Below are 112,014 nucleotides of genomic sequence, written 5' to 3'. Positions count from 1 at the left end.
ACTGGCGCGCTCGACACCGATCAGGCGGCGCGTATCATCGAAGGCATCGCGCTTGGGTGTGAACGTGCCGGATGTGCCCTGATCGGTGGGGAGACAGCCGAGATGCCGGGCATGTACCCCGCCGGTGACTTCGATCTGGCAGGCTTTTCTGTCGGTGCGATGGAGCGTGGACAGGACCTGCCGACGGGGGTTGCCTCCGGCGATATGCTGCTGGGGCTCTCCTCGGACGGTGTGCATTCCAACGGCTACAGTCTGGTGCGCAAGCTGGTCGAACTGTCCGGGCTGGCGTGGGAAGATGCCTGCCCCTGGGCGGAGCGGTCACTGGGGGCGGAACTGCTGACCCCGACGCGACTTTACGTGCGGCCTGCGCTGGCGGCGATCCGGGCAGGGGGCGTGCATGCGCTGGCGCACATCACGGGCGGCGGGCTGACCGAGAACCTGCCACGGGTTCTGCCCGAGGATCTGGGCGCGCAGATCGATCTGAACAGCTGGACCCTGCCGCCGGTCTTCGACTGGATGGCACGGACCGGCGGCATGGCCGAAGCGGAAATGCTTAAAACCTTCAATTGCGGGCTGGGCATGATCCTCGTGGTGGCACCCGACCGGGCAGACGCCTTGACGGCCTTGTTGACCGAGCAGGGCGAGGAGGTGACCCGCATTGGCACGGTGACCGATACCGCCGGCGTGGAATATCAAGGCACGCTGCTTTGACCAAACGGGTCGCGATTTTCATCTCAGGCAGCGGCTCCAACATGGTCAAGCTGCTCGACAGTATGCACGGGGATCACCCGGCACGGCCCTGCGTTGTGCTGTCGAATGACCCCTCTGCGAAGGGTCTGGAGCTGGCCGAGGCGCGGGGCGTGCCCACCGAAGTGGTGCGTCACCAGCCTTTCAAGGGCGACCGGGATGCCTTTGAACACGCCATTACCGGCGCGCTCGCCCATCACGCGCCCGATATCATCTGTCTGGCGGGGTTCATGCGCAAGCTAACGGCAGGTTTTGTTGACCCTTGGCGCGGGCATATGCTGAACATCCACCCCTCGCTGCTGCCGAAGTACAAGGGGCTCAACACCCATGCCCGTGCGCTGGAGGCGGGCGACCATATGCACGGATGCACGGTACATGAGGTGACCCCTGTGCTGGACGACGGCCCTATCCTGGGGCAGGCGGAGGTGCCGGTGCAGCCGGGTGACACGATCGAGACACTCTCTGCCCGTGTGCTCGTGCAGGAACACCGGCTCTACCCCGTGGTTCTGGAGCGCTTTGCCCGTGGCGATAGACGCCCGATCCTGTTGCGCTAGGTGCCCGGACATGCGGTTCTGGTCAAAGCCCCGTGCCTCGTGTAACAGATTGGTGACTGGGTATTATTGACGATCATTAAGAAAAAGAAACGCCCGAATGAAAACACTCACCACGACTGCTGAACTGGCTGCCTTTTGCACAGAGGCGGCCGGCCATGACTATGTGACCGTCGATACCGAGTTTCTGCGCGAACGCACCTATTATTCAAAACTCTGCCTGATCCAGCTGGCCATGCCGGGCAAAGATGACAGCACGGCGGTGCTGGTCGATCCGCTGGCCGAGGGGCTGTCGCTGGAACCGCTCTACACGCTCTTTCGGGATACGTCGGTGGTCAAGGTGTTTCACGCCGCGCGTCAGGATCTGGAAATCTTTTACGTCGATGCGCAGGTCTTTCCGGAGCCGCTCTTTGACACGCAGGTGGCGGCCATGGTCTGCGGCTTTGGCGAGCAGGTGGGTTATGAAACCCTGGTGCGCCGGATTGCGAAAAAGCCGCTCGACAAGACGTCGCGGTTTACTGACTGGTCCCGGCGCCCCCTGACGGCGGCGCAAAAGACCTATGCGCTGGCGGATGTGACCCATCTGCGCGAGATTTACGAATTCCTTGCCGCCAAGCTGGAAGAAACCGGGCGCAGCCGTTGGGTCCAGGAGGAGTTGAAGGTTCTGACCAGCCCCGACACCTATATCGTGACCCCGGAAGAAGCCTGGCGGCGGGTCAAAACGCGGACGAATTCTCCCAAGTTTCTCGCCGTCGTGCGGGAACTGGCCGGTTTTCGCGAACGCCACGCGCAAGAGCGCAACATCCCCCGCAACCGCGTCTACAAAGACGATGCGCTGGTGGAGCTGGCCTCCAACAAACCCAAAAACGCCGAGGAGCTTGGCCGTGCGCGGTTGTTGCTGCGCGAGGCGCGGCGCGGGGATATCGCCGAAGGTATCCTCAACGCCGTGGCTGACGGGGTGAATTGTCCGCCCGACAAGATGCCCCAACCGGACCGGTCTCGGGACAAGCTGCAGGTCAATCCGGCGTTGGCCGATCTTCTGCGCGTGCTGCTCAAGGCCAAGACAGAGAGCGCGGGCGTCGCAGCGAAACTGATTGCTCCGGCCTCAGAGCTGGATGCCATTGCTGCGGGCCTGCGGGACGTTGCGGCCCTGCAAGGCTGGCGCAAGGAGGTGTTCGGCGCGGATGCCTTACGTCTCTGCGAGGGTAAGATCGCGCTGGCCGCTGACGGGTCCGACGTGCGGATCGTCGCACTCGACTGAGCGGGGTTACCTGCGCGATTGCAGCGCGTTGCGAACAGCTTCGACCCGGATGGTGCGGGCGCCCGAAAGCGTCTGATTGGTGACTTTGCGGGCAACGGTTACTTCGCGTGTCACCGGGGCGCCCTGAGCGGTGCCACCCCTCCGCAGGCCCTGGAGACTGTAGGAGAGGACACCGTCGACGACCGCCTCGTCCTCATTGATCGGGATCAGCCGCACATCATAGACGCCCTGAACGGCGGCGACACCGGTTGCACGGATGATTGCACCACCCGGGACACGTTCAACGGTCAGATCGCTGACCGTGTCAATCGGCTGGCCGGCATAGGATCTTTCTCTGTTCGAAGAGAAAAGACCCTCGCGTGTGGGGATGAGCGGGTTGGTGTTCTCGACCGACGCGGCGACCGGCGCGGGTTCGCCGCGTCCGAACCAGTTGAACGGGTTGACCCGGCTGTCACGGATGCCGCCGCATGCGGAAAGGATCAGGGTCGAGACCAGAAGGACGGAAACTGTCTTGCGCATGGGGCCTGCCATCAATTCTTGTTCTTTCCCGATTATCTCATCTGATGCGCGTTGAAAAGCGCCAAGGCAGCTGGACCTTTGGCAATGCGCGCCTTACCTCAGGAACGATAAGCGAGGACGGTGATGGCACAGGCAGAATTTGAAGAACTGGTCGAAGATTTCGAGTTCCTGGACGATTGGGAAGATCGCTACCGCCTGGTGATCGAAGAGGGCAAGGGGATGGCGCCGCTCGATGCGGCCCTGAAAGTGCCTGCGACGAAGGTGGAGGGCTGCGCCAGCCAGGTCTGGTTGCATGCGGTCACGGAGGGCGGCGTGCTGCATTTCGACGGGGAGAGCGACGCGATGATCGTGAACGGCTTGATTGCCGTTCTGCGCAAGCTCTACAACGGGTTGCCGCTGGACGCCGTTCTGAGCGTGGATGCGCGCCAGGAAATGGAGCGTCTGGGGCTGAACGATCATCTGTCCGCCCAGAGATCGAATGGCTTGCGCGCGATGATCGAGCGCATTCGCAGCGTGTCTGCTGCTGCCGCCTGAACGCTGATAGAGCAGCCTTTCACGAAAGAGACGCGCCTGGGGCGTGTTACCCAAATGGACGCACCTTCGGTGCGACACGATGTTTTTCAAATTCCATCCGGAATTTGGCGGTGACAGTCAGAGATTGGCGAGACTCGTTTCCAACTCACCGTACCCTGTGAACCGGCGTTCGAAACTCAGACCAAGTCTCTCGGCACAGGCGCGGGCCTTTTCGGTGAGCGCCGGATCGTCGGTCTGGGCCTGATAGACCAGCTTCTCGTAATTGCCGAAATACGTGTCACGCAGTTCGGGGTGACGGTCGAGCCCCATGGGTTTGATGACAAAGGCATCGAACTGGCGGACGAGAAAATCGGTGAGATAGAAGGTGGTGATTTCTGTCTCGCTTTGCTGTGCGAAACGATCATTGCCTTCGAAGAACGCGTAACAATGGGGCCCTGCGATCATCTCTACCCCCAGTTCCGCGCAAGCTGCCTGCAGCACCCCACCGGTGCCGCAATCGGCATAGACCACGAAGATCGTGTCATAATCATCGGCGTGTTTTGCCACGGTGTCGCGGACGGCCTTGGTGATCTTATCAGGGTAGAGGTGGTATTTGGCGGGCAGGCAGGTGAGGTCCAGATGGGTCCAGCCATTCGCCGCCGTCAGATCCAGGATTTCGCGGGCCAGCGCCCCGCAGGCGATGAGCAGCACCTTGCCTTGCCCACCTGGGGCAAGGCCCTGTTCAGTCAGGATCTCGTCACGAAGCTGCATCGAGCCGCACCGCCGTGCCGTAGGCCACAATCTCTGACGCACCGCCCATGATTTGCGAGGTCTCAAAGCGCATGTCGACCACCGCATCTGCACCGAGTTCTTGAGCGTTGGCGATCATCCGGTCAAGCGCTTGTTCGCGGGCGCCTGCCATCAGCGATGAGTACCCGGTGACCTCGCCGCCCACGAGATTCTTCAGACCAGCGACGATGTCGGTGCCGATATGCTTTGCGCGTACCGTCGAGCCGCGCACGAGGCCTAGCGTTTCTGTTGTGGGGCGCCCGGCGATTTGGGATGCTGTGACCACCAACATCTTAGTGCTTCATCCCGTCGTAGTGGTCTTCTTCAGCGTTGCCGAGCCGTTCGGACAGCACCCGGTAAAACACGTAGCCCGCAAGCGCCGCAGGGATCAGGGCGAGACCACCGGCAGGCACTTGAAAAGCGGTCAGCAGAAGGGCCGCGAGCCAAAGGGTGATGCCAAACGCGGCAAGCACGCAGACACAGATGAGAACCAACTTGTCGAGCGACATATGACATGTCCTTCCGATTGCGTGGCGCCCTCCTCGCGCAGGATCAGGCGCTCTTTTGGTTGTGCTTGCGGCCCACCCATTCCTTGGCGGTTTCCACCGCGACGGCTGCGTCGCGGCAGTAGGCGTCGGCACCGATGGCCTTGCCGAATTCCTCGTTGAGCGGCGCGCCCCCGACGAGCACGATATAGTCATCGCGGATGCCCTGTTCCACCATCGTGTCGATCACGACCTTCATGTAAGGCATCGTGGTGGTGAGCAGGGCGGACATGCCCAGAATGTCAGGGCCTTCCTGTTCCATGGCTTCCAGATAGGCTTCGACGGCGTTGTTGATCCCCAGATCGACCACCTCGAACCCGGCGCCTTCCATCATCATGCCGACGAGGTTCTTGCCAATGTCGTGGATGTCACCCTTGACCGTGCCAATGACCATTTTGCCCACGCGGGGGGCGCCGGTTTCGACCAGCAGCGGCTTGAGGATGGCCATGCCGCCCTTCATCGCATTGGCCGCCAGCAGCACTTCGGGCACGAAGAGGATACCGTCGCGGAAATCATGGCCCACAATCGTCATGCCGCCGACCAGCGCCTTGGTCAGGATATCGTAAGGCTGCCATCCGCGTTCCAGCAGGATGTTCACGGCTTCTTCAATCTCTTCCTTGAGACCGTCGTAGAGGTCGTCGAACATCTGTTGGACAAGCTCTTCGTCGTCCAGTTCTGCGAGGATGATTTCGTCTTCGTCCGACATTGGCACTTCCTAATGCGTCGCAAGAGCTGCGGTTATGATCTTTCGCCTTTTGTGACAGATCGGTTTACACCGACTGTCCAGATTACGACACGCAGGTAACGGTGTGCGACTCTGTGACGCGAAATTTACCGCGCAAACAGAGCCCTGCACAAGCGTCCTGATGCCGGACGCGTCCGAATTCTTTTCATAAAGATATAGTGGTTAAGCGCGGGTTACTCCGCCGCATGCACCAGATTGAGCGCAGGTTGCGGGTTGGCGTCGCGCATTTTTGTGCGGTCTCGCCGCGCATAGAGCAGCGCGAACATCGGCGGCGTGAAATAGAAGGACACCACGGTGGAGAGCAGCACGCCGCCCGCGACGGACATCGCGAAAGGCGGCCAGAAGCCACCGCCCGCGAGGATCAGCGGCAGGAAACCCCCGAAGGTGGTGATCGTCGTGCTGATGATATGGCGGCTGGAGCCCATGAGCACCTTGACCATGGCATCCACATCGCCCGCACGCGCACCGGGATCGTCCCGCAGCCCGGTCATGATGATGATGGCCGCGTTGATCGACACGCCGATGGAGCCGATGACCCCGATGATCGCGTTGATGCCAAAGGGGTATTGGAACACGGCCAGCGCCAAGATGCTGAGCCCGGCAGAGAGGACGCTGACCACCAGGGCGATGGCCGAGAGGCGGAAGGAGTTGAAGGTCATGACGATGGCGGCGATGGAGAGGGTCACGATCAACCCCAGCGAGGCCAGCAGGTTGCCCATGGTCTCGGCCCGCGCATCGCTGTCACCGCCGATCTCCAGCCGGTATCCGGCGGGCAGGGCAAAGCCTTCGGCCTCCAGTGCCGCCTGCACCTGCACCAGCGCCTCTTCGGGCAGAACATCGCGCAGGATGAAGGCCTGGATGGTATTCACCCGCTCCGCATTGCGGCGGGTGATGATTGGCTCGCTCGGGGTCAGCGCAATGTCAGCGATGGCAGAGAGCGGCACCCCCGGAAAGCTGCCGTTTTGCGACAGGGCGGCGGCGTTCGGCGGCAGGATTGTCATATCGGCAATCGCCGTCAGGTCGCCGCGTGTGGCATCGCCAAAGCGAACGCGCACGGGCAGCTCTTCGGGGCCTTCGAGCAGGGAGCCGCCCGCGACCCCTTCCAGCCCTGCCTCAAGCTGCCGGGATACATTGGCAAGCTCCAGACCCAGCTGGCGGGCCTTGGCCTCGTCCACGTCGATGCTGACCTCCGGCGCGCCGGTGGTCACGGTGCCCCGGGCAAGAGTGACCATATCCACATCTGCCACGATCCGGCGCATCTCCGCGCCGATTTCACGCAAACGGTCCAGATCAGGGCCGACGATCCGCAATTCAACCGGCGCGTCCACGGGAGGGCCCTGAACCAGCCCGCGCACCAGCACCTGTGCTTCGGGCGCGGTCCTGTCGATACTACGTTCCAGCCGGGCGATCAGGGCCTCAGTCGCCTCTGGCGAGGTGGTGGTCACAAGGGCTTCGGCAAAGCGTGCGGCGTTATCGCGCCCGCCAGCCATGTTGTAGTAGAAGGCGGGCGCGGATTTCCCGATGACCCAGGAGACCTGCCGGGTTTCGGGCGCGTCCCGCAACAGGGCATCAAGGCGGTCCACAACCTGTGCGGTCTGGCCGATGGCGGCACCGGGACGCAGGTCCACTTCGATATGGAACTGATCGCGGTCCACGCCGGGGAAGAACTGTGCGGTCAGCAGCGGCATGGAGATGAAGCCCAGCACCGGCAGCACGAGGGCAAAAGCGACGGAGCGGACGGGGTTGCGCACCGCCCACCGCAGGGTTGCGGCAAAGGCATTGGAGAGCGCGGGGATTTTCAGGCCGGAGAACAGCAGGCTGCTTTTTTCGGCAGCGGGCATCGCCCATCCGGCGATGGCAGGGGTGAGGGTAACCGCGACGAGGAAGGACCACAGCAGCATGGTAACAACGGCGATGGCGATGGAGCCAACAAAATCCCCAGCCGGGCCCGGCAGCAGGATCATTGGGGTGAAGGACAAGGCGGTCGTGACCGTGGAGGCAAAGAGAGGGGCAAAGAGACGCCGCACCGCGCCGCGCACGGCATCGATGCGTTTCATACCCTTGGCAATGCGCTGGCCCACCTCATCGGTCATCACAATGCCCGCATCCACCAACAGACCCAGCGCCACGATCAGCCCGGTGACCGACATTTGGTGAATAGCCAGACCGATCACGTTCATCGTGGCCAGCGTGGCCAGTGACACCAGCGGCAGGATCAGCGCCACGATCAGCGCGGCGCGCACGCCCATGGTGATCAGCAGCACGCCCACCACCAGTGCGACCCCGATGGCCATATTACCGCCCACCTCGGCAAGACGGTCGGCGGTATAACGGCTCTGATCAAAGATCAGTTCGGCGGTGATGCTGTCGGGCACGTCTTGCTGAAACGCCTCCAAAGCGCCGACAACCCGCGCCATCCAGACGTCGACCTGCAGCCCGTCTTCAAGCTTGGCGGCGACCAGCACAGCAGGCGCGCCATTGTGCAGCGCCTGTTCGGCCAGCGGCAGGCGGGGCCCCCGGCTGATCTCCGCGATATCGGCCACGCGCGTCACCTGGCCACCCGGGCCTTCGCGCACGATCATCTCACGCACCCGGTCGAGGGCGGTAATGTCACCCTCGATGTCGATGATCAGCTCGTTGTCGAGGCTGCGCAGGCGGCCCGCCTGGCCCTTGCTGTCGGCCCGTGTGATCGCGGCGGACACATCATCGGCGCTCAGCCCCAAGGCCGCGGATTTCACCGGATCGAGGGTGACCAGCACTTCTTCTTCCGGGGCGCCGAAGGTTTCGACCTGTTTCGTGCCGGAGGTGCTGCGCAGCGCATCGGCCAGGGTCTCCGCATAGCGGCCCATGATGGTCAGGGGCACGTCCGCATGGTCGGCGGAAAGGGCGATGATGGCCCCGTAGGTGCCCGCGCCATCCGAGGAAAACTCCGGGGTCAGAACGCCTTGCGGGAACTCGGCTTCGGCATCCCCGAGCGCATCCCGGATTTCCGACCACACCTGTTCGATCCGGTCATCTGCCAGCGTGTCCAGCAGATCGACGTGCACAATGGAGATGCCGGTGGCGGAGGTGGAGTTGATCTCGTCCACCTCGGGGATTTCACGCAGCTCATCCTCGATTTCCGCAGTGACGAGGGTTTCGACGCGGGCCGGATCCGCCCCGGGGTAGGCGGTGGTAATCGTGGCAAAGAGGTTGGTGATGGTCGGGTCTTCCTGCCGCCCGATCGCCAGCAGCGCCGACAGACCGGCCGCGATGATCACCAGAAGGGCAAGGGCGACGACACGGGGTTCGCGAAAGGTGAGCGTTTCCATCAGCCTGCCTCGCCGGCGATCTGGACGGTCTGGCCTTTGACCACGCGGTGCGGGCCATCGGTGACAAAGGCTGTGCCATCCTCGAAGGTGCCGCGCACATAGGCCCGCGCGCCGTCGGAGAAGAGCACTTCAACCGCCTCGCTGCCGACCTGCGTCGTGCCGTCGGTCTTTGGCAGCGTCAACAGCCGCCAGAGGCCGCGCGGCGCATCCTGCAGTGCCGAGAGCGGCACCCAGGCGCCACGTTCGGCAACTTGCTGGCGCAACACCAGGGTGCCGGTGTCACGCAGGGGGGGCAGATCGTCACCGGTGAAGTTCAGCAGGACCGTGCGGGTGCGTGTGGCGCTGTCGAGTTCGGGCAGCACAGAATCGAGTGCCAGCGGGTATTTCTGCCCGTCAAAAAGGGCCTCGAATGCTGTGGCCTGCGACAGGGCCCCAACGATATCCGGGGTCAGACCCACGCGGAACTGTTGCCCGCCGGTTTCGACCAGCGACAGGATCGCCTGACCGGCCCCCACCGCGCCGCCGGTATCAACCATGCGTGCGGCAATGGTCGCCTCGAACGGCGCGCGCAGCTCGGACTTTTCCAGCTGAAGGGTCACGGAGACAAGGCTTGCGTCGATCTCGGCGATGCGGGCCTCAAGTTCCGCCAGCTGCAGCGCCACATTGTCCACCGCCTGGGCGGAGGCAAAGCCCCGGTCGCGCAGTTCCGTCTGGCGGTTCGTGGTGCGTCGGGCCAGTTCGGCCTGCGCCTCCAGCGCACGCCGGGTGGCCTGCAGCCGGGATCGTTCCGCCTCGACCAGCCGCGTGTCCAGACGGGCGACCACTGTGCCGGGCGATACCCGGTCGCCTTCATCCACGGCCAGCAGGGCGACGGTGCCGCCCTGTTCAAAGGCCATGGTGGTGCGCTGACCTGCCTCGATCTGTCCGGGGAAATGGCGCGCGACGCTGTAGCCCTCTTCCAGCTTCAGGCGCGCCGTTTGCACCTGCATGGGCGTTGTTGCCTCGGGCGGCGTGACAGCGGATGCACGATCCGCCAGTACGCCCTGACCCAGCACCATGAGGCCAATTGCGAGGCCGATCAGCAAAAGCGTGAAGACGACGGTGATCCCGTGACGTAGAATGCGGCGCCAGACAGGTTTTTGCGGTACGGTGGTCACGGTCATGCGATGTCCTCACTTGCGAAGTAAGTATCGCTTACATATGTTATAGGCTCTAACTTTATCAAGCTCAAAGGAGCGTTTTTTGTCAGATTCTCACGACACACTGCCGGATCAGCGCACGACATATCACCACGGCGACCTGCGCGAGCAGTTGCTGGCCGTGGTGCGCGATCTGGTGGAAGTGCATGGTCCGGAAGGATTTTCTGTCGCCGAAGCTGCACGGCGGGCCGGGGTCAGCACCGCGGCCCCCTACAAGCATTTCAAGGATCGGACCGATCTGCTCAATGCGCTGGTATCCGACGCGATGGACCGGCTGGCGGTGCAGATGGCCCGGGGCCGGGACCAATATGCGGTCGGAACCTACGAGGCGGTTGCGGGAATCGGTCAGGCCTATATCGACTTTGCCAAGGCGGAACCGGGGATATTCCGGCTGATGTTCGGCCTGACCGAGGGGCATGAGGATGACGATTGCATCCAGCGCAAGGGGCAGGACTGCCGCGAGATCGTGGAGACGGCCTGTGGTGCGTGCCTGGGAGAGGGGGCCTCGGAACAGGCGGCAGTGCTGTCAGCCTATATTCTGTGGACCAGCGTGCATGGTCACGCGTTCCTCAGCATCGACAAGAAGAACATCGATGAAGCGCAGGGCCTGGACGACTGGGATTTCCTGATGGCCGTCACAAGCGCGGTGTTGGACGCCTCGGCGCGCCCCTAACTGGCGGAGCTTGCCGCGCGGCGGCGGCGAGACGTGCGGCGGGCCGGGGCTTCATCGTCACCGGTGCCATCGCTTTGCGACGAAAACGCCCCCAGACGGTCGACGATCTCTTCGAGCGCGGGCGGGTGATCCATCGTGCGGGTGTCGAGCGCCTCGCGCATGTGGCGCAGGTGGTCCGGCATGGTGCCGCAGCATCCGCCGATGATGCTGGCCCCGCAGGCCCGCGCCATCACCGCGTAATCCGCCATCAACTCTGGCGTGCCGTCGTAGTGGATATGTCCGTCAACGTATTTCGGAATACCGGCATTCCCCTTGGCGATCACAGGACGTTCCGGGCCCTGAGCGGCGAACCCGAGGATCGTGCGCAAAAGGTCAGAGGCGCCAGTGCCGCAATTGGCGCCAAAGGCCAGCGGCGCATGATCGCCCAGATCATCAACCATTTTCACCATGTCCGCGCTGGTCAGGCCCATCATGGTGCGCCCGGCGGTGTCAAAACTCATGGTGCCAACCCAGTCGAGCCCGGCGAGGGCAAAGCCTTCGGCCGCGGCGCGGTATTCTTCCGGCGCGCTGATCGTTTCCAGCCAGCCGATGTCTGCACCGCCGGACTTCAGCCCGTCTGCCGCTTCGTGGAACATTTCAACGGCCAGTGCGCGGCTGAGTGTGCCCACGGGTTCCATGATTTCGCCGGTGGGACCGACGGAACCTGCGACAATCACCGTGCGGCCTGCAGTGTCAGCCACCTCACGCCCGATTTCGGCGGAGACGCGGGCCAGCTCATGCACGCGTTTTTCCGCGCCGTGCAGTTTCAAACGGGAGGCATTGGCGCCAAAGGAATTGGTCAGGAAAAGATCGCTGCCCGCATCGACCGCGCCCTTGTAGAGCGTCCTGATCTTTTGCGGCTCGTCGGTATTCCAGAGCTCCGGCGCATCGCCGGACATCAGACCCATGTTGAAGAGATTGGTGCCCGTGGCGCCATCGGCCAGCAGGGTGCCTTTTTCGTGCAGCAGTTTCATCATGGGATTGGTCATGGCGCGCCTCGCGGATATTCAGAGGCCTGCTGTGTCATGAACGCCATCTCAAGGCAAACTCATATTATTCATCTTGGTTATGAGGCTGCTAAGATGTCCGGGGTGGTTCCCTGACCGGGTGCTATGCCACCGGTCAGGAATAAGGTGTTGAATTAAAAATCAGATTTCCCGCATCAGCTGGGCTTTTGCCTCAGCCATCAGCTCGATCATTTTGGTGCGGATCGTGGTTTCATCGGCCTTGGAGCCGAGATCACCGGACACTTTGCGATAGACGTCTTCGTCACCGGCCTCTTCGAAATCGGATTTCACGACTTCCTTGGCGTATTCGGCGGCCTCGTCCCCAGATTTGCCCAGCAGGTCCGCCGCCCAGAGACCCAGTAGTTTGTTGCGCCTGGCTTCCGCCTTGAACTGCATTTCCGCGTCGTGGGCATATTTGTTTTCAAAGGCATTTTCGCGGTCGTCAAAGGTTGTCATGGGCCGGTCTCCTGTTGAACGGGTTGGTGTTACGACAGATATGCGGGCTTGGCGCGCTTTGCGCAAGGGACGCTGGCTTGCAGCAACGCGGGGCTTCCACTAAGAGGGGCGCAACGAGGTCGTGATTGTCGCGGCCCGCGGGGGAAAGGACGCCCATGGCCCGGCGCAAGAAAATCTACGAAGGCAAAGCAAAAATTCTTTATGAAGGCCCGGAGCCCGGCACCATTGTCCAGTACTTCAAGGATGATGCCACTGCGTTCAATGCAGAGAAGAAAGCGGTGATCGAAGGCAAGGGCGTGCTCAACAACCGCCTGTCGGAGTTTTTCATGACTGGTTTGGGCCAGATCGGGGTGCCCAATCATTTTATCAAACGGCTCAATATGCGCGAGCAGCTGGTGCGCAGTGTCGAGATCGTGCCGTTGGAAATCATCGTGCGCAACTATGCGGCCGGCACCATGTCGAAACGGTTGGGCATTGACGAAGGCACGCAGCTGCCGCGGCCGATTGTCGAATATTGCTACAAGGACGATTCTCTGGGCGATCCGCTGGTGACAGAGGAGCATATCGCGGCTTTTGGCTGGGCCAGTCAGCAGGACATGGATGATATCCTGAGCCTCGCGCTGCGGGTCAATGATTTCCTGTCGGGCGTGATGATGGCCGTCGGCATTCGGCTTGTGGACTTCAAGATCGAGGTCGGTCGGGTTTTTGACGGTGATTTCCAACGTCTGATCGTGGCGGACGAGATCAGCCCGGACAGTTGCCGGCTGTGGGACATCGAGACCGGTGAGAAGCTGGACAAGGATGTGTTCCGCCGGGATCTGGGCGATCTCAAGGATGCCTACACGGAAGTGGCGCGGCGGCTTGGGGTCATGCCGAAGAACGCGCAACCCATCACGAAGCCGACCCTAATCAATTGAGCGTCGGGCAGGCATATTTGAAGAACAATGAAGGGCAGATTATGAAAGCAACCGTGCATATCATGCTGAAGAACGGCGTGCTGGATCCGCAGGGTGAAGCGGTGCGTCACGCGCTCGGGGCGTTGGGCTTTGACAGTGTTCAGGGGGTACGTCAGGGCAAGGTCATCGAGCTTGATCTGGATGAGGGGGCGACCGAGGCAGATGTGACCGCGATGTGTGAAAAACTGCTCGCCAATACGGTGATCGAATCCTATTCGGTGGAGATGGGCTGATGCATGCGGCGGTGATTGTCTTTCCCGGATCGAACTGTGATCGCGATCTGGCCGTGGCTTTTGAGGCGGCGGGGGCCAGGGTCAGCATGGTCTGGCACAAGGACAGCAGCCTGCCGCAGGGCGTTGATATTGTCGGCATTCCGGGTGGGTTTTCCTTTGGGGATTACCTGCGCTGTGGCGCTATTGCGGCCAATTCGCCGATTTGCCGGTCGGTGGCGACCCATGCCGAGCGCGGGGGGTATGCTCTGGGCGTGTGCAACGGGTTCCAGATCTTGACCGAGACCGGGTTGTTGCCGGGGGTGCTGTTGCGCAACGCGGGATTGAAGTACATCTGCCAAACCGTTGGTCTGAAAGTGGAAACGTCGCAATCCGCCTATACCGAAGGCTATAATGCGGGTGACGTCATCGATATCCCGATTGCGCATCATGATGGCAATTATTTTGCCGATGACGAGACGATTGCGCGGCTGCAGGGCGACGACCGCGTTGCGTTTTCCTATACGAATAATCCGAATGGTGCGCGCGCGGATATCGCCGGTATCCTGTCGGAAAACCGGCGGGTGCTGGGCATGATGCCGCATCCGGAACGGGCCGCGGACGCAGGGCATGGCGGCACCGATGGGCAGGCGCTCTTCCGCGCATTGGCCGGAGCGCTTGTCAAAGCGTGACTTGAGCCGGTGTTGCGCTTTCGCGTAGTCTCGCTGCATGGAAACCGCCACCGATCCTGATCCCCAGACCCGCGCCATCAACTGGCGTGTGCGCGTGGCGTTGGCGGTGCTGCTGCTGCTGGCCGTTGCCGTGGTTTCGGTCACCAACAAGCTGCTGACGGATCGCTTTACAGAAAGCACGCGGAACCGTGCGGAACTGCGGTTGGCGCTTTACAGCGGGAACCTGCTGTCGGAGCTGCGGCAGAACGCGATTGTGCCGCAGTTGCTGGCGCGGGATGCGGAGCTAATCGGGGCGCTGAATTCCGCAGATTACACGGCATCGACCCGCCGGTTGATTTCCTTCGTGGAAGAAATCGGTGCGGCCTCGCTGATGCTGCTCGATATCGACGGGCGCACGGTGGCGGCCACCGATCGCAACAGGTTGGGATCGAGCCACCGCCCAGAGGCCTATTTTGTCGATGCGATCCGGGCGAGTGCCACGATTTTCACGGTCGCTGAGCGTGAAACGGGTGGGTACGGGTTTTTCTATTCGCGGCGGGTGCAATCGGGTTCGGATGTGCTGGGCGTGATCGTGGTTGAGGTGGATTTGCAGAAATTCGGACGTGCCTGGGCCGGGATTTCGGATGCGGTGATCGTCACCGACAGCACCGGTACGATCATCCTGACGACGGAGCCGCGCTGGCAGGGGCGTACCGAGGAAGAAGCGCTGGTACGTCACACGCCGGAAAATGCCATTCAGCGCGCCATTCAGGCGACTGCGGATTGGACCCAACTGCCACCCGATGCCTATCTGCAGGGCGAGGCGGTGATGCGGCTGGAGACGCGCATTCCCTTCCGGGGATGGCGCATGGCGAGCTTTACCACCTATGCGAGCGTGCGCGAGCGGGTGAACGGCGTGCTGGCCCTGGAAATCATGGGATTTGCGATTCTTCTGGCGCTCAGCTTCTATGCGCTGAGCCGTCGGACCGCATTGCGCATGGCGTTGTTTCAGCGGGAATCTGCCGAGTTGCGGACACTGAACGTGGCGCTGCAGCGGGAAATCGCCGAGCGAAAACGGGTGCAGGAAACGCTCGCCGTGGCTGAGCAGACGCTGGAACAATCGAGTAAACTCGCGGCCTTGGGCGAGATGTCCGCCGCCGTGAGCCACGAACTCAATCAGCCTCTGGCGGCGATGAAAACCTACCTTGCCGGGGCGCGGCTGCTCTTACGCCGTAACCGGCAGGAAGAGGCACTTTCGTCTTTTGGACGCATTGATGATCTGATTGAGCGGATGGGCGGGATCACCCGCCAGCTCAAGTCTTATGCGCGCAAGGGGCAAGAGGCGTTTTCCCCAGTGGACATGGGCGATGCGCTCGCCTCCGCCCTGTCGATGATGGAGCCACAGCTGCGCCAGCGGCACGTCCAGATTTCGCGCATCATCCCCGACACGCCGGTGCGGGTGATGGGGGACCGGTTGCGCATTGAGCAGGTCATGGTGAACCTGTTGCGCAATGCTATTGACGCCACCAAGTCGGAGCAAAGTCCCAAGGTGGATATCCTGTTATCGGCGGGTGAGACGGCGACCCTGACCGTGCGCGATAACGGGCCCGGTATCGAAGACCTCGACCAATTGTTCGAACCCTTTTACACCACGAAACAGGCCGGAGATGGGGTGGGGCTGGGCCTTGCCATCTCGTCTGGTATCGTTAACGACCTAGGTGGAAGGTTAACAGCGCGGAACGGACAGGCCGGCGGCGCAGTTTTTGAAATGCAGCTACCAATATTAGGCAGCGACCACAGTACACAAGCGGCGGAGTAAGCCATGACACAAGCCATGAAAATCGCAATTGTGGATGATGAACAGGACATGCGGCAGTCGATCAGCCAATGGCTGGCGTTGTCCGGATACGATACCGAAACCTTTGGCAGCGCCGAGGATGCGCTCAAGGTTCTGGGCCCGGATTACCCCGGGATCGTGATTTCCGACATCAAGATGCCCGGCATGGACGGGATGCAGTTCCTGAAAAAGCTGATGGGCAATGACAGCGCCTTGCCGGTGATCATGATCACCGGTCACGGCGATGTGCCGATGGCGGTGGAGGCGATGCGGGTCGGTGCGTTTGATTTCCTCGAAAAGCCGTTCAACCCCGACCGGATGAACGAGCTGGCCAAGAAGGCCACTGGCGCGCGGCGTCTGGTCATGGACAACCGCGCCTTGCGGCGTGAACTGTCGGATGGTGGCCAGCTGATGAAAAAATTGATCGGGCAGAGCCCGGTCATGGAGCGGCTGCGTGAGGATATTCTCGATCTGGGGCAGGCCGATGGTCATGTGCTGATCGACGGCGAAACCGGGACCGGCAAGACGCTGGTGGCCCATGCTTTGCATGCGGTGGGCAGCCGTGCAGGCAAGAAATTCGTGCTGGTGAGCTGTGGTGCCTACGAAGAAGAAGCGTTGAGCAAGCGGCTCTTCGGCCCCATGAACCCCGAAGACGCGCAGCTGCCCGCGATTGAAGAAGCGCGGGGCGGTACGCTGGTGCTGGAAGACATCGAAGCCCTGACCGAGACGCTGCAGGCGCGGCTGCTGAGCGTGATCAACGAGCAGGGGGCCCCGGCGGAAACCCGGATTGTAGCCATCTCCAACCTGCAGGAGGCGGGCCGTACGTCCGAGGATGCCTTGCGGGCCGATCTCTTTTACCGCCTTGCGGCTTTGCGCATCACCGTACCGCCGCTCAGGCAGCGTGGTGAGGATATTCTGACACTGTTCACGCGGCTTTCTGAGCAGTTTTCGGACGAATATGGCTGTGATGCGCCGCAGGTCTCGGCACAGGAGGCTGCGCAACTGCTGCAGGCGCCGTGGCCGGGCAACGTGCGCCAGCTGATCAACGTGGCCGAACGCGCGGTGCTGCAATCGCGGCGCGGTTCGGGCACGATTGCATCGCTGCTGATGAACGACCACGAGGACATGCAGCCGGTGATGACCACCGAAGGCAAACCATTGAAGGAATACGTGGAAGCCTTCGAGCGGATGCTGATCGACAATACCATGCGCCGCCACCGCGGCTCTATCGCCAGCGTGATGGAGGAATTATGCCTGCCACGCCGCACGTTAAACGAGAAAATGGCCAAATACGGGTTGCAGCGGTCCGACTATCTTTGAGGGCTGCCGTTTTCCGCTGATCTCGCGAAAAATTGCGTAGAATCTGCAGGCTAGGTTCGTTTTGCGGTCCGGCCTGTAGATTGCCCATTGTGTTTTATCGTACAGTCGCATTATCTAGAGTGACGAAGGTGCGCCGCGATACCGCGTGCAACCTTTGGATGAGATTCGCTGCAATGGACGCCTGTGTGGGACGTATCGCACCTCCGTTGCAGACCGATTGGGCCGGAAACGGCCAACGAACCGCTGACGTGGTCAAGGCCAGAGGGCCCCAAACACGCAGTATATAATGGATACGAGGCCGCTTCGTCGTGCCCGTGTCGGAGAAGAAACGCGATGACGCGCGCCGATGCATTGAGCAGAACCGCCTTGGCCCCACCGGGTCAGGCCCTGCACGCGTCCCTGATCGCCCTGACAAGACACATCCCATATCTCGCTGATCCGCCTGGGTTGGCGCGGTCATGGCTGTGCAATTTGGAAATATGGCTAAGAAAATGCTTATCGATGCCACCCACGCGGAGGAAACCCGCGTCGTGGTGGTGGACGGAAACAAGGTCGAGGAGTTCGATTTTGAATCCGAAAACAAACGCCAGCTTGCTGGCAATATCTATCTCGCAAAAGTAACCCGGGTCGAGCCGTCGCTGCAGGCGGCCTTTGTCGACTATGGCGGTAACCGCCATGGGTTCCTGGCGTTCTCGGAAATTCACCCAGACTACTATCAGATCCCGGTCGCGGACCGTCAGGCGCTGATGGAAGAAGAACGCGCCTATGCCGAAGCGCAGAAGGCCAAGGAAGACGAAGACGACAAGCCCAAACGCCGCTCGCGCAGCCGTAGCCGGTCAAAGGCAAAGGCCGCTGAGGCCGTCAGCGATGACGCAACCGCGACCAAGGATGTGGAATCCGACCAGATCGACGGGATGCAGACCATTGATCTGGACGACGAGGAAGGCACGTCCCCGATGGAGCGGGTGCCGGAAACGCCTGTTGAGGAACCCGAAGATACGCCCGAAGACGCCGTTTCCGCGGAAGTGGACGGGGCGCCCGCTGAGGCAGACGGCGAGATTGCGGCGGAGAGCGCCGACGACAATGATGACGACGAGGATGACGCGCCGAAGCGTCAATCCGATGCCTCGGCCAAGGACGACAGCATCGAGTCCGTGGCGGATGACGATGACCAGGAAGATATCCGGCCCGCGCGTAAACCGCGCCCGCGCCGCTACAAGATCCAGGAAGTCATCAAGGTCCGCCAGATCCTGCTGGTGCAGGTCGTCAAGGAGGAACGCGGCAACAAGGGGGCAGCACTGACCACTTATCTGTCGCTGGCCGGTCGTTATTGCGTGCTGATGCCCAACACCGCGCGTGGAGGTGGGATTTCTCGCAAGATCACCAATGCCGCCGACCGCAAGAAGCTCAAGGAAATCGCCAATGAGATCGAGGTGCCGGAAGGCGCCGGGCTCATCGTGCGCACCGCCGGGGCGAAACGCACCAAGGCGGAAATCAAGCGCGACTATGAGTACCTGCAGCGGCTGTGGGAGCAGATCCGCGAGCTGACGCTGAAGAGCATTGCGCCCGCGAAAATCTACGAAGAGGGCGATCTGATCAAACGCTCAATCCGCGATCTCTACAACCGCGAGATCGACGAGGTGTTTGTCGAGGGTGAGCGTGGCTATCGCATTGCCAAGGACTTCATGAAGATGATCATGCCGTCCCACGCGAAAAACGTGAAGCTCTACACCGAGAGCCTGCCGCTCTTTGCGCGCTACCAGGTGGAAAGCTATCTGGCGGGTATGTTCAATCCCACGGTGCAGCTGCCCTCGGGTGGCTATATCGTGATCGGTGTGACCGAGGCGCTGGTGGCCATCGACGTGAACTCCGGCCGTGCGACCAAGGAAGGCTCCATCGAGCAGACCGCGACCAAGACCAACCTGGAAGCCGCCGATGAGGTGGCGCGCCAGCTGCGTCTGCGCGACCTTGCGGGGCTGATCGTCATCGACTTCATCGACATGGACGAGCGCAAGAACAACGCCGCCGTCGAAAAGCGCATGAAGGAAAAGCTGAAGACAGACCGCGCCCGCATTCAGGTGGGCCGCATCTCGGGCTTTGGCCTGATGGAAATGTCACGTCAGCGTCTGCGCCCGGGCATGATCGAAGCCACCACACAACCCTGTCAGGCTTGCCACGGCACCGGTCTCATCCGGTCCGACGACAATCTCGCGCTGTCGATCCTGCGGCAGATCGAGGAAGAGGGCACGCGCAAGCGCTCCCGCGAGGTGCTGGTGCGCGCGCCCGTGGGTATCGCCAACTTCCTGATGAACCAGAAACGCGAACACATCGCCCAGATCGAAGGGCGTTATGGGCTGTCTGTCCGGATCGAAGGCGACCCGGCGCTGGTCAGCCCCGATTTCAGCCTTGAGAAGTTCAAGACCGCGACCCGCATCGTCACGGCGTCTGCCGCGCATGTGGTGTCCGTGGACACCTCGATCATGGATCAGGTGGATGCGGATGAGGACGAGGACGTGGTAACCGAGGAGGCTCCGGCCCCCCAGGGCGTCGAAGCGATCCGGAGCGAGGAGGGAGACGGTGAGGGCAAGCCCAAACGTCGCCGCCGTCGTCGTCGGCGCAGCCGGAACAAGTCAAACGGCGGTGAAAACGGTCAGACCGGTGAGGCCAACGAGGCATCAGCGCCTCAGGATGGTGAAACGCCTGTGAAAAACGGTGCTGACACGGCCGCAGAGACCGTCGAAGCAACTGTGGAAGCAGAGGAAGCGGCCCCGGAAGCAGCGGCGGAAAAACCCAAGCCCAAGCGCCGCTCGCGGACATCCAAGGCAAAAGCCGAGGCCGAAGCCGCAGCAACCGAGGATGCGGTGATCAGCGAAGAGGTTGCGGAACCGGCGGCGGAAGAGGCAAAACCAACCGAGAAGCCCAAGCGCAAGCGCGCGAGCCGCGCCAAGAAGCCCAAAGCCGAGGAAGCGATTGCAGAACCTGTTGAAGAGGCGGCGGCTGCTGAGACGCCTGAACCGACCCCCGCACCCGAGCCTGTTGCGCCGGAACCGGTGGCCGCAACGCCAGAACCGGAAGCTGCACCTGAACCGGAACCTGCTGCGGCTGCCCCCGAGCCTGTCGAGGAACCGGCACCGGCCAAGCCGAAACGCAAGGGATGGTGGTCGCTGGGCGGCTGAGGCTCCTGCAGACAAGATCAAAGGCGCGTCTTCGGGCGCGCCTTTTTCGCGTCCATCAGCCTTTGCGGATGACGTAGACCTGCACTGCGCCCTCGCTGATGGCTGAGACCAGTTCGTGCCCCGCCTCGGCACAAAAATGCGGCACATCTACCACGGCGGCCGGGTCATCCGCCCGCATGGTCAATGTCTCGCCGGGGGACAGCCTCTGCAGCCGCTTGCGCGCCTTCAGCACGGGCAGGGGGCACAGCAGCCCGGTTGCGTCCAGATCATTCTTGAGGTCACTCATAACCCCCAGATAAGCGTGATGTTTCAGTCTGTCCACAAGGTTGTGACCGCTGCCTGCGTGACCTCTTAACGCTTATCCATTAGGGGTGAGACATGTTTGGAATCGAAATCATCGACGCGGGCCTGCTCCCGGCCATGATTGTCGCTCTTTTTGCGGGCGTCATCAGCTTTCTGAGCCCTTGCGTGCTGCCCATCGTGCCGCCCTATCTGGCCTATATGAGCGGCGTCTCCATCAATGAAATGTCGGGCGAGACTGCCGCGCGCCGCCGTGCGGTGATTGCGGCCCTGTTCTTTGTGCTCGGGCTCAGCACCGTATTCCTCATCCTTGGGTTCACGGCCTCGGCCTTCGGCGCTTTTTTCCTGCAAAATCAAGTGCTTTTTGCGCAAGTTTCCGGCCTCGTGGTGATTGTCTTTGGCCTGCACTTCGTCGGCCTTTTCCGCATTCCCTTCCTCGATCAGGAAGCGCGTCTCGATGCCGGGGATCAGGGCGGGTCGAGCTTTGGCGCCTATGTTCTGGGCCTCGCCTTTGCGTTCGGCTGGACGCCCTGCATCGGCCCGCAATTGGGCGCGATCCTGTCGCTGGCCGCCTCCGAGGCCTCGGTCAGCAAGGGGACCTTGCTGCTGGGCATATATGCCGCCGGGCTGGGCATTCCGTTCCTGCTGGCCGCGATGTTCATGACCCGTGCCGTCGGCGTCATGAACAGGCTCAAACGCCACATGAAAACCATTGAACGCGCCATGGGCGGGCTGCTGATCCTCGTCGGGCTGGCCATGGTCACCGGCGCCTTCACCACTTTCTCCTACTGGCTGCTGGAGCAATTCCCGGCCTTGGCATTGCTGGGCTGATCCCCTTAGACTGCGCATCACCCCTGCGATGCTGCCGGGATGCATAAGGTCTGGTCATGGGCAGCACGTCTGACACACGCGTATACCGCCGCAAGGTCTTCTACATTCCCGGGTATGATCCATTCCCGCCCCGCCGGTACCGCGAGCTTTACCGCACCGAAGGCGCTGCGCAGGCGGCGATCACGGGCTACAGCCTGACCATGGGAGGCGGATTGGATGGCGACCGATTTGGCTGGCGGGTCGAAGCGGAGATCGACGGACAGCGTACGGATGCCGAGATTGAGGTGCTGGTCTGGTCCGATATCGTCAGGGACAGCCGCGCGCAGTCCATCCCGGCGACCTATCTGTCTCTGGTGCGCACAGCGTGGATTTACATCTCCACCGGCGCTCTCTGGCGGTTGATGCGCTTGCGCAAGGGACCGGTCATTGCGGCCCTCTACCCGGTTGCGATGCTGGTGGCGCAATTGGTGACCGCCTTGCTGCTGGGCTGGCTGGTCTGGCGCGGTGCGGACGGCCTGCTGCGGTTTATCCTGCCGACGTTATTCGACGGACAGACGGGCGACGCCGTTCTCACTACCGTCGCTGCGGTGTTGGGCGTGCTCTCTGCCATCTCCCTTCTGCGCTGGTTCAGAGAGGCTGACGGCAAGTTTTTCGCCTACTACCTGATGCATGATTTTGCCCATAGCGCGGCGCTGAAGGGGGCGTATCCCGCCTCTATTCGCCCTCGGTTGAAGCAGTTTGGCGACGTCATTGCCGCCGCATTGCACAGCGATGTGGACGAGGTGCTGGTGGTTGGCCACTCCTCCGGGGCGCATCTGGCGGTGACGGTGCTGTCTGACCTGCTGCGCGAAGAGCGGATGCCTGTCCGAAAGCCCGCATTGGGCCTGCTGTCTTTGGGGCATGTGGTCCCGATGCTGTCGTTCCTCCCGGACGCGCAGGGCCTGCGACGCGATCTGCGCAACCTCTCGACGCGGGACGATCTCACGTGGGTCGACGTCACCGCACCGGGCGATGGCTGCTCCTTTGCGCTTTGCGACCCGGTGTCGGTTTCCGGCCAAAAAACCGCGGAAAAACGCTGGCCCTTGGTGTTTTCAGCCGCCTTCACCCAGAGCCTCTCGCCCGCGCGCTGGCGCGCCCTGCGCTGGCGGTTTTTCCGACTGCATTTCCAGTATCTCTGCGCCTTTGACCGGCCTAAGGACTACGACTACTTCCAGATCACCGCCGGGCCAGTGTCCTTGCGGGATCGCTACGCCGGCCGTCCGGCATCGGCCTCACGGATCGATCACAGCGTCAGCAAATTCACTTCTGTCGGCCCATGACACAGCCGCCGAAACCCCAAAGCCGTGCCGATAAGGTCAGCCTCTTGCAGTACATGCGGCTTTTTCGGCACGACATCCTCTCAGCGCAACCTGAAAGGCTCTACCGTGCGTGGATGGCCGAGTTTCGCACCCCGTTTTTCCGCAGTTACATGGTCAATGACGCCGACCTGATCCAAGCGGTTTTGAAAGAACGTCCGAAGGATTTTCCGAAGTCTGATCGTGTGGGGTCCGGGCTGCGACCCTTGCTTGGCAATTCGGTGTTCCTGACCAATGGTGAGACCTGGGAGCGGCAGCGCCGCATCATCGACCCGGCCTTCGAGGGGGGGCGCCTGCGCGATACCTTCCCGTCAATCCGTGACGCAGCAGGGGCAGCGACGGGTCGCTTCACCGCGCTGGCAGGTCAGGAAATCGATATCGAGCCCGAGACCAGCCACGCGGCGGCGGATGTGATCTTTCGCACGCTCTTTTCCATTCCCATTGAACACAAGATCGCGCGCGAGGTGTTCGAAGCATTTCACCGCTATCAGCGCAGCCAGCCCATTCTGAACCTCGCGGCCTTTCTGCCTGTGCCCGCATGGATGCCCCGCGGATACCGGAAATCCACCAAACAAAGTGCGCGCCACATACGCGCTCTGATCCATACGCTGACGCAGGCGCGGCAGACCGAGATAGACGCAGGCACAGCGCCACAGGATCTGGCGACAAAGATCATGATTACACCGGATCCGCAGACCGGTGCGCGGTTCGATGTGGATGAAATGGTGGATCAGGTCGCGATCTTCTTCCTGGCGGGCCACGAGACGAGTGCCTCGGCACTGGCCTGGTCACTCTACCTGCTCGCGTTGTTCCCTGACTGGCAGGACCGGGTCGCAGAGGAGGCGTGCACCGCCGATCTGGATGATTTCAGCCAGATGTCGAAGCTGAAGATCACCCGCGATGTCTTTCGCGAAACTCTGCGGCTCTATCCACCTGTGCCCATGATGGTGCGTGAGACTACGCGCCCGGAGATTTTCCGCAAGCGGGCGGTCAAACCGGGTGCACAGGTGGTGATCAGCCAATGGCACCTGCACCGGCAAAACCGCCTGTGGGAGGCACCCGATGACTTTGACCCGGCCCGCTGGGAGACAGAGAATGGCCGCAGCTGTGCGCGCGACGCTTATCTGCCCTTCAGCGCGGGCACGCGGGTTTGCCCCGGGGCAGGATTCGCGATGATTGAAGGGGTGATGATGCTGGCCTGCATCCTGCGCGATCTGAGGGTCGAACTGACGAACGCACCGCCACCGGTGCCTGTTGCACATCTGACCGTCCGGTCACGTGACGGCATCAGGTTACGCATTGTCAGGCGCTAACATGTACCATCCCGCGCCGGTCTGTTCTATGGAAAGGCCAAGGGGCGGAATCAGAAGGAAATTTCGATCATGTCAGACCAAAACGTGATGCGTGCGCAAATGAAATCAGGGGCAGGTTTTATCGCCGCCCTCGATCAATCGGGGGGGTCCACCCCAAAGGCGCTTGGCCTCTACGGCGTTCAGCCCTCGGATTATTCAGGCGACGAAGAGATGTTCCGGGCTATGCACGACATGCGCGCGCGGATCATTCTGGCAGATGATTTCACCAAGGATAAGGTTATCGGCGCGATCCTGTTTGAGCGCACGATGCATGACACGATCAATGACACGCCCGTCGCCGAACTGCTCTGGCGGGACCGGGGTGTGGTGCCGTTTCTCAAGATCGACAAGGGGCTGGAAGATCAGGCGGATGGCGTGCAACTGCTCAAACCCATGCCCGGTCTGGAAGAAACCCTGAAGGTCGCGAAATCCAAGGGGATTTTCGGCACCAAGGAACGCTCGGTCATCCATGAAGCGAACGAGAAGGGCATCGCCGAGAATGTGGCGCAGCAATTCGAGGTGGCACGCACCGTCATCGCCGCGGGTCTGGTGCCGATCTTGGAGCCGGAGGTGAACATTCACTCCGAGACCAAGGGGGAGGCCGAGGTTCTGCTGGAGGCCGAGATCGCCAAGCACCTCGACACGCTCGACGAAGGCGTGGATGTCATGCTGAAACTGACCCTGCCGAACGAGCCCTGGCGCTATGACAAATTGGCCGCGCATCCGCGGGTCCTGCGAGTGGTGGCGCTGTCGGGGGGCTATTCGACCGATGAGGCCTGTCAACGTCTGACGCAATGCACGAGCATGATTGCCAGCTTTAGCCGGGCGCTGACCGAAGGGCTGAACGTGAAGATGTTCGATGCCGAATTCAACGCCGCGCTCGGCAGCAACATCGACAAGATCTATCGGGCGTCCATCTGACCGGATCGCTTAGGGGGTCGATCTGGCGACCGCGCAGTAAATAAGCCTGACCCCTTTGGGTCAGGGTTTGGTCTGCGCCTCTGCGGCGCGGTCTTGCAAATCGCGCAACACAAAAACACGGATTGCGGAGGCCAGCCCCATATCGGCCCCGCGATCTACATCGATATCGGCCACCAAGGCATTGATTGGCTGCGATTTCCGCTCTGCGATTGCGCGCAAGGCCCGCCAAAATTCCTCTTCCAGAGAAATCGATGTGCGGTGGCCTTTCAGGGTCACCGAATGCTTGACGGGCCGTCCGCTCATGTCTCGCGCTTGTGGGCTTCCAGATTGCGCGCGATCTTTTCGGCCTTGGCCTTGAGCAGGTCTTTCTGCGCCTTGGTCTGACCGAAATTGACCGCATTTTCATCCGCACGGGCCTTGCGGGAGGCCCGGTTGCGCTCTTTGCGCACCTTGTTGAGGTTCACGGGGGTGCTCATTTCGGGCCAATCATGTTTTCCGGACGCACCACGCGCTCGAAGGTTTCCGCGTCCACAAAGCCAAGCGCAATCGCTTCTTCCTTGAGGGTCGTGCCGTTCTTATGCGCGGTCTTGGCGACCTTGGTGGCATTGTCATAGCCGATTTCCGGCGCCAGCGCGGTCACGAGCATCAGGCTTTCGCGCATCAACTTTTCGATCCGGTCCGCATCGGCCTTGAGACCCACCACCAGGTTGTCGGTGAAGGCCGAGGCCGCATCGCCCAGCAACTGCATGGATTGCAGCACGTTATAGGCCATCATCGGCTTGTAGACGTTGAGTTCAAAATGCCCCTGTGAGCCGGCAAAACCCACCGCCGCGTCGTTGCCGAAGACATGGGCGCAGACCTGGGTGAGCGCCTCGCACTGGGTCGGGTTCACCTTGCCCGGCATGATGGAAGACCCTGGCTCGTTTTCCGGCAACACCAACTCGCCCAGACCGCAGCGGGGGCCGGAACCCAGAAGGCGAATGTCATTGGCGATTTTGAAGAGCGAGGCGGCTACAACCTTCAACGCGCCGGAAATCTCCACCATCGCGTCATGAGCGGCCAGCGCTTCGAATTTATTCGGCGCGGTCACGAAGGGCAGGCCGGTGATCTCGGCCATGTTTTTGGCAACAGTCACGTCCCAGCCCTTGGTGGTGTTCAGCCCGGTGCCCACGGCGGTGCCGCCCTGTGCCAACTCGTAAATGCGACCCAGCGCGTCTTTCACCCGCTGAATGCCCATGGCAACCTGATGGGTATAGCCGGAAAACTCCTGGCTCAGCGTCAGCGGCGTCGCGTCCTGCGTATGGGTGCGGCCGATCTTGATGATGCCATCAAATTCCTCGACCTTGGCCTGCAAGGCACCGTGCAGCTTTTCCAGCCCCGGCAGCAGCACGTCCCGCGCGGTCATCGCGGTGGAGATATGCATGGCGGTGGGGAAGGTGTCGTTGGAGGATTGCCCCATGTTGCAGTGATCGTTGGGATGTACCGGGTCCTTGGAGCCGATCTGCCCGCCTAGAATTTCGATGGCGCGGTTGGCGATCACCTCATTGGCATTCATGTTCGACTGCGTGCCCGAGCCCGTCTGCCAGACCACCAGCGGGAAGTTGTCGTCGAATTTGCCCTCAACCACTTCGCCTGCGGCCTGAACAATGGCGTTGCCCCGCTCCGCATCCAGCTTGCCCAGCTCGATATTGGCCTGCGCGCAGGCTTTTTTGATCACCCCCAGCGCGCGCACCACGGCGACGGGCTGTTTCTCCCACCCGATGGGAAAATTCATGATCGACCGCTGCGTCTGTGCACCCCAGTATTTGTCGGCAGGTACCTCCAAAGGGCCAAAACTGTCGGTTTCTGTGCGGGTCTGCGTCATGATGTCTTCCCTGAAATTACGCTACATGCGGTGTAGCCTTGCCGGTGGCGCGGTGCAACGGGCAGATGCCGCGGCAGGGGGGGCTTGCGCAAATTCTTGTGATCGCTTTACCGCTCGCCCGGCGCCGATGGCCGTTGAATAGGCGCAGAAGAATGTTATCTATCAAGGGGAAGTCGCGGCGTTTCTGCCGTGTCGTCGCTGTGCGTTGGCAAAAGGACTATCCTGATGAGAGCTGTGTACCAACCGTCTTTGTGGCTTTGTGCGCGGTTCCTGGCAGCCTTGGTCCTGCTCAGCATGGCGGTGACTGCACAGGCCGACATCGAACGGTTTGTCGGCAGCTACTATGGCTCTGCCAAAGTCTCCCTGGCGGACGGCAGCTCGCAAAAGCGCGATATGAGCGTCGAAATCTCGGAAACCAAGGCGGGTTTCTCTGTCGCCTGGACCTCCACGACATACCGGCCCGACGGCTCCACCAAGGACAAGTCCTACAAGATCGAATTCGTGCCGTCGGATCGCGGTGACGTCTATGCCTCCGCCATGAAGCGCAATGTCTTCGGCCACGACGTGCAGCTGGATCCGATGAAGGGCGAGCCTTATGTCTGGAGCCGGATCGACGGGGACACGCTGAGCGTCTATTCGCTTTTCGTCGCAGACGACGGCGGCTATGAGATCCAGCAATTCAACCGTACGCTGGCGGTTGGCGGGCTCGATCTCGACTACAAAAGCGTGCGGAATGGAGAAATCCAGCGCACCGTGTCCACGTTTCTGGAAAAGCAGTAGCGCTTATTTGCGGAAGCTGTCGAGCGAGACAATCTCCGCATCCTGCGGTTTCTTCTCGATTTTTTCTTCGTCAGCTTTCACTGGCAGCTTGTCGTCCGGCTTGACGGCAGGCAAGGGAGCTGCGGCCAGATCGGGCGCAGAGGGTGCGTCCTCCTCCTCGCCCTGGGTCTCGAAACGCAGGCCAAACTCGACCGACGGATCAACAAAGGTCTTGATCGCGTCATAGGGGATATAAAGCGGCTCCGGCGCATCTCCGAAGTTCAGCGTGACGGAAAACCCGTCGTCGGCCACGTCCAGCTTGTCATACCAGTGCTGCATCACCACGGTCATCTCACCGGGGTAGCGATCCGACAGCCAGTCGGCCAGTTCCGCATCTGGATGGCTGGTGTCGAAGGTGATGAAGAAATGGTGCGCGCCGGGCAAGCCGTTGTCAGACACATCTTGCAGCACTTTACGGATGAGGCCACGCATGGCCTCATGCATCAGGTTGCCATAATCAATGCTGCGGCCCATCGTGATCCTCTGAGCTGTACGGGATGTTAACTTAAATCATAGCCGATTCCCGCGCAGAGGAAAGAGGGTGCATGCGGAATTAGGGCGCCACTCAGAAAGCGCTGAAAAGAAGGCCTGCCAGCGCCATGAGTGCCAGCGTTTCGACCATTCCGCGCTTGAGACCCAGGAGCAGCCCTGCCGCGAGGATGGTCAGGATCAGGGCAGAGATGTTCAGGGAGGCGATTTCCGGCACCTGGGCGGCATGCCAGTCCGACGTTCCGACCCGCTCAAACAGCACGTGCATCGCAAACCAGATCGCGAGGTTCAGGATTACCCCAACGACGGCGGCGGTGATGGCGGCGAGGGCTGCGGAGAGGCGGGGTTTGGTTGAGATCAGGTCGAGGTAGGGGCTCGCGAGAAAAATCCACAAAAAGCAGGGTGTGAAGGTGACCCAGAGCGTCAAGGCTCCGGCGGCGATGGCCATGCCGATCCCGCCTTGGGCATATCCCGCCAGCAGCGCCACGAATTCGGTCACCAGAATCAGCGGACCGGGTGTCGTTTCGGCAAGCCCGAGCGCGTCGATCATCTGCGGTGTGGTGATCCAGCCGTAGTCCTGCACCACGGTCTGCGTCATATAGGCCAGCACCGCATAGGCCCCGCCAAAGGTCACCACGGCCAGTTTCGAGAAAAAGAGCGCGATCTGCGTCAGGAATGTCTGATCCGCGATCCAGACCGCCAGCACCGGCAACGCCCAGAGGGTGCCCCAGATAGCGACGGTTTGCAGGCTGCGCGGCCGTGTGGAGGGTACCGCCTCTGTCTCGGGTGGTGTGCCGTTTTGCGTCGCGGCACCGTAGAGGGCCGCAAGCAGGATGATCAGGGGAAAGGGCAGGCCGAGGGCAAAGAGGGCCAGAAATGCGGCCCCGGCGAGCACCATCGCGCTGCCTGTGGTCAGGGCCTTGCGCGCCACTTTAAGCAGGGCCTGCAGCACGATGATGATGACGGCGGCCTTGATGCCCGCAAAGGCCGCCTGCACCAGGGGGACTTGCCCATAGAGCGCGTACCCCAGCGCCAGCATCAGGATCACCAGCGCGCCCGGCAGCACGAAGAGAAGCCCTGCGATCAGGCCTCCAAGCGTGCCGCGCAATCGCCACCCCGCGTAGGTTGCAAGCTGCATCGCTTCCGGTCCCGGCAGCAGCATGCACAGCGACAGCGCCCGCAGGAATCCATCTTCGGTCAGCCAGCCACGCTCTTCAACCAACTCCCGATGCATCAGCGCGATCTGTGCGGCAGGGCCACCGAAGGACAGCAGGCCGATGCGCCCGAAGACGCGCAGTAATGCGCCCGTGCCGGGCGGGGTCATTGCGCCGCCTCTCGCTGCCAGTCGTGGGTTTCGCTCTGGCCGTCACGCGCCCAGCGGTAGAGCGCGTCGTAGAGCACCATGCCCGCTTCCAGCTGCGCCAGATCATCGCGAAATCCGCGCGACAGACCGATGGACAGGGCCAGCAGCCCAGCGGCCTCGGGCACCTGCGACAGCGTATTGGTGTCCGCTGCGCGTATGACCTCAGCCATCTTTTCCAGCGCGGGCGTGCTCAGGCCGAAGCCAGTGCACATCATATCGAAGGTGCAGCGCGGGCCGTCATGGCTCCAGCGCGCGCCGACGGTGTCGAAGGCGGTGGCCTCGAATTTCTCGGCGACGGCTGTGACCTCGGACGGAGGCACAAAGAGAAATTCGGCCTGCGGGTCGATAAACCGGCGGATCAGCCAGGGGCAGGCGATGCGGTCGATCTTGGGATGCCAGCGGGTGACCCAGCGACTGCCGGGCATGCGCGTGGGGAGAGCATCGGCGGGCAGCCGTGGCAACCCCGCAGCTTGCCAGCCCTGGTTGCCGCCTTCAAGCACTTCGGCGGAGACGCCTCGCGCCCGCATGACGGCGGCGGCCCCATGGCTGAGCTTGAGGCCTTTCTGACAGATCACAATCACCCGTTTGCCGATGAGATCCGGCGACAGCGCGCCTACCTCCTTGTGTGGACACCGCCGCGCCGTGGGCACCAGATACGGGTCATCCTGGAAATCGTCATCGATGCAGACGTCGATCACAACAGGGGCCTGCGGTGTGCCGATGAGACGCATGAGAGCGGTCGGGGAAATAGAGGCGAATTGCGCCATGAAAAGCATCCTTTTGGTACGTCAACAGGATGCGATACTTGGGCCTGAGCCTCACGGGGCGATCGCGAACTCCCCATATCGCAGGGGTGCCATGGATCGAGATGTCAGGTCAATGCGGATTTTTCAGCGCAGGACGGTGCCGCCCAGCAGCAGCGCATGGGTGTTTTCCGGCAATTGTCCGAGCTGTTCAAAGAAGCGGATGAAGTCAAAGCAGGGATAGCTTTCGGCTTTGCGATCACCGTCGAACCGCAGCATGATCTGCTGATAGACCTTGACAGGTTTGTGCGTTGCGACGGTGCGGCAGTTGATCTCCAGCATGGCGCTGAGCCAATCGCCTTCCTCAATGGAATGCACCATGTCGACCCGGATATCGGTCACGAAACTGCGTAGCACAGAGACCCATTCGCGAATTTCAGATGGCTCAATTCCGAGGTTCTGGACGATGTACTGGTCGTGCGGCTCCTGCACAAAATAGTCGTCGACAACATCGAACTGACCCTCTTCCCAGACGGCCTTGTACCAGTTTTTCAGAATGTCGGCTTTGGTCACGACATGGCCTCGAATTCTTCTGATACCAATGTACCCATCGCGCGTTGAGGAACCCTTAACGCTTGGCGAAACCTAGTGAATTGAGAGAGAAGAGTAGTGCAGGCTTCGGCTTAAATCGGACATTTCGCTTATTCCTCAAAACCATGTGTTTTCCAGCGCTGACCAGAACACGCGCAAGCAAAGGCAGAACAAAACAGCAAGTTGTAAAAAGCTCCCAAATTCATCCAAGTACGTGAGAGCTGACCATAAGCGCATGGCGCGTGTTGTGGGCTATGCGCTGGCCGTCGGCAGCTCTGAAGCCGGGCTTAAACTTTCCGGCATTGCGGCAATTCGACTGGACGCGCGAGAGCGCGGTGGATTGGCGTATGCTGCACTGACCTCGCTCTCCGAAGATGACGCCCGAGCAGTCGCCGAGACAGCTCTGACGGCAGCGGGTAGCCCGCTGCATCCGCTCCTGACACCGATGAACGACGCGCGCTGGTGGGCCAGCATTGCCAGCCGGGCAGAATGCAAGGCGTACGCCCTTGCGGCTTACGAGGCTCTCCCGCCTGCGGAGCAAATGGCCTTCCGCAATCACATCAGCGAAGTGGAGATTTCAGCATGAAGATGCTTGTCCACCGGATAGAGGAAAACGCCGCACTGCCGTTTGATCTGGACCAGCTCAAGTTGCACTTGCGCGTGTCGGAAGACGCTGAAGATGCCGCAATCCAGAACATCGGGCTGAGGGCGGCGGCTGAACTTGAACAATTTGCCCAGATTGCTCTGATCACACAGACGATTCGGGGTACGATCTTCGATCCTCCTAGAGAGTACGGTTTGCGGCTTCCCAGTGGCGCTACCTCAAGCCCGCCCGCGTTGCTTAGGGCAACCTACCTGCACATGAGGTGCGGCCACGTCATGTAGATGCGCTGGTTCGAAAGATTGGTACTGAGAAACCCGGAGTCGCGAACAATGTTCAGGACGCGATCAAGGCGATGTCGGCTTGGGCGAACGGTCCTGTGGAGCTTCTTACACACGATCCCACACAAGGTGTTGAGCGATTTGCTAAGGGTGAAGGTCACAAACCTTGGACAGCCGATCAGCTTGCATTCGCAGAGAAGACATTTTCGGGTGTCTTGCGCCGCTTTTACTATCTCAGCCGCTATACTGGCCAGCGCATCAGCGACGTGGTTCGACGTAACCCGAATGATGAGGATGATGGAGGCTTTAGCCTACCTCAAAAAAGACGGGGGTGATGCCTTGGTGCCCCATCTTTCCTGAACTTGAGGCCGAGATGGCAACTTGGGAGCGCCGACCTAGCCCATACCTTCTGCAGGGACACGGAAAAAGCAAAGGCAAACCTTTCAGCCCCGACCAAATGTGGATGGCTTTTGACCGGGAGCGGAAGAAGTATCCAATCCTTGAAGGCGCTGTGCCTCACGGGTTGCGCGCTAACGCGGTGATCAGATTGAGAGGCGAAGGTTATACTGCGCTGCAGATCTCCGACATGGTTGGGACGTCAGTAGAGATGATCGAGCATTACCGCCGATATGCGGATCGGAAGGCCAACGGCCAAGTGGTTCTGAGGGACTTGCGGGAACACAAGGAAGAGAAGATTGTAAAGCACTGGAAAAGTGGAAAGTCAAAATGATTGAAAATCATACGGTTAGCAGCAATGAAGAAAAGTGCAGGCTTCTGTTGCCAGGTGCCTGCGAACCCCGCCTTACGTCGCTAAACGCAAGGAGTTAGGTTTCAGTATCTCAGGTCGCTTACGCGGCCATTGCTACTGGAGCACGATTGTCATTTGCAATTGTACATGTTTCGCCGATAACGGTGGCAGACAGCCGAGACAAAGCAAACCCCTTTAGACGTTCGTCGATCCTGTTTCGACCCCATGATCCCCAAATGAAGGATTGTGGTGGAGTCGCCGGGTACCGCCCCCGGGTCCGATCCGCTTATTACGAGCGCGTTTATGTCCATAGTCCCGAAGGACACCGCAGATATAGGCGTATTGACGGCAAATCTCAAGAGGCAAGCCGCAGGGTTAGAAGATGGCCACGTTGCCGCGCAAACGGTCAATTTTTAAATAAATTCAGAAGGTAATACCCACTTTTTAAAGTTAGTCGTAAATCCCACATCAAGTGATTTGCGGTCTGCAATCGAACGGCAGGCGCCTGTCTGCGCAATCTCAGATCGGATTGGCGAGCAGGAAGGCCACGGCAAGAGCGACCTCGATCCCGCCAAAGACCAGCACCTTGCGGCGCGGTGGGTTGTCAAAGATCAGCGATAGGCCGCGCCCGATAGCGGCACCGAGGAAAGCAAAACCGATCATCGCGTAGGCCACCGAGTCATCCAGCCAGAGCGCCGCAAGTCCCGCCACCACAAAGAGCCCGCCGACGGAGGCACGCATCTCGCTCAGCCCCATAGTGCTGGTGGTCGGTGCGAGGTCAAGCGCGGCGGCGGTGTAGCGCGGGGCGACAAATCCAAAGAGCCCGAAGGCGATCGTCAGCAGGCTGGCAGTGATGTTCACGATATCGGTCATGATGCCAGACCTAGCGGGGTGCCGGCCCTTGGCAAGATGTCACTGCAGGACCACAGGCTCCGGTCGCCCCATGCGGCAGAGATCGCAGATCCGCACGGCTTCGGTGATCCCCATCTCGGCCAACGCACGAAAATCGGGCAGGGCGTAGGCGTCGGCAGTGCTCAGATCGACTGCGTATCCCAGATCCTGGAAGGAGGCGATGGAGAGGCGGCTGATCGGACGCTGGGCGCCGGAGAGAAATCCGGTGAGCAATTCGTCTCCAAACACCAGCTCGCGCCAGTGGCCTTCGCGGGTGCCTGCACCGCCGGTATTGGCGATGGGCACGGCCGCACCGGTACCGCCAAGCGCCTGATATTCGCGGATCGCCTCGCCGCCGCGGAAGCGCGGGTCATTTGTGCCACTGGCCTCTACCAGCCCTGCGCGCGTCCAGAGCGTGCCGAACCCAAGCACATGCGCCATCTCGTGCAGCACCACGTCCTCAAAACTGGCGTTTGTCTCAAGTCGTTCGACATCGGCGGTGTCGAACTGCATGATGCCTGCCACCGGCAACTCCGACCCCGGACGCAGGGCGGTCGGCCCGGCCTGACCCAGCACGCCCTCCGGCCCGTCGATGGGGGCGATGGAGACTTCTATGAGCAAACCGTCGAGTTGGCGGCCCTCAAATTGGATGGGTTCGAAGGCAGTGTCGATGATCGCGTCCCAGCGGTTGGCGGCACGAGCAAAGGCGCTGCGCCTTGGGTCAGAAATCGGGGTGGTGAAGTCGAGTGTGATCATCTGTGCACCTGTCTCATTTACGGCGGCCGCGGGGGCGGTGTTCAATCACAGGTAGTGTCAGATATGCCTGTTTGAAACAGGCAGGTCCGGCGGCGGCATAAATCTGCAGGCTTGACGTGCCCGAGCGGCGGGTTCCGGCGTACCGGCGTCAGCTGCGTGCCGCGCGGGCCGCAAAGACGCTTTGCGCCAGGTCCTGGGTTTCGGTTTCCAGCGCGGTCAGGGCGGCCAGCGTTGTCGCGCCGTCACCAGCCTCCACCGCATCGGCGATATCCGTGTGCAGTGTGATGATGCGCGCGCGGTCGCGGGCGGTAAAAGTAATCATGTTCATCAGCGGCTGCATCGCCTCGACCGCACCGGCCAGCTGATAGGACAGCACCGGGTTGCCTGCGCCATCGACGAGCGCCCGGTGAAAGGCCACATCGGAGGCACAGAAGGCTTCGTCCGTCAGGCCTGGCTGCGACTGGCGGTGAATCTCAGCGCGCATAGTGGCCAGATGGTCAGGGGTGCGTCGTTCGGCGGAGAGAGGCGCGCAGGCCCGCTCCAGCGCATAGCGCGCCTCGCAGGCGGTCTCGAAGCTTACGGCGTTCATGCTGAGCAGCAGGGTCGAGGTGGTGATCTGCTGTGGTTGCGCCGCCTCAAAACTCAGCCGATTGACAAAGGCGCCGCCCGTGGCGCCGCGTTGCGTGCGGATCAGCGACTGCGCCGCCAACCGTTTCAGTGCCTCGCGCACCGTCGGGCGGGAGACGTCGAATTGCTCAGCCAGCTCTGCCTCTGAGGGCAGGCGTTCGTCGACGATCAGACCGCCCGAGATGATCGCATCGCGGATCGCCCCGGCAATCTGAGCGGAGAGGTCGGCGGGGTTCTTGGGATCGATTTTCATATGTCTTACATTTAATGTTTGCCCGGGTTCTAATTGTCTGGCATTTGAATCGCAAGGAGACAAGACGACTCATGCACGCCACCCTGCGCACCACCCTCTGGCTGGGCTTTTTCGCCGCCATTCTGGCGGCGTGGTGGGTGATGTATGTGATGAGCGTCGATATGGACCTCGATCTGCTGGGCCGCCCGGGGCCGCAGGGGCAGGCCATGGCGGCGATGGATCCGCGCATGCCCATGTATATGCCGATGGCGAATTTCGGGCCGCTCTTTTGGATGTGGGTGATCATGATGGCGGCGATGATGCTGCCGACTCTGGTGCCGACGCTGCGGGCCTATGAGGACCTGATGGTGAGTGCCAATGGAACGCGCGCGGGCTGGCTGGGCGTGCTGCTGGGGTATTTCATCGTCTGGGTCGGGTTTGCCGCCGTGATCACCGGCGCGCAACTGGTGCTGCTCTTTGGCGGTGTGGTGGACATGCTGGGGATCGCGCGCAGCCCGTGGGTCGCCGGCGGATTGCTGCTAGCCGTGGGCGCGTTCCAGTTCACGCGGGCCAAGGAAATCTGCCATGGTGTGTGCCATGCACCTGCGATGTACTTCCTCGGACATTGGCGCACCGGTTTTGCGGGCGGGTTGCGCATGGGACTGGGGCTCGGCGCGTTTTGCGTTGGCTGCTGCTGGGGGTTCATGTCGCTGGGGTTTGTCGGCGGGGTGATGAACCTGGCGTGGATGGGGCTGGCGACCCTGTTTATGGTGATCGAGAAGCTGCCTCAGATCGGGCATTATGTAACAAAACCCATGGGTGTGCTGCTCTGTGCGGCAGGTCTTTGGGTGATCTTGGGAGGATAGAGAATGGCCAAGAACAGGAAGGCGGATGCTGATCGCTTGCCGATTTCGCAGCGCATCGACCAGCGGATGCCGAACCCAAAGCGACGTCAGACCAGCCCGACGGAATGGGCGATCAAGGGCGAGCTGTTTCTGAACTGCTCCTGCACGGTGTTTTGCCCCTGCGTGGTCAGCCTGGGTGCACACCCGCCCACCGAAGGGCATTGCCACGCCTGGATGGCGATTGCCATTGATGAAGGGCACTATGAGGGTGAGGACCTTGGCGGTCTGAACATCGGGCTTCTGGTGGACATACCGGGGCGTATGGGCGAGGGGAACTGGAAGGTGGCCGCCTATGTCGATGAGCGTGCGAGCGGTAAGGCGTATAACGGGATCTTGCAGATTTTCTCAGGTGCTGCGGGCGGTACCACGGGGCTCTTTACGATGCTGGTGAGCGAGATCATCGGCGCGGAACGCGCGCCCGTCGAGATCGTGCGCGAGGGCAATCGCCGGTCGATCATGATCGGGCGCAAGATCCAGGGCGAGATCGAGATGGTGGCCGGCAAGGACCCGGAACATCCGGTGATGGTGAGCAATTCGAAGTACTGGATGGGTCCCGACATCATCGCGGCCACAGGGCTCAAAAGCCGGGTGCGCGATTATGGCCGGGTGTGGGATTTCGGCGGAAAATCGGCCGAGATCTGCCCGATTGACTGGAAAGGCCCCAAGCCGTGATCGACCCGACTTATGCGCAGATGATGGCGCGCTACAACGCCTGGCAGAACCGGTGGATGTTCGCGGCGGTCGAGTCGTTGAGCGATGAGGCGCGGGAGGCAGACCGGGGGCTGTTTTGGGGGTCGATCCGGGCGACGCTGAGCCATCTGATGTGGGGCGACTTGATGTGGATGTCGCGCTTTGATGGGGGTGAGGGGCCGTCAAAGCCCTTGAATGAGACGGGCAACGCCTATGCTTGGTCCGAACTCATGGCAGAGCGCCCTGGTGTAGACGCGCGTATCACCCGTTGGGCCGCGGGTGTCGCCGATGAGGCGTTCGATGGAGATCTGACCTGGTGGTCGGGTGCTGCGGGGCGGGAGATGTCGAAGTCTTATGCGCTCTGCGTGGTGCATTTCTTCAACCACCAGACCCATCACCGTGGACAGGTGCACGGAGCCTTGACGGCACTTGGGGTGGAGACCGACGACACCGACATTCCATTTATGCCAGAGGATGCCTGAGATGGCGCTGATCTCTCCGTCGCGGCGGCTGCGCCGTACGCCGTTCTCTGCCGGGGTCGAGGCGGCGGGCGTGAAAGCCTATACGATCTACAACCACATGCTGCTGCCCACGGTGTTCGAGAGTGTGGAGGCCGATTACCACCATCTGAAGAACCACGTACAGGTCTGGGATGTCTCAGCCGAGCGGCAGGTGGAGTTGCGCGGACCCGATGCGGCGCGGCTGATGCAGATGCTGACCCCGCGCGATCTGAGGGGTATGTTGCCGGGGCGGTGTTTTTACGTGCCGATTGTCGATGAGACAGGCGGGATGCTCAACGACCCGGTCGCGGTGAAGCTGGCCGAGGATCGCTGGTGGATTTCCATTGCCGACAGTGATTTGCTGCTCTGGGTCAAAGGGATTGCCAATGGCTGGCGGCTGGATGTGCTGATCGACGAGCCGGATGTGAGCCCGCTGGCGGTGCAGGGGCCAAAGGCGGAAGAGCTGATGGCGCGGGTCTTTGGCGAGAGCATCCGCGACGTGCGCTTCTTCCGCTTTGGTCTTTTCGAATACGAGGGGCGCGAGCTGGCGATTGCGCGCTCGGGCTATTCGAAACAGGGGGGCTTCGAGATTTACGTGGAGGGCGGCGATCTGGGCATGCCACTGTGGAGCGCGCTTTTCAAGGCGGGCGAAGACCTGAACGTGCGGGCGGGCTGCCCAAATGCCATCGAGCGGATCGAGGGCGGGCTTCTGAGCTATGGTAATGACATGACCGATGACAACACGCCGCATGAATGCGGGCTGGGGCGGTTCTGTGACACGCAGACGGCCATTGGGTGTATCGGTCGCGACGCGCTGTTGCGCGTGGCCAAAGAGGGGCCGGTGCAGCAGGTGCAGGCGATTGCCATTGAGGGCAATCCGGTGCCGGGCTGTGACCGGGTCTGGCCGCTTTTTGGCGGTGGTCGGCGCGTGGGGCAGGTGACCTCGGCTGCGTGGAGCCCGGACTTCGAGACCAATGTGGCCATTGGCATGGTGCGCATGACCCACTGGGACAGTGGCACGGAGCTGGAGGTGGAGACGCCGGATGGCATGCGCAAGGCCGTTGTGCAGCCGGGGTTCTGGGCCTGACGGCGAGTGTGCGTTGGCGGATCGCTTGTGCATGCATATTTGGAGAACAATGAAGCAGGGGCGTGCCCCGGATCGGGAGATGTGAGATGTTCAAGGCACTTGTGGTGAGCAAGGATGAGGAAAGCGGCAAAACGTCGGCGGCTGTGCAGGAGATCGGTGAGGATCAACTGCCGAAAGGGGATGTCACGGTTGCTGTTGAATACTCTACGGTGAACTACAAAGATGGGCTGTGCATTGGGCCGGGTGGTGGGCTGGTACGCAATTATCCGCATGTGCCGGGGATCGATTTTGCCGGGACCGTCGAGGCCTCGGACGATGATCGCTATGCGCCGGGTGACAAGGTGTTGCTGACTGGCTGGCGTGTCGGTGAGGCGCATTGGGGCGGCTACGCGCAAAAGGCACGGGTCAAGGGGGACTGGCTGGTGCCGCTGCCCGATGGGCTGGATACACGCAGGGCCATGGCTGTGGGAACCGCCGGGTTTACTGCAATGCTCGCGGTGATGGCGTTGGAAGACCATGGGCTGAAAGTGGGTGATGGCCCGGTTCTGGTGACCGGTGCCGCCGGGGGTGTCGGGTCGGTAGCTACGGCGATTCTGGCCCATCTGGGGCACGAGGTTGCTGGTGTGACCGGGCGCCCCGAAACAGCCGATTACCTGAAGGAGCTTGGGGCAACGCAGATCGTGGCACGGGAAGAGATCAACGAGACCGTCAAACGACCGCTTGAGGCGGAAACCTGGGCGGGTTGCGTGGACGCGGTTGGAGGCGCGATGCTTGCACGGGTTCTGGGGCAGATGAAATACGGCGCGTCCGTTTCGGCTGTGGGCCTGGCTGGCGGCGCTGGCCTGCCTGCGACAGTGATCCCTTTTCTGCTGCGTGGCGTAAACCTGCTCGGCATTGATTCCGTCATGCAGCCTTACGAAAACAGGGTGCGGGCCTGGAAGCGCATCGCGTCTGATCTGCCCATGGACAAGCTGGAGGCCATGGTGCACCCGGCAACGCTTGGGGATTTGCCGCAGCTGGGTGCGGATATCCTGAAAGGGCAGGTCAAGGGCCGGGTGGTCGTGGATGTAAACTCCTAAGCAGTTCCAAAAGGCGGGAGGTGGTCACTGACCGTGCCACCCCTGCCGGATTGCCGGTGCATAGGTGCGGGTTTACTCTGTGTGCTGGTGCCACATGTCGGTGACAATTTTCCAGCCGTCTTCTTCGGGTTGCAGCACGAAGAGATAGGTGCTTGTTGTGTCCATCCCCGCAGTTTCAATCACGGCTTCGACTGATCCGATCATGACTGCGAGAGTTGCATCTTCAGCAACAAAAAGGTGATCGATGGTGTGAGTGACCTTGCCTGCGTTCTCCGTCACAAAGTCAAAGAGTTCGCGTGGTCCGGCAAGGCCATGGCGAACGGGCACACCTTGCGTAATCCAGAGCGTGTCTTCTGCGTAGAGGCTGACCAGTGCATCCGCATCAGAGCTTGCGGCTGATGCATTGAAGGTATTGTTGAGGGCTGTCAGGCTTGAGGCTGCCGAATCCGCAAGCGTATCGGCAAGTGCCAGACCGGGTGCCATGCTCAATGCTGCAAGAAGGGTGAGTGTCTTCATCTGTTCTGTTCCCCGAGGTGTTCAATCGGGCGTGATCAGGCGGCGGCTGAGACGGGATCGGGACGGGCAAAAATGACCTCGCGGGTCACTTGCCAGCGATCATCCTCAAACAAAAGATCAATGCTCGGCACAAGGATCCTGTCGTCGCCTCCGAGATGCACCTTGCGCGTGATCAGCACATGGCCGACGTTTCCTGACGCTTCGATATCATGGTACTCGGCCCAGGTGTTCGGGTTTCCGGTGGTGTCGTCATTCATCGCTTGCAACATCGAGATGAACCCGTCTTTGTCGTGCTGAATCAGGTTGTTATCCGGATCTATCATCTGGATTTTCATATCGTCGTGGTAAATTCTGTCCAATCCTCTCAGGTCGGATGTCGTGCCGGCGACGATCAGGGCCTCGATGGTTTCGCGGATGGCAGTGACTTTTATGTCTTCGGTCATGGCGTCTTTCTCAGCGTTGAGGGAGGGCGGGATGAGGCCTTGCTTTGGGATTTATAACGAACGATATAGATATATGAAAAACAAGCAGTCAAGAATTATATTATGAACGATACAAAAAGAATTGGACGACCGCGTGGCTTTGATGAGAACGACGCGCTTATGGCGGCGATAAATGTATTCTGGGCAAAGGGCTATGACGGCGCGTCGATGAAAGACCTGACCAGAGCGATGGGGATCAGCGGGCCGAGCCTGTACGCGGCCTTCGGGGACAAACGCGCGCTCTATTTGAAGACGATAGATCGCTATGCGGACGTTGATGCCTGCGCGCCCATCGTTGCGTTCGAGGCGGAACCCGATATCGAAAAGGCGGTGCGTGGTTTTCTGACCAGCGTTATCTCCTCTGCCACGGATCCTGGGGACGGCACACGCGGTTGCTTTCTTGCCTCCTGTGTCTCTACCAGTGTCGGGCAGGTGGAAGGCGTTGACGAGCGCATGGAAAAGGCGATCGACGGCACCGATCTTCGCCTTGCGCAGCGCTTTGATCTGGAAAAGCAAAGGGGCGTTCTACCCGCGGATTTCCCGTCACGGCTGCGGGGGCGGCTCATGTATGACATGCGGCAGGGATTCGTGTTTCGCGGGCGGGCCGGGTGGTCTGGCGAGAGCCTGATGGAAGATATCGAAGATCGTGTTCAGATGATCCTTGCGATATAGGTTTCACAATTTTGGAATAGGTCGCCGAATACTTTCAAAAGCTCCGATTCCCATCAAACAGTAATAAAAAAGGCGCCCGGGTTGGGCGCCTTTTCGTTGTTTTGTAGAGTTTTACTCTGCCGGTTGTGGGTCAGGATCGCTTACGGCAATGCCAGCTTTCTCGCGACGGCCATCGTTAAAGAGCGCCTTGATCAGCGACAGCACCATCAGCACCATCACCATGGTAAAGGGCAGGGCGCCGATGATCATGGCGTTCTGCAAGGCGGAGAGACCGCCACCGCCCGCCAACAGCAGTGTACCGATCACCAGCGTGAGGATCACACCCCAGATGATGCGGTGCTTGACACCGGTTTCCTCGGCGCCGCCAGACATGATGGTGTTCATCACCAGTATGCCGGAATCCGCGGAGGTCACCAGGAAGGTCATGATCAGGACCACGCACATGATCACCAGCCCCTGAAGCAGACCGCCCGAGAGCATCTGTTCCAGCGTCACGAAGAGTTTCGCGGAGTTGGAGGCGGCAATGATCGCGCCATCTGCGCCGCCGGTGATCTCCAGGTCGATGGCGGTGCCGCCCAGAATGGTCATCCAGGCAAAACACACCAGCGCAGGAGCAATCACCGCGCCGAGCACGAATTCACGCACTGTACGGCCCCGGGAGATGCGTGCGAGGAAGAGACCCACGAAGGGCGAGAAGGCGATCCACCAGGCCCAGTAGAAGGTGGTCCACCCGGCCTGCCAGCCGAAGAGACGCCCCTGGTCACCTGCGTCATAGGCTGCGGTAAGGTCGGCAGCGGGCAGGCTGGCTGCTGCGCCCTCCAGACCGCCGGTGAAGCCGTCAAGGCTGCCCCAGGGGTTCGTCGCTCCGGCGTAGACCGCGCCCAGTTCCTCTGCAGGCAGGGCCTGCACGGAGGCAGGCGCAACGGCTGCAAAAGCCTCCTGGCTCAGCGGTGCGTAGGCCTCAAAACTGAGGTTCACGAAGGCGATCAGATAGTCGATCAGCGCCGTGGCATAGGTGGTCATCGCAAAGAGGAATGAGCCGAAGATGATGAAGGTGAGCAGCAGGATCAGCGACAGCACGAGGTTCAGGTTCGACAGGTATTTCACCCCACGTCCGACTCCCGATACGGCCGAAATGATCGACATGCCCATGATCACCACAAGCGCTGCAATCAGACCGGTCTTGGTGGCCTGCGGGGTCTCACCGCTTGTATCCATCATCCACTCCGCTCCGGTAATCGCATAGACACCGTCGACAAGCTGACTGACACCGAAGCCGATGGTCACAGACACGCCGAGGATCGTCGCAACCACGCCAAGCACGTCGATGATATGCCCGAAGAATCCATTGGCAAAACGCCCGATCAGAGGCGTCAGGGCCGAGCGGATCGTCAGTGGCATGCCGCGGGTGTAGGCGTAATAGGCAAGGCTCAACCCGGTGACCACGTAAATGGCCCAGGCGTGAAACCCGTAATGCAGGAAGGTGTAGCGGTAGGTGCTGGTCAGTGCCTCGGGCGTATTGCCGGATACGTCCCCTGCAACAACAACGGGGTTCGATCCCCAGAGGCCCAGGGGTTCCGCCGTTGCAAAAGTCATCAGACCGACACCCAGACCGGCGCCGAACATCATCGAGAACCAGCTGAAGTTACTGAACTCGGGCTTATGCCCCTGTATGCCAAGCACCCGGCTTCCGGTCGAGGGGATCAGCGCGATGATGATCAGGAAGAAAGCGAAAGCACCGACGGAAATGATGTAGAAGGTGTTAAAGGAGTTCAGCAACGTGCTGTTGATCTGTGACAGCATCGCCCCTGCACCAGCAGGAAAGACCAGGGCCCAGAGGACCAGAAGCACCATCCCGACTTTTGAGATCAATGCGATCGGAAGGCTGTAGCCTTCGTAGAAACCGGAGTCCTGAGTGTTGATCTCAAGCTCCGTAAACGGCGGTTTGACAGACATAGGTTTTCTCTCTGTTGCGATCCGGCCGTCTGTGCGGGCCGGTATCGGGGTCAGACCAGCGGATGTCGAGAATGCGCCAAACGTTTCGTCAGGCGCAGTCGCCAGTCATTTGGTACGGGCGAGCATGCCACGCGTTCGGGGACTGTGACAAAGGAATAATGGGACCGGTGTCAATTCAGCGACACTTCTGGTTTGGAAACGACCAATGCCCTGCTTGCTTGACGTGGCGTCCGGGCAATTTGGGTTCTTGACCTGCTGCGCTACAGGATGGACGGTGCGGGCATGAAACTAGATACAGACTTCGTACGCAGCCAGTTTCCGGCCTTTGACGTGCCATCGCTTCGGGGGCAGGCCTTTTTCGAAAACGCGGGTGGGTCCTATACCTGCGCGCCGGTGATTGACCGGCTGACGCGTTTCTACACCGAGCGCAAGGTGCAGCCCTATGCGCCCTATCCGGCCAGCCAGCTGGGCGGGGCGGAGATGGACGAGGCGCGCACCCGTATGGCTGCCATACTGGGCGTGGAGACAGACGAGCTGAGCTTTGGTCCCTCGACCACGCAGAACACTTACGTGCTGGCACAGGCCTTTGCCGAGATGATGCAGCCGGGCGAGGCGATCGTGGTCACCAATCAGGATCACGAGGCCAACTCCGGCCCCTGGCGCAGACTGTCTGCGCGGGGGATTGAAATCCGCGAATGGCAGCTGAACCCCGAGACCGGGCATCTTGACCCGGAGGATCTGGAGGATCTGCTGGACGACACTGTCCGGCTGGTCTGTTTCCCGCATTGCTCCAACGTGGTGGGAGAGATCAATCCGGTGACCGAAATCACCGCGCTGGCCCATGCCGCCGGGGCGTTTACTTGCGTCGATGGCGTCTCCTATGCACCGCATGGCTTCCCGGATGTGGGCGCGCTGGGCCCCGATATCTATCTCTTCTCTGCATACAAGACCTATGGGCCGCATCAGGGGCTGATGATCATGCGCCGCACATTGGGCAACCTGCTGCCCAACCAGGGGCATCATTTCAATGGCGATGCGCTGTACAAACGCTTCACGCCCGCCGGGCCTGATCATGCACAGATTGCCGCCTGTGCCGGCATGGCGGATTATGTCGATACGCTCTATGCGCATCATTTCGGGACCGACGCGAACCCCAAGGCGCGGGGCCAGGCGGTGCACGATCTGATGCGGGCCCATGAGGAGGTGTTGCTGACGCCGCTGCTGGAGGCGATGAAGGCGCGCAACTCCGTGCGGCTGATCGGACCGGAAACTGCCTCTGGCCGGGCGCCGACCGTCGCATTGGCGCTGACGCGTCCGGGGGAGGCCGTGGCAGAGGCGCTTGCCGCCCATGGCATCATGGCGGGCGGCGGCGATTTCTACGCCGGGCGGGCGCTGGATGCCATGGGTGTGGACAGCGAATTGGGTGTCCTGCGCCTCAGTTTCACCCATTATACAACCTCCGGTGAGGTCGATCAGCTTTTAAATGCGCTTGACGCGGTTCTGTGACCTTTGCCGGTGATCCAAAGCGAAGGGACTTGCGTAGCTTTTGAAATGAATTGCAAAGGCTTCGCTCTGTGAGCTCATCTCCTGTTCTTGTCTGGTTTCGCCGGGATTTCCGGCTGAGCGATCACCCGGCCCTGCACGCAGCCTGTTCCACCGGACGGCCCGTGATACCCGTTTTCATCCATGATGACGCCGTTGCCGCGCTGGGCGCAGCCCCCAAGTGGCGCCTTGGGCTGGGTCTGGAGGCGTTTGGTCGCGCGCTTGCCGACAAGGGCAGCCGGATGATCCTGCGGCGCGGCCCGGCGCTTGAGGCGCTGCAGGCGCTGGTCAAGGAAACGGGGGCCAGTGCGGTCTATTGGACGCGGCTCTACGATCCCGACGCGGTGGCGCGGGACACGCGCGTGAAATCCACGCTGAAAGAGCAGGGGGTTGAGGCACGGTCCTTCGGCGGCCACCTGATGTTTGAACCCTGGACGGTCGAGACCAAGACAGGCGGTTTCTACAAGGTCTACACGCCGTTCTGGAACATGGTGAAAACCCGCGATGTGGAGCCGCCGCTGGAGGCACCTGCGCAGCTTGCCGCGCCGGAGAACTGGTCCGAGAGCGACGCCTTGGAGGATTGGGACCTGGGCGCGGCGATGAACCGTGGCGCCGATGTGGTCCGCCCGCATGTGCGGCTGGGCGAAGCCGCCGCGCAGGACCGGCTCGGGATGTTCATCGAGGATATCGTCGCCGACTATGACACCACCCGGAACCTGCCGGGCGTCGACGGCACCTCCGGGCTGTCGGAAAATCTCGCCCTGGGCGAGATCAGCCCGCATCAATGCTGGCACGCGGGCCTGCGCGCGCGGCAGGAGGGCAAGAGGGGCGCGGAGACCTTCCTCAAGGAGCTGGTCTGGCGCGAGTTCGCCTATCACCTGATGCATCACACGCCCCGCATCCTGACGGACAACTGGAAAGAGGATTGGGACGCCTTTCCCTGGCGCGAAGACGTCGACACGGAGGCCGTTCAGCGCTGGAAACAGGGGCGCACCGGGCTGCGGTTCGTGGATGCGGCGATGCGGGAGATGTATGTGACGGGCCGCATGCACAACCGCGGGCGCATGATCGTGGCGAGTTATCTGACCAAGCACCTCATGACCCATTGGCGGATCGGCATGACGTGGTTCGAGGAGTGCCTGATTGACTGGGATCCGGCCAGCAATGCGATGGGCTGGCAGTGGTCGGCGGGGTCGGGCCCGGACGCCACGCCCTACTTCCGCGTTTTCAACCCGGTCACCCAGCTGGAAAAATTTGACACCAAGGAAGACTATACCCGCCGTTGGATTGCCGAAGGGATGTCGCAGCCGTCGCCGGATGCGCTCTCGTACTTTGACGCGATCCCGCGCCGGTGGTCGTTGTCGCCCGAGGCGTCATATCCCGCACCGGTTGTAGCAGCCGATGAGGGCCGAAAAGTCGCACTCGATGCATATGAAAACAAAGGCTTCTGAAACTCTTGATCGCGCTTTTGCGTGTATCTTACAGTCAGGCACGAAAAGCGGAATGACCATGATCCTCACCACGACCGACGGCCACAAAGACCTGCCGCGCTACTTCTCGCGTGTTTTTGCCATGGCGCAGCAGATGAACTACGGGCGTGTCGATTTCGTGCTGCCTGATGGGCGGCGATTTCGGGCCGACGGCAAGGCGCCCGGGCCGATTGCGGAACTGCAGGTGCACAATAACGATCTTTTTGCCCGATTGATCCGCGAGGGTGATCTTGGGTTCTGCGATGCCTATCTCGATGAATGGTGGTCGACACCGGATTTGCAGGCCTTCATGGATCTGGTGCACGCGGACAACGAAGACATCTACGACGGTTTTCCCGGCATGGCTCTGGTGCGCAACTTCGAAAAGCTGCGCTTTTGGCTGCAACGCAACCACAAGGCACAGGCGCGCCGCAACATCAGCCATCACTATGATCTGGGCAATGAATTCTACGGGCTCTGGCTGGATGACACGATGACCTATTCCTCTGCACTGTTTGAGACCGGGCAGGAGAGCACGGAAAAGGCGCAGATCGCCAAGTACAAATCCATGGTGGATGAAATGGGCGCGCAGCCCGGCGACCATATTCTGGAGATCGGCTGTGGCTGGGGCGGGTTCGCGGAATATGCCGCACGGGAACGCGGTCTGAAGGTGACCGGGCTGACCATTTCCGAAGAGCAGTTCAAGTACGCAAAGGAACGCATTGAAAAGGCGGGTCTTTCCGGAAGTGTAAATTTCAAACTGCAGGATTATCGGGACGAAACCGGTCTCTACGATGGGATTGCGAGTATCGAGATGTTCGAAGCCGTTGGCGAAAGATACTGGCCCACCTATTTCGAGGTGCTGCGCGACCGGCTGAAGCCGGGGCGCAACGCTACCCTGCAGATCATCACCGTCGCAGACCGACGCTGGACGGTCTACAAACGCGGTGTCGACTTCATTCAGAAATACATCTTCCCGGGGGGCATGCTGCCAAGCCCGTCGGCGCTGCGCGACCAGATTGGTCGGGCCGGTCTTGCGGTTGAGCAATCCATAGAGTTCGGTGGCAGCTATGCCATCACACTGCGCCGCTGGCATGAAACCTTCAATGAAAAGTGGGATCAGGTCAGCACTTTAGGCTTTGACGACCGGTTCCGGCGATTGTGGAATTTTTACCTCACCTCTTGTGCTGCGACCTTTGAAAGTGCCAACTGTGATGTAACACAGATTACCGTGAAGCGACCGGGATAGGGTCGCAGGACGCACGAAGGAACGATAAATGCCCGACGCAGCCCGATTAGTTGCAGCCATCTGCATTAGCATTGTCGCCCTTATCGTTTCCTTCCAGGTCATTCCGCTGATGCCGGAAAGCACTGATTTCGGGTGGTTTCTCTATGTGAACCCGGCGATTGGCGCCTTTGTGGGGTGGACAGTCATGGGCAAGCGCGCAGGGCGCGGTGTGGCATCCGCGATTAACAACGGTTTTGGCGGTGTGCTGGTGCTTGTCCTCTGGGGATTGTTAATCCACTCGTCGGTTCAGATGTTCGACCGGGCCATGGCCAATTGGTACAACAACGCGTTTCAGGCCCTGCTGGCGATTGTGAAGTTCATGGCCGAATACGGGCTTGTTTTGATCAATCCGCTTGTGATCTTCACGATGGTCGCGGGCGGCGTTCTGTCGGGCCTCGCCACCGAGTACGCTTGGCGGACCTGGCGCTGAGCAGGATAACCATCCCATGACACCGCTGTTCTTTTTTGGCACGCTGCGCCATCCGGCGCTGATCGAAGCGGTGGTCGGGGACACCAACCATATCGACCTGAGTGGGGCGGTTCTGCCGGGATACTGCATTCATGCGGTTGCAGAAGGACCGTTCCCCACCATTGCCGAAGATGCTGCGGGTGAGGCCGAAGGTGTGCTTGCCGACGGCGTGACGGAGGCCGACCTCGCACGGCTGGACTACTACGAGAAAGCCTTTGGCTATGTGCTGATCGACGTCACTCTTGCAGATGGTCGTGCGGCGCGGGCTTATATGCCGCCCGTTGGTTTGTGGACAATGCAAGGGCCTTGGTCATTGGACGACTGGGCGCGTGACTGGGGTCCGCTCAGCGTGATCGCGGCCCGCGAAGTCATGGGCTATTTTGGAATCAAGCCTCCTGAGGAGATCGCAGGGATGTTCCCGATGATCCGCGCGCGGGCTTGGTCCCAACTCAATACAGGCACGTCCCGGCATGGCGCGGGCACGTTGAAGGGTGGGATCGAGGTCGCGGAACAGCGACGTGTCTACGCTAACTACTTTGCCATCGACGAATATGACCTGCGGCACGAACGGTTTGACGGGCGGATGACCGAGACCGTGAAGCGTGCGGTTTTCCTGGCGGCCGATGCGACGCTGGTGCTGCCCTACGACCCCGTCCGGGATCGGGTCTTGCTGGTGGAACAGATGCGCATGGGGCCGCTGGCGCGGGCGGATGCATCCTGCTGGCAGCTGGAGCCTGTCGCCGGGCGCCTTGACCCTGGCGAGACGGCAGAACAGGCCGCCCGCCGGGAAGCGATGGAGGAGGCGGGGCTTCAGCTGGGGGACCTGCACGCCGTAGGTGAGACCTACGCTTCACCGGGCAACTCTTCCGAGTTTTACTACAGTTTCGTCGGCCTGGCGGATTTGCCCGACGATGTGGCCGGTGTCGGCGGGTTGGAAGAAGAGCACGAAGACATCCGCGCGCACCTGGTGTCTTTCGACGCGCTCTTGGAACTCTGCGATACCCGTCAGGTTGCCAATACGCCCCTGGCACTGATCGCCTACTGGCTGGCCCGGCACCGCGACCGATTGCGCGCCACCTCTTGAGGTCGCGCCGGTGCGCGGCTAGGTGTTGAGAACATATATCAAAGGAACCGACCCGATGCATGTTGCAAGCGATCTGGCTGCGGCCGTTGGAAACACCCCGCTGATCCGCCTCAAGCAGGCAAGCGAGGCTACTGGTTGCGAAATCCTCGGCAAGGCGGAGTTCATGAACCCCGGGCAGTCGGTCAAGGATCGCGCGGCGCTCTTCATCATCAAGGATGCGGTGGAAAAAGGGCTGTTGCGCCCCGGTGGCACGATTGTTGAAGGTACTGCGGGCAACACCGGCATCGGGTTGGCGCTGGTGGGTGCTTCCATGGGGTTCAAGACCGTGATCGTCATCCCCGAAACGCAGAGTCAGGAGAAAAAAGACATGCTGCGGCTGGCCGGTGCGGAACTGGTGCAAGTGCCGGCTGCGCCCTACCGCAACCCTAACAATTTTGTGCGCTATTCCGAACGGCTGGCCGTCGAGATGGCACGGAACACGAATGAAGGGGTGATCTGGGCCAATCAGTTCGACAACGTTGCCAACCGGCAGGCGCATATCGAAACCACCGGGCCGGAGATCTGGGAGCAGACGGGCGGCAAGGTTGATGGATTCATCTGTGCCGTGGGGTCTGGCGGCACGCTGGCGGGCGTCTCGGAGGCGCTGAAGCCAAAGGGCGTGAAAATCGGTCTCGCCGATCCGGACGGGGCCTCGCTTTACAACTATTACACCAAGGGCGAGCTGGTGATGTCCGAAGGGTCATCAATCAACGAAGGGATCGGGCAGATCCGCATCACCAAGAACCTTGAAGGCTTCACGCCCGATTTCAGCTACAACATCCACGACAGCGAGGCCCTGCCCATCGTCTTTGATCTGCTGCAGCACGAGGGGCTGTGCCTGGGCGGCTCCTCCGGCGTCAATATCGCCGGGGCCATGCGCATGGCGCGGGACATGGGGCCGGGGCATACGATTGTGACGATCCTTTGCGATTATGGCACCCGGTATCAGTCCAAGCTCTTCAATCCCGAGTTCCTGCGTGAAAAAGGGTTGCCTATTCCTGGCTGGCTGGATCAAGCACCGGCCAGCATTCCCGGTGTTTTCGAAGACGTATGAGGGCGCTGACCCACAGCCTTTTGGCGCTGAGCCTCGTGCTCCTGACGCTCTGGGGCGATCCCGGGAGTGCACAGGAACCGGGCAGCGGACCAAACATCGAGGCATGGAACAGCGTCGCCACGCTGGCTGAAGAAGCCATTGAGCGGGATGAAGCCAGCAACGAACGTTTTGAACGTTTGCGGGCCGAGATCGCGGAGTATCGGGCAGATTTCACCGCGGGCACCAAGATCAACGGAGAGCGGATTGCGACGCTGCGCACGCAGATCGAGGCGCTTGGGCCGGTGCCGGAAAGTGGCTCTGAGCCCGAGGATATCGCGGCGCGGCGCACGCAGTTGGAAACCCAGCTTGAAACCCTGCTGGCCCCGGTACGCGTCTCGGAAGAAGCGTTCCGGCGTGCCGATGGACTGATCCGGGAAATCGACACGATCATCCGGGAACGGCAGGCGCGGCGGCTGCTGGCATTGGGTCCATCTCCGCTGAACCCGGCGCATTGGCCCACGGCCTTTGAAGATCTTGGGGGCATTTTGCTGGCCATCGGGCAGGAGGTCGAAACCCTCAGTGACCCGGATCGCCGAAAGAAGATGGCGGAAAATCTGCCGCTTGTGCTGTTCCTCATGGCCATTGCGCTGGCGCTGATCATCCGGGGGCGTGCCTGGGCCGGTATGGGGCTGACCTACCTGCGGCGCTGGGGCGGGCGCGGCTCCGGTGTCTGGCGTTTCCTTGTGTCGCTGTTGCGAATTTTCCTGCCGCTGACGGGGCTGTTGATCCTGACCCATGCGCTGCGTCTGACCGGCCTTGCCGGGACCCGCACCGATCAGATACTCGAAGCGCTGCCAGCCTTCGGCTTCGTGCTGCTGGGCTTTCGCTGGCTGGCCGAACGGTTGTTTGCCCGTATCCCCGAAGACGCGCTGATCCCGCTGCCGGACACCAAGAGATCGGCGGCGCGGTTCTACATGCTGGTGCTCTCGCTGTTCTTTGTCTCGCGCGCGGTGGTGGAGCTTTTTGTCGGTTTTGATGACGTGGACCCGGCAACCGATGCGGTTCTGGCCTTCCCGATTGTCGTGCTGATTGCGCTGGTGATGGCCCCCGTGGGGCTGATCCTGCGCAGTTTCTACGTGGAAAGCGATCCTGACAGCGAGGAGGTGCCTAGAGGATTGGGGCTCGCACGGGTGGTGCGTGTGGCCGGAACGGCGCTGGTCGTGGTGTCGATCATCTCGCCGATCATGGCGGCCATCGGATATGCCGAAGCTGGCAATGCACTGCTCTATCCGACACTGGTCAGCCTGTTGATCCTCGGCTTCGTACTGACGTTGCAACGGTTTTCGGCCGACCTTTACGGCCTGATTACGGGCGATGAGGACAAGGCGCGCGACGCGCTCGTGCCCGTGCTGGTGGGCTTTGCGCTGGTGCTCTGCGCCATTCCGCTCCTCGCCCTGGCCTGGGGCGCGCGGGTGGCAGACCTTACCGAGGTCTGGGCCATCTTCAGCCGCGGCTTTGCCATCGGCGACACCCGCATCTCGCCCGGCGATTTCCTGACCTTCGCGATCATCTTCATCGTGGGCTATTCGGTGACCCGGCTGGTGCAGAGCACCCTGCGGGTCAACGTCCTGCCCAAGACCCGGATGGACATCGGCGGGCAAAACGCGATTGTGTCGGGCCTTGGATATGTCGGTATCTTTCTGGCCGCGGTGCTGGCCATCACCGGCGCGGGGATCGATCTGTCGTCGCTCGCCATCGTTGCCGGTGCCCTATCCGTCGGCATCGGGTTCGGCCTGCAGACCATCGTGTCAAATTTCGTCTCAGGGATCATCCTGCTCATCGAACGGCCGATTTCCGAAGGCGACTGGATCGAGGTTGGTGGGCAGATGGGATACGTGCGCGACATCTCCGTACGCTCCACCCGGATCGAGACCTTCGACCGCACGGATGTGATCGTGCCCAACGCTGATCTCGTCTCCGGCACCGTTACCAACTTCACCCGCGGCAACAAGGTGGGCCGCTTGATCGTCAACATCGGCGTGGCCTACGGAACGGACACGCGGCGGGTCGAAGGCATCCTGACAGACATCGCCGAAGCCCAGCCCATGGTGTTGCAGAACCCGCCGCCGATGATCCTTTTCAACAACTTCGGGGCGGATTCGCTGGAGTTTGAAATGCGCATGATCCTGCGGGATGTGAACTGGATCCTGAAGGTCAAGAACGACGTGAACCACGCCATTGCGGAACGGTTTGCCGAAGAGGAGATCGAGGTGCCCTTTGCGCAGCGCGACCTCTGGCTGCGCAATCCCGAGGTGCTCAAGGATACATCGTCATGACCCACATGCTCTTTCGCGAAGACCCTTATCTGCAGGAAGCGCATGCGAAGGTCGTGGCACATACCGATGAAGGCGGCATCGTGCTGGAGCGTACAATTTATTATCCGACGGGCGGTGGCCAGCCCGGCGACAGCGGGCATTTGAAATGGTCAGGTGAACGTTTGGAAGTCGCCACCACCGTGAAAGGTGACGGTGACGCCATCGCGCTGGTGCCCGCAGATGCGCAGGCATTGCCGGAGCTGGGGACGGAGGTTGAGCAGGTGCTCGACTGGGAGCGCCGCTACCGTCACATGCGCGTGCATACGGCGCTGCATCTGCTGTCGGTCGCCATTCCTTTTGGCGTCACCGGTGGTGCTATCAGCGCGCAGCACGGGCGGCTGGACTTCGACATGCCCGAGCTGCCCGAGGACAAAGACGCGCTACAGGCACACTTGACCGACATGATCGCATCGGACGCGCAGGTCAGCGAGAGCTGGATCACCGACGCAGAGCTCGACGCGCAGCCGGAGCTGGTGAAAACGATGTCGGTGAAACCGCCGCGCGGGGCAGGGCACATTCGCCTGATCCGCATCGGGGATGCGGCCTCTCCTCTTGATTTGCAGCCCTGCGGGGGCACACATGTGGCGCGATTGGGTGAGATCGGCGCGGTCCGGCTTGGCAAAATGGAGAAAAAAGGCCGCAGGAACCGCCGCATTTACCTGCATCTGGACAGTTAGGGCACGGGCGCGCGGAAAGGCGATTTTGGCTCTTGCAATGCGCGGGGCTACCGCGTTACACCGCGCGGACGGAGCGGTGGCCGAGTGGTCGAAGGCGCACGCCTGGAAAGTGTGTAGGCGGGAGACCGTCTCCAGGGTTCGAATCCCTGTCGCTCCGCCACAATTCAATATTCACGGGTCGTTCGTGGTTTCGCTCGATATCGCTTTCTTCACTAAAAGAAGGCGATTATTGAGTAGCTCACATCCATTAGATTGCACTTAATGCCCGATAGTGCACTGGCGTTTTTAACTGTCAGTTTCAGCCGGAGTCTGGATTGCATATACGATTACCAAGGCCAATCATATCTGGTTAGAATTATCTGCTACAGATGCGGGTGCTGCGGCGCAGAAGCTGTTTAAGACAACCCATATAGCCATCGACTTTAAACCAATAACCGAGAGGTTGGGCTTGCCCTTGCCGGGCAGGAGATCATTGACTTTCAGTCGCGTTCATTATCGTGGTTCTCAAATGCCAGAAGTTGAAAATCCGCATCGGTGTATTTGCGAGGAGGCGCGCCAATCTCCAGTGGCTTTCAATGTGATGGGCAATGTGGCTGATCTTGCAAATTCAAGTTGTGATGTTGTCGGTTTTTCAAAGCTCTTCACAAAATGGATCTATGACTGTGACGGGTTTTGCCGTTTTGAGGCAACCCTGTACGCGGATTTCTTATGCCTCTGCCCCGCATTCTCGCGGGATGCTGCGCGGCGACCCCCGAAACCGATACGGCCATCGCGTTTATCATCCCGATATCGACTTGGGATGATGGATATGACTGAGCCTTGATCCGGACAGGAGAGCGTGCAAGTTTCAAAACATGAGTTTGACCACAAAATCCGCCTTTGCCATTGATCTTTGCCAATCCGCGGGCCGGAAAGCCCGGGAGTACTTTGAGAACCGCGACCAGCTAAATGTGGACCAGAAGGGTGCGCAAGACTGGGTCAGCGATGCGGACCGCAATGTCGAAGTGTTCATTCGAGAGCAGATAGCCGCGGGTTGGCCCGAAGATGGTATCTTTGGGGAGGAGCATGGCGACACGGCCGGTCAAAGCGGCTTTGACTGGGTGATTGATCCCATCGATGGCACCACCAATTTCGTCAACGGCATCCCGAACTGGACCGTCGTGTTGGCAGGTGTGTCGGACGGCAAGACACAGGTGGGCGTCATCCACGATCCGATCACCAACGAGACTTTTTCGGCGGTGCGCGGCGGCGGAGCGACGCTGAATGGCGCGCCGATGCATGTCGCGACCGGCACAGCGCTGGAAAACGGGACCGTGGCCGTTGGCTATTCAAACCGGGTGACTGCGGAAAGCATCGTGCCCGTGGTGGGGGCCCTGATCGCTCAGGGGGCGATGTTTCATCGCAATGGCAGTGGCGCGCTGTCGTTGGCCTATGTGGCTTCGGGGCGGCTACTGGGCTATCTGGAAGAACACATGAACGCGTGGGATTGTCTTGCTGGCCAGTTGATGATTGCGGAGGCGGGTGGTGTCGTTGAGGCACAGAATGCCGACGATATGATCCGCGGCGGTGGGCGCGTGATCACTGGGACGCCGGATGTTTTCGACACCCTCAAGGGCATCGCGACCTCAGCCTGGGATGCCTGAAATCCGGGCGGACAAACATGCCATTTTCTGACAGTCGACAGCGCCGGGAAACACGCCGCTACGGCGCGTTCGGCAGCAGGACCGGCCCCTTTTCAGCGAAGCTCATGCGCAGAGTGGTTCCGATCTCGAACGGCGTATCCACGTTGTCCTCCACGGCAAAAACCTGCCCGAAGGCCCCGGTCAGCGTGTATTCCATCCGCACCCCGACATAGGTCGCCTTGTCGACGGTTGCTTCGACGCCTGTCGCTCCGCCTGTGAGGATGCGGGAGGGGCGGACTGCGAGCGTCGCCGGGCCGGGAGGCAGTCCACGGGCCGGGAGAGTGTGTTGATAGTTTTCTATCTCGATGGTCGCCAGCTCGCCCGCCACCGACACGATCTCGCACGCGATCAGGTTGGCCTCGCCGATGAAGTCTGCAACGAAACGGTCATTGGGCGCATCGTAGAGCGCGCGGGGTGTGCCGATCTGGGCAATGGCCGCATTGCGCATCACGACGATCTCGTCCGAGACGGCCAGCGCCTCTTCCTGATCGTGGGTCACATAGACGACGGTCAACCCGAGGTCCTGCTGGATGGCGCGGATGTCTTCGCGCACCTGGCGGCGCAGCTTGGCATCGAGATTGGACAGGGGCTCGTCAAAGAGCAGCACCTGCGGTTCCAGCACCAACGCCCGCGCAACGGCAACCCGCTGCTGCTGCCCGCCGGAGAGCTCGGAGGGCAGGCGGGTATCGAAGCCTTTCAGCCCCACAAGCTCCAGCCCTGTCAGCGCACGATTGCGGGCTTCTTCCTTGGCAAAACCGGAAAACGTCAGCCCGTACATTACGTTTTCCAGAACGCTCATATGGGGAAAAAGCGCGTAGGACTGGAAGACCATCGACACGTCCCGATCCGTTGCGGGCAGTTTCGTGACATCCCGGTCGCCGATCAGGATGCGCCCCGAACTTGCCATCTCAAGTCCGGCAATCATCCGCAGGGTCGTTGTCTTGCCGCAGCCCGACGGGCCCAGCAACGTAACCAGCCTGCCAGCCTGCACATGCAGGTCGATGTTGTCCACCGCGATGACATCCTTGCCGAAGACCTTGGAGACGCCTTCGAACCGGACGGGCGCGGCCTTGCTGGAAATTACGGTGTCGCTCATGACGATCTCCCTGCGCCGAAACTCGTGCGCCGCCCGATCTGGACGCGCCCAACGAGGAATTGCAAAAGCCCGACCGCCGTCAGCATGACGAAGATCAGGGTGGTGGAATAGGCGATGGCCAGACCGTAGTCGTTATTCTCCACCCGCCCGATGATGTAGCTGGTGGCCATGTCGTACTCCGCCGAGACCAGAAAGATCACCGCCGAGATGGCCGTCATCGCGCGGACAAAGCTGTAGACCAGTGCGGCAAGGATCGCGGGGCGCAGCAGCGGCAGGATCACCCGGCGGAAGGTCTGCCAGGAATTCGCGCCCAGGGTCAGGGAGGATTCGTCCAGTGACTTGTCGAGCTGGCTCATGCTGGCAATGCCTGCGCGCACGCCCACGGGCATGTTGCGGAAGATAAAGCTGATCACCAGGATGACCCCTGTGCCGGTAATTTCGATGGGAGGCACGTTGAAGGCAAGGATGTAGCTGACGCCGATCACGGTACCGGGGATGGCAAAGCTGAGCATGGTGCCGAACTCGAATGCGTTCTTGCCGGCGAAACTCTGACGGGTCAGCAGGTAGGCGGTGACCAGCCCGACGGCGGCCGTCAGCGGGGCGGCGATGGCGGCGATGGTGATCGTGGTCCAGAAACTGTCCCAGGCGGCCCCGGTCCAGCGAATGCCCTCTGCTTCGAACCGCACCGAAAACGCAGTTACGTAGTGTTTGAAGGTCAGCGAATTATTGACGCCCCAAAGCTCCACCACGCTGCCGTAGATGATCATTGCGTAGACGACGGCGGTGAAGAGCGCCCAGCCGAGGGCAACCCCCATCACCGGGATCGCCAGACCGTTGGGCATCAGCGGATGCACCCCGGCATCGCCCTTGCCCGACACGGTGGTATAGCTCTTTTTGCCCAGCCAGGCGCGCTGCGCATAAAAGGCGGAGAGGGTGAAAAAGAGCAGGACCATGGCCAGCACCGCCGCACGCCCCTGATCGTATTGCGCACCGACGATTGCAAAGAAGATCTCGGTTGAGAGCACGTCGAAATTGCCCCCCAGTACCAGCGGGTTGCCAAAATCGGCCATGCTTTCGATAAACCCTAACAGAAACGCATTGGCCAGACCGGGCCGCATCAGCGGCAGGGAGACGGTGCGGAAGGTCTGCCAGCGGTTGGCGCGCAGGGTCTGGGCAGCTTCTTCCATGGAGGGGGAGACGCCTTCGACCACACCGATCAGCACCAGAAAGGCAATGGGCGTGAAAGCCAGCGTCTGCGCGATCAGCACGCCCGGCATCCCGTAGAGCCAGCGCGTCGGCTGGGTGCCGAAGAGATCAGAGACGAAAACAGTGACGGTGCCGGAGAGCCCGAAAAGCAGAATGAGTGCCAGCCCGATCACGAAAGGCGGCGTGATGATCGGCAGCACGGTCAACGCGCGGATGGCGCGTTTGTAGCGAAAGCCGGACCGTGTCACGACCAGCGCGAAACACAGGCCCAGAACGGTGGTGATGAGCCCTACCAGTATCGCCAGAAACAGAGAGTTCCACGCGGCGCCGCATCTGGCCCCGGCCAGACAGCCCAGACCCCAGAGCCGGTCGTCAAAGAACTTGGCCGCGAAGACCGAGAGCGAATAGGCTCCGTCATCAGTGACGAAGGCCGCAAACAGCATCTTGGCGATGGGAAAGAACACAAAGGCGGTGACAATGGCGATGACCCCGCCGATGGCGCTGACGACAAAGACATCGCCGTTGATGGCGCCCCGCGCCGCGATGCCTTGGGTGAGCAGAAAGAGAAAGGCAGAGGCGGTGATCATGCCGCCATAGCCCATGCCGAACTGCCGGTCCCCAAGGTCACCGAACATGGTTTCGAGCCAGTTGAAATTGAAGCCCCGGATGCCGATGCCGAAGCCTTGCGCGATCAGCCAGCCGAACCCCAATGCGCCCGAAAGGATGAGCAGGCCGGCGTATAGCGGATCTGATTTCGCGCGGCGCAGGGCAAAGAGCGGCAGGGTCAAAGCCGCCAGAAGGGGCGCCAGCCAGAGCTTCTCACCCTGTCCGATCAGAAAGAGGGCAGGGGCGTAGTCCTCCTCGAACGGATAGCCGTCCACCAGCCAGTCAAAGGACAGGAAGCCATCCTCCAGCATGTACCATGGCAGAAGGCAGTAGCCGACCCAGCCGGCGATGATCCAGAAGATCAAAACCGGCGGGGCCGCTTTTTTATCCAAGGGCCGGGCCAAGGATTATTGCGGAAGGACCGAGACGTCCTCATCCCACTTCTGCAGCAGGCGCTTGCGTTCATCCGACGAGCCGTACTTCTTGAAGTCATAGTCGATGAGCTTGATCGTGCTCATGTCCGGCGCGCTTTCGGAGGTTTCGGCCCCCTTGTTGGACGGCACCTGGAAGGCGTTCACCTGCAGGGCGAGGTTCTGCGCGTCTGTGCTCAGCGCCCAGTCATAGAACTTCTTGGCTTCTTCCTCGTTGCGCGCCCCGTCGATGATCGACATCGACCCGATCTCGTAGCCGGTGCCTTCGCAGGGAGCCACGACCTTCACCGGAAAGCCCGAGACCGCCTGTTTCACTGCGTCATGCATGAAGACGATGCCGATGGTGTTCTCGCCACGGCCCGCCGCCTTGATCGGGGCCGAACCCGATTTGGTGTATTGGTTCACATTGGCATGCAGGCCCTTCATGAAGTCAAATCCTTCGTCCTCGCCAAAGATCTGCACCATCGAGGCCAGCGTTGTGTAGGCGGTGCCCGAAGAATTCGGGTTCGCCATCTGAACATGGCCTTTGTATTCCGGCTTCAGCAGGTCTTTCCAGCAGGCGGGTTCTGGCAGATTGTTGGCGGCCAGAAGGTCGGTGTTGTACCCGTACCCGAGCGCCCCTGAGTAAATACCGATGGTTCGGTTGCCCGCACTTTCCGCCTGGCTGATCGCCCAGTCGTGCAGTTGGTCGCGCATCGGCGAGACGTACTCCATCGTCAGACCTTCCTCGGCGGCCTGCAGATGCGGATCGCCGGTGCCGCCCCACCAGACATCGCCTTTCGGGTTGGACGATTCCGCGCGGATCTGGGCAAAGGTCTCGCCCGACGACTTGCGCGTCATATTGACATCAATCCCCGTGGCTTCCTCGAAACTGCGCGCCATCAGCTGGCACCAATCCTCCTGCGCGCTGCAATAAAACGTCAGCTTGTCGGCCTGTGCCGCGGTCATGGAGGCGCTCAGCGCCAGCAGGGACCCTGCCAATGTGGTTGTCACTTTTTTCATGTTACTTCCTCCCTAGGTTCAGTTCGGCCGATTTTCACGGCGCCTTTAAGCGCCCCTTCACGAGGCTTCGCTCAATTCCTGCAGGATCGTCATTTGATCCGGTCGTCTGGCCAGGTCCTTCAGAATGTCCGAAAGCTCCTCTTCCTCGACCAGAGTCGCCGCTTTGCGCGGCGAAAACCAATGGCGTTTCCTTTCGTCCCGTTCCTTCCATCGTTTCTTCAGTTTCTCGACAATCATCGGATAGACAGTCACCCGACAGGTGACGGAACGGCCCGCGCCGAGGCGCTTTTTGTAGCGATAGGTGCCAATCGGCTGATGCGAGATGAAACCGACGGCGCCTGCCTCTTCCAGCGCTTCGATTTCAGCCGCGTGCCAGGGTTTCTTACCATCCATCAACCATCCCTTGGGCATCACCCAGCGGCGGGTATCGCGAGACGTCACCATGAGCACGCGCAGCTTGCCGGTCTTGTCCCGCCGCAGGGGTAGGGCGGCAATTTGCCGGGCGTCTGATGCGCTCTTGCTCATGCGGACCCCCCTCCGATGCGCGCGGGATGCGCAAGGCGGCTGTCCAGCAGATCACCGGTTTCCTGAGCAATCGGATAGGCCACGTAGGATAGCGCCGCGTTGATCTGTTTCAGCAGGCGCAGCGTTTCCTGGTGAATGTTCGTGGTGTCAAAGCTGGCGGAGGGGCCTTGTTGCAGGCGTCTGAGGTGCCGCTCCTGCAGCCGCTGTTCCTCGATGCGGATACGGTCCTTTTCGGCCACCAGTTGACGCGCCGCCTCGGCGTCCCCCGTGGTCAGCACGCGCAGGGCAAGCTGGCCGTTGGAGACCACCTGGTCGTGGAAATCCTGCAGATCGGAAAAGCCCTCGTCGGAAAAGGCAAGCGCACCGTCCCGCATTTTCTGGGCAAGGGCCAAGAGATTGACGGCGATCCTGTCGGCGGCCTCCTCAAGACTGTTGGCCATGGCGACCGTCTCAAGTGTCTTTTTTTCCTCGATGTCGGTCAGCTCTGTCTCGCGCAGACGCGAGACATAGATCTTGACCTCAAAATGCATGCGGTCGATGTCATCCTCCCGTCGCGCGATCACGCGGGCAAGATCCGGGTCCCAAGCGCGAAACAGCCGCATGACCGGCACCAATGTCGCGTGAACCGTTTCCGCCATGCGCAGCAGCTCCCGTTGCGCGCAGGCCAGCGCAAGCGGTGCGTGATCCAGCGCAGCCTGATCCAGGGCGGAGACGCTGTCTCGTACGGTCTGTGGATGTCTGGGCAGTGCTTTTTCGGTCAGCCTTATCAGCGGGCCAACCAGCGGCAGCGCCAGCACGAGCAGCGCGGCATTCAAGCCGATATGCAGTATGACAGCTTGTTGGCCGGGGGCAGAGGCCAGAACCTGCATGTCCAGCAGACCACTGATCAACAGGACAAGGAACAGCACTGTCACCACGCCCCGCGCCAGCAAGTTGCCCAGAACGACCAGTCTCGCCGGCCGTTCGCCGCTCCATAGCAGGACAAAGGGGATCATCGCGCCGCCCAGATTGGCGCCGATCACCATGGCCCCTGCGACCGGTCCGGCGATCACCCCTGCCGCTGCGAAGGTGGCGTAGGTGAGCACGGCAACCAGACTGGAATGCATGATCCAGGCGAGCAGCGCGCCGATGATGTAAGCGCTCAGCAGGTCCGCTTCGAAATAGCTGCCGATGGCCCGGACGATCTCGTTTTCAGCAACCGGCGCGGTGGCGGTGCGGATCATCTCCAGCGACATCAGAACTAGCGCCAGACCAAGAATGATGCGCCCGATCTGCTTTGCCTTGCGGTTACTCGCCTTAAAGAAGATGACGATCCCGGTCAGCAGGACAAAGGGGATGACACCCTGAACCGGCATGAACAGAACCTGTGCCATCAGGGCAGACCCGAGGTCGGCACCCAGCAGCAGCGCAAGGGCCGTTTGCGGTGCCAGAATGCCCGACACCGTGAACCCGGCGCCAATCAGGGCGACCGCCGTCGCGCTTTGCATCAGCATGGCGGCAAGAACGCCACCGGATGCAGAGGACGCCGGATTACCCGACAGGGTTTTCAATCTGCGCTTGAGTTGTGGCAGGAAAGCACGCTCTACGCCGGTTCGTATCAGTCGGACGGACCACAACAAAAGTGCGACCGCTGCTGCCAGATGAACCGCCAGCGTAATCATGTCGCACCGCGCGTATTTCGGGATTTATGAGGCAAAATCGGTCCGAGGGTCTCCTACTGCGTTGGTAAGACCTCAATTTTGAGCAGTAGTTTGTGGGATAAGCAACAAAATAATTGCAAAGGAAGCCTAAACACCTCAATCTTGTTTCTTGAAGTGGGGGCGGCAGATGTCGAATGGTACCGGCAGAGCAAGGCGGGAACGTGGGTAAACTGAAAAAATCTGAACGTCGTGCGCAGATCCTGCTGGAACTAAAGCTGCGTCCACACGTGCGGATCAGCGAGCTTGCACGCCGCTTCAATGCGTCCGCAGAAACCCTGCGCCGCGACCTGGATGCGCTGGCGCAGGACGGCCTCATTCACCGGGCACATGGTGGCGCCTCCGCGCCGTCGCGCGGGCACTACCCGAGCCTTGACGAGCGCACCGTGGAACGGACTGCGGAGCGTGAACGCATCGCGCATCTGGCCGCTGCGGAAGTGCACGACGGCGAAACGCTCATGATCGATTCCGGTTCGACCACCATTGAACTGGCAAAGGCGTTGGCCTATCGCGATGTGTCCTGCTCGATCATCACCAATTCACTGCCCGTTGCCATGACCCTCGGGCACGGCGCGGCCAATGTGATGCTCTGTCCCGGAGAATACCAGCCGTCTGAAAGCGCGGTGATCGGCACCGAGACACTGGAGTTCCTGCGCAACTATACGGTCGACCGCTGCATGATCGGCACGTCGGGATTTTCAGCAGAAGGTGTGTCTGAAACCGTACATGGCTTTGCCGCAATCAAGCGGGAAATGCTGCGGCGTGCAGGGCTGCGTCAGCTTTTGGTCGGGTCCGAAAAATTCGGACAAAAAGGGCTTGTACGTGTTGCAGGACTGGATGGGTTGGATACCATTTTTGTGGACGCTCGTCCCCAGAAGAAACTGCTTGCGGCACTTGATGCCGCAGGTATCGATATTCGTGTTGCGGACCGGGTGCCGACCCGCACACACTCAGAACAAATGAAACCAAGGGAGGAAAATACATGAAACTCAATATCAAATTGCTGCTGAGCGCTTCTGCGATCGCCTTTATGTCGATTGGCTCAACCGCATCCGCACAGGATTGCCCGCGCGGGGATCTGGATGAACGCTTTTGCGACGTCGATGGGGACCTGATTGCAGACATCCCGACGGATGCGGCCCAGCAGCTTGATCCCGATACGTTGATCTTTGCCTACACCCCGGTCGAAGACCCGGCGGTTTACAAGACCGCGTGGTCCGATTTCCTGGAGCATCTCGAAGCGGAAACCGGCAAGGACGTGGTCTTCTTCCCGGTCCAGAACAACGCTGCCCAGATCGAGGCAATGCGGTCCGGCCGCTTACATATCGCGGGCTTCAACACCGGGTCGAACCCGCTGGCCGTCAACTGCGCGGGCTTCCGGCCCTTTACCATCATGGCCTCCAAAGACGGCAATTTCGGCTACGAGATGGAGATCATCACCTATCCGGGCTCTGGCGTTGAAAAGGTCGAAGACATCAAGGGCAAGCAGTTGGCTTTCACCTCGCCAACCTCAAATTCCGGCTTCAAGGCACCCTCAGCGATCCTGAAAAGTGATTTCGATCTGCTGCCGGAGCGGGACTTCGAACCGGTCTATTCGGGCAAGCACGACAATTCGATCCTCGGTGTGGCCAACAAGGATTATCTTGCCGCCTCCATCGCCAATTCGGTCAAATCACGGATGATCAGCCGGGATGTGATCAGCGAGGATGACGTGATCACCATCTACAAATCACAGACCTTCCCGACCACGGGCTTTGGCACGGTCTACAATCTGGCCCCAGAATTGCAGGAAAAGATCCGCAATGCCTTCTTCAGCTTTGAATGGGAAGGCACCTCGCTGGAGGCGGAGTTCTCCAAGTCGAACGAGGGCCAGTTTCTGGAAATGACCTATCAGGAATTCTGGGACGTGATCCGCAAGATTGATGCGGCCAACGGCGTTTCCTACGCCTGCCAATAAAAATCAACCACAACATCTTGCAGGCCCGCGTGTTCGGGCCTGCAGTCCTTTGTCAGGGGCGGGGCATGCTGCAGCTAAAAAAACTCACAAAAACCTACAAGACCGGCGATCAGGCGCTGAAAGCCATCGATCTTGAGGTGCCGAAAGGCCAGGTGCTGGCGCTGATCGGGCCCTCGGGCGCGGGCAAGTCCACGATGATCCGTTGCATCAACCGGCTGGTGGAACCGTCGAGCGGCGAGGTTCTGCTGGACGGTGTCGATCTGGCGCGTTTGGGGTCAGGTGCCTTGCGCAAGGCCCGGCGCGAAATGGGCATGATCTTTCAGGAATACGCACTGGTGGAACGGTTGACCGTGATGGAAAACGTGCTCTCCGGACGTCTTGGCTTTGTCGGGTTCTGGCGGTCTTTCCTGCGCAAGTACCCGCAGTCCGATGTCGACGAGGCGTTTCGCCTGTTGGACCGCGTGGGGCTTTTGCACATGGCGGACAAGCGCGCCGATGAGCTGTCGGGCGGTCAGCGTCAGCGGGTGGGCATCTGCCGCGCGCTGATCCAGAACCCGAAACTGTTGCTGGTGGATGAACCTACCGCCTCGCTCGACCCCAAGACCAGCCGTCAGATCATGCGGCTGATCACCGAGCTTTGCCGCGAGCGCGGGCTGGCGGCCATCATCAACATTCATGACGTGGCACTGGCGCAGATGTTTGTACCACGTGTTGTGGGCCTGCGGTTCGGCGAGATCGTCTTTGACGGGCCACCCAATGGGTTGACGCCTGAAAAACTCACTGAAATCTACGGCGAAGAAGACTGGGAAGCGACCATCGAGAAGGTCGACGACAGTGATGACATAGAGGCGGCGGAATGAGCGAGATGCGTCTCGAGGACAAGCTGGGCACAGCCTGGCGCAAACCACATTTCATCAAGACACCGGCGCTGCGCTGGGGGCTGATCGCGGGTTTCGTGGTGTATATGATCGCTGCGGTGCTGACTATCGAGGTCGATTGGGGCCGCGTTTATGAGGGGCTGGACCGCGGGGCCGCTTTCGTTCTCGCCTTCACCAGCCCGGATTTCACGTCGCGGGCCAGCGATATCTGGGAGGGGCTATTCGAGAGCATCGTGATGACGGTCGCGGCCTCTGTTGTGGGCATCGCGATCTCGATCCCCATCGGTCTCGGTGCTGCGCGCAACATCGCGCCGCTGCCTGTCTACGTCGTGTGCCGGGGCATCGTCGCCATCAGCCGGGCGCTGCAGGAAATCATCGTCGCGATCCTGCTGGTGGCGATTTTCGGCTTCGGGCCGCTGGCCGGTTTCCTGACACTCTCCTTTGCCACCATCGGATTCCTGTCGAAACTGCTGGCAGAGGACATCGAAGCCATGGACCGGGTGCAGGCCGAAGCGATCAAGGCATCCGGCGCGCGCTGGACACAATGGATCAACTACGGCGTGCAGCCACAGGTCATGCCGCGTCTGGTGGGGCTGTCTATCTACCGGATCGACATCAACTTCCGCGAAAGCGCCATTCTGGGACTCGTCGGGGCAGGGGGGATTGGGGCCACGCTGAACACCGCCTTTGACCGCTATGAATACGACACGGCGGCGGCAATCCTGCTCCTGATCATCGGCGTTGTGATGGCGCTTGAATACCTCTCGGGCATCATCCGGGCGAGGGTACAGTAATGCCGGTGCTTGATCAAAACGGGACGCAGGTCTGGCGTCGTCGTACCGGACGCGAGAGCCTTCAACGCTGGTTCGGGTGGCTGCTCGGGGTCGCGGTCTTTGTTTACTGCTGGCAGATCATCTCGGCGTCGACCACATGGTTTTTCGTCTGGGATGCGCCGCGCATCGCCAATGACATCTGGACCCGCGCGACCCCGCCGAGATGGGAATACATCACCCAGTTGGGCCGCCCGATCTGGGACACGCTGAACATTGCCACGCTTGGCACGCTGATCTCGCTGTGTCTCGCTGTGCCCGTCGCCTTCCTGGCAGCGCGGAACACGACACCCTCTGCGCTCTTCATTCGGCCCATCGCGCTGCTCATCATCGTCTCCACCCGCTCGATCAACTCACTGATCTGGGCGCTCTTGCTGATCGCCATCATCGGCCCGGGCGTCTTTGCGGGCGTTGTTGCCATTGCGATCCGTTCCATCGGATTCTGTGCCAAGCTGCTTTATGAGGCCATAGAGGAAATCGACCAGACACAGGTCGAAGCGATCACCGCCACGGGCGCGTCGCGCTGGCAGGTGATGGCCTACGGCATCGTGCCGCAAATCCTGCCCGCCTTTGCCGGCATCGCGGTCTTTCGCTGGGACATCAATATCCGCGAGTCCACCGTGCTGGGACTGGTGGGCGCGGGGGGGATCGGCCTGCAACTTTCGGCCTCTCTGAACGTGCTTGCCTGGCCGCAGGTCAGCCTGATCCTCATCGTGATCCTTGTTGCGGTGGTGATCAGCGAATGGGTCTCGGCCAAAGTCCGCGGCGCCATCATATGAAGACCCTGAGTGCTTCGGAGGCGTTTGATGCCTATGAAGCCGTGCGCGCCCGACTGCCGAAAGCCGCTGAAGTCAGGTCCGCGCCGCGCCGGATTGACACATTGGCAGACATCACGGACGATTTTGATGTCTTTCTGCTCGACGCCTTTGGGGTGCTGAACATCGGCGAAACGACCATCGCGGGCACACCTGAACGTGTGCGTGATCTGCAGGCAGCCGGTAAGCGCGTGCTGGTGGTCTCCAATGCCGCCAGCGTGCCGCGGGAAGTTCTGCTGCGTAAATACAAGATGCTTGGATATGGCTTTGCGCCGGAGGATCTGGTCACCAGCAGGATGGCGACAATTGCGGGACTGACGGAGATGCCGGACAGGCTTTGGGGCATCATGAGCCTGTCTGCCGCGTCGCTGGAGGATTTTGGTGCCATGCGGTCGGATTTTCTTGGGGATGATCCGGCGCCTTACGACAGGGCCGAGGGATTTTTGCTGATCGGCAGTGGGGAATGGACCGAAAAGCGGCAAGACCTGCTTGAAGCGGCCCTGACCCGCCGTGCCCGTCCCGTGGTGATCGCCAACCCGGATATCATCGCACCGAGGGAGCACGGGTTCACCACGGAGCCGGGATTTTTCGCACACCGTCTGGCCGAAAAAACCGGCGTTGTACCGCGATTTTTCGGAAAACCTTTCGCGGATATTTATGATCTTGCCTTCGCGGCCCTGCCGCCTATGGACCCATCCCGTATCGTCATGGTTGGAGACAGCTTGCACACCGATATCCTTGGTGCGCACACGGCGGGCATCGCATCTGTGCTCATTTCGGATTTCGGATTTTTCGCCAACGAAAAGGTGTCGGCGGCGATCACCCGGTCGGGTATCGTGCCTGATTACATCGCAAGGCGCCCGTAGCCAGCCCATCGTGTCGTGCATTCAGATTTCACGCGACGAGATCCAAAACGCGACACTAAATCCCGTGCTTGCGCAGGAAACCCTTGGTTTGCGCGACGCAGTCATGCCACGCGGGTTCGTATCCCAGCAGAATGTGGTTCTTGCTGTCTAGCGGCACGAATTCCGCATGCTCTATGCCAATGGCCAGTTCACGACCCTGTTCAATGGAGATCCGCTGATCCTCGCGCGCATGGAACACGATGGTCGGCGCCTTGACCTTGGACAAGTTATCGCGCACGTCGATTGTTCCGAAAGCTTCCTGGAACCGCACGGCGTTTTCAGGCGAGACGGTCAGACGCTGGAATTCATCGAACCAGGCCAGATCTTCCGGCTTGGCATCCGGCATGAAGGTCTGGGAGAAGATGTGGCGGTAGGCCGGGTTGGCGGTGCCCCAGCCGTGGCGGGTCAGGGTCAGCACCGCTTCACGCCGCGCCTGCTCCTCCGGGCTTGCACCGATGCGCCACCCGGTTGGATAGCCCGCCACGAGGATCAGGCCCGAGACACGTTCAGGGTGGCGTGCGGCATAGGCGATGCTCACCGCACACCCCTGCGAAATGCCCAGCAGCGGGAAGCGTTCCAGCCCCAGCGCATCCACAACGGTTTCCAGGTCCTTCACGAAGGCGTCGAAAGTGATGTCGGGCACGTCCCAGTCCGACAGGCCGTTGCCGCGTTCGTCATAGCGGATAAACCGCCGACCGGTCGCGCAGGCGTCGAAAGTCGGGCCCCAGATCGGGCTGTTGCAATCAAGTTCCAGATGGTTGAGCCAGTTGGCGGCCTTGACCAGCGGCGGGCCCTCGCCAATGCTGGCGTGGGCAATCCGGACGCCATCGCTTGCCCGGCAGAATCCGATCTGCTGCTTGCGCAGCATACGCCTCTGTATGGTTTCATCCGGGCGGGTGTGCAGGGTGCCATCGTCCAGGGCCTCGGTGACGTCCGGCATCAGTGGGCCCGAGACCTGGAGCCCGGCGTCCTTGGCAGCCGCGAGGAAATCCGCCTCGCAGTGGCGCGCTTCCTGCTCCCGCCCGGTGTGCGCCAGCGCGTAGATGAGGTTGCGCGCGGCTTCCTCCTGTAACGGCGTCTGTTCCTTCCAGTGGCGCGCCCATTTCACCGCTTCCACCCGGTCGATCTCCGGGTGCAGCGCCAGCCTGCGCAGCACGTTCAGACGCAGCAGATGCACATCCTCGCGTTCCGACAACAACCAGTTGTCGAAATCCGCGTCCCCCGTATGGTCCAGCCCATCCAGGAACGGCAGCGCCAACTGACCGGCCATCACACGCAACTCCGGCGGCGGGATAAACGGCGGATCGTCCAGTAAGCGCGCCCGTATGCCCAGCAGGTCCACTGCCGCGGTCTCTGCTGCAAAGGCCACGCGCTCGCGGTCCGCGATGATACGCGCGGTTGCCGCGTCATCCACGACAGCGCGCAATCTGCTCAGCGCCCAGCGGAGCGAGCCGCGCGGATCATCGGGCAGATCCCAGAACAGCTCGCACAACCGTTCCCGCCGGACAGGGCGCGCCGTGGCGACCAGATAGCCCAACACCGCCCGCGCCTTGCGCGAGGCAGGCAGGGAGACGGGCGTGCCATTTCGGGTGACCGACAGCTCGCCCAGCAGCGATATGCGCAGCGAAGGGTTCATAAATCCGGCTTGTGCCTCAATTAACACGGGGTTTCTAGAAAAATTAAACGCTCACTACCACGCTCACTCACACGGTGGGGCAGGAGAAGGGCACGTTCGTTTATGATTTTTGGAGATTACGATGACAAAGCAATTGCCCCACGAAAACACCCGTCCTTTTTTGACGGATGCTGGGCTTGAGACCTGGCTGCTCTTTCAGCAAGGGTTCGATCTGCCGTATTTTGCGTCCTTTTCGTTGTTGAACGACGTCAAGGGTAGCACGGCGATGACCGAGTATTTCACCGGCTTTCTGGATCTGGCGGCCGAGCAGGGCACCGGCTTCGTGCTTGACACCTGCACCTGGCGGGCCAACCCGGATTGGGCCGCGCGCATGGGCCACGATCTTGTGGCGTTGGAAGAGATCAATGCGCAGGCGGTGTCCTTTGCCGCAGCGCTGCGCGCACAGCGGGCGCAAAACGCGGATGTGCTGATCAACGGTGTCGTCGGGCCGCGCGGTGACGGTTATGATCCGGCAACCGTGATGTCAGTCGTGGAGGCGCGTGCCTACCATCAGTTTCAGGTGGATGTGTTGAGCCGCAGTGGGGCCGATCTGGCGTCCGCCATCACGATGACAAACACGCCCGAGGCCATCGGCGTGGCGAATGCAGCGGCCAAGGCGGGCATTCCCTGCGTCGTCAGCTTTACCGTTGAGACGGATGGCAAGCTGCCCACCGGGCAACATCTGTCCGAGGCCATTGCAGAGACGGACGCGCAAAGCGAGGTGCGCCCGGCTTACTACATGATCAACTGTGCGCATCCGGATCACTTCCGCGATGTGCTGGGGGACGGCAGCTGGACCAATCGGATTTGCGGGCTGCGGGCCAATGCGTCGCGCATGTCGCACGCCGAGCTTGACGCCTGCGAGGAGCTGGACGACGGCGATCCGCAGGAATTGGGCAGCCTCTATGCCGACCTGCGACGCTATCTGCCGCGGTTGAACGTCTTTGGCGGCTGCTGCGGGACCGACTTGCGCCACGTGAGCAGCATTTGCCACGCGGTGCATGCGCCGCAGGTCGCCTGAACCACATCACTAATATTGCACGAACACCGGCGCGGGATTGAGAGAACCGCGCCGGAGATACCAGGCAGCGGGGTGCATTTCCCCCGCTGCACCCTCTCACTTTTGTTTAACGATTGGATAAGACGATGATGAAATCTATTTTTCTGGGCGCGGCGTTGGCCCTGGCAACGCCATGGGCCGCGATGGCGGCAGAGCCGATCACCCGTTTCGACGTGGCGGAGGATCACACCCGGTTTGCTTTTGCCCCCGCACCGGTGCACGAAAGCGGCATGCCCGCCCATGGCAATCCCTTTGTGACCCAGGGCTACATCTATCCTGCCGGCACGCTGAAAGACGGCATGGACGGAGTCCTCGCGGATGGCAGTCCGGCCTTCCCCGAGCTTGTCCTGGGCACCTGGACCTGTGACGGCTGGTTCGTGGGTCAGGGGGGCGATGCCACGACAGGCGTCTGGCTTGTTAGCCGCCAGATCCTGCAGTTCACCTCCGGCGATGTGATCATCACCCAAGGCACCGAACTTGCAGATGTTGGCGTTGCAAATATCCGTCCCATCACCGGCGCAACTGGTGCCTTTGATGGTGCGGGCGAGGTGATGGAGCAAACGCTTCTGGGTTTCAACACGCATATGGGGGTGCAGACGCGCCTTGTCATTCCCGAGGATGACTACGCCGCCCAATACCGGTTCTTCGAAGACTGATTTTTCAACACTTGCCGTCCCTATCGCGCGTCCCAGTGGGCGGGAGGTAGGGCACGGCCCTTTTTCAAAAGGAACACTTCATGACAATGCATCACACTGAAGGTCTGGCCTTTCGCGCAGCCCAGCCGGACGACGCGGATCATCTGGCCAATTTCGCCGTTCTGGCCAGCAAGGGTCTCGCGGAGATCACCTGGGAAGACCTGCGGGAGGGGGATGAGACGGCATTGGACGTCGGCCGCCGCCGCGCCGGGCAATCCACGGGTGGATTTTCCTACCGCAATGCGGATGTGGCCCTGCGGGCAGGCGCGGTCATCTCTGCCATCATCTCCTACGCCATCGAACAAAGCGGGCCCATGGATACGTCCGGCGTGCCCGAGATCTTCCACCCCCTGATCGAGCTGGAAGAGCAGGCGGCGCCAAGCTGGTACGTGAACATCCTCGCCACCTATCCAGACGCGCGCGGGCTGGGGGGGGCGTCTGCCCTCATGGCGGGGGTAGAGACGCGCGCGAAGAAACAGGGGCACAGCCGGATGAGCATCATCGTTGATGCGGTGAATCCGGCCATGAAGCTCTACGAACATCTGGGCTATGCAGAGGTGAGCCGTGCCGCCTTTGCCCAGCCTGAGCCGGATGATCCTGACGGGTTCTGGGTGCTGATGATCAAGAAACTGCGGTAGGCACGTCACGCACCGGGCGGCAGGGCGGGTTAAGACAGTCCGGCCTGCCGTTCACCGCGCTGGAATCAGGGTGAAAACGGTTCGTTCTGCCTGTGCTCGGGCAAGACATTTCGCGCGCGTTCCAAAACCGATGGCGTTTGCGGAAAGCCGCGCTAAGTGGATGAGCAACCAAGAATACCAGGGATCGATATGAGCGGAAAACCCAGTGTTGCGATCATCGGCGCGGGCCTCAGCGGCTTGCGTCTTGCACAGCGGTTGACGCCCTTTATGCAGGTAACCGTCTTTGAGAAGTCACGCGGGCTGGGGGGGCGCATGTCCACACGTCCGAAGGATGGATTCGCGTTCGACCATGGGGCGCAGTACTTCACCGCGCGCGGTGCGGATTTCGAGGCCTTTCTGCGCCCTTATCTAGAAAACGGCACGGTGCAGCCGTGGGCGCCACGCCTCGCACAGCTGGCAGGCAAAGACGCACCGCCGCACTGGACCGCGCCGCGCTATGTTGCGACACCCGGGATGACAGGCCTGGCAAAAGCCATGGCGGCCGAGCTGACTGTGCACCGCGCCGTTCAGGTGGACCGGCTGGTCCGGTCCGGCGATCAATGGCAGATGCTGGACGCGGAAGAGACCGATCTGGGCCGGTTCGATTGGGTGATCAGCACGGCACCATCCCCGCAGACTGCCCGCCTGATGCCGCCCGCGTTCGCCGGTCACCCGTCACTTGAAGCCGCGGTGATGCAGGGGTGTTATAGCCTGATGCTGGGGTTTGACACGCCACAGATGCTCGACTGGGATGCCGCGTGGGTGGGGCAAGATCCGCTGGCCTGGATTGCCGTGAACACCTCGAAACCCGGGCGTCCCGCCCAGTACTGCATCGTGGCACAGACCAGCAACAGTTGGGCCCAAGCCAATCTGGAACGGGATCAGGATGCCATACGGACCGAGTTGATGGCCACAGTTGAGATGGTCACCGGTGTTGCAGCATCGACTGCCGCTTACATCGGCCTGCACCGATGGCGCTATGCCAGCGTGGCCACGCCATCAGCTACGCCGTTCCTGATCGATCCGGACAACCGGCTCGCCGCTGCGGGAGATTGGTGCGGCGCAGGCAAGGTCGAGGCGGCGTTTGACAGCGCCTCCTCCCTCGCAGAGGCGCTGGAGATTACCCTGACGGGGTGAGGAATGCTGCGACCCCGGCGTAGATCAGCCGCAGGGCCAGCAGGGTCAGGATCACGTTCAGGATGCGTTTGAAACGGGCCTCGTCAATGCGCATGAGGACCGAACGTCCAACAATCGTGCCCAAAAACCCGGCAAGGATCAGCAGGGCGATAAAGCCCGCCCATTGCGTGAAGGCAAAGCCCAGCAGGCCAAAAGCGACGGTTTTCAGCAGATGTTGCGCGGTCATCATCACCGCATGGGTGCCGACATGGGCGACCCGGTCGAGGTCCAGCGTTTTCACGAAGGCCGCGACAAACGGGCCTGTGCCGCCGACAAACATGGTCAGAAAGCTCGAAAAGGCACCGGTGACAGCGGACGAACGCTGCATCAATGCCGGGATCGGCAGGAAAACGGTCCACAGGATGAAGGCCCCGACCGTGATCTGCAAGATACCGGCATCGAGCTGCACGACAACGCTGCTTGCCAGCGCAATGCCGATCACGGCACCGATGAGAAAGGGGATCAGGGCGCTTCGGTGAATGTGCCTGAAAAACAATATCGTACGGCCAGCATTTGATCCAAGTTGGACAAGCCCATGCACTGGGATGATGGCGGGCACAGGCAGCAGTGTGGCCAGAACCGCCAGCATGACAGCACCACCGCCGATTCCGAAGGCCGCCGTGATCAGGGAGCTGAAAAAACTGACCGCGATGGTCGCCGTTGCAATGGGCCAGCCGAGACCGGCGTGCATCAGATCAGCGAGCATTCTGGGATACGGTCGCTGACCGGCGCGCTGTGATAGATCGCTGGTAGAACATGAGGTACTTCTTGCAATACATTGATATATTAAACGACTTTCACGGCCATCTGTCCGAGGCCCTCAATCGCGAGGTCCATGTCATCGCCTTTCTGAACAGGCCCTACGCCCGCAGGGGTGCCCGACAGGATGACGTCGCCTGCCGCCAATTCGAAATAGTCAGACAGGTAGGAGATCATTTCCGGCACCTTCCAGATCAGCTGGTTCAGATCACCTTCCTGCCGCAGCGCGCCATTTACCCGCAGCGTGATCGCACCGTGGTCGGGATGTCCGACGTCCGCAACGGGATGCACCGGACCAACGGGTGCGGAGCGTTCAAACGCCTTGCCGATTTCCCACGGGCGCCCGGCCTTCTTCATCTCGCCCTGTCGGTCCCGGCGCGTCATGTCCAGCGCCAGCGCGTAGCCAAAGACGTGGTTCAGCGCCTCGGAGACGGGGATTTCCGTGCCGCCCGACCGCAGCATCACCGCCAGTTCCGCTTCGTGATGCACGTCAGAGGATTGCGCCGGGTAGGGGAACTCCCCGCTGGGGTCGAGATTGTCGGGGTTTTTCTGAAAGAAGAACGGTGCCTCGCGGTCAGGGTCATGGCCCATTTCGATAGCGTGGGCGGCGTAGTTCCGACCGATGCAATAGACCCGGCGTACGGGGTACAGCGCGCTGCTGCCCGCAACCGGCAAGGCGATGATTTTTGGGGCATCTATGACGTAGTCAGGCATTCTTTCTCCACCGCTTCTGATCCGGGTTGTCTGACCATACCGCAATTGAAGCCGGGCGAAACCACTCTCTTGAGCGCGCGTGAAAGAGGCACAGACGAAGGGTTTTGCCCGCGCCCGCCGCGGCCTATAAGACGGGTACTGGGACGGAAACGATATGAGATTTCCAGCGGTTGGTCCCGGCATAGGTCCTGCGCAGCCGGGGCATGACAACAAGGACGGCACAATGCATTCAACGATGAAATCAATGCTGCGCGATCATCCGGCGGACGCCTTGGCCTTTGGTGCGCCAGGCAGGTCTTGGATGACCTACGGCGGGCTGCGCGACCTGTCCCGAGAGGTTGCCGATGCTCTGCACGCAATGGGGATTGGGTCCGGAGACAGGGTGACCATTGTGCTGCCGAACGGGCCGGAGATGGCTGCGGCCTTTGTGACAATCGCGCAGGTCGCAACCACAGCGCCGTTGAACCCCGCCTACCGTGAGGAGGAATATGATTTCTATCTGTCTGACCTGAATGCCAAGGCGCTTGTGGTTGCCGAAGGCGAGGAGGGGCCGGCCGTGGCAGCCGCGACCAAGGCGGGGATGTCCATTGTTCGGCTCTGCGTGCCCGAGGGGGCGGCGGCGGGCTATTTCTCCCTGCAGTCGGAGGCGTCCGGGGCGGCAGACACGCGGGCACCGGAGGCAGATGATGTGGCGCTGATCCTGCACACCTCCGGCACCACTTCACGGCCCAAGATCGTGCCGTTGAGTCAGGCGAATGTCGCGGCCTCGGCGCAGCACGTGGGGGCGTCGCTAGACCTGTCTCCTGCGGATCGGTGCCTGAATGTGATGCCGCTTTTCCATATTCACGGGTTGATTGCTGCAGTGACGGCCTCGCTGGCTGCCGGGGCGTCGATCTGGTGTGCGCCGGGGTTTGACGCGCTGCGGTTCTTCGGCTGGATGAAGGATGCGCAGCCCACGTGGTACACGGCGGTACCCACGATGCATCAGGCGATCCTGACCCGCGCCCCGCGCAACGCCGAGGTGGTTGCGCAGGGCCGTTTGCGTTTTCTGCGCTCTTCTTCCGCGTCCCTGCCTGCGCAGGTCATGCGCGCGCTGGAAGAGACATTCGCTGCGCCGGTGATCGAAGGCTACGGCATGACAGAGGCGGCCCACCAGATGGCGTCGAACCCGCTGGGCGCGGGTCGGCAGAAACCCGGCTCGGTTGGCGTGCCCGCAGGGCCGATGGTGCGGATTGCCCATGAGGCGGAGGATCACCTCATGGAGGGGACCGGCGAGGTGGTGATTTCCGGCCCCAATGTCACGCCCGGCTATGAAGGCAACGCCGAAGCCAATGCAAAAAGTTTTTTCGAGGCGGAGGGGCATCGCTGGTTCCGGACCGGCGATCAGGGCGCCTTTGACGCGGAGGGGTATCTGCACCTCACGGGGCGGTTGAAAGAGATCATCAACAGGGGTGGTGAAAAGATCAGCCCGCTGGAAGTGGATGGCGTGCTGATGGATCACCCGGCGGTGGCGCAGGTGGTCACCTTCGCCTTGCCGCATCCCAAGCTGGGCGAGGAGGTCGCCGCTGCCGTGGTGCTGCGCGAGGGGCAAGAGGCCAGCGCGCAGGACATCCGCGATTTTGCCGCGACCCGGATGGCCGATTTCAAAGTGCCGCGCCGCGTGATCGTGATGGAAGAAATCCCGAAAGGGGCCACCGGCAAGATGCAGCGGATCGGTCTGGCAGAGAAACTCGGGCTGGTGGAGGGGGCCTGATATGTTTCTTTTCATACATGAAGTTTTCTGCGCAACGCATTGCTACGGAATAGAAAAAGATATGTATCAATGAAAATATGCATCTTTGGGGCCGGGGCGATTGGCGGCTACATGGGGGTCAAGCTGGCCCAGGCCGGGGCGGATGTCAGCCTGGTGGCGCGGGGCCCGCATTTGGCCGCGATGCAGCAGAACGGTCTGACGCTGATCGAGGACGGGCAGGAAACCACGGTGCCGGTCACCGCCAGTGACGATGCAAACACGCTGGGGCCGCAGGACTATGTGATCGTCACGCTCAAGGCGCATTCGGTGCCCGCCGTGGTGCCCATGATGCAGCCGCTGATCGCCGATCATACGGCAATTGTCAGCGGTGTGAATGGCGTGCCCTGGTGGTATTTCCACAAGATCGGCGGACCGCTGGAAGGCACACGGGTGCAAAGCGTCGATCCCGGGGATGCACAGTGGAACGGCTTTGGCCCGGACAGGGTGCTGGGCTGCGTGGTTTATCCGGCGGCGGAGGTCAGCGCGCCCGGCACGGTCCGTCATATCGAGGGCAATCGCTTTTCACTGGGGGAGCCGGACGGCTCGAAATCCGACCGGGCGCTTGCGCTCTCCAAGGCGCTGATGGCGGCGGGGCTGAAAGCGCCGGTGCGGCCCCGGTTGCGCGACGAGATTTGGGTCAAGCTTTGGGGCAACCTGTCGTTCAACCCAATCTCTGCGCTGACCCATGCCACACTGGATGTGCTCTGCACCGATCCCGGCACGCGGGCCGTGGCGCGCGGTATGATGGTCGAGGCGCAGCAGATCGGGGAAGCGTTGGGCGTGAAATTTCCCATCGACGTGGAGCGGCGGATTGATGGCGGTGCGGCGGTTGGCGCGCACCGGACCTCTATGCTGCAGGATCTGGACGCGGGTCGTCCGATGGAGATCGACGCGTTGGTCAAATCCGTTCAGGAGTTGGGGCAGATCACGGGAGTACCGAGCCCCACCATCGATACCGTGCTCGCTTTGATCCAGTTGCGGGGCAGGACGGCGGGGCTTTACTGACAGCGCCCGGCGGCTTTGAGACCGGGCGCGGATTGCGCCCTAACGCCGCAGCGGGTTTCTGGCCTTGCGCATCCCGTCGTTTGCGCCATCTGATGAGGGAGAGTTTCGCGGGACGCATCATGGTATTGAAGATCGCCAATCTGGCAAAACGATACGCTGAGGGCGGCGAGGCCGTCCTGAAAGATGTCTCTTTCGACATGGCCGCGGGAGAGACCCTCGCCCTCGAAGGGGAATCGGGCAGTGGCAAGAGCACGCTCTTGCATCTGGTGGCCGGGCTGGACCGGGTCAGCGGCGGTCGGATCGAGGTGGATGGCGCGGATATCACCGGTTATTCCGATGCCCAGTCGGCCCAGATGCGGCGCCGGGTCGTGGGGCTGATCTTTCAGCAGTTCAACCTGATCCCCAGCCTGACAGTCGAGAGCAACATCGCCTTTCACGCACGTCTGGCCGACCGGCACGATGCGGCATGGGCGGCGCATCTGGCGCAGGTCATCGGGTTGGATGCGCATCTGCAGAAATATCCGGAGGCCTTGTCGGGCGGGCAACAGCAACGGGTGGCGATTGCCCGCGCCCTGGCGGCGCGCCCCCGGTTGCTGCTGGCCGATGAACCCACCGGAAATCTGGATGAAACCACGGCAGATGCGGTGCTCAAACTGATGCTGGAGACTGCTGCCGAAGCGGGCACGGCGCTGTTGATGGTCACCCATTCTCCGCGTCAGGCCGCCCGCATGCAGCGCCGGTTGACCCTGTCCCACGGCAGGGTGCATGCAGCGTCGCCCGCGAGGCATGTGTCGTGATCCGACTGGGTCTGTCGGCGCTGCTGTCTCACTGGCGGCGCAACCCCTGGCAATTTGCCACCCTTATCGCCGGTCTGGCGCTGGCGACGGCCCTGTGGTCCGGCGTGCAGGCCATCAACGCCGAGGCGCGCGCGAGCTATGATAGTGCTGCTGATGTGCTGTCCGGCGGGGGGCTACAGCAGATACGCCGGGCGGATGGCGCGCCCCTGCAGGTGGCGGAGTATGTCGGGCTGCGCCGCATGGGCTGGCAGGTGAGCCCGGTGCTGGAAGGCACGTTGGATCTCGGCGACCGGACGATCCGCCTCACGGGGATTGAGCCGCTGACTCTGCCGCAGGCCGCCGCCGGCGACACGCCCGTGCAGTCCGCCGATCCCGACGATGGGCTCTTTGCCGAGGGTGATGTGGTCTTTGTCCATCCCGATGATGGGACGCTTTTCGACGGGCGCGCGGTCACCGTTCGGCCTGACGCATCGCGCGCCCCCGGCACCGCCGTGACCGACATCGCCACGGCAGAACGCATGTTGGAAACCCGCGATAAGATCACCCGGTTGATTGTTGCGCCCACGCAGCCCTTGGGCCTACCCGCCTTACCGCCGCGCTATGTGATGACAGCACCGGGCACCCAGAACGACGTGGCGCGCCTGACCGAGAGCTTTCATCTCAACCTCACCGCCTTTGGCCTGCTGTCCTTTGCCGTTGGGATTTTCATCGTCTATGGCGCGGTGGGGCTGGCCTTTGAACAGCGGCGCGGCGTGTTTCGGACCCTGCGGGCACTTGGCCTGCCGCTGCAGACCCTGATGGGGTTGCTGACGGTTGAATTGGGTGTCTTTGCGCTGATTGCCGGGGGCGTCGGTGTGACCCTGGGCTACCTGATCGCGGCGGCGCTGCTGCCGGATGTGGCGGCAACGCTGCGCGGGCTTTACGGGGCCGACATCACGGGCCAGCTACGGCTGCGCCCGGCGTGGTGGCTTTCCGGTCTCGGCATGGCGCTGGCGGGCACGGCCATTGCCGCCACGGCGGCCCTGATCAAACTGGCGCGGCTGCCCCTTTTGTCCTTCAACCATCCGCGCGCGATGAGCATGCATGCCGCAGGTGCGGCGCGCTGGATGGCGGCTGTCGCCCTCGGGCTTTTTGCCCTTGGGGCCGTGATCGCCTGGGGCGGGCAGGGCCTATTCGCCGGGTTCGCATTGCTGGCCTGTCTGTTGATCGGGGCAGCCTTTTGCCTGCCATTGCTGCTGTCTTCGGCGCTGCTGCTGGCGGGGCGTCTGCACCGCTCCGTGCTGGCCGAATGGTTCTGGGCCGACAGCCGCCAGCAACTGCCCGGCCTCTCCATGGCGCTGATGGCGCTGCTGCTCGCGATGGCCGCAAACATCGGAGTATCCACTATGGTGTCGAGCTTCCGGCTGACCTTCACCGGCTATCTCGATCAACGGCTGGCCTCGGAACTCTACCTGACGGCGCAGACCTTCGAGGAGGCGCAGCAACTGACCGCCTTTGCGCAGTCCGAAGGTGCCACCGTGTTGCCGATCATCTGGCAGGACCTGCGCATTGGCGGCTTACCGGCAGAGATTTACGGCATTCGCGACCATGCCACCTATCGCGAAAACTGGCCCTTGCTGGCGGCGGTGCCGGATGTCTGGGACCGGGTGGCGCGGAGCGAGGGCGCGTTGATCAACGAACAACTGGCGCGCCGCAACGATCTTGCGCCGGGGGACATGCTGGAAACCGGCGACAGGGTGCTTGGCGTCTATGGTGACTATGGCAATTCCGCCGGGCAGGTGGTGATCTCGGACGCGCTCTTTGCCCAGCGGTACCCCGAGGTTCAAGCGCTGCGTTTTGGTCTGCGTACGGAGGATGCCGCCCGCCTGTCCGAGCGGCTGGAGGCGCGGTTCGACCTCACCGAAGACGCGCTGATCAACCAGTCCGAACTCAAAGCCTTCTCGCTGGCGGTCTTTGAACGCACTTTCTCCGTCACCGCAGCGCTGAACGTGCTGACGCTTTCGGTGGCCGGGCTGGCGCTGCTCATCGGGTTGCTGACCCTGGCAAGCCTGCGGTTGCCGCAACTGGCGCCGGTCTGGGCGCTGGGGCTGACCCGCCGCCACCTCGCCACGCTTGAACTCGCGCGGGCACTCTGTCTGGCGGTTGTGACCGGGGTGCTGGCGGTGCCGCTGGGGCTGGCGCTCGCCTGGGTGCTGCTCGCCGTGGTCAATGTCGAGGCCTTTGGCTGGCGTCTGCCCATGTTCCTCTTCCCGCTGGATTACCTGAAACTGGGGGCGCTGACGCTGCTGGCCGCCTTTCTGGCCGCACTCTGGCCCGCCGTTCGTCTTGCGCGGACGCCGCCTGATCAACTGCTCAGGGTGTTCAGCAATGAACGTTAGGTCTTTCCTCCTATGCACCTTCATGGCGCTGGCCTTGCCCACAGTGGCCGCCGCGCAAAGTTTTGCAGGCCTTGGCAGCGACGCCGAAGGCTTCGCCACGCCCGAACGCGGATACGTCTTTCAATTTCCCAAAGACCACGGCGCGCATTCCGCTTACCGGATCGAATGGTGGTACCTGACCGCTAATCTGCAAGACGCCGAGGGCACGGCCTACGGGCTGCAGTGGACGCTGTTCCGCAGTGCGATGGCACCCGAAGAGCGCGCAGGATGGGACAGCCCGCAGCTGTGGCTGGGCCACGCGGCGGTGACAACCCCCAGCGCGCATTTCGTGGCCGAACGCCGTGCGCGCGGTGGCATCGGGCAGGCGGGCGTGGTGGCCGATCCTTTCGAGGCCTGGATCGACGAATGGCACATGACCGGGGCCGATATGCAGCAGATGCACCTTGCTGCGGCGGGAGATGATTTCGCCTATGACATGCAGCTGAGCGCCAAAGGCCCGCTGATCTTTCATGGCGAAGACGGCTATTCACAGAAATCCGCCTCGGGGCGGGCGAGTTACTATTACTCGCAGCCCTTCTTTGAGATCACGGGCACCCTGATCCTGCCGGAGGGGCCGGTTGAGGTCACCGGGCAGGCATGGCTGGACCGGGAATGGGCGTCCCAGCCTCTGGGCGCGTCGCAGGTCAGTTGGGACTGGTTTTCCATGGCCTTCGAGGGGGGCACGCGCTTGATGGGCTTCACCCTGCGCGACAGTGCGGGGCCGGATTACACCGCGGCCACCTGGATTGAACCGGACGGGCGCGCCACCGCCTTCCCCGATGGCGCTTTTTTCGCCGAACCACTAGCGCAGAGCGATGTCGCCGGGCGTGACATCCCCACGCGCTGGCGCGCCGTGCTGCCGGATAAAGGCGTGGATGTGACCGTCGAGGCAATCAACCCGCAGGCCTGGATGGCGACCTCCATTCCCTATTGGGAGGGGCCGGTGGTGATCTCGGGCAGTCATAAAGGGCGCGGCTATCTGGAGATGACGGGCTATTAGGCGGCCACCTGACGTTTGGTCAGACCTCATTCCATGGTGTAAGTGCTTTGCGGGGCCGCGCGCGGGTTGTAGAATTTGCAGGAACTCTACGGAAAGGATGCGCATGAGCCGCTCGGGAACAGTCACGCGCCGCAGCCTGATGATCGGTGCTGTCGCAATTGCGGGCGGCGTGGCCTTTGGCAGCTACAAGGTGCTGGTGCCGCATGCCAACCCGCTGGCCAAGGGGCTGGGCCCGGACGAAGCAAGCTTCAACCCCTTCATCCGCATCACGCCCGATGGCATCACGCTGATCCTGCAGCATGTGGATCTGGGGCAGGGGGCCGCCTCCGTGCAAGCCGCGCTGATCGCCGAGGAGATGGATATCGCGTTCGGGCAGTTCGCCGTTGAGCATGCGCGCCCGGATCCCGCCTATTACAACACCGCCATGGCGGATGAGGCCGTGCCCTTCATGTCCACCGATACCGGGTTTGCCGCCGAAACCATGCGTGGCGCGATGGGGGCGGTGATCAAATTGGCGGGGGTGCAGGTCACCGGTGGCTCGACATCGGTGCCCGACAGCTACGAAAAACTGCGTGTCGCCGGTGCCGTTGCGCGCGAGACTCTGAAGGCCGCCGCCGCGCTGGAAACCGGTCATGACGTGGCCCTGCTGACGACCAAAGACGCCCATGTGATCCTGCCGGACGGGCAGGAAATTCCCTATGTCGCCCTTGCCGCCACAGCCGCCACGTTAGAACCTGTCTCGGATGTGGCCTTACGCCCGCCAGAGGCCTGGCGAATGCTGGGAAAGCCGATGCAGCGTCTTGATATCGTGGTGAAATCCACGGGGCAGCAGCGCTATGGGATAGATCTGCAGATGGAGGGCATGGTGTTTGCCGCCGTGCGCTGCAATCCCCGCAAGGGCGGCGCGCTCAATGGTTTTGACGCATCGGATGCCTTGACCTTGCGCGGTGTACAGCAGGTCGTGCCGGTTACCGGCGGCGTTGCGGTGATTGCGGAAAACACATGGTATGCGCTGCGGGCGCTGGAGGCGATTGACTACGACTGGGGGCCAGCCCCCTATCCGGCCGAGCAGATGGATCACTGGGCAGCAGTGGCCGCCGCGTTTAGCCCCGAGACGCTGGACCGGGTCTGGCGCGACGATGGAAATGCCGGCGCGAGGACAGCGGAACATGCTGATATCGAGGTGGAATACCGCGCACCCTATGTGGCGCATCAGCCGCTGGAGCCGCTCAGTGCCGTGGTGCGGGTCACCGATGACCGGGCCGAGGTTTGGGCCGCACATCAAATGCCGCGTTTTGTGCAGAAGCGCGTGGCGGACAAGACCGGGCTGGACCCCGATCAGGTTCTGTTTCACAATCAGTTCGCCGGAGGCAGTTTTGGCCACAGGCTGGAGTTCGACAACATCGACCGCGCGACCGAAGTGGCGATGCAGATCAAGGGCACGCCGGTCAAGCTGATGTTCAGCCGCGAAGAGGATTTCGCGCAGGACTACCCACGCCAGATCGGCATGGCGCGGGCGCGCGGGCAGGTCGAAGGCGGTCAGGTGACGGCGCTTGATCTGGAGATTGCAACGCCCTCGGCTGTGCGCAGCCAGATGGGGCGCATTGGTGTGCCGGTGCCGGGACCGGATACACAGATCGCCGCGGGCGCTTGGAACCTGCCCTACGCGATCCCGCATTTCCGCGTTGCGGCCTATGCTGTACCTGAATTGGCGCCCACAAGCTCATGGCGCTCGGTCGGGGCTTCCACAGCTGGGTTTTTTGCCGAAAGCGCGCTGGATGAGCTTATCCATGCCGCCGGTGCCGATCCGATGGAAGAGCGGTTGCGGCTGATCAATGACCCGGTTGCGCGCAGCGTGCTCGAAGCGGTGGCGGAAATGTCTGATTGGGGCAGCCCCATGGATGACGGGCGGGGCAGGGGCGTCGCCCTTGTCAATTCCTTCGGCGTGCCCGTGGCCGAGGTGGTCGAGGTGACGCAAACGCCTGACGGCATCCGCATTGATCGCGTTTGCGTTGCCGCCGATGTGGGCCGCGTGATTGATCCGGTGAATTTCGAAAACCTCGTTCAGGGCGGCGTGATCTGGGCGCTCGGCCATGCGATCAATTCGGAGATCACCTATGCCGACGGTCAGGCGGAACAATCGAATTACCATGCGGCAGAAGGGATGCGGCTTTATCAAACCCCGGAAATCCTGGTGCGAGGTCTTGAAAACGCAGACAGAATTCGCGGTATCGGAGAACCGCCGGTGCCCCCCGCAGCCCCCGCTCTGGCCAATGCGGTCTTTGCGGCGACCGGCCAGCGGTTGCGCGAGATGCCCTTCAATCGGCACGTTGACTTTATCTGAGACAACACGCGCGCTGTTGCAGCACGGTGGATAAATGGTATCTCACGGGGGCAATGCTGTCGCGGGGGCACCGCGCGGCCTGATTGGAAAGGGTGAGCTCTTGGATTTTGCAGCCTCGGAAGAACAATCCGCAATTTTCGACATGGCATATGCCTTCGGGCAGGAGCACATTGCGCCGCATGCGCAGGATTGGGAAGCGCAGGGCACCATTCCCAAAGAGCTTTGGCCCAAGGTGGCGGAACTGGGGCTGGCGGGCATCTATGTCTCCGAAGAGTTCGGGGGATCGGGTCTCAGCCGTCTTGACGCCACCCTGGTGTTCGAGGCGCTGTCGATGGCCTGTCCTGCGGTCGCCTCCTTCCTGTCGATCCACAATATGTGCGGCGGCATGATCGACAAGTTTGGTTCCGACGAGAGCAAGGCTAAATGGCTGCCGCGGCTGTGTCGCATGGAGACGATCTTTTCCTACTGCCTGACGGAGCCGGGGTCGGGCTCAGACGCCGCCGCCTTGCGCACGCGCGCCGACCGCAGCAACGAAGGTTTCGTACTGAACGGTACCAAGGCTTTCATTTCCGGCGGTGGCTATTCCGACGCATACCTGACCATGGTACGGACCGGCGAAGACGGCCCTAAAGGTATTTCCGCCATAGTTGTCGAAACAGGCAGTGCGGGGCTGTCGTTTGGCGGATTGGAAAGCAAGATGGGATGGCGGGCCCAGCCGACAGCACAGGTGCAGTTTGATGATTGCGCGGTGCCTGCCGAAAACCTTATTGGCGAGGAGGGGCGCGGGTTTTCCTATGCCATGGCCGGATTGGACGGCGGACGCCTCAACATCGCGGCTTCGGCCTTGGGGGGCGCACAGGCCGCGTTGAATGCCGCGCTGAGCTATGCGGGAGAGCGCAAGGCCTTTGGCAAATCCATTGATCAGTTCCAATCTCTGCAGTTCAAGCTGGCCGATATGGAAGTGAAACTGCAGGCCGCCCGCGTTTTCCTGCATCAGGCCGCGTGGAAGCTGGACAACAAGGCACCGGATGCCACGAAGTTCTGTGCCATGGCCAAAGTCTTTGTGACCGATGTGTCCTTTGACGTGGCCAATGATGCCCTGCAAATCCACGGCGGCTATGGTTATCTGGCCGACTACGGTGTCGAGAAGATCGTTCGCGACCTCCGGGTGCATCAAATTCTGGAAGGCACCAACGAAATCATGCGCCTGATCGTGTCGCGTCAGATGATTGCCGATAACGCCGCCTGACAGTGCGTTGATCTGAACCAAATTTAGTCGGGTATTAAGCGTCGCTTCATAACTCTTTGCCATACCTTGGCGCATGACCGGCGCGCCGGCCTCTGCTTGAATGGCACAGGAAAATGATGTGACAGTGACCCATACGACTGATGCGCCAACTGGCCATGGCGTACCAAAAAAAGTGCTGATTGTGGACGATTCCCGGGTTATGCGATCGTGGCTGCGGGCTGTGCTGTCTGCAGATCGACGATTGAATGTCGTGGGTGAGGCCTGCGATGCCATCGAGGCGCGGGACTACCTCAAGGCACACGCCGCGGATGTGCTTACACTGGACATCGAAATGCCCGGAATGAGCGGGCTTGATTTTCTGACCCGGCTGATGCGGGCGCGTCCCATGCCCGTTGTCATGATGTCGAGCCTGACTGCGGCAGGCAGTGATGCAGCCATTCAGGCCCTGTCCCGCGGCGCGATCGATTGCATGGTCAAGCCCTCCTCGGCCTATGGCGAGGAACTCACTCAGGATATCTGCGAACGCGTGTACCACGCAGCCTGCACCCGACCTTCACAATTGCAGATGCGTCTGAAGTCAAACGCGGGCAGTGCTGCGCCACAGGAGGCAGTCGCGACACCTGCCTCATTCGGAGTGCGCGAGCCTTGTCGCCGCGGCGCGATTATCCTTCTTGGGGCCTCTACCGGCGGTGTTGCCGCTTTGGAAACCGTGCTGCCCATGCTGCATCCGGACGGGCCACCTGTGGTGGTTGTCCAGCATATGCCTGGTAATTTCCTGTGCAGTTTTTCTGAGCGACTGAACCGTCAGTTGCGTCAGAACGTATACCTCGCCCGGGAAGGCCATGCGCTGCACAGAGGGGACATCGTACTCGCGCCTGGAAATGGCACCCACACGGAATTGCGACGTAAGGGCGGGCGCTGGTTTTTTCAATTTGTGCCAAACGATCCTCCAGCCTTGCATTGTCCGGCGGTCGATGTGCTTTTTTCTTCCGCTGTTTCCGAAGCGAAAAATGTCTCGGCTGCCCTGCTGACCGGATTGGGTCGCGACGGGGCGGAGGGTCTGTTGAAACTGTCACAAGCCGGGGCGAAGACCTTTGGTCAGAACCAAGATACCTGTGTCGTCTACGGTATGCCGCGTGCCGCGAAAGCGTTGGGTGCGGTGCAGGAGGAAGTATCTCTGGAGCGCATCGGACCTGTGCTGCGTGACAGTCGAATTGTAACACGGCGTCCGCACAATCCGTCGGACACGGTAGCCATCAGATGACTGCATTGCGCATTCACATTACGCAAGGAGAACAGGCAGTCGGGTCCGATCCTGATCTAGTGATCACCACTCTGCTGGGATCCTGTGTATCTTGTTGTCTGTGGGATCCGGTGGCGGGTGTTGGCGGTATGAACCATATGCTGCTGACCACCAGTGCCGCGGAATCTGGAGTCTGTAATCTTGTCGGGATTAATGCGATGGAACTTCTGATCAACGAGATACTCAAAAAGGGTGGCCACCGCGACCGGCTTCGCGCCAAAGCGTTTGGCGGCGCGCAGATGGTGTCTGGCTTGAGTGAGATCGGAAAACAAAATAGCGCTTTCATTTTAACGTTTCTCGAAAAGGAGGGTATCACCTGCGAAGGGCATTCTCTTGGTGGAGAAACAGCAAGACATTTGATGTTCTGGCCGGCCACAGGTCGCGTGATGCAAAAAATCCGTGGCGATGACCTTCAAGAATCTGTGTCTCTAGTGCAGGCGCCTGTCAGTGGCGGGAATGAGCTTGAGCTGTTTTGAACAACCTAGGTAGCTGATGTTAAAAAGCTCAGGTCGGGACCGCTTTAGTGCCAAAAATTGGAAGTTCAATTAGAATTGAGAGCTGATATTACTCACAGAAGTGAATGGTGTTCTGCTTGCTGAACCTAAGATATATTGAGTTTGTGAGATTCGAATCTTGCAGTACTACTGAAAGTAAAAAATTTCTTCGATATGCTGCATGTAAAGTATTTAGTTGAGTGGTGGTAACGTGTTCCTTTCTACTACTTTTGATCGAGAAATTCGCACTACGAGTATACAGTCAGCTATTTTGGGACTAGTTACCGAACGTCGTAAAGGGTTTTAAATTTCAAGATAAAATCATGTAGTGGTAACTTTGTATCCGTTTAGAGTTCACTGGTGGTATTCGAAATCTTTTCGTGCGTTGGGGGGAGCTGAAGGTAGGTGACTCTCAGGTCTTTTACGTAAAAAGTTCATGAGCTCACATTCTTGTATTTGCTGTTAACTTGACTTACGGCTCATGAGAGTTAGCGGGGGTTGTCCTTCAGAAAAGGTCTAAATCACTATCGGCTTCATTTTTATCGCCAAAATGAGGATAGTCCTCGCCGTGTAGCAAAGATTGGGTTGCCTTGAGCTTTAACCCGGCACGTACTTTCTGCAATTCAACTGGACCCAGGTGAGGTTTTTCCTGTCTACTTAACAGAAGTGTCATGAGTGCCAAATCTTCCAAAGATTGGCGTAGGAAATCCAGAGCCTGCAGGTTTTTTATCGTATGCGAATCTGACGTTTTTTGTTCTTCTACCGCTCGACCAATTGTGCTTTCGACTTCGAATACCTGACCGGCGAGCCTGTCCAGGTAGGTTGACATCCTTTCGATTACTTCGCTGATGCGCTCCTCTGAATTGACATGAAGGCCCATCTACAAGCGACCCACCACGGCCTCTATGCAATTGCGTAACCCTACCTGTTCAAATGGCTTTTTCAAGTAGTTATTCATCCCTAGTTTTTTGCCATGATCGACGATTTGTTGCTCGGCGCGGCCGGTAATCAGGATAAACCCGACACCCTTAGTTTTGGGTGAGGTACGCAAATGGTGTAGTAGTTGCAATCCATCCATTTGTGGCATGTTATAATCTGAAATTACCAGGTGAACGGGATGCGTTGCCAGCGCCTTGAGTGCATCCACCCCGTTTTCAGCTGTTGAAACATTCCGTATGCCAAAGGCATCCAATGCTTGCGTAATCAAGCCGCGACTAGTGGACATATCGTCAACAACCATAATTCTAATTTGGTCTCGTAATGACATAGTTATTGCCCCCTTGGCTCTAACGAAATCTGACCGCTGGTATTTATCGGTCTGTAGGTTGTTGGCCCGTCGGTTTCAAAACCTGTAGCCTGTGGATCCGCAATCCTTTCCGAATGACCTAGAAATAGATACCCGTCCGGATGTAGAATTTGGTGAAAGCGGGGCCAAAGCCGATTCTGAGTTTCAACGTCAAAGTAGATGACCACGTTTCTGCAAAATATTACATCCATACTGTGCTGCATTGGCCACTTTGACAAAAGGTTGAGTTCGTTAAACCTTATAAGACTGCGCAGCTTTTCGTTGGCGCAAAAAACTGTTTCCTCCTTATCAGTTCTCTTCACAAAGTACTTTTGCAATAATTCATTCGGGATACCGGAAGTAAGCCGATCCGGGTAGCTTGCTGCCTTGGAAAAATCGATGACTGTGGAGTCGATGTCAGTAGCCAGAATGCGAATATCCATATCGCCAATATCAGGAGCTACCTCCAATAATGACATTGCTATTGAAAATGCCTCTTGGCCATTGGAACACCCCGCCGACCAGATTCTTATCCGGTCACCGTTGCGCAATCTCGGCAAAAAGTCCCTGTTTACACATTTTTGAAGCCTGTCGAAGTGGTGCTTTTCCCTAAAAAAGTGCGAAACGTTCGTGGTTAGTGCGGAAATCATGTGCCGTCTCTCTTGACGTCCCTCATCAGAACAAACGAAAGCGCTGTAATTTTCAAAATCTGGAATATTCAGTGCACGCAATCGATGTCGGAGGCGTGATTGAATCATTGATGTTTTTTCCACCGCCAACTGCAAGCCGCTCTCGCGATAGGCAAGGTGAGCGATAGCTTCAAAGCTCTTCGCGTCGATGACAGTATTTGCGGTTTGAGTTTTCATCATGCTGCGTTGTTCTGAACGGACAATACGATGGAGCTAAGATCCAGAACACGGATCATACGTTCATCGATCAAGGTAATAGCACTAACCACGTTTACGGAAGTGTTGGCTTGCATTTCCGGCGGAGGTTGCAAGTCGTCAGCCGTCAAGGCGATGATGTCGGAGACCGCGTCGACCAGCAGTCCTGTCATAACATCGTCATGGTTGACGACGATTATTACATTTCTGTCCGTGTGTTCTTGTGGTTTGAGACCCAGTCTTTCAGATAAATCCATAACTGGCAAAACCGTACCGCGTAAGTTTATCACACCCTTCATGTAGCTCGGGGCGTGCGGCAACGGAGTGGTTTTTGTCCATCCACGAATTTCGCGTACCGACATAATGTCTAACGAGTATTCCTGGTCGGCCAACTGAAAGGTCAACAATTCGATTGCAGTAGATGTTTCTTTGTCACTCATGCCGTCAGTCCTGTAGATGGTTGGGAGGCCGCCGTGCCGCCCACGCCGATTGCGTTGCTGATTATGTCGGACGTGTCCAAGATCAGTGCGATCTGCCCGTCACCAAGTATGGTGGCTGCGGCGATACCTGGAGCTCGGTAGAAGCTGTCGTCCAATCCCTTAATTACCACCTGCCGCTGATCTTGGATGCTATCGATGATTAACGCTGCGCGGCTGCCATCTTCGTGGGCGATAAGAAGGACGACGGAGCCTTGATAGTCTTCAATGGGATCTCGATACCCGAGCTCCTTTCCAAGATCGAACAAAGGCACAAATCCGCTTCTGACACGAACCACATTTGCGCCTGGCCGCACCATTTCTACATCGTCGTTGGTAAGTGTGAGAGTTTCGATGACAACATTCAGGGGCAGCACGAGCGTCTCATCAGCTACCTGCACTACCATACCATCAAGAACAGCCAAAGTGAGCGGCAATGAAATTGAAAAAGTTGTGCCTGCGCCGGGTGTTGACGCGATTGAGATGCGCCCGCCAAGCGCTTGGATCGAAGTGCGAACCACGTCCATGCCAACACCACGCCCAGAGAGATCTGATACGACGGAGGCGGTCGAAAAACCCGGTAAGAACAGGAGGTTATCTATTTCTGTATCGGACAAGGACGCGTCCGCAGGTACGAGACCCTTATCCATGGCGATCTGCAGGACTTTCGGCCGGTTGATCCCGCCACCGTCATCTGAGACTTCAATTACTACTCTTCCTGAGCGATGCGCAGCTGTCAGGTTGACTTGCCCCTGTTCAGGTTTACCAGCTGCAACTCGATCTTCTGAACTCTCGAGACCGTGATCTACTGCATTGCGGATCATGTGAGTCAACGGATCGGCCAGTCTCTCGATCACTGTCTTATCGACTTCCGTACTCTCACCTTCTGTATTCAGGCGCACATCCTTCCCAACGGCGGATGATGCTTCGCGGACAATCCGTGACATGCGTTGGAACAGCGATTTCACCGGTTGCGCCCGGATCATCATGACGCTGTCCTGAATGTCTCGGGTCAGGCGCTGGAATTCCTCTAGCCCATTCATCGCATCCGAATGCGGCGAGAGGCCGGAGCTTTCGAGACTTTGAGACAGCATTGCCTGATTGATGACAAGTTCGCCAACCAAGTTTACTAACCGTTCAATGCGATCCAGATCCACACGCACAACGGACTTGGCGGCGGCGGCTTGAGATGACGCTTTGGGTGGTGAAGCCTTTGGCCTGGCAGCGCCATCAGGTTGGGAGGTCACCTCTGGTTCTGGTCGTTCATCTTTGACAGGTTCATCCACTGGAGCAAGCGGTGGAATTTCCGGTGCGGCGTCGACATCCTTCGGCTGATCTTCGGCCTCCGCCTCGGTAACTGGTTGCTCGGGCACATCAGGTTCTTCGGCATCACCTGAAGCATCGCTTTTCTCGATACTGAGCGTGCACAAGCCTTCGACAAACTCAAAGGCCGCCGAAATCTCTGCTTCGTCCACGTCTGTCTTCAACTCGATCGTCCAGGACAAGTAGGATTGCTCTGGAACAAGCGTGTCGAAATCGGGCAGCTCATCCAAGTGACAGGTAACGGTGCATTCGCCTAGCTCATCCAGCGTCCGCAGCATGTGAAAGGGTTCATTGCCGGTTTCAAACAGATCATTGTCCGGTTTGAAGCGAATTGTGAAACCCGTGTCAGAAGATGAGGGGAGATCCTCCAACGCTGGGAGGTCTGGCAAATCAGGCCCGCCGTCCTCTTCGTCACCCAGATCAAGGTCAAAGGATAGTGCCGCAGGCTGGAAATCGATCTCTTCCTCTTCCACTTCTTCCTCTGCCGCGCCAGTTTCGCCTAGAAGACCGTCAAGAGAGGCCAGAAGTTTTGCCGTTTCATCTTTGGGCAGATCACCGTCGTCCCGGCTGATCCGCACCAGGTCCGAAAGGTGATCCGCGCATTGGAAGAATATCTTGCGGGCGTCGCTCTCGGGTGACATTCTGCCCGCGCGTACCTCATCCAGGACCGTTTCGAAACGGTGGGCAAACCGCACAAGCGCTTCCAACCCGAAAGCACCGGCGCCCCCTTTGATGGAATGAACCGCACGAAAGACGACGTTGATCGTTTCGGGGTCTTCATCTCCATCATCCAGCGCCTGCAGCCCATCCTGCAGCGCCTCCAGAAGCTCCTCGCACTCGATGAAGAACGAGGCGCGGATTTCTGCCATGGGATCATTGGACTCTGACATCGGACCCCCTTATCCCGCAACCATCTGCAAAGCCTTGATCAGCTTTGAGGGATCAAATGGTTTCACAATCCAACCGGTGGCCCCGGCATCGCGCGCGCGCGCTTTCAACTCAGGCGCCGCTTCTGTCGTGAGAACCAGAATAGGCGTGGCGCGATGTTTATCCTGACCGCGCACCGCGTCGATAAATCCGAACCCGTCCATACGCGGCATGTTGATGTCCGTGATGATCGCGTCAGGTTCAATACCGTCCAGTATCTCGATCCCGTGCACGCCATCATCGGCGGTGTGTACGTTGAAACCTGCAGGCAGCAGAGCGAGGCGGATCATATCGCGCATGGTGCGGCTGTCATCCACGGCCAGAATTTCCAATGTCATGTGCGTCCCCTTGCAACAGCTTCTGGTGTCATGCCCATGACCCGCAGCTGATCAATCACCCGGTCGGAGACATTGATCAGCGAGACCGAACGGCCAGCCTCAACAGCGCTCGTCGCGGCAGACAGAATAACTTGCAGGCAAAGCGTGCCGAGGTGCTTTACATCCGACAGATCCAGAACGAGTTCCCCGTCGGAGTGTTCTTTCAGCGTGGTTGCCAAAGCGGAGGCTGCGGGCAGGTCGAGCCGGGGAGCGAGTTGGACAGGGGCACTCATCGCGCTCTCCTCAAATTGCAAGATCTTTGCAGGTGCATCGCTCTCTCCACATCGGCTTTGTACATGAGTGAAGCGGTTGTAGAGCGCAGTCCGTTAAGACGGGGTTACCCGCTAAAAACTTTTGAGGGCCAAACGCCAACACAGAGTTTCTAGAGCGGAAAATGAGAAACCCCGACACTCGTGGCCGGGGTTTTCATACATGTACTTTGGTGGAGCGGTTCAAGCGCGGCGTCGGCGCCCTCCGCTGCGACCGGCACGTCCGCGCCCTTCCTGCCCGGGTTTCGGCGCTTCCTTGTTGAACGCGATCCACGCCCCCCCGTGCGGGTCATTATTGGTCAGGAAATTCGCGGCTCGAATCGCTTCCATTTCCTTGCCGGGACGCGGTTTGGTCGATCCAAGGCCGGTGAGCTGGCAAAAGAGTTCCAGATCCATATCGTCCGGAAACACGACGCCCGCAGCTGCGAGTTCCAGTTTCTTGGCCTCAATCTTGGCGGCGGGCACGGGCAGGGCAACCGGGTTCATGATCGCCGATGTCATCCCGGCCCCCATGGCCATCGGCAGAAAGGCGTTGTTGATGCCATGCCGGTTGGGTAATCCAAAGGAGATGTTGGACGCACCACAGGTGGTGTTCACCCCAAGCTCTTCGCGCAGACGCCGTACGAGGGTAAAGACCTGATGCCCCGCGGTGGCCATGGCGCCAATGGGCATAACCAGCGGATCGACGACAATATCATGCGCGGGGATACCAAAATCAGCGGCGCGTTCGACGATCTTCTTGGCGACGGCAAAGCGCACGTCGGGGTCTTCGGAAATACCGGTGTCGTCGTTGGAAATGGCCACCACCGGCACATTGTATTTCTTGACCAGCGGCAGCACGATTTCCAGTCGCTCTTCCTCTCCGGTCACGGAATTCAGCAGGGGGCGCCCTTCGCAGGCTTCAAGGCCGGATTCCAGCGCGCCAGGCACCGAGCTGTCGATGCAGAGCGGCACGTCAACAATGGCCTGCACCCGCTCCACCAATTCCTTCATCAGCGGCGGCTCGACAAAGTTGTTGTCGGCATAACGGGCATCTTCGGCCATCTTGTTGGTGAAAACGGCCCCCGAATTTATGTCCAGGATGTTCGCGCCTGCAGCCACCTGAGCAATTGCATCCGCCTCGACCATGGTGAAATCACCCGCCTCCAACTCCATCGCCAGCTTCTTTCGGCCCGTGGGGTTGATCCGTTCGCCAATGACGCAGAAGGGCTGATCAAAGCCGATGATCGCGGTCTTGGTCTTGGATTCGACAATTGTACGGGTCATTCAGATGTCCTTGGATCAGGCGTTTGCAGGGGCGGTGGCGGCACCACCATTGGCGATGGCCCAGGTAGCATTGGTCTTGATGCCGCCCAATGGGAAGAAATGCACGTTGGTGATGTTGAAGTCGGGGTTGGCCGCCTTGTGGGCTGCCAGTTCGGCCACAACATCGGTGGGCTCGTAGGGCAGCAGCAGCTTGGTGACATCCATCGCGCGTTTCTGCAGCACCTTCAGCGAGGGGCCAACACCACAGGCAATGGCGAATTTGATCAGAGTCTGCAGCTTGGCGGGCCCCGCAATGCCAATATGCACGGGAAGGGTGATGCCCTGCGCCGCCAGATCGTCGGCCCAAGTGATGATCGGCTTCGCGTCAAAGGCAAACTGCGTGGCCAGCGCCATCTGCGCGTCCGTGCGGCTCTGAAAGTCGTTCTTCCAGTGCAGCGCAGCTGTCACATTGGTCATGGAGCCATCCGCATCGATGTCGCGGTTGCCCTCGGGGTGCCCGGCTACATGCAGCCGCTTGAAACCGGCTTCGTCAAAAAGTCCGGTCTCCATCAACTGCATCGAACTGTCGAAATCCCCGTGCGGCGTGGCCACACCGCCGGCGAGCAGGAGCGCCTGATCGACGTCCGCTTCGCCCTGATACCGTGCGATCCAATCGGCCAGCGTCGCCTTGTCCTTGATGATCCGTGCCGGGAAATGCGGCATCACCGGATAGCCGTCTGCGTTCAGCCGCTTGGCTGTGGCGATCATGTCCTCAATGGGCGTGCCTTCGATATGGGCGATATAGACGCGCGTGCCTTCCGGCAGCAGGTCGCGGAAATTCTCGACCTTCTCTGCCGTGCGCGGCATCACCTCGATGGAGTAATCCTGCAAAAACGCCTCAACTTCAGGGGCGGCGGGGGTCTGCGGGACCGTGTCTTTCTTCTTGAAGTTCAGCAGAGCCATCAGGCGATCCTTTCGGGTCAGAAGTCGGTCGAAAAATCGGGGCAGGGGTCAGGCCCAGCCATCATTGTTGATCAGCGCCTTGATCCGGTCGCGGTCGTATTCCGCATCCAGACGGGCAGCTTCGGCGTCGGCGACGGCATCGGGATCGCCCTCAACGGGGAAGGGGGCGGCCTTGCGCCATTCTGCCAGATAGGTATCGGTATCCTCCGCGCCAACCTTCATGGCCGCCCGGTCAATCGCCTGCTCAAACCGCTCCGGCAGCTGCCGCTTGGAGCCACGACGGCCTTTGCCCACAATCACCTGGGCCGGAATATCGCGCCAATAAACAATCGTGACGTCAGGCATGGGCTGATTCCCCTCCACTTTCTTCTCGCCTGTCTATCGGCAGAAAAGCCGTTTTCGAGGCCGATTTTCGACAGAACAACATCTGTCCGCGACGCGTAAGGTCTATCGCAAAGGCGCCCGTTTCGCGAGAGGCGGCAGCCGCCATAATCCTCATGAAGACTGTGAGGTTCGCTGTATATACTGTGGGCCCCGTGAAAACAGCGCCGTGGCCAGCGGCGCATACGGACGCTTGCGCCAGCGGACGGCAGCGACTACTCTTAACCCAACTCGAAATGAAAGGCGCGAAAGATGGCGCCACAGCGTCCCAAAGGTGCGGGCGCGCTCGAAAAAAAGACGGCTCTGAGCCCCGCGCCAGTTCCGCCCCGATCCGGTGAGCTTTATGCCGCCCTCGATCTGGGCACCAACAGCTGCCGCATGTTGATCGCCCAACCTCAGGGCACTGGTTTTCATGTGGTCGACAGCTTCTCGAAATCCGTGCAACTGGGTGCGGGGCTTGAGAAAACCGGGCGCTTGTCGCGCGGGTCCATGACGCGCACCGTTCAGGCGTTGCGCATTTGCCAACAGAAACTGCGCCGCAACAAGGTGCGTCGCATGCGTCTGGTGGCCACCGAGGCCTGCAGGCGCGCCCTGAATGCCGATGACTTCATCCGCCGTGTGCACCGCGAAACCGGGCTGAAGCTCGACATTATCAAGCCACAGGAAGAGGCGCAGCTGGCGGTGATTTCCTGCGCGCCGCTGGTCAGCCGCAACACCGAAAACCTGCTGGTGGTCGATATCGGGGGCGGATCCACGGAACTGGTCTGGATCGATCTGACGGAGGTGCCGCGCGGGGACCGGCCCCAGGCCATCATGCGGCTGCACAGCGGGTTCCAGCAGGCGGTCTCCGACCTGCCCGCGGCGCGGGTGGTCGACTGGATTTCCGTGCCTCTGGGCGTGGCCACCCTGCGTGACCAGTTCAATGATGTCGAAGACGATGCGGCGCGCTTTGCCCTGATGAGCTGGTTTTTCGAGGAGAACCTCGCTGATTTCACGCCTTATCACGACACCCAGCCCACAGAGAAGTTCCAGATCGTCGGCACCTCGGGCACGGTCACGACCGTTGCGGCCAGTCACTTGGGCCTCAAGCGCTATGACCGTACCAAGGTGGACGGCCTGCACATGACCACCGAGCAGATCGACCGGGTGATCCGCTCCTATCTGGCGCTGGGGCCTGCGGGGCGGCGGGCCGATCCGCGCATCGGGCAGGACCGGCAGGCGCTGATCATGTCGGGCTCTGCTATCCTGCAGGCGCTGATGCGCTGCTGGCCCACGGACAGGCTGTCGGTCGCGGATCGCGGTTTGCGCGAGGGTTTACTCTATGCACAAATGAGCGCAGACGGCGTGTTGGAAGACGGAGAATTCTGATGGCCAAGACCCCAAGCGGCAAGAATACCTCGGGACGCGGGCAACGTGAGTTGAAGGTGAAGGTGAAATCCGCCCGTGGGCGTAAACTCAGCTCCACCCGCTGGCTGCAGCGTCAGTTAAACGATCCGTACGTCAAACGCGCCAAGGCCGAAGGCTACCGGGGCAGGGCGGCCTTCAAGATCATGGAACTGGACGACAAGTACCGCTTCCTCGTACCGGGCGCACGGGTGGTCGATCTAGGCGCGGCGCCCGGCGGCTGGTGTCAGGTGGCCGTCAAGCGGGTGAATGCCCTGGGCGAGAGGTCCGGCAAAGCGGTTGGCACGATCCTTGGAATTGACCTGCAGGAGATGGAGCCGATTGCGGGCTGCGATCTGCATCAGCTGGATTTCATGGCCGACGACGCGGATCTCAAGGTCAAGGACTTGTTGGGGGGCAAAGCCGATGTGGTGATGTCTGATATGGCGGCGAGCAGTTCCGGCCACAAGCAGACCGACCACCTGCGGATCATCGCGCTCTGCGAGGCGGCGGCCTATTTTGCCTTTGATGTGCTCGACGAGGGCGGCACGTTCGTGGCCAAGGTGCTGGCTGGTGGCGCCGAGGGAGAATTGCAAAAGCTGCTCAAACAGCGATTCTCCAAGGTAGCCAATATCAAACCACCGGCCTCGCGCTCTGACAGTTCCGAAAAATTCGTTGTGGCGACAGGGTTTCGGGCCGAAGCTTAAAAGCTTTACCGATCCTTAAAGGAGTTCTGGATAGCTTGGGATCAGTACAAGCGCCCTTTGGCGCGCCGATCTCAACAAAGGACCCCTCCGATGATCCGCACTCTTGCCTTCTCTCTTCCCATCATCGTGGCCGCCGGCATCGCCAGTGCGGTGGACGCACCGCCCGCCATGAAATCATTTGTCGAAACCGAAGTGATGAGTTGGGCGCAGTCCGCGCAGGTGGTCAATGCCATCACGTCGCAAAACACTCAAACCGCCGGGTCCAGCGCAACGCAAATCGAAGAATGGGATACTCAGTGGCGTGCCGAGGTTGGCCAGGACACCCAGCCCCTGATCAGCGACGTCATGGGGCGCCCGCTGTCCGCTTTCCTGGCGGAGCAGGTCGCTGCCTCCGGCGGGCGGATCACCGAGATTTTCGTGATGGATGCGCTGGGGCTCAACGTCGCGGCAAGCGATGTGACCTCCGACTACTGGCAGGGCGATGAAGACAAGTTCTCAAAAAGCTACGGAGCCGGAGCCGGGGCCGTTTTTGTCGACGAGGTGGAATTCGATGAGAGTTCCCAGACCTACCAGGGGCAGGTCTCCATGTCGCTGACAGACCCGGCGACGGGTGAGGTGATTGGCGCCATGACCGTCGGCCTGAACGCCGAAGCCTTCTTTTAAAATTCAATGCAGGTGCGTTTCCGAACGCGCCTGCAATGATCGTGCGGCGGCACGCTGCATTTGAACCGCTTCATTTGCACTGATGCGTCGAATGGTATGGCCCTGAACCCGGGCCACTGTTGTGTCCGCCTGGTTTTTCTGCCGGATCAACTCAAAGAGCCGCGCGTGGCGCGTATCCATCTTTTCTTGCAAATCTGACATATGATGGCCCCATCATTGTTCCTGCTCCATGGTCTGACCATCGAACTCGGGCGTGGGTGGGGCAGAAGTGAGGAGATTCGCAGATTTGAGGAAATATTTTGTATAATCCGAAGCCATCCGCCCGGACCACCCGGTTTTCTCAACCACAGGGTGCAGCAGGTTGGTAATCTGGGCTCATGCGTTACGAAGTCGGTTCGCGAATTGAATTTCCTGCGCTAGAGTGCGGGTATTCAATTCGACGTGGCCCAGCAGGAGCCGACGTCTCGCATGGGGGTGCGAACCATCGAACGGACTCTCTTTCAATTCATTTGGAAGTACTCGAAGCGCGACCAGATAAAACTTCTGTTGTTCACCAGCACGCTGTTCCCATTCCTCTATCTGACGCTGGAATTACCCAAGCGCATCATCAACGATGCCATCGGCGCGCAATCCTCGTCGGTCACGGTGTTGGGTGTCGAATTCACCCAACTGGGGTTCCTGGCGCTGCTTTGTGCTGCTTTTCTCCTTTCCGTATTGCTGCACGGCCTGTTGAAAATGAGAATCAACACTATGAAGGGCATCCTCTCCGAACGGATGCTGCGCCGACTGCGCTACAGCCTGATTTCCCGCATGCTGCGCTTTCCCAAGACCTACTTCCGGCGGACGTCCCAGGGCGAACTGGTGGCCATGATCACCGGCGAGACGGAGCCCATGGGCGGCATGATGGGGGATGCGTTGACGCAACCGGTGCTGCAGGCCGGTCAGATGATCACCATCCTTGTGTTTCTCTTTCTGCAAAGCGTCTGGTTCGGTCTGGCCGCCGTGGCGCTGATCCCGCTGCAGGCCTGGCTGATCCCGAAGCTGCAGCGCCGGATCAATCTGATGAACAAGGAGCGGATCAAGGAAGTGCGCCAGCTGGCCGCCATGATCGGTGAGAGCGCGGCCGGGGCGGGAGAGCTGCGCATCCACGGCGGCTGGCGCCACCGTCTGTCGGCGATCAGCCATCGTTTGGGCATTGTCTTCAACATTCGGTTCCAGATCTACCAGAAAAAATTCTTCATGAAGTTTATCAACAACTTCATCACTCAGCTGACGCCCTTCTTCTTCTTCTCCGTTGGCGGATATCTGGTCATTCAAGGCGCGGTGTCACTGGGAGCACTGGTCGCGGCGCTGGCCGCGTACAAGGACCTCAGTTCGCCCTGGAAGGAACTGCTGACCTTTTACAATCAGGCGCAGGACATGAGCCTGCGCTGGGAGACGGTGACCGAGAAATTCTCGCCCTCCGGTGTGATTGACGAAACGCTGATGACCGGCAGGCCGGAGGTGCTGCCCCACCTTGATGGTGCGATTGAATTGAAAGATGTCACGGTCACGGATGCCGATGGCAACGCTGTGCTGGAGAACATCACGGCCCGATTTGCATCTGGATCGATGGTGGCCGTCACGGCGCCCAGTGTCGAGGACCGGCAGGCGTTGTCTGATCTTTTGACGCGCGAGGTCATGCCTGCCAGCGGAACGATCACCGTCGGCGACACGGCGCTCAAGAACCTGCACCAATCCGTCATCGCCGCCCGGATCGGCCATGCCAGCACGCGCCCTGTGCTTTTTCGCGGATCGCTGGAAGACAACGTGATGATGTCCCTGAGGTCGCATCCAACCGGCACCTTTCCACAAGATGCCCAGCACGCGGCGCAGGAAGCCGCCGCCGCCGGCAACAGCAGCGATCCGCTGGATGTCGAATGGCTGGATCCGGACCTCGCCGGGCTCGAGCAAAAAAGGGAGTTGCGGGGGTGGTGGCAGTCGCTGCTGGAAGCGATGGGATCGGGAGAGACGCTCTATCTGCGCGCACTGGACCAAAAGCTCGACAGCGGTGAAAAGATCAATCTGGTTGCCGGATTGGTGGAGGTGCGACCAAGGGTGTGGGAGGCTGTTGTTGCCGCAGGCCTTGACCGACATGTGTACCGCTTTGACCCTGAGCGGTACAATCCGGCGCTGCCCGTCACCAGCAATCTCTTCTTCGCTACAATGCGCCGACCGCTCAGCCAGCAGGAACTGGCCGCGCAGACCGATCTCTTTGACCTGATGCGCAAACTCGGCCTGGAGGAGGGACTTCTCGATCTGTCCCGTGATGTGATCGATCTGTTGAACCAGATTTTCGGCACCGATGGCACCGAACATCCGCTGTTCCGCAAATTAGGTCTGGATCCGGAACTGTTCGAGCGCTCGGTGCAACTGCTGAGAGCACGTGGGCAAGGGGACGCGCAGACCTGGAGCGATGCCGACAAGGTTCTGCTGATGACGGTACCTGCGCAGATTTCAGCAGAGCAGATTGGCCCGGCGTTTTCCGATACGATGCAGGAGCGTATTCTGGAATTGCGAAAAGCCAACGGTCTGAAGGTTCAGGATGAGCTGCGGGCGCTTTACGTGCCTCTGCGTCCAGACCGGATCGCACCGGGGCTGACGGTGCTGGAAAACGCGCTTTACGGCAAGATTGCCGACACCGCTGGGGGACGCGCGGATGAGTTGCGCAAAATTGTCTCGGAGGTGCTGGACACGGCAGAGCTCCGGTCCAGCGTGACGGAATTGATTTACGATCTGCCCCTGGCCCTTGGCGGGGCCGATCTTCCGGCGGCCTTTGTTGAGCCGCTAGCCATCAGCAGGGCGGCGGTTAAGCGGCCGGATATTCTCATTCTGGACAATATCTTACGGGGAACGGAAGCGCTGGAACGCGCCGCGACGGCCCGGAACCTGAGGCGGCTTTTACCTGACGCCACCCTTATCCATCTTGGCGAAGCTTTTGAAGATATCAATGATTTTGACGATCACATCGAAATCCGTCAGGGGCGCATGGTGTCCGAAGAACAGACCGGAGTAATTGCGGACGACAGCGCTGCAAGCGCAGACCTGTTGCGCAAGCTGCGGGCGCTGGAAACGACGCCGATGTTCTCTGCCCTGAACCGAAAGCAGCTCAGGTTGCTGGCCTTCGGGGCGCGTTGGTTTTCTGCCTCAGCGGGCGATATCATTTTTCACAAGAATGATATGCCAACCGATGGCGCTTACATGATCCTGTCGGGCGAAGCGCAGCTTTTTCACCCCGGGGTGGAACGCGGCGAAACCCAAGTGGCGATGGTGGGCCCGGGTTCGCTGGTCGGAGAGCTTGGCGTAATCCGCAATGAGCCGCGGGCCTTGACCATGCGCGCCAGGACGGAGGTCGAGGCATTGCGGTTGGGTGCAGAGGAGTTCCTGGCCGTCGTTCAGAATGATGCGGCCACGTCTTTCAAGCTTTTGCAGGTCGTCGCGGGATATACATCGCAACGGTCAGGTTGAGTGCCCTGACGGCCATCCGCCTGAGAATTTGCACGTTTGACGGAATGACGCTGAACCCGACCGGACATCGCAAATTTGAAAAAAAAACCTTCGAAATATTGTGCTTTGTCGCGGTTTCATTTCCGGGTCGTTAACGAAATCAAATCGCTCCGAAGACTAAGGTTGCGCTTGGGGAAACGCGCCCAAAAACCCAGGAGGTCCTCATGTTCAGAAACGTGCTGAAAATACTGACGTGTGTGGTCGTGCTGGGCGTCGCACCATCCGCTTGGGCCGACAGGTTGAGCCTCTACATTGATGCAGATTTTTCAATCTCCCGCCGGGCGGCAGAGGCGATTGATCTTGGTGTTCATACCGCATTGGCGGAGGTTGGATATCAGGTGTCGGGGATCCAGCTTGACGTCATCCGCAAGGATCACCGTGCCAATTCGAAACGTACATTGGCCAACCTGCGCGCATTCCGGAAGGATCCGCAGGCAATTGCCATCGTTGGTGGCTCGCTGTCACCGCCTTATCTGACGAACAAACAGTACATCAATGAGAACGGTATTCTGCTGCTTTTGCCCTGGTCTGCGGCCGGTCCGATCACGCGCGCCGATGCTGGGGACGAAAACTGGATTTTCCGACTATCCGTCGATGACACAAAAGCAGGTCCGTTCTTGGTCAGTCGCGCGGTGAACAATGCGCAGTGTCGCCGCACAGCGCTCTTGTTGATTGATACCGGATGGGGCCGCGCCAACAGCAGCACCATGCAGGAGGCGTTCAATGATGCAGGTCAGGATGCAGCGCCCGTGTTCATGTTTTCGGCAGGCCTTGGCACTGCCAGCGCACGCTCCGTTGCGGAGTCAATGGCAACCACGCGCCCGGATTGTGTGATCATGCTTGCCAGTGCTGACACTGGTGCGCTGCTTGTGAATGAATTGCACGAGGTTCTGCCTGACGTGAAGATCATTAGTCATTGGGGTATCCTTGCCGGTGAATTCGAGAAACAAGTCTCACCCGCCGCGCGCATGGGCATGCATATGGAGGTCCTGCAAACCTGTGGTCTGGAAGTTCAGCAAAGAGGCGGCACCGCCCTTACGCGCGCTCTGAATGGGGCGAGTCAGCGTGGCACACAGTTTGACACTTTATCAGACGTTCCGTCCTCTACCGGGTTTGTGCATGGATACGACCTGACGAAACTGTTCCTCGCCGCCCTGGAGCAGGCGGTGAATACGGTCGAATGGGGCGATGCGCCGATTGCGGCGCGACGCGATATGGTGCGGTTGGCGTTGGAAAACCTGCCCGGGCCAATCGAGGGAATTCTGAAGTCCTATGAGAGGCCATTCCGCGCATACTCCATGACCAATCCGGATGCGCATGAGGCTCTTGGTATGCCTGATTTGTGTATGGCGGCATTTTCCGAAGCAAGAGGCCTTGTTCTGGCTGACTCAGTGCAGCGGGACCGCTGAATGCGCAATATTGGTTCAATAAACAGGGTTTTCTGGGTGCTGATCGGGTGCAGTTTCGCTCTCGCCCTGGCAACGTCAGCCGCTGCTGTTTGGATCACTTCGAAACCGTTTCTTTTGGAAACACAGCGCCAAGCCATCGTCAGCCAGGCTCAGCGGGAAGCGGCGCGCGTGGATGCGATCCTTGATCCAAGTGAATCGCTGACCGGGTTTTTGACCTCGGAACCTGCATTGTTGTCCTATGTTCTGGGATACGTCATGACCGATGATGGGTTTGTCGACCGTATTGAAAACACCGTCTTGCCGGCTGATATTTCGGAGTTCTTGATCTTTGATTTCTCCGGTGACCCAATGAGCTTTCACATCGTGGGCACTCAGAGCCAATCGCTGGACATGATGCAGGTCGCAAGAAGCCTCAGTCTTGAAGTTCTGACAACAAACGAGATGACGACAAAGGTCGTCCAGTCCCATGTCGGCCGGATACCGGACCGGCAGACAATCCTGATTGCCGCGCCGATTTTTCACCAGGGGTTTGCCGAAGGTGTTCTGGTCACCGTGGTTGATGTCCCACTGTACAATGCGGCCAAACCGGACGACGTGATTGCACTGAACAAGCGCATCGTGCAATCCCCGGATGTGGCTCATTTGAAGGCAAGCGATGATAACGCGATCCTCGTGCCGATCGGCACCACAGGTTTGTCGCTCTTGTTTACGTCCGAAAGCAATCTTTTCAAAACCATTGGGCAGGAGCTTGTTAGCAAAGCTATTCTGGCCGTTTCTGCGGCTTTGCTGTTGCCCTTCGGTGTTTTCGGATGGCTTGGCAAGCAGACGATCCTGCGGCCACATGCGGAAGTTGAGCGATCCCGAAACAAGCTGCGGGAGCAGCAAAAGGAGCTTAGTGAACTTGCCGCCATTGCGCGCAAGGCCGAAGAAGCAATTCTGATCACCGATCTCGACACGCGGATTATCTGGCATAATCCGGCCTTTGAACGCATATCGGGCTATAGTGCCAGTCAGATCAAGGGACAGTTGCCCAGTGAGCTCTTACAGGGCAAAAACACCGACCCCAAGGCGCGGGCCACAATCCGCGCCGCATTGATCTCTCATACACCGGTGACGGTCGAAGTGCTCAACTACCGAAACGTGACCGAGGAATACTGGGTCAGGTTGAGTATCTCGACGTTGTTTGATGACCTTGGCAAGCCCTATGGTTACATGGCTATTTCCAGCGATATCTCCGATCGCAAACGGGATGAGGCCAACCTGCTGGCAACGACATCGGCGATGGAATGGCAAGCGCTGCACGATGAGCTGACCGGCTTGCCAAACCGGAGATGTTTCAACGCGACATTTGAAGAGCATTGCCGCGGTCCGGAGCAAAAGCCCGCGCTGGCAATTATCCGGATCGACCTCGATCACTTCAAGAACGTCAACGATACCATGGGCCATGAGGCCGGTGACCTGGTTTTGTGCAAGGTTGCGCGGATACTGCGTGATGCGACGTCTGGACAGAACATCTCCGTCCGGATCGGTGGTGATGAGTTCATCATTCTGCTTGTCGATGATGGCAGTCTGCAAGCTGCATGCGATTTGGCGCATTCCATTTTGCAAAAAGTGGCAAAGCCTATCGACTATGAAGGCAAGATCATTCGTGTGGGTGCCAGCTTTGGCATTGCATCTTCGGAATGCCAATTGGTGGAGCGGCGGGAGCTTGTGCGCGCAGCAGATGCGGCGCTCTACCTCGCGAAGGAGAGAGGTCGCAACCAGGTGGTCGCCTATGGTGCCGAAGAGCATCGCAAAGTCATCGGGGTCCGCGACACTGCAGAACAAATTCGACGCGGGATCGAGCGCGGTGAGTTCGAACCCTTCTACCAACCACAAGTGGATGCCCAGAGCCGTGAAGTCATTGGCGTCGAAGTGCTGGCGCGCTGGGTGCATCCGGATCGGGGCGTCTTGCTGCCGGGCAGTTTCCTGCGGGTAGCAGAACAGCTGTCGATGCTCAGCACACTCGACAAGATGATCATGGAAAAGGCACTGAAAGATGTCTCCACGTTGGAAGAAAAAGGCGTGTGCCTGCCGAAGATATCTTTCAACGTGACGGCAAACCGTTTGTCAGATCCTGACTTGCTCCTTGCAATAGATCAGCGCGATTTCGGTGAAACGGCTGTTTCATTTGAAATACTCGAATCCGTTTTCCTCGACGACCAGCCGGAATTCCTCGACTTCACCCTGGATTTGCTCCGCGAAAAGGGATTGTCGATCGAGATCGACGACTTTGGATCAGGCCATGCATCAATGATCAGTCTGATGCGGGTGCGTCCGGACGTGCTCAAGATTGATCAGCGTCTCGTCATGGGGGCGCCAAATTCCCGCGTGTGCCAGAACATGGTGCGCTCGATCATCGGTATCGCCGAGTCACTGGAAATCGACGTAACGGCAGAGGGCGTCGAAACACGACAGCATGCGGATATGATGCAGCGCATGGGCTGTACGACGCTCCAGGGTTTTCATTTCTCCGAAGCGCTGCCATTTGGCGAGCTACATGCGTTTTTGAAGACCCACGAGGGCGGCCTGCGCAATACCGGCTAGGATTGAACATCAAAAGATGTTCGCCCGTGTTACCATTTAGGCAATTTGCTCCTCAAGGCGGCACATGCCGCCTTGAGGATTAGGTTTAGTGTGCGAACTTCTTGATCTCACCCGACCGGAGACGTTCCGAATAGGAGCGCAGTTCCTCGCGGACAATCGACATCAGGAAATAGAGCGCGGTGATGTTCACCACGGCCATTGCGAAGATCGCCGCATCGGAGAAATCGATAACCGGCCCAAGGCTGGCGGCCGCACCGATGACGATGAAGACGCAGAAGATGACCTTGAAGATCAATTCTGAGGTCTTTCCTTCGCCAAAGAGATAGGTCCAGCTCTTCAACCCATAGTACGACCAGGAAATCATCGTGGAGAACGCAAAGAGCACCACGGCGATCGCCAGCACATAGGGGAACCAGCTGATCGAAGCGCCAAAGGCCGCTGATGTCAGAGACACACCGGAGTTCCCGTCAACAGTCGCAATCGCAGAGCCGTCAAGCATGTAGAGCCCGGTGTCAGGATCAATGAGCAACTGACCGGAGATGGTGATCACCAGCGCCGTCATTGTGCAAATCACCACGGTGTCGATCAGGGGTTCGAGCAGAGATACGAACCCTTCTGTGATTGGCTCTTTGGTCCGAACTGCCGAGTGCGCAATCGCGGCAGACCCGACACCGGCTTCATTCGAGAACGCCGCCCGCTTGAAACCCTGGATCAGCGCGCCGACAAAACCGCCCGCAACGCCCAGCCCGGTAAAGGCCCCCGCAAAAATCTGACCGAACGCCCAGCCAATCTGGTCATAGTTGACCAGCAGGATAACCAATGCCGCCCCGACATAAAGGATACCCATGAACGGCACGACCTTCTCGGTGACATTAGCGATGGACTTGATACCACCGACGATCACCGCAAAGACGACGCCCGCGAACACCAGCCCGGTGATCCAGCCCGGATAGTCCCCAACGATACCGGCAATCTGCGCGTGGGCCTGGTTGGCCTGGAACATATTGCCGCCGCCAAGCGCCCCGAGGATACAAAAGACCGAGAACAGGATCGCCAAGGCGCCACCGCCCGGCAACCCGCGTTCCTTGAACCCTTTGGAAATGTAGTACATCGGACCACCGGAGACGGTCCCGTCCGGGTATTCGTTGCGGTACTTCACACCCAACGTACATTCCGTGAACTTCGAGGCCATGCCAAGCAGACCAGCGAGGATCATCCAGAATGTGGCACCGGGGCCGCCGATACCGACAGCAACGGCGACGCCCGCGATATTCCCGAGGCCAACCGTCCCTGAGAGGGCAGTCGCAAGGGCCTGGAAGTGACTGACCTCACCGGCATCGTCCGGATCGGAATAGTCACCCTTTACCAACGACACCGCATGACTGAAGTAGCGCAGCTGCACGAAAGAAAAATAGATCGTGAAGACCGAAGCCGCGACAACCAACCACAAAACGATCCATGGAAAGCTTGTGCCGGGCAGGGGAGCAAAGATCAGGCTCACGAAGGGGCCGGTGAACTCCGCAAAAATGGTATTTACCCGTTCGTCCAGCGACATCGCGTCCTGTGCTTGTGCCGGCAGAGCGGCGGCAATTGCCGGTGCTGCCAACAGGGCTTTGTTCAAGATTTTCATTGTAATGTCCCCTTATCCAATGACCGTGACCGGCACGGTTGCGCTCATCACGAGGTTCGCGGTCGAGCTGCCGAAAATGCGTTTTGTGATACCGCCTTCGGAAGAGCGACACACTATGATCTGATGCGCGCCCTCTTTCTCGCAGATGCTGTTAAGCGTATGGGCCACATCGCCGTGACGCACGATCCCGGAGGCGGTCATGCCGTTCTTCTTCAAGCCTTCGACCGCCGGATCGACCACGCGCGACATCGCGGTGGATATCTCCTCTTCCCGCCGCTTGTGACGCTGGGCGTTTTCTTCTGCGGTCTGGAACGAGTAGGGCGACCACTCGATCACATATGCGACCAGAAGTTCGCAATCTCCGATCCGTTTCGCCAGATCCGTGGCATAGGTGAGAGCGCGGTCGCCAGACCCCTCCCCATCCAGGCCAATCACCAGTTTGGTTGTCATTGTCTGTCCCTTTTCCCTGTTGGTCGTCTTCTTATTCGGACCATGTTCAACGCATGCGTGTGCTTCGGCAAACGATAAATTCATTCTGCATGCCGAGAGGCACTACATATCGTTCCGCTATTCTAGGCAAAAATGACGGTTAATGGTCCCTCATTGCTGAGCTTGGAAGGAAAAGTGATCATGTTTTGCTGATTTGGAAGGAAATATGGATGTATATACGCGCCGCTCAGCAGGCGGATTTTAGCTTTCTCTTACGTTCCTGATCTTCTTTTGTTCGCGAACTCTTTAGCGCATGTGCGCCTTGAATGATCGCTGTTCAGGTCAGTATGCGGTCCAATAGCTCCTCTTGGCATATCGGAAGATGACCGCGACAACTCCCCAAAAACGAGCGTTCCATTGCCCTCCGTCGCAACAGGAGGTGTTGACGGCGGCTAAGACTGTTTTCGAGTGTTAGAGAGGCTTGTGGGGAAACAAAAAAATGCCAGGGACAGCGTCGCGCTTTGTCATCCGTCTATCAATGCTCTGACATACACGTTGGCGGAGGGACAGGGCTTTAGGCGCAAAAGCCACTCCTTTTTTTCTTTCGCATTCAATGTATCGGTCGTATTTGATCGCGGGCCTAAGCTACTGGAATGCAGGACTTTATGCGGTTTTCGAACGAGACAGCCTTACTGCGTTTCAGCTGTCCAATTGTGCAAAGCTTTTGCGTAGCTAACCCGCTTGAGGAAGTCATGATGTTGTCCAGTTATCGAACTCCTGAAGCATTGCCGTGAGTTTGCCGGTGCGAAGGCGGTCAGCACTGGCTTTGGCCGCCGTTTGTCAAATTAGGTTAGCGGACGCGCAGATCCTCCGGAACATTGCGCAGCTTGATGGCGAGGAGCACGGACACGAGTCCCGCCGCTGAAGCTGCAAACATCAGGATCAAGAGCGTCAGCGCCGGTTCGTCGGCCGGCAGTGCGAGCCCTGTAAGGGTCGTCAGGACGGCACCCGCCGCCACGACCAGGGCACCTGTCACACCTGTTGCGCTGCCGGCGAGGTTCGGTCGCACTGACATGGCTGACGCGTTGCTGCTTGGCATGGTGATGCCGTTTCCCAGTCCGACGAAAACGGTGCTGCCAAAGAAGAAAATAGGAGACGTGATCCCGGCCAGAATCGCAACGATGCCCGCCGAGGTGCCAAAGCACGCGATGAGGCGTCCTGCTATCATCATGGTTGTTGGCCTGTATTTCGGTGCCAGGCGGCCTGCGATAAGCCCACCAAGCATGAACCCGGCGGTGATCGTTCCGATCAATACCCCTAGCTCCGCTGTTGACACGCCAAACTGTGCCTGCGCCACCAGGGGCGCACCCGTCAGAAACATGTAGAAGGCGCCGGTAGAGAAGGCACTGCAGGAGGAAAACGCCCAGAAGAGGGGTTCTTTGAGCAGGTCACGCATGCGCTCGGGATTTGCTGTGTGGGCCCCTGTGCGGATTGGTCTTGTCTCCCCCAGATCCACCCAACAGACCGCCGTGAGCACGGCACCTGCGACCATGTAGAAGTAGAAGTTTGCGCGCCATCCAAAGCCTGTGTCCAGAAGCCCACCGAGCATGGGGCCCAGCATCGGCGCGATGGCCATCGCCATGCTGATGTATCCGATCACCCCCGCAGCCGCCCGCTCGGAGGTGGTGTCCCGGACAATGGCCAAAGACAGCGCATATCCGGTGATTATCCCACCTTGCAGCATTCGAAATACGAGGAATATCCAGATATCCGTTGCGAGCGCGCAAAGGGCCGATGCTCCGGTGAACATCAGGAGTGAGGCCAGAAGGACGGGCCGTCGGCCAACCCGATCGGACAGCGGCCCAACGATGAGCTGGATGACTGCGGTGACAGCGAGATAGCCAGCGACGGCAAGGCTCACCGTCGCGTAGGGCGCATCGAGATCGACAGCGATGCTTGCAAGCGACGGCAGGAACATGTTCAGCGACAAGGTCGAGACCGCTGTAAGCAGGATCAGCGTGACAAGGCGGGGAGGCGTTCGGGCTTTCATGTCGTGTTGTTTTCCGGGTCCTGGAACAAAAAAAAGCCCCCGAACTTAATTCGGGGGCGCATGGTCACGGATATGGATACCGTTATCGGACCATGCACCTCTCGGATACGACGACGATGTTGTTCGGTGTCATTGAAGCTTCTCCTTGAGCGATCAGGCTAGCGAGGTTCACATACCTTGGCAACGGCTGCTTTGCCGAACTGCGAAGCGGTGACGGATGGAACATGGAGAGAAGGAGGCAGCCTCTCTTCTCTCCGAAGTATCGGCTTGGCTTACTTGGGCAGCAGCACTGTATCGACGACGTGAATCACGCCATTCGATTGGTTGACGTCGGCGATGGTCACGCGCCCCGCGTTACCGTTCTCGTCATAGATATAGAGCGCGCCCGATTTCACCTGCGCCGACAGCGCATCGCCGGAGAGGGTTTCCAGATGGAAAAAACCGTCGGCGCTGTTGCGGGCCTTAGTCATCAATTCAACGCCCGAGAGTTTGCCCGCGATCACATGGGCGGTGAGCACCTTCGTGAGCGTGCCCTTGTTTTCTGGCTGGAGCAGGGTGTCGACGGTGCCATCCGGCAGGGCGGCGAAGGCGTCGTTCACCGGGGCGAAGACGGTGAAGGGCCCGTCGCCCATCAGCGCGTCGACAAGGCCGGCGGCCTGCACGGCCGCGACAAGGGTCGTGTGATCGGCGGAGTTCACCGCGTTTTCCACGATATTCTTGTCGGCAAACATGGGCGCGCCGCCTACGTCCGGATTGGCGGCAAAGGCCACGCCGCCGAGCAAGAGGGCTGCAATGGTGGAAGAGAATCGAAGTGTGCGGATCATCTGAGTTCCTTTCATGTCCTAGGTCATCCCGTTTTCGGTGGGACTGTCCGAAAGACGAGCCGCCGCGCAGGAAAGTTTCAAAATTCAGCCGTGGGCGCGACTGAAACTCTTTGCTGCATCGGACCGTAGTGTTGAGACATCACACTGGATCGACGAGAGACAGATGCACCTAGGATATTCGAACAAGCGGTTGATCAAACGACACACGATGACCACCCGGCTGGCTCATTGGGGCTGGGCCATCTCGCTGCTGTTCCTTCTCGGGTCCGGTCTGCAAATCTTTAACGCGCACCCGGTGCTCTATATCGGGGACCAGTCGGGCTTTGGCTTTGACAACGCGGTTCTGACCCTTGGCACGCAGGGGCGCGCCTTCCCTGCCTGGACCACTATCCCGAGCGGTATGGACCTGGCCACCGGGCGGATCGTTCATTTCTTTTTCGCCTGGGTGCTGGTGTCCGCGCTGTTTCTGTGGCTGGTGTCCGCGCTTGTCTCGGGGCACCTCTGGCGCAACCTGCGTCCAACGGCGCGGGATCTGCAAAGCCTCGGGACCGACATTCGCACCCATGCGCGGTTTCATTTCCCCCATCGGCGCACCTATGGGCCGCTGCAAAAGCTCAGCTATGGGGCCGTGCTCTTTGCTCTTTTTCCTCTGATCGTGGCGACGGGGCTGGCGATGTCGCCCGGAATGAATGCCGCAGCACCGTGGCTTCCAGAGTTGCTGGGCGGCCGCCAGACCGCGCGGACGCTGCATTTTTGTGTCGCCGCTCTACTGCTTGGATTTTTTGTACTGCACATCGTGATGGTCGTTCTGGCAGGCCCGCTGAATGAACTGCGGGCGATGGTGACGGGCTGGTACCGCATCGACGAAGGAGAGTGAGATGTGTGCAACAAGGATCACGCGCCGAACTGTGCTGCGCCTCGGCGGGGCTGGGTTGGCCACGGCAACACTGGGGGGCTGCAAGGTGTTCGACCGGCTTGCGGACCCTGCAGACCCGTTGCGCCATTACATGGAGCGTGCCAACCGTCTGACCATGGCAGCACAGCGCGGCCTGTTGGACCGGGAGGCCATGGCACAAGAGTTTCAATGGTTCGACATTCGACAGCCGCAGCGTCCGAACGGTGTGACTGATCCACAGGACTCGGACTATCTCGCGCATGTCGCGACCGGTTTCAGCGGTTATCGGCTCTCGGTTTCGGGGCTGGTGAAAAGACCGCAGACCCTGTCGCTGGCAGATCTTGAAGCGATGCCAACGCGGCGCCAGATCACGCGGCATGACTGTGTCGAGGGCTGGAGCTGCATCGCGCAATGGACCGGTGTGCCGCTGTCCGCGGTGCTGGATCGGGCCGGCTTGCTTCCCGGGGCCAACTTCGTCCTGATCCGCTGTTTCGATACGATCGAACGCAGCCTGTCGGGCGCGGTCAAATACTACGAAACGATTGATATGGTGGATGCGATGCACCCGCAGACGATCCTTGCGTTTGGCATGAACGGATCGGCCCTTCCGGTCCCGAACGGTGCGCCCTTGCGCCTGCGGGTCGAGCGGCAGTTGGGCTACAAGATGGCGAAATACATTCGCGCGATCGAGGTTGTTGACAGCTTTGCCGGTGTCGGCGGCGGGCGCGGAGGTTATTGGGAAGACCGTGGCTACGCCTGGTACGCTGGCATCTGATATCTGTTGTGACGTTGCGTCATCTGCAACCATGGGCGACCGCGTCCCGTCGTGTCTGAGTGACGCGCACGAAACCTGTCAGCGATGACCCGGAACGATGAAACGTATACTTCAACACTTCGCCTTTTGGCGGGCCCGCGATGACTGGGCGGCACCGGCGCTGCAGCCCGAAGATCTTTGCATGCTTGCACCGCTGGCGGAGATGCTCAACGAGCGCCGGCCCGAAAAGGGTCTGCTCACTGACATCGAGGCGGAGATCGACATCAGATCGTCCGCCACCGCGCCCCGCGCCACCCGGAGATTTGGGCTGCGCGCCTTGATCTTCTGCTTCCTTCTGGGGGGCGGTGTATCCGCGTCGATTCTCTCCGGATATGCCGCCATGACCGGGCCGACACAGCAGATCATAGTGCGCCCGGCGCTGGATCAGAGCTGGTTGCAACTGGGTGAGGTTGCGCTGGAGGGCAAAACACTGCGCAGTTTCGTGGCAGCAAAATGCGAGGCGCATTCACATCTGCTGATTGAGTTAAGCGGTTACGATTCGGGCAAGAATCCCGAACATCTCGTCGCTGACGACCTCGTGTTCGGGCGTCCCGTGATGGCGCCGGACGAAAAAATTCTGATGGCGTGCAACCTTTGAGCCGTCGCTCCCGTCCTTGCTAGATGCCAAGTAAGGGGAGACACTGACGTGGGAGTAACCAAACTGGTGCCCGCACCCGACGCCGAGAAACGCAAGGCCAGGACCATGGCAGCAACAGAGCAGTGCCGACAATTGGCCCAATTGCTTGCCGCGTGCGCCGAGGGCGACCGGGCGGCCTTTCGCCGGTTCTACGATCTCAGCGCGCGCTATGTTTTCGGCGTGGTGCTGTCGATCATGAGGGATCATGACCTGGCCAAGGAGGTGGCGCAGGAGGCCTTTGTCCGCATGTGGAAGCGGGCGCATCAGTATCATCCGGAGAGCGGCAACCCGCTGTCGTGGATCGGCACCATCGCCCGCAACTGTGCCATTGATCGGTTGCGGTCGGAGCGCACGCGCGGGTTCGTCGAATTCA

The 112,014-nt window shown here is 60.4% G+C and carries 109 protein-coding genes, 1 tRNA gene and 1 other RNA gene (2 of these 111 only partly in view); 64 read left to right on the top strand and 47 right to left on the bottom strand.

The window, feature by feature from the left end:
* From purM to rnd, 3 genes are all read left to right on the top strand, one after another.
* Positions 1–711, top strand: the 3' portion of a protein-coding gene (gene purM, locus Q1A52_RS20350; protein WP_300019469.1) for a phosphoribosylformylglycinamidine cyclo-ligase. It extends 336 nt beyond the left edge of the window; only the last 711 of its 1,047 coding nucleotides appear in the window; the start codon falls outside the window, past its left edge; the stop codon is at positions 709–711.
* Positions 708–1,301 carry a phosphoribosylglycinamide formyltransferase gene (gene purN, locus Q1A52_RS20345; RefSeq protein WP_300019464.1) on the top strand — a complete coding sequence of 198 codons (594 nt, stop codon included), beginning with the start codon at positions 708–710 and terminating at the stop codon, positions 1,299–1,301. The genes purM and purN overlap by 4 nt, the downstream gene beginning before the upstream one ends.
* 97 nt (positions 1,302–1,398) lie before the next feature.
* Complete coding sequence (rnd, locus tag Q1A52_RS20340) at positions 1,399–2,559, top strand: ribonuclease D (RefSeq protein ID WP_300019462.1); 1,161 nt, start codon at positions 1,399–1,401, stop codon at positions 2,557–2,559.
* Between the two features lie 6 nt (positions 2,560–2,565).
* Here rnd and Q1A52_RS20335 read toward each other — a convergent pair whose 3' ends face one another.
* Positions 2,566–3,078, bottom strand: a complete 513-nt coding sequence (locus Q1A52_RS20335) for a hypothetical protein (RefSeq protein WP_300019460.1) — start codon at positions 3,076–3,078, stop codon at positions 2,566–2,568.
* A 123-nt stretch (positions 3,079–3,201) separates the two neighbouring features.
* On the opposite strand from Q1A52_RS20335, the gene Q1A52_RS20330 reads away from it, so the two are divergent.
* A complete protein-coding gene (locus Q1A52_RS20330) occupies positions 3,202–3,612 on the top strand; it encodes a SufE family protein (protein WP_300019459.1) in 411 nt (136 codons plus the stop codon).
* Between the two features lie 117 nt (positions 3,613–3,729).
* Here the strand turns inward: Q1A52_RS20330 and Q1A52_RS20325 are convergent, their stop codons facing one another.
* From Q1A52_RS20325 to Q1A52_RS20300, 6 genes are all read right to left on the bottom strand, one after another.
* Positions 3,730–4,362 carry a DUF1638 domain-containing protein gene (locus Q1A52_RS20325; RefSeq protein WP_300019457.1) on the bottom strand — a complete coding sequence of 211 codons (633 nt, stop codon included), beginning with the start codon at positions 4,360–4,362 and terminating at the stop codon, positions 3,730–3,732.
* Complete coding sequence (locus Q1A52_RS20320; protein ID WP_300019455.1) at positions 4,349–4,672, bottom strand: YbjQ family protein; 324 nt, start codon at positions 4,670–4,672, stop codon at positions 4,349–4,351. The genes Q1A52_RS20325 and Q1A52_RS20320 overlap by 14 nt, the downstream gene beginning before the upstream one ends.
* Before the next feature lies 1 nt (position 4,673).
* A complete protein-coding gene (locus Q1A52_RS20315; protein ID WP_195819126.1) occupies positions 4,674–4,889 on the bottom strand; it encodes a hypothetical protein in 216 nt (71 codons plus the stop codon).
* A gap of 43 nt (positions 4,890–4,932) precedes the next feature.
* Positions 4,933–5,631, bottom strand: coding sequence for a B12-binding domain-containing protein (locus tag Q1A52_RS20310; RefSeq protein WP_300019453.1), 699 nt, complete (start codon positions 5,629–5,631; stop codon positions 4,933–4,935).
* Positions 5,632–5,843: 212 nt separating this feature from the next.
* A complete protein-coding gene (locus Q1A52_RS20305; protein WP_300019451.1) occupies positions 5,844–8,981 on the bottom strand; it encodes an efflux RND transporter permease subunit in 3,138 nt (1,045 codons plus the stop codon).
* Positions 8,981–10,144 carry an efflux RND transporter periplasmic adaptor subunit gene (locus Q1A52_RS20300; protein ID WP_300019449.1) on the bottom strand — a complete coding sequence of 388 codons (1,164 nt, stop codon included), beginning with the start codon at positions 10,142–10,144 and terminating at the stop codon, positions 8,981–8,983. The genes Q1A52_RS20305 and Q1A52_RS20300 overlap by 1 nt, the downstream gene beginning before the upstream one ends.
* A gap of 79 nt (positions 10,145–10,223) precedes the next feature.
* On the opposite strand from Q1A52_RS20300, the gene Q1A52_RS20295 reads away from it, so the two are divergent.
* Complete coding sequence (locus tag Q1A52_RS20295; protein WP_300019447.1) at positions 10,224–10,853, top strand: TetR/AcrR family transcriptional regulator; 630 nt, start codon at positions 10,224–10,226, stop codon at positions 10,851–10,853.
* Here Q1A52_RS20295 and bmt read toward each other — a convergent pair.
* Positions 10,850–11,881, bottom strand: a complete 1,032-nt coding sequence (gene bmt / locus Q1A52_RS20290) for a betaine--homocysteine S-methyltransferase (protein ID WP_300019445.1) — start codon at positions 11,879–11,881, stop codon at positions 10,850–10,852. The genes Q1A52_RS20295 and bmt overlap by 4 nt on opposite strands.
* A gap of 159 nt (positions 11,882–12,040) precedes the next feature.
* Positions 12,041–12,355, bottom strand: coding sequence for a DUF1476 domain-containing protein (locus Q1A52_RS20285; RefSeq protein ID WP_300019443.1), 315 nt, complete (start codon positions 12,353–12,355; stop codon positions 12,041–12,043).
* Positions 12,356–12,510: 155 nt separating this feature from the next.
* On the opposite strand from Q1A52_RS20285, the gene purC reads away from it, so the two are divergent.
* The 6 genes from purC (at position 12,511) to Q1A52_RS20255 (ending at position 20,524) form a co-directional block, all read left to right on the top strand.
* Positions 12,511–13,272, top strand: a complete 762-nt coding sequence (purC, locus tag Q1A52_RS20280; protein ID WP_299783142.1) for a phosphoribosylaminoimidazolesuccinocarboxamide synthase — start codon at positions 12,511–12,513, stop codon at positions 13,270–13,272.
* 41 nt (positions 13,273–13,313) lie between these two features.
* Positions 13,314–13,544, top strand: coding sequence for a phosphoribosylformylglycinamidine synthase subunit PurS (gene purS, locus Q1A52_RS20275; RefSeq protein WP_299783143.1), 231 nt, complete (start codon positions 13,314–13,316; stop codon positions 13,542–13,544).
* On the top strand, positions 13,544–14,212 hold the full coding sequence (purQ, locus tag Q1A52_RS20270) for a phosphoribosylformylglycinamidine synthase subunit PurQ (protein WP_300019441.1): 669 nt from the start codon (positions 13,544–13,546) through the stop codon (positions 14,210–14,212). Before purS ends, purQ begins: the two co-directional genes overlap by 1 nt.
* Before the next feature lie 37 nt (positions 14,213–14,249).
* Positions 14,250–16,010, top strand: a complete 1,761-nt coding sequence (locus Q1A52_RS20265; protein WP_299783145.1) for an ATP-binding protein — start codon at positions 14,250–14,252, stop codon at positions 16,008–16,010.
* 3 nt (positions 16,011–16,013) lie between these two features.
* Positions 16,014–17,348: a sigma-54 dependent transcriptional regulator gene (locus Q1A52_RS20260; RefSeq protein ID WP_299783146.1), complete on the top strand. Its 1,335-nt coding sequence runs from the start codon at positions 16,014–16,016 to the stop codon at positions 17,346–17,348.
* 479 nt (positions 17,349–17,827) lie between these two features.
* The gene (locus Q1A52_RS20255) at positions 17,828–20,524 is read left to right on the top strand and encodes a ribonuclease E/G (RefSeq protein ID WP_300019439.1); all 2,697 of its coding nucleotides are present in this window, start codon (positions 17,828–17,830) and stop codon (positions 20,522–20,524) included.
* 55 nt (positions 20,525–20,579) lie between these two features.
* On the opposite strand, the gene Q1A52_RS20250 is transcribed toward Q1A52_RS20255, so the two are convergent.
* Positions 20,580–20,810, bottom strand: a complete 231-nt coding sequence (locus tag Q1A52_RS20250; protein WP_300019437.1) for a sulfurtransferase TusA family protein — start codon at positions 20,808–20,810, stop codon at positions 20,580–20,582.
* Between the two features lie 92 nt (positions 20,811–20,902).
* Between Q1A52_RS20250 and Q1A52_RS20245 the strand changes: the two genes are divergently transcribed.
* From Q1A52_RS20245 to Q1A52_RS20230, 4 genes are all read left to right on the top strand, one after another.
* Positions 20,903–21,655, top strand: a complete 753-nt coding sequence (locus tag Q1A52_RS20245) for a cytochrome c biogenesis CcdA family protein (RefSeq protein WP_299783149.1) — start codon at positions 20,903–20,905, stop codon at positions 21,653–21,655.
* 56 nt (positions 21,656–21,711) lie between these two features.
* Positions 21,712–22,974, top strand: coding sequence for a hypothetical protein (locus tag Q1A52_RS20240; RefSeq protein WP_300019435.1), 1,263 nt, complete (start codon positions 21,712–21,714; stop codon positions 22,972–22,974).
* A complete protein-coding gene (locus Q1A52_RS20235; protein ID WP_300019433.1) occupies positions 22,971–24,323 on the top strand; it encodes a cytochrome P450 in 1,353 nt (450 codons plus the stop codon). The genes Q1A52_RS20240 and Q1A52_RS20235 overlap by 4 nt, the downstream gene beginning before the upstream one ends.
* 69 nt (positions 24,324–24,392) lie before the next feature.
* Positions 24,393–25,283, top strand: a complete 891-nt coding sequence (locus tag Q1A52_RS20230) for a fructose bisphosphate aldolase (protein WP_300019431.1) — start codon at positions 24,393–24,395, stop codon at positions 25,281–25,283.
* Between the two features lie 60 nt (positions 25,284–25,343).
* Here Q1A52_RS20230 and Q1A52_RS20225 read toward each other — a convergent pair whose 3' ends face one another.
* The 3 genes from Q1A52_RS20225 to fumC are packed head-to-tail and all read right to left on the bottom strand — an operon-like array spanning position 25,344 to position 27,147.
* Entirely contained in the window at positions 25,344–25,586 is a 243-nt protein-coding gene (locus Q1A52_RS20225; RefSeq protein WP_195819144.1) for a ribbon-helix-helix domain-containing protein, read from the bottom strand.
* The gene (locus Q1A52_RS20220) at positions 25,583–25,759 is read right to left on the bottom strand and encodes a DUF4169 family protein (RefSeq protein WP_195819145.1); all 177 of its coding nucleotides are present in this window, start codon (positions 25,757–25,759) and stop codon (positions 25,583–25,585) included. Before Q1A52_RS20220 ends, Q1A52_RS20225 begins: the two co-directional genes overlap by 4 nt.
* A complete protein-coding gene (gene fumC / locus Q1A52_RS20215) occupies positions 25,756–27,147 on the bottom strand; it encodes a class II fumarate hydratase (protein ID WP_300019429.1) in 1,392 nt (463 codons plus the stop codon). Before fumC ends, Q1A52_RS20220 begins: the two co-directional genes overlap by 4 nt.
* A gap of 225 nt (positions 27,148–27,372) precedes the next feature.
* Here fumC and Q1A52_RS20210 point away from each other — a divergent pair, with 225 nt between their 5' ends.
* A complete protein-coding gene (locus Q1A52_RS20210) occupies positions 27,373–27,927 on the top strand; it encodes a hypothetical protein (protein WP_300019427.1) in 555 nt (184 codons plus the stop codon).
* A 3-nt stretch (positions 27,928–27,930) separates the two neighbouring features.
* On the opposite strand, the gene Q1A52_RS20205 is transcribed toward Q1A52_RS20210, so the two are convergent.
* From Q1A52_RS20205 to Q1A52_RS20190, 4 genes are all read right to left on the bottom strand, one after another.
* The gene (locus Q1A52_RS20205) at positions 27,931–28,440 is read right to left on the bottom strand and encodes an SspB family protein (RefSeq protein WP_300019425.1); all 510 of its coding nucleotides are present in this window, start codon (positions 28,438–28,440) and stop codon (positions 27,931–27,933) included.
* Between the two features lie 91 nt (positions 28,441–28,531).
* Positions 28,532–29,779 (bottom strand): chromate efflux transporter, encoded by a 1,248-nt coding sequence (chrA, locus tag Q1A52_RS20200; RefSeq protein ID WP_300019423.1) that lies wholly within the window; start codon positions 29,777–29,779, stop codon positions 28,532–28,534.
* Positions 29,776–30,585: a chromate resistance protein ChrB domain-containing protein gene (locus tag Q1A52_RS20195; protein WP_300019421.1), complete on the bottom strand. Its 810-nt coding sequence runs from the start codon at positions 30,583–30,585 to the stop codon at positions 29,776–29,778. The genes chrA and Q1A52_RS20195 overlap by 4 nt, the downstream gene beginning before the upstream one ends.
* Positions 30,586–30,708: 123 nt before the next feature.
* The gene (locus tag Q1A52_RS20190; RefSeq protein WP_300019419.1) at positions 30,709–31,134 is read right to left on the bottom strand and encodes an ester cyclase; all 426 of its coding nucleotides are present in this window, start codon (positions 31,132–31,134) and stop codon (positions 30,709–30,711) included.
* Between the two features lie 253 nt (positions 31,135–31,387).
* Here Q1A52_RS20190 and Q1A52_RS20185 point away from each other — a divergent pair, with 253 nt between their 5' ends.
* The 3 genes from Q1A52_RS20185 to Q1A52_RS20175 all read left to right on the top strand — a co-directional run bounded on the left by Q1A52_RS20185 (position 31,388) and on the right by Q1A52_RS20175 (position 32,764).
* A complete protein-coding gene (locus Q1A52_RS20185; protein ID WP_300019417.1) occupies positions 31,388–31,738 on the top strand; it encodes a hypothetical protein in 351 nt (116 codons plus the stop codon).
* Positions 31,735–32,037, top strand: a complete 303-nt coding sequence (locus tag Q1A52_RS20180) for a hypothetical protein (protein WP_300019415.1) — start codon at positions 31,735–31,737, stop codon at positions 32,035–32,037. Before Q1A52_RS20185 ends, Q1A52_RS20180 begins: the two co-directional genes overlap by 4 nt.
* Before the next feature lie 460 nt (positions 32,038–32,497).
* Entirely contained in the window at positions 32,498–32,764 is a 267-nt protein-coding gene (locus Q1A52_RS20175; protein WP_300019413.1) for a hypothetical protein, read from the top strand.
* Positions 32,765–32,797: 33 nt separating this feature from the next.
* On the opposite strand, the gene ssrA is transcribed toward Q1A52_RS20175, so the two are convergent.
* The 4 genes from ssrA to Q1A52_RS20155 all read right to left on the bottom strand — a co-directional run bounded on the left by ssrA (position 32,798) and on the right by Q1A52_RS20155 (position 35,309).
* Positions 32,798–33,145: a transfer-messenger RNA gene (gene ssrA / locus Q1A52_RS20170) on the bottom strand.
* A 156-nt stretch (positions 33,146–33,301) separates the two neighbouring features.
* Positions 33,302–33,655: a DUF4345 family protein gene (locus Q1A52_RS20165; protein ID WP_300019411.1), complete on the bottom strand. Its 354-nt coding sequence runs from the start codon at positions 33,653–33,655 to the stop codon at positions 33,302–33,304.
* Between the two features lie 39 nt (positions 33,656–33,694).
* Positions 33,695–34,429 (bottom strand): leishmanolysin-related zinc metalloendopeptidase, encoded by a 735-nt coding sequence (locus Q1A52_RS20160; RefSeq protein WP_300019409.1) that lies wholly within the window; start codon positions 34,427–34,429, stop codon positions 33,695–33,697.
* 148 nt (positions 34,430–34,577) lie between these two features.
* Positions 34,578–35,309 (bottom strand): FadR/GntR family transcriptional regulator, encoded by a 732-nt coding sequence (locus Q1A52_RS20155; RefSeq protein ID WP_300019407.1) that lies wholly within the window; start codon positions 35,307–35,309, stop codon positions 34,578–34,580.
* Between the two features lie 71 nt (positions 35,310–35,380).
* Between Q1A52_RS20155 and Q1A52_RS20150 the strand changes: the two genes are divergently transcribed.
* The 5 genes from Q1A52_RS20150 to acuI all read left to right on the top strand — a co-directional run bounded on the left by Q1A52_RS20150 (position 35,381) and on the right by acuI (position 39,549).
* Positions 35,381–36,154 (top strand): DUF2182 domain-containing protein, encoded by a 774-nt coding sequence (locus Q1A52_RS20150; protein WP_300019405.1) that lies wholly within the window; start codon positions 35,381–35,383, stop codon positions 36,152–36,154.
* Between the two features lie 3 nt (positions 36,155–36,157).
* The gene (locus tag Q1A52_RS20145; protein WP_300019403.1) at positions 36,158–36,865 is read left to right on the top strand and encodes a DUF1326 domain-containing protein; all 708 of its coding nucleotides are present in this window, start codon (positions 36,158–36,160) and stop codon (positions 36,863–36,865) included.
* A complete protein-coding gene (locus tag Q1A52_RS20140; protein WP_300019401.1) occupies positions 36,862–37,365 on the top strand; it encodes a DinB family protein in 504 nt (167 codons plus the stop codon). Before Q1A52_RS20145 ends, Q1A52_RS20140 begins: the two co-directional genes overlap by 4 nt.
* 1 nt (position 37,366) lies before the next feature.
* Entirely contained in the window at positions 37,367–38,470 is a 1,104-nt protein-coding gene (locus Q1A52_RS20135; RefSeq protein WP_300019399.1) for a dimethylsulfoniopropionate demethylase, read from the top strand.
* Between the two features lie 86 nt (positions 38,471–38,556).
* The gene (gene acuI / locus Q1A52_RS20130; RefSeq protein WP_300019397.1) at positions 38,557–39,549 is read left to right on the top strand and encodes an acryloyl-CoA reductase; all 993 of its coding nucleotides are present in this window, start codon (positions 38,557–38,559) and stop codon (positions 39,547–39,549) included.
* Positions 39,550–39,621: 72 nt separating this feature from the next.
* Here the strand turns inward: acuI and Q1A52_RS20125 are convergent, their stop codons facing one another.
* Both Q1A52_RS20125 and Q1A52_RS20120 read right to left on the bottom strand, forming a co-directional pair.
* Complete coding sequence (locus Q1A52_RS20125; protein WP_300019395.1) at positions 39,622–40,065, bottom strand: nuclear transport factor 2 family protein; 444 nt, start codon at positions 40,063–40,065, stop codon at positions 39,622–39,624.
* A 35-nt stretch (positions 40,066–40,100) separates the two neighbouring features.
* Positions 40,101–40,508, bottom strand: a complete 408-nt coding sequence (locus Q1A52_RS20120; RefSeq protein WP_300019393.1) for a hypothetical protein — start codon at positions 40,506–40,508, stop codon at positions 40,101–40,103.
* Between the two features lie 102 nt (positions 40,509–40,610).
* On the opposite strand from Q1A52_RS20120, the gene Q1A52_RS20115 reads away from it, so the two are divergent.
* Complete coding sequence (locus Q1A52_RS20115; protein ID WP_300019391.1) at positions 40,611–41,219, top strand: TetR/AcrR family transcriptional regulator; 609 nt, start codon at positions 40,611–40,613, stop codon at positions 41,217–41,219.
* Between the two features lie 111 nt (positions 41,220–41,330).
* Here the strand turns inward: Q1A52_RS20115 and Q1A52_RS20110 are convergent, their stop codons facing one another.
* Positions 41,331–43,175, bottom strand: coding sequence for a BCCT family transporter (locus tag Q1A52_RS20110; protein ID WP_300019389.1), 1,845 nt, complete (start codon positions 43,173–43,175; stop codon positions 41,331–41,333).
* Between the two features lie 282 nt (positions 43,176–43,457).
* On the opposite strand from Q1A52_RS20110, the gene Q1A52_RS20105 reads away from it, so the two are divergent.
* The 10 genes from Q1A52_RS20105 (at position 43,458) to Q1A52_RS20060 (ending at position 54,794) form a co-directional block, all read left to right on the top strand.
* Entirely contained in the window at positions 43,458–44,681 is a 1,224-nt protein-coding gene (locus tag Q1A52_RS20105) for an aminotransferase class V-fold PLP-dependent enzyme (RefSeq protein WP_300019387.1), read from the top strand.
* Between the two features lie 68 nt (positions 44,682–44,749).
* On the top strand, positions 44,750–46,168 hold the full coding sequence (locus Q1A52_RS20100; protein ID WP_300019385.1) for a deoxyribodipyrimidine photo-lyase: 1,419 nt from the start codon (positions 44,750–44,752) through the stop codon (positions 46,166–46,168).
* 58 nt (positions 46,169–46,226) lie between these two features.
* Positions 46,227–47,435: a cyclopropane-fatty-acyl-phospholipid synthase family protein gene (locus Q1A52_RS20095; protein ID WP_300019535.1), complete on the top strand. Its 1,209-nt coding sequence runs from the start codon at positions 46,227–46,229 to the stop codon at positions 47,433–47,435.
* 28 nt (positions 47,436–47,463) lie between these two features.
* Entirely contained in the window at positions 47,464–47,904 is a 441-nt protein-coding gene (locus tag Q1A52_RS20090; protein ID WP_300019383.1) for a TrgA family protein, read from the top strand.
* Positions 47,905–47,920: 16 nt separating this feature from the next.
* The gene (locus tag Q1A52_RS20085) at positions 47,921–49,027 is read left to right on the top strand and encodes an NUDIX domain-containing protein (protein WP_300019381.1); all 1,107 of its coding nucleotides are present in this window, start codon (positions 47,921–47,923) and stop codon (positions 49,025–49,027) included.
* Positions 49,028–49,082: 55 nt separating this feature from the next.
* A complete protein-coding gene (locus Q1A52_RS20080; RefSeq protein ID WP_300019378.1) occupies positions 49,083–50,120 on the top strand; it encodes a cysteine synthase A in 1,038 nt (345 codons plus the stop codon).
* Positions 50,117–52,435, top strand: coding sequence for a DUF3772 domain-containing protein (locus Q1A52_RS20075; RefSeq protein WP_300019376.1), 2,319 nt, complete (start codon positions 50,117–50,119; stop codon positions 52,433–52,435). Before Q1A52_RS20080 ends, Q1A52_RS20075 begins: the two co-directional genes overlap by 4 nt.
* Positions 52,432–53,151: an alanyl-tRNA editing protein gene (locus Q1A52_RS20070; protein ID WP_300019374.1), complete on the top strand. Its 720-nt coding sequence runs from the start codon at positions 52,432–52,434 to the stop codon at positions 53,149–53,151. The genes Q1A52_RS20075 and Q1A52_RS20070 overlap by 4 nt, the downstream gene beginning before the upstream one ends.
* Positions 53,152–53,221: 70 nt before the next feature.
* Positions 53,222–53,311: transfer RNA gene (locus tag Q1A52_RS20065), tRNA-Ser, on the top strand.
* A gap of 694 nt (positions 53,312–54,005) precedes the next feature.
* Entirely contained in the window at positions 54,006–54,794 is a 789-nt protein-coding gene (locus Q1A52_RS20060) for an inositol monophosphatase family protein (protein WP_300019372.1), read from the top strand.
* A gap of 58 nt (positions 54,795–54,852) precedes the next feature.
* Here the strand turns inward: Q1A52_RS20060 and Q1A52_RS20055 are convergent, their stop codons facing one another.
* Genes Q1A52_RS20055 through Q1A52_RS20035 form a run of 5 tightly spaced genes read right to left on the bottom strand, consistent with a single transcriptional unit; the run spans position 54,853 to position 61,360 of the window.
* Complete coding sequence (locus tag Q1A52_RS20055; RefSeq protein ID WP_300019370.1) at positions 54,853–55,929, bottom strand: ABC transporter ATP-binding protein; 1,077 nt, start codon at positions 55,927–55,929, stop codon at positions 54,853–54,855.
* Entirely contained in the window at positions 55,926–58,133 is a 2,208-nt protein-coding gene (locus Q1A52_RS20050; RefSeq protein WP_300019368.1) for an iron ABC transporter permease, read from the bottom strand. The genes Q1A52_RS20055 and Q1A52_RS20050 overlap by 4 nt, the downstream gene beginning before the upstream one ends.
* A gap of 15 nt (positions 58,134–58,148) precedes the next feature.
* The gene (locus Q1A52_RS20045; protein WP_300019366.1) at positions 58,149–59,174 is read right to left on the bottom strand and encodes an ABC transporter substrate-binding protein; all 1,026 of its coding nucleotides are present in this window, start codon (positions 59,172–59,174) and stop codon (positions 58,149–58,151) included.
* Between the two features lie 57 nt (positions 59,175–59,231).
* Positions 59,232–59,699 carry an NUDIX hydrolase gene (locus Q1A52_RS20040; RefSeq protein ID WP_300019364.1) on the bottom strand — a complete coding sequence of 156 codons (468 nt, stop codon included), beginning with the start codon at positions 59,697–59,699 and terminating at the stop codon, positions 59,232–59,234.
* The gene (locus Q1A52_RS20035; protein ID WP_300019362.1) at positions 59,696–61,360 is read right to left on the bottom strand and encodes a Na/Pi cotransporter family protein; all 1,665 of its coding nucleotides are present in this window, start codon (positions 61,358–61,360) and stop codon (positions 59,696–59,698) included. Before Q1A52_RS20035 ends, Q1A52_RS20040 begins: the two co-directional genes overlap by 4 nt.
* A gap of 200 nt (positions 61,361–61,560) precedes the next feature.
* Here Q1A52_RS20035 and Q1A52_RS20030 point away from each other — a divergent pair, with 200 nt between their 5' ends.
* The 6 genes from Q1A52_RS20030 to Q1A52_RS20005 all read left to right on the top strand — a co-directional run bounded on the left by Q1A52_RS20030 (position 61,561) and on the right by Q1A52_RS20005 (position 66,742).
* A complete protein-coding gene (locus tag Q1A52_RS20030) occupies positions 61,561–62,382 on the top strand; it encodes a DeoR/GlpR family DNA-binding transcription regulator (protein WP_300019360.1) in 822 nt (273 codons plus the stop codon).
* Positions 62,379–63,353: a phosphate/phosphite/phosphonate ABC transporter substrate-binding protein gene (gene phnD, locus Q1A52_RS20025; RefSeq protein ID WP_300019358.1), complete on the top strand. Its 975-nt coding sequence runs from the start codon at positions 62,379–62,381 to the stop codon at positions 63,351–63,353. The genes Q1A52_RS20030 and phnD overlap by 4 nt, the downstream gene beginning before the upstream one ends.
* 65 nt (positions 63,354–63,418) lie before the next feature.
* Positions 63,419–64,213 (top strand): phosphonate ABC transporter ATP-binding protein, encoded by a 795-nt coding sequence (gene phnC, locus Q1A52_RS20020; RefSeq protein ID WP_300019356.1) that lies wholly within the window; start codon positions 63,419–63,421, stop codon positions 64,211–64,213.
* Positions 64,210–65,025, top strand: a complete 816-nt coding sequence (gene phnE / locus Q1A52_RS20015; RefSeq protein WP_300019354.1) for a phosphonate ABC transporter, permease protein PhnE — start codon at positions 64,210–64,212, stop codon at positions 65,023–65,025. The genes phnC and phnE (Q1A52_RS20015) overlap by 4 nt, the downstream gene beginning before the upstream one ends.
* Entirely contained in the window at positions 65,025–65,840 is an 816-nt protein-coding gene (gene phnE / locus Q1A52_RS20010) for a phosphonate ABC transporter, permease protein PhnE (RefSeq protein ID WP_300019352.1), read from the top strand. Before phnE (Q1A52_RS20015) ends, phnE (Q1A52_RS20010) begins: the two co-directional genes overlap by 1 nt.
* Positions 65,837–66,742: an HAD hydrolase-like protein gene (locus Q1A52_RS20005; RefSeq protein WP_300019350.1), complete on the top strand. Its 906-nt coding sequence runs from the start codon at positions 65,837–65,839 to the stop codon at positions 66,740–66,742. The genes phnE (Q1A52_RS20010) and Q1A52_RS20005 overlap by 4 nt, the downstream gene beginning before the upstream one ends.
* A gap of 55 nt (positions 66,743–66,797) precedes the next feature.
* Here the strand turns inward: Q1A52_RS20005 and Q1A52_RS20000 are convergent, their stop codons facing one another.
* On the bottom strand, positions 66,798–68,417 hold the full coding sequence (locus tag Q1A52_RS20000; RefSeq protein WP_300019348.1) for an alpha/beta fold hydrolase: 1,620 nt from the start codon (positions 68,415–68,417) through the stop codon (positions 66,798–66,800).
* 121 nt (positions 68,418–68,538) lie between these two features.
* On the opposite strand from Q1A52_RS20000, the gene Q1A52_RS19995 reads away from it, so the two are divergent.
* The 4 genes from Q1A52_RS19995 to Q1A52_RS19980 all read left to right on the top strand — a co-directional run bounded on the left by Q1A52_RS19995 (position 68,539) and on the right by Q1A52_RS19980 (position 72,025).
* The gene (locus tag Q1A52_RS19995; protein WP_300019346.1) at positions 68,539–69,477 is read left to right on the top strand and encodes a homocysteine S-methyltransferase family protein; all 939 of its coding nucleotides are present in this window, start codon (positions 68,539–68,541) and stop codon (positions 69,475–69,477) included.
* A gap of 128 nt (positions 69,478–69,605) precedes the next feature.
* Positions 69,606–70,172, top strand: coding sequence for a hypothetical protein (locus Q1A52_RS19990; RefSeq protein WP_300019344.1), 567 nt, complete (start codon positions 69,606–69,608; stop codon positions 70,170–70,172).
* Positions 70,173–70,252: 80 nt separating this feature from the next.
* Positions 70,253–70,849, top strand: coding sequence for a GNAT family N-acetyltransferase (locus Q1A52_RS19985; protein WP_300019342.1), 597 nt, complete (start codon positions 70,253–70,255; stop codon positions 70,847–70,849).
* A 189-nt stretch (positions 70,850–71,038) separates the two neighbouring features.
* Entirely contained in the window at positions 71,039–72,025 is a 987-nt protein-coding gene (locus Q1A52_RS19980; RefSeq protein ID WP_300019340.1) for an FAD-dependent oxidoreductase, read from the top strand.
* Here Q1A52_RS19980 and Q1A52_RS19975 read toward each other — a convergent pair.
* Positions 72,009–72,770, bottom strand: coding sequence for a sulfite exporter TauE/SafE family protein (locus tag Q1A52_RS19975; protein WP_300019338.1), 762 nt, complete (start codon positions 72,768–72,770; stop codon positions 72,009–72,011). The genes Q1A52_RS19980 and Q1A52_RS19975 overlap by 17 nt on opposite strands.
* Before the next feature lie 80 nt (positions 72,771–72,850).
* Complete coding sequence (locus tag Q1A52_RS19970) at positions 72,851–73,537, bottom strand: fumarylacetoacetate hydrolase family protein (RefSeq protein WP_300019336.1); 687 nt, start codon at positions 73,535–73,537, stop codon at positions 72,851–72,853.
* Between the two features lie 223 nt (positions 73,538–73,760).
* Between Q1A52_RS19970 and Q1A52_RS19965 the strand changes: the two genes are divergently transcribed.
* The 9 genes from Q1A52_RS19965 to Q1A52_RS19925 all read left to right on the top strand — a co-directional run bounded on the left by Q1A52_RS19965 (position 73,761) and on the right by Q1A52_RS19925 (position 85,920).
* Positions 73,761–75,290, top strand: a complete 1,530-nt coding sequence (locus tag Q1A52_RS19965) for an acyl--CoA ligase (protein WP_367278077.1) — start codon at positions 73,761–73,763, stop codon at positions 75,288–75,290.
* Positions 75,291–75,359: 69 nt separating this feature from the next.
* Positions 75,360–76,334 (top strand): 2-dehydropantoate 2-reductase, encoded by a 975-nt coding sequence (locus Q1A52_RS19960; protein ID WP_300019332.1) that lies wholly within the window; start codon positions 75,360–75,362, stop codon positions 76,332–76,334.
* 119 nt (positions 76,335–76,453) lie between these two features.
* Positions 76,454–77,131, top strand: a complete 678-nt coding sequence (locus tag Q1A52_RS19955; RefSeq protein ID WP_300019330.1) for an ABC transporter ATP-binding protein — start codon at positions 76,454–76,456, stop codon at positions 77,129–77,131.
* Positions 77,128–79,509, top strand: coding sequence for an FtsX-like permease family protein (locus Q1A52_RS19950; RefSeq protein WP_300019328.1), 2,382 nt, complete (start codon positions 77,128–77,130; stop codon positions 79,507–79,509). The genes Q1A52_RS19955 and Q1A52_RS19950 overlap by 4 nt, the downstream gene beginning before the upstream one ends.
* A complete protein-coding gene (locus tag Q1A52_RS19945) occupies positions 79,499–80,548 on the top strand; it encodes a lipocalin-like domain-containing protein (protein ID WP_300019326.1) in 1,050 nt (349 codons plus the stop codon). The genes Q1A52_RS19950 and Q1A52_RS19945 overlap by 11 nt, the downstream gene beginning before the upstream one ends.
* Before the next feature lie 103 nt (positions 80,549–80,651).
* Complete coding sequence (locus tag Q1A52_RS19940; RefSeq protein ID WP_300019324.1) at positions 80,652–82,892, top strand: molybdopterin cofactor-binding domain-containing protein; 2,241 nt, start codon at positions 80,652–80,654, stop codon at positions 82,890–82,892.
* Between the two features lie 100 nt (positions 82,893–82,992).
* Entirely contained in the window at positions 82,993–84,141 is a 1,149-nt protein-coding gene (locus Q1A52_RS19935) for an acyl-CoA dehydrogenase family protein (protein ID WP_300019533.1), read from the top strand.
* A 100-nt stretch (positions 84,142–84,241) separates the two neighbouring features.
* A complete protein-coding gene (gene cheB, locus Q1A52_RS19930; RefSeq protein WP_300019322.1) occupies positions 84,242–85,405 on the top strand; it encodes a chemotaxis-specific protein-glutamate methyltransferase CheB in 1,164 nt (387 codons plus the stop codon).
* Positions 85,402–85,920 carry a chemotaxis protein CheD gene (locus Q1A52_RS19925; protein ID WP_300019320.1) on the top strand — a complete coding sequence of 173 codons (519 nt, stop codon included), beginning with the start codon at positions 85,402–85,404 and terminating at the stop codon, positions 85,918–85,920. The genes cheB and Q1A52_RS19925 overlap by 4 nt, the downstream gene beginning before the upstream one ends.
* 523 nt (positions 85,921–86,443) lie before the next feature.
* Here the strand turns inward: Q1A52_RS19925 and Q1A52_RS19920 are convergent.
* The 10 genes from Q1A52_RS19920 to Q1A52_RS19875 all read right to left on the bottom strand — a co-directional run bounded on the left by Q1A52_RS19920 (position 86,444) and on the right by Q1A52_RS19875 (position 94,032).
* A complete protein-coding gene (locus tag Q1A52_RS19920; RefSeq protein ID WP_300019318.1) occupies positions 86,444–86,767 on the bottom strand; it encodes a hypothetical protein in 324 nt (107 codons plus the stop codon).
* Positions 86,768–86,818: 51 nt separating this feature from the next.
* Positions 86,819–87,205 carry a response regulator gene (locus Q1A52_RS19915; protein ID WP_300019316.1) on the bottom strand — a complete coding sequence of 129 codons (387 nt, stop codon included), beginning with the start codon at positions 87,203–87,205 and terminating at the stop codon, positions 86,819–86,821.
* 2 nt (positions 87,206–87,207) lie between these two features.
* The gene (locus tag Q1A52_RS19910) at positions 87,208–88,089 is read right to left on the bottom strand and encodes a protein-glutamate O-methyltransferase CheR (protein WP_300019314.1); all 882 of its coding nucleotides are present in this window, start codon (positions 88,087–88,089) and stop codon (positions 87,208–87,210) included.
* A complete protein-coding gene (locus tag Q1A52_RS19905; RefSeq protein ID WP_299783209.1) occupies positions 88,089–88,547 on the bottom strand; it encodes a chemotaxis protein CheW in 459 nt (152 codons plus the stop codon). The genes Q1A52_RS19910 and Q1A52_RS19905 overlap by 1 nt, the downstream gene beginning before the upstream one ends.
* Positions 88,544–90,796, bottom strand: coding sequence for a chemotaxis protein CheA (locus Q1A52_RS19900; RefSeq protein WP_300019313.1), 2,253 nt, complete (start codon positions 90,794–90,796; stop codon positions 88,544–88,546). The genes Q1A52_RS19905 and Q1A52_RS19900 overlap by 4 nt, the downstream gene beginning before the upstream one ends.
* A 9-nt stretch (positions 90,797–90,805) precedes the next feature.
* The gene (locus tag Q1A52_RS19895) at positions 90,806–91,171 is read right to left on the bottom strand and encodes a response regulator (protein ID WP_300019311.1); all 366 of its coding nucleotides are present in this window, start codon (positions 91,169–91,171) and stop codon (positions 90,806–90,808) included.
* Positions 91,168–91,443, bottom strand: a complete 276-nt coding sequence (locus Q1A52_RS19890) for an STAS domain-containing protein (RefSeq protein WP_300019309.1) — start codon at positions 91,441–91,443, stop codon at positions 91,168–91,170. Before Q1A52_RS19890 ends, Q1A52_RS19895 begins: the two co-directional genes overlap by 4 nt.
* A 219-nt stretch (positions 91,444–91,662) precedes the next feature.
* The gene (locus tag Q1A52_RS19885; protein ID WP_300019307.1) at positions 91,663–92,745 is read right to left on the bottom strand and encodes a methyltetrahydrofolate cobalamin methyltransferase; all 1,083 of its coding nucleotides are present in this window, start codon (positions 92,743–92,745) and stop codon (positions 91,663–91,665) included.
* Positions 92,746–92,760: 15 nt separating this feature from the next.
* A complete protein-coding gene (locus tag Q1A52_RS19880; protein WP_300019305.1) occupies positions 92,761–93,687 on the bottom strand; it encodes a methylenetetrahydrofolate reductase in 927 nt (308 codons plus the stop codon).
* A gap of 48 nt (positions 93,688–93,735) precedes the next feature.
* On the bottom strand, positions 93,736–94,032 hold the full coding sequence (locus tag Q1A52_RS19875; protein ID WP_300019303.1) for a virulence factor: 297 nt from the start codon (positions 94,030–94,032) through the stop codon (positions 93,736–93,738).
* A 288-nt stretch (positions 94,033–94,320) separates the two neighbouring features.
* Between Q1A52_RS19875 and Q1A52_RS19870 the strand changes: the two genes are divergently transcribed.
* The 3 genes from Q1A52_RS19870 to Q1A52_RS19860 all read left to right on the top strand — a co-directional run bounded on the left by Q1A52_RS19870 (position 94,321) and on the right by Q1A52_RS19860 (position 96,821).
* Positions 94,321–95,436 (top strand): Ppx/GppA phosphatase family protein, encoded by a 1,116-nt coding sequence (locus Q1A52_RS19870; RefSeq protein ID WP_299783214.1) that lies wholly within the window; start codon positions 94,321–94,323, stop codon positions 95,434–95,436.
* Positions 95,436–96,158, top strand: coding sequence for an RlmE family RNA methyltransferase (locus tag Q1A52_RS19865; protein ID WP_300019301.1), 723 nt, complete (start codon positions 95,436–95,438; stop codon positions 96,156–96,158). Before Q1A52_RS19870 ends, Q1A52_RS19865 begins: the two co-directional genes overlap by 1 nt.
* Positions 96,159–96,248: 90 nt before the next feature.
* The gene (locus Q1A52_RS19860) at positions 96,249–96,821 is read left to right on the top strand and encodes a hypothetical protein (RefSeq protein WP_300019299.1); all 573 of its coding nucleotides are present in this window, start codon (positions 96,249–96,251) and stop codon (positions 96,819–96,821) included.
* A 3-nt stretch (positions 96,822–96,824) separates the two neighbouring features.
* Here the strand turns inward: Q1A52_RS19860 and Q1A52_RS19855 are convergent, their stop codons facing one another.
* Entirely contained in the window at positions 96,825–97,022 is a 198-nt protein-coding gene (locus Q1A52_RS19855) for a hypothetical protein (protein WP_299827740.1), read from the bottom strand.
* A 345-nt stretch (positions 97,023–97,367) separates the two neighbouring features.
* Here Q1A52_RS19855 and Q1A52_RS19850 point away from each other — a divergent pair, with 345 nt between their 5' ends.
* The 3 genes from Q1A52_RS19850 (at position 97,368) to Q1A52_RS19840 (ending at position 104,362) form a co-directional block, all read left to right on the top strand.
* Complete coding sequence (locus Q1A52_RS19850; protein WP_367278074.1) at positions 97,368–100,328, top strand: ABC transporter transmembrane domain-containing protein; 2,961 nt, start codon at positions 97,368–97,370, stop codon at positions 100,326–100,328.
* Positions 100,329–100,531: 203 nt separating this feature from the next.
* The gene (locus Q1A52_RS19845) at positions 100,532–101,776 is read left to right on the top strand and encodes an ABC transporter substrate-binding protein (RefSeq protein ID WP_300019295.1); all 1,245 of its coding nucleotides are present in this window, start codon (positions 100,532–100,534) and stop codon (positions 101,774–101,776) included.
* Positions 101,777–104,362, top strand: a complete 2,586-nt coding sequence (locus tag Q1A52_RS19840; RefSeq protein WP_300019293.1) for an EAL domain-containing protein — start codon at positions 101,777–101,779, stop codon at positions 104,360–104,362. It begins immediately after the preceding gene.
* 85 nt (positions 104,363–104,447) lie between these two features.
* Here Q1A52_RS19840 and Q1A52_RS19835 read toward each other — a convergent pair whose 3' ends face one another.
* From Q1A52_RS19835 to Q1A52_RS19820, 4 genes are all read right to left on the bottom strand, one after another.
* A complete protein-coding gene (locus tag Q1A52_RS19835) occupies positions 104,448–105,992 on the bottom strand; it encodes a sodium:alanine symporter family protein (RefSeq protein WP_300019291.1) in 1,545 nt (514 codons plus the stop codon).
* A gap of 12 nt (positions 105,993–106,004) precedes the next feature.
* Positions 106,005–106,442 (bottom strand): universal stress protein, encoded by a 438-nt coding sequence (locus Q1A52_RS19830; RefSeq protein ID WP_300019289.1) that lies wholly within the window; start codon positions 106,440–106,442, stop codon positions 106,005–106,007.
* 829 nt (positions 106,443–107,271) lie between these two features.
* Positions 107,272–108,471: a multidrug effflux MFS transporter gene (locus Q1A52_RS19825; protein WP_300019287.1), complete on the bottom strand. Its 1,200-nt coding sequence runs from the start codon at positions 108,469–108,471 to the stop codon at positions 107,272–107,274.
* A 272-nt stretch (positions 108,472–108,743) separates the two neighbouring features.
* On the bottom strand, positions 108,744–109,295 hold the full coding sequence (locus tag Q1A52_RS19820) for a fasciclin domain-containing protein (RefSeq protein ID WP_300019285.1): 552 nt from the start codon (positions 109,293–109,295) through the stop codon (positions 108,744–108,746).
* Positions 109,296–109,503: 208 nt separating this feature from the next.
* Between Q1A52_RS19820 and Q1A52_RS19815 the strand changes: the two genes are divergently transcribed.
* The 4 genes from Q1A52_RS19815 to Q1A52_RS19800 all read left to right on the top strand — a co-directional run.
* Positions 109,504–110,172, top strand: a complete 669-nt coding sequence (locus Q1A52_RS19815; RefSeq protein WP_300019283.1) for a cytochrome b/b6 domain-containing protein — start codon at positions 109,504–109,506, stop codon at positions 110,170–110,172.
* A gap of 1 nt (position 110,173) precedes the next feature.
* Positions 110,174–110,965: a molybdopterin-dependent oxidoreductase gene (locus tag Q1A52_RS19810; protein ID WP_300019280.1), complete on the top strand. Its 792-nt coding sequence runs from the start codon at positions 110,174–110,176 to the stop codon at positions 110,963–110,965.
* A 97-nt stretch (positions 110,966–111,062) separates the two neighbouring features.
* On the top strand, positions 111,063–111,602 hold the full coding sequence (locus tag Q1A52_RS19805; RefSeq protein WP_300019278.1) for a hypothetical protein: 540 nt from the start codon (positions 111,063–111,065) through the stop codon (positions 111,600–111,602).
* A 48-nt stretch (positions 111,603–111,650) separates the two neighbouring features.
* Positions 111,651–112,014, top strand: the 5' portion of a protein-coding gene (locus tag Q1A52_RS19800) for an RNA polymerase sigma factor (protein ID WP_299783228.1). It continues 236 nt past the right edge of the window; the window shows 364 of its 600 coding nt (coding positions 1–364); the start codon lies at positions 111,651–111,653; its stop codon lies beyond the right edge, outside the window.

The organism is uncultured Roseobacter sp. (assembly GCF_947488185.1).
GTDB lineage: Bacteria > Pseudomonadota > Alphaproteobacteria > Rhodobacterales > Rhodobacteraceae > Roseobacter.
The sequence above is the reverse complement of the archived record's forward strand: the minus strand, read 5'-3'. Positions and strand labels throughout refer to the sequence as shown.

Bases quoted from the DNA above. Each gene is read 5' to 3' on its own strand.
- rnd (WP_300019462.1), top strand. From the start codon at position 1,399: ATGAAAACACTCACCACGACTGCTGAACTGGCTGCCTTTTGCACAGAG.
- Q1A52_RS20335 (WP_300019460.1), bottom strand. From the start codon at position 3,078: ATGCGCAAGACAGTTTCCGTCCTTCTGGTCTCGACCCTGATCCTTTCC.
- Q1A52_RS20330 (WP_300019459.1), top strand. From the start codon at position 3,202: ATGGCACAGGCAGAATTTGAAGAACTGGTCGAAGATTTCGAGTTCCTG.
- Q1A52_RS20325 (WP_300019457.1), bottom strand. From the start codon at position 4,362: ATGCAGCTTCGTGACGAGATCCTGACTGAACAGGGCCTTGCCCCAGGT.
- Q1A52_RS20320 (WP_300019455.1), bottom strand. From the start codon at position 4,672: ATGTTGGTGGTCACAGCATCCCAAATCGCCGGGCGCCCCACAACAGAA.
- Q1A52_RS20315 (WP_195819126.1), bottom strand. From the start codon at position 4,889: ATGTCGCTCGACAAGTTGGTTCTCATCTGTGTCTGCGTGCTTGCCGCG.
- Q1A52_RS20310 (WP_300019453.1), bottom strand. From the start codon at position 5,631: ATGTCGGACGAAGACGAAATCATCCTCGCAGAACTGGACGACGAAGAG.
- Q1A52_RS20305 (WP_300019451.1), bottom strand. From the start codon at position 8,981: ATGGAAACGCTCACCTTTCGCGAACCCCGTGTCGTCGCCCTTGCCCTT.
- Q1A52_RS20300 (WP_300019449.1), bottom strand. From the start codon at position 10,144: ATGACCGTGACCACCGTACCGCAAAAACCTGTCTGGCGCCGCATTCTA.
- bmt (WP_300019445.1), bottom strand. From the start codon at position 11,881: ATGACCAATCCCATGATGAAACTGCTGCACGAAAAAGGCACCCTGCTG.
- Q1A52_RS20285 (WP_300019443.1), bottom strand. From the start codon at position 12,355: ATGACAACCTTTGACGACCGCGAAAATGCCTTTGAAAACAAATATGCC.
- purC (WP_299783142.1), top strand. From the start codon at position 12,511: ATGGCCCGGCGCAAGAAAATCTACGAAGGCAAAGCAAAAATTCTTTAT.
- purS (WP_299783143.1), top strand. From the start codon at position 13,314: ATGAAAGCAACCGTGCATATCATGCTGAAGAACGGCGTGCTGGATCCG.
- purQ (WP_300019441.1), top strand. From the start codon at position 13,544: ATGCATGCGGCGGTGATTGTCTTTCCCGGATCGAACTGTGATCGCGAT.
- Q1A52_RS20265 (WP_299783145.1), top strand. From the start codon at position 14,250: ATGGAAACCGCCACCGATCCTGATCCCCAGACCCGCGCCATCAACTGG.
- Q1A52_RS20260 (WP_299783146.1), top strand. From the start codon at position 16,014: ATGACACAAGCCATGAAAATCGCAATTGTGGATGATGAACAGGACATG.
- Q1A52_RS20255 (WP_300019439.1), top strand. From the start codon at position 17,828: ATGGCTAAGAAAATGCTTATCGATGCCACCCACGCGGAGGAAACCCGC.
- Q1A52_RS20250 (WP_300019437.1), bottom strand. From the start codon at position 20,810: ATGAGTGACCTCAAGAATGATCTGGACGCAACCGGGCTGCTGTGCCCC.
- Q1A52_RS20245 (WP_299783149.1), top strand. From the start codon at position 20,903: ATGTTTGGAATCGAAATCATCGACGCGGGCCTGCTCCCGGCCATGATT.
- Q1A52_RS20240 (WP_300019435.1), top strand. From the start codon at position 21,712: ATGGGCAGCACGTCTGACACACGCGTATACCGCCGCAAGGTCTTCTAC.
- Q1A52_RS20235 (WP_300019433.1), top strand. From the start codon at position 22,971: ATGACACAGCCGCCGAAACCCCAAAGCCGTGCCGATAAGGTCAGCCTC.
- Q1A52_RS20230 (WP_300019431.1), top strand. From the start codon at position 24,393: ATGTCAGACCAAAACGTGATGCGTGCGCAAATGAAATCAGGGGCAGGT.
- Q1A52_RS20225 (WP_195819144.1), bottom strand. From the start codon at position 25,586: ATGAGCGGACGGCCCGTCAAGCATTCGGTGACCCTGAAAGGCCACCGC.
- Q1A52_RS20220 (WP_195819145.1), bottom strand. From the start codon at position 25,759: ATGAGCACCCCCGTGAACCTCAACAAGGTGCGCAAAGAGCGCAACCGG.
- fumC (WP_300019429.1), bottom strand. From the start codon at position 27,147: ATGACGCAGACCCGCACAGAAACCGACAGTTTTGGCCCTTTGGAGGTA.
- Q1A52_RS20210 (WP_300019427.1), top strand. From the start codon at position 27,373: ATGAGAGCTGTGTACCAACCGTCTTTGTGGCTTTGTGCGCGGTTCCTG.
- Q1A52_RS20205 (WP_300019425.1), bottom strand. From the start codon at position 28,440: ATGGGCCGCAGCATTGATTATGGCAACCTGATGCATGAGGCCATGCGT.
- chrA (WP_300019423.1), bottom strand. From the start codon at position 29,779: ATGACCCCGCCCGGCACGGGCGCATTACTGCGCGTCTTCGGGCGCATC.
- Q1A52_RS20195 (WP_300019421.1), bottom strand. From the start codon at position 30,585: ATGGCGCAATTCGCCTCTATTTCCCCGACCGCTCTCATGCGTCTCATC.
- Q1A52_RS20185 (WP_300019417.1), top strand. From the start codon at position 31,388: ATGGCGCGTGTTGTGGGCTATGCGCTGGCCGTCGGCAGCTCTGAAGCC.
- Q1A52_RS20180 (WP_300019415.1), top strand. From the start codon at position 31,735: ATGAAGATGCTTGTCCACCGGATAGAGGAAAACGCCGCACTGCCGTTT.
- Q1A52_RS20175 (WP_300019413.1), top strand. From the start codon at position 32,498: ATGGCTTTTGACCGGGAGCGGAAGAAGTATCCAATCCTTGAAGGCGCT.
- Q1A52_RS20165 (WP_300019411.1), bottom strand. From the start codon at position 33,655: ATGACCGATATCGTGAACATCACTGCCAGCCTGCTGACGATCGCCTTC.
- Q1A52_RS20160 (WP_300019409.1), bottom strand. From the start codon at position 34,429: ATGATCACACTCGACTTCACCACCCCGATTTCTGACCCAAGGCGCAGC.
- Q1A52_RS20155 (WP_300019407.1), bottom strand. From the start codon at position 35,309: ATGAAAATCGATCCCAAGAACCCCGCCGACCTCTCCGCTCAGATTGCC.
- Q1A52_RS20150 (WP_300019405.1), top strand. From the start codon at position 35,381: ATGCACGCCACCCTGCGCACCACCCTCTGGCTGGGCTTTTTCGCCGCC.
- Q1A52_RS20145 (WP_300019403.1), top strand. From the start codon at position 36,158: ATGGCCAAGAACAGGAAGGCGGATGCTGATCGCTTGCCGATTTCGCAG.
- Q1A52_RS20135 (WP_300019399.1), top strand. From the start codon at position 37,367: ATGGCGCTGATCTCTCCGTCGCGGCGGCTGCGCCGTACGCCGTTCTCT.
- acuI (WP_300019397.1), top strand. From the start codon at position 38,557: ATGTTCAAGGCACTTGTGGTGAGCAAGGATGAGGAAAGCGGCAAAACG.
- Q1A52_RS20125 (WP_300019395.1), bottom strand. From the start codon at position 40,065: ATGAAGACACTCACCCTTCTTGCAGCATTGAGCATGGCACCCGGTCTG.
- Q1A52_RS20120 (WP_300019393.1), bottom strand. From the start codon at position 40,508: ATGACCGAAGACATAAAAGTCACTGCCATCCGCGAAACCATCGAGGCC.
- Q1A52_RS20115 (WP_300019391.1), top strand. From the start codon at position 40,611: ATGAACGATACAAAAAGAATTGGACGACCGCGTGGCTTTGATGAGAAC.
- Q1A52_RS20110 (WP_300019389.1), bottom strand. From the start codon at position 43,175: ATGTCTGTCAAACCGCCGTTTACGGAGCTTGAGATCAACACTCAGGAC.
- Q1A52_RS20105 (WP_300019387.1), top strand. From the start codon at position 43,458: ATGAAACTAGATACAGACTTCGTACGCAGCCAGTTTCCGGCCTTTGAC.
- Q1A52_RS20095 (WP_300019535.1), top strand. From the start codon at position 46,227: ATGATCCTCACCACGACCGACGGCCACAAAGACCTGCCGCGCTACTTC.
- Q1A52_RS20090 (WP_300019383.1), top strand. From the start codon at position 47,464: ATGCCCGACGCAGCCCGATTAGTTGCAGCCATCTGCATTAGCATTGTC.
- Q1A52_RS20085 (WP_300019381.1), top strand. From the start codon at position 47,921: ATGACACCGCTGTTCTTTTTTGGCACGCTGCGCCATCCGGCGCTGATC.
- Q1A52_RS20080 (WP_300019378.1), top strand. From the start codon at position 49,083: ATGCATGTTGCAAGCGATCTGGCTGCGGCCGTTGGAAACACCCCGCTG.
- Q1A52_RS20075 (WP_300019376.1), top strand. From the start codon at position 50,117: ATGAGGGCGCTGACCCACAGCCTTTTGGCGCTGAGCCTCGTGCTCCTG.
- Q1A52_RS20070 (WP_300019374.1), top strand. From the start codon at position 52,432: ATGACCCACATGCTCTTTCGCGAAGACCCTTATCTGCAGGAAGCGCAT.
- Q1A52_RS20060 (WP_300019372.1), top strand. From the start codon at position 54,006: ATGAGTTTGACCACAAAATCCGCCTTTGCCATTGATCTTTGCCAATCC.
- Q1A52_RS20055 (WP_300019370.1), bottom strand. From the start codon at position 55,929: ATGAGCGACACCGTAATTTCCAGCAAGGCCGCGCCCGTCCGGTTCGAA.
- Q1A52_RS20045 (WP_300019366.1), bottom strand. From the start codon at position 59,174: ATGAAAAAAGTGACAACCACATTGGCAGGGTCCCTGCTGGCGCTGAGC.
- Q1A52_RS20040 (WP_300019364.1), bottom strand. From the start codon at position 59,699: ATGAGCAAGAGCGCATCAGACGCCCGGCAAATTGCCGCCCTACCCCTG.
- Q1A52_RS20035 (WP_300019362.1), bottom strand. From the start codon at position 61,360: ATGATTACGCTGGCGGTTCATCTGGCAGCAGCGGTCGCACTTTTGTTG.
- phnD (WP_300019358.1), top strand. From the start codon at position 62,379: ATGAAACTCAATATCAAATTGCTGCTGAGCGCTTCTGCGATCGCCTTT.
- phnC (WP_300019356.1), top strand. From the start codon at position 63,419: ATGCTGCAGCTAAAAAAACTCACAAAAACCTACAAGACCGGCGATCAG.
- phnE (WP_300019354.1), top strand. From the start codon at position 64,210: ATGAGCGAGATGCGTCTCGAGGACAAGCTGGGCACAGCCTGGCGCAAA.
- phnE (WP_300019352.1), top strand. From the start codon at position 65,025: ATGCCGGTGCTTGATCAAAACGGGACGCAGGTCTGGCGTCGTCGTACC.
- Q1A52_RS20005 (WP_300019350.1), top strand. From the start codon at position 65,837: ATGAAGACCCTGAGTGCTTCGGAGGCGTTTGATGCCTATGAAGCCGTG.
- Q1A52_RS20000 (WP_300019348.1), bottom strand. From the start codon at position 68,417: ATGAACCCTTCGCTGCGCATATCGCTGCTGGGCGAGCTGTCGGTCACC.
- Q1A52_RS19995 (WP_300019346.1), top strand. From the start codon at position 68,539: ATGACAAAGCAATTGCCCCACGAAAACACCCGTCCTTTTTTGACGGAT.
- Q1A52_RS19990 (WP_300019344.1), top strand. From the start codon at position 69,606: ATGAAATCTATTTTTCTGGGCGCGGCGTTGGCCCTGGCAACGCCATGG.
- Q1A52_RS19985 (WP_300019342.1), top strand. From the start codon at position 70,253: ATGACAATGCATCACACTGAAGGTCTGGCCTTTCGCGCAGCCCAGCCG.
- Q1A52_RS19980 (WP_300019340.1), top strand. From the start codon at position 71,039: ATGAGCGGAAAACCCAGTGTTGCGATCATCGGCGCGGGCCTCAGCGGC.
- Q1A52_RS19975 (WP_300019338.1), bottom strand. From the start codon at position 72,770: ATGCTCGCTGATCTGATGCACGCCGGTCTCGGCTGGCCCATTGCAACG.
- Q1A52_RS19970 (WP_300019336.1), bottom strand. From the start codon at position 73,537: ATGCCTGACTACGTCATAGATGCCCCAAAAATCATCGCCTTGCCGGTT.
- Q1A52_RS19965 (WP_367278077.1), top strand. From the start codon at position 73,761: ATGCATTCAACGATGAAATCAATGCTGCGCGATCATCCGGCGGACGCC.
- Q1A52_RS19960 (WP_300019332.1), top strand. From the start codon at position 75,360: ATGAAAATATGCATCTTTGGGGCCGGGGCGATTGGCGGCTACATGGGG.
- Q1A52_RS19955 (WP_300019330.1), top strand. From the start codon at position 76,454: ATGGTATTGAAGATCGCCAATCTGGCAAAACGATACGCTGAGGGCGGC.
- Q1A52_RS19945 (WP_300019326.1), top strand. From the start codon at position 79,499: ATGAACGTTAGGTCTTTCCTCCTATGCACCTTCATGGCGCTGGCCTTG.
- Q1A52_RS19940 (WP_300019324.1), top strand. From the start codon at position 80,652: ATGAGCCGCTCGGGAACAGTCACGCGCCGCAGCCTGATGATCGGTGCT.
- cheB (WP_300019322.1), top strand. From the start codon at position 84,242: ATGGCACAGGAAAATGATGTGACAGTGACCCATACGACTGATGCGCCA.
- Q1A52_RS19925 (WP_300019320.1), top strand. From the start codon at position 85,402: ATGACTGCATTGCGCATTCACATTACGCAAGGAGAACAGGCAGTCGGG.
- Q1A52_RS19920 (WP_300019318.1), bottom strand. From the start codon at position 86,767: ATGTCAACCTACCTGGACAGGCTCGCCGGTCAGGTATTCGAAGTCGAA.
- Q1A52_RS19915 (WP_300019316.1), bottom strand. From the start codon at position 87,205: ATGTCATTACGAGACCAAATTAGAATTATGGTTGTTGACGATATGTCC.
- Q1A52_RS19910 (WP_300019314.1), bottom strand. From the start codon at position 88,089: ATGAAAACTCAAACCGCAAATACTGTCATCGACGCGAAGAGCTTTGAA.
- Q1A52_RS19905 (WP_299783209.1), bottom strand. From the start codon at position 88,547: ATGAGTGACAAAGAAACATCTACTGCAATCGAATTGTTGACCTTTCAG.
- Q1A52_RS19900 (WP_300019313.1), bottom strand. From the start codon at position 90,796: ATGTCAGAGTCCAATGATCCCATGGCAGAAATCCGCGCCTCGTTCTTC.
- Q1A52_RS19895 (WP_300019311.1), bottom strand. From the start codon at position 91,171: ATGACATTGGAAATTCTGGCCGTGGATGACAGCCGCACCATGCGCGAT.
- Q1A52_RS19890 (WP_300019309.1), bottom strand. From the start codon at position 91,443: ATGAGTGCCCCTGTCCAACTCGCTCCCCGGCTCGACCTGCCCGCAGCC.
- Q1A52_RS19885 (WP_300019307.1), bottom strand. From the start codon at position 92,745: ATGACCCGTACAATTGTCGAATCCAAGACCAAGACCGCGATCATCGGC.
- Q1A52_RS19880 (WP_300019305.1), bottom strand. From the start codon at position 93,687: ATGGCTCTGCTGAACTTCAAGAAGAAAGACACGGTCCCGCAGACCCCC.
- Q1A52_RS19875 (WP_300019303.1), bottom strand. From the start codon at position 94,032: ATGCCTGACGTCACGATTGTTTATTGGCGCGATATTCCGGCCCAGGTG.
- Q1A52_RS19870 (WP_299783214.1), top strand. From the start codon at position 94,321: ATGGCGCCACAGCGTCCCAAAGGTGCGGGCGCGCTCGAAAAAAAGACG.
- Q1A52_RS19865 (WP_300019301.1), top strand. From the start codon at position 95,436: ATGGCCAAGACCCCAAGCGGCAAGAATACCTCGGGACGCGGGCAACGT.
- Q1A52_RS19860 (WP_300019299.1), top strand. From the start codon at position 96,249: ATGATCCGCACTCTTGCCTTCTCTCTTCCCATCATCGTGGCCGCCGGC.
- Q1A52_RS19855 (WP_299827740.1), bottom strand. From the start codon at position 97,022: ATGTCAGATTTGCAAGAAAAGATGGATACGCGCCACGCGCGGCTCTTT.
- Q1A52_RS19845 (WP_300019295.1), top strand. From the start codon at position 100,532: ATGTTCAGAAACGTGCTGAAAATACTGACGTGTGTGGTCGTGCTGGGC.
- Q1A52_RS19840 (WP_300019293.1), top strand. From the start codon at position 101,777: ATGCGCAATATTGGTTCAATAAACAGGGTTTTCTGGGTGCTGATCGGG.
- Q1A52_RS19835 (WP_300019291.1), bottom strand. From the start codon at position 105,992: ATGAAAATCTTGAACAAAGCCCTGTTGGCAGCACCGGCAATTGCCGCC.
- Q1A52_RS19830 (WP_300019289.1), bottom strand. From the start codon at position 106,442: ATGACAACCAAACTGGTGATTGGCCTGGATGGGGAGGGGTCTGGCGAC.
- Q1A52_RS19825 (WP_300019287.1), bottom strand. From the start codon at position 108,471: ATGAAAGCCCGAACGCCTCCCCGCCTTGTCACGCTGATCCTGCTTACA.
- Q1A52_RS19820 (WP_300019285.1), bottom strand. From the start codon at position 109,295: ATGATCCGCACACTTCGATTCTCTTCCACCATTGCAGCCCTCTTGCTC.
- Q1A52_RS19815 (WP_300019283.1), top strand. From the start codon at position 109,504: ATGACCACCCGGCTGGCTCATTGGGGCTGGGCCATCTCGCTGCTGTTC.
- Q1A52_RS19810 (WP_300019280.1), top strand. From the start codon at position 110,174: ATGTGTGCAACAAGGATCACGCGCCGAACTGTGCTGCGCCTCGGCGGG.
- Q1A52_RS19805 (WP_300019278.1), top strand. From the start codon at position 111,063: ATGAAACGTATACTTCAACACTTCGCCTTTTGGCGGGCCCGCGATGAC.